The organism is Vibrio jasicida CAIM 1864 = LMG 25398 (genome assembly GCF_000400365.1).
Taxonomy (GTDB): domain Bacteria; phylum Pseudomonadota; class Gammaproteobacteria; order Enterobacterales; family Vibrionaceae; genus Vibrio; species Vibrio jasicida.
In genome coordinates, this window is sequence record NZ_BAOG01000063.1 from 1 (window position 1) to 115,343 (window position 115,343).

Below are 115,343 nucleotides of genomic sequence, written 5' to 3' on the forward strand. Positions count from 1 at the left end.
AATGGTAGACATATGGTTCACCTCGTTCTGAGAGCCTACTCTAAGCGTAGGGCTTGAGAGTGAGGCGGACCATATAATTAGCCCCTAACTTTTCAGCTAGGGGCTTTGAACATTTTACCTTGAGCGAGTGATTAGCTAGCGGCTAATTCAGGCTTCGCTGCCTTATTGCTTTTTGACTTCATCCAAACGATGACGGCCGCAAGCACTAAGATTGGTACCAGTGGGTCAATGAGCGTGCCACCCTTACCAAAGACTAGGTTTAGCGCCATGATGATCGATGCACCAATCGCCCACGCCACTGTTGACGATACTGACCAGATTTTAATTTGGTCTGCCAACTCTGTAATACCTAGGGTACGGTTGATGATGTGGAAGTAAGAGTCATTAAGGTGTGAGAAACCAACCGGGCCAACCGCACACGCCAATGCCACGAATACAGGATCCAGACCTAATGTTTCGACTAGAGGTAACGTCATTGTCGCAGCAACCATCATCGATGCTGTAGCCGAGCCTTGAATCAATCGAAGCATAGACGCGATAGCCAATGGCACAAGTAGTGGTGGGATACCGCTGCTAGCGATAGCTTCTGCCACTTGTGGACCAGCACCAGACGCTTTAAGTACGGCGCCCATTGCGCCACCACAGCCCGTTACCACTAAGATAAGACCTGTTGTTGATAGCGCATCATCCATCGAGCCAACCATGTCTTTACGTTCGATATTGCGAGTAAGACCGTACAACGCCATTAATACACCAAGGCCTACAGCAACAACTGGGTTACCAAGCAGCGACAGCGCTGCATGAAGGAATGTGTCTCCTGAACCAACTAAAGTGTTGATAAGGATAAGTGCAATCGGAACAAGAATTGGACCAAAAGAAAGGAAGTTACTTGGCAGCTCTTTGTCGTCCGTTGCTTCTACTTTTTCTAAGTTTGCCCAATCCGCTTGGTTAGTGATCCAACCATCACCATTTGGTACGCGGTAGTATTCATTACCCACACGGCGGATGTAAATCATCGATAGCAGCATCATAGGTACAGACACCATTAGCCCCCACAGCATGTACTCACCTAGGTCGACACCAAGAATACCGGCTACCGCAACAGGGCCCGGTGTTGGCGGCACAAGTGCGTGAGTGATAAGCAGACCAAGTGCGAGCGTCACACCAAGACCAACGGCAGATTTACCCGTATCTCGTGAAATTGCGCGAACAAGAGAGTGCAAAATGATGTACGCAGAGTCACAAAAAACTGGAATTGCCACCAGCACACCAGTGAACCCAAGTGCTAGATCTTCACGGCCTTTACCACAGATCTTAACGAAGGTTTTCGCCATACGAACCGCCGCACCAGAGCGCTCAAAACACGCGCCCATGATGACACCGAAGGCAATGATCAAACCGATACCGCCTAGTACGCCGCCGAAGCCCGCTTTAATTGCATCAATGAGTTCTGTTGGCGCCATGCCTGCGAATAGACCCATGATGATGCTCGCAATAACCATTGCCAATGCGACAGGAATACGTGTTTTTATGATCATTCCCATCATGGCAAGAATACCGATGACAATGCCGATTAATGCTCCATCCATTTTTATGTTCCTTTTATTTCTGACTCTGTAGGGTGCGTGCAGCTAGGCGATGAGCTCTCATCACCTAGTACACGTTGTTGCGCAAGCAACTGAAATTGTTATAAGTATTTTTATTAGAGGTAAGGGTGAACCCAACCAAGACCTTCTTCTGTTCTGTGTCTTGGATTGTATTCGCAGCCGATCCAGCCTTGATAACCTGAGTCATCCAACACGTTGAACAGGTGTGGGTAGTTCAACTCACCTTCTGACGGTTCGTGTCTTTCAGGCACTGAGGCGATTTGGATGTGGCCGGTGTAAGGAGCGACTTCACGGATTAATGTGCTTAAGTCGCCATCCATAATTTGAGCGTGGTAAAGGTCGAGTTGCAGTTTGACGTTTGGACGATCCACTTGCTTAATCAGCTCGACCGCTTCGCGTTGATGGGCGACAAAGTAGTTCGGCACGTCGCGATTGTTGAGTGGCTCAATCATCAGCTCAACACCTTGCTCGGCAAACTTATCCGCTGCATAACGAATGTTTGAGATGAAGGTTTCAATATGCTGATCACGAGTGAAGCGTGAATCAACAATGCCAGACATAGCGTGAACCTTTTTACACTTCAGTGCCTTGGCGTACATCAGTGCCGTCTCAACGCTCGCCTTAAACTCATCCTCACGGCCCGGAATCGCGGCGAAGCCACGTTCGCCAGCATCCCAATCACCCGGAGGCATATTGAAAAGCGCTTGTTCAAATCCGAACTGTTCCATCTTGTTGGCCAGCTCTTGCGCCTCGAATGCGTATGGGAAGAGGTACTCTACCGCTTTGAATCCCGCTTGATGCGCTTTCTCAAAACGCTCTAAAAACGGCACTTCTGTGAATAACATGGTTAGGTTTGCTGCGAACTTAGCCATTATTTACCTCTCCCTTTTAGGTCTTGAACCTCGGCATCCGTTAGGTAACGAATGTTGCTGTCTTTAAGAATGAACGCCAATTTTGCGGTTTCTTCCAGCTCTTCAGCGTTGTCTACTGCATCTTCAAAGTCTGTGCCTGTAATGACCGGACCATGGTTAGCCAGTAAGAAAGCACGATAGTCACCAGCACGTTGTGCGAGTTCTTCTGCGATTTGTGGCTCCCCCGGACGCAGGTAAGGGATCACTGGTAGCTCACCAATACGCATCACAAAGTAAGGTGTGAATGCTTTGATGGCATTGCCGCGGTCTAACTCTTCAAGGCAAGACAACGCCGTTAGGTACGTTGAATGCAAGTGCACGATGGCATTGCATTGCGAATTATTGCGGTAAATGGCTAAGTGAAATGCCACTTCTTTCGACGGTTTTTTACCCGAAATATGGTTGCCATCGATATCCACCACAGACAGCTCCTCTGCCACTAAGCGCCCAAACGAGGAGCCTGTCGGCGTTGCCAAAAAATGGCCATTCGGTAATTTCACAGACAAGTTACCAGCACCGCCCGTCGCGTAGCCGCGCTCAAACATAGAGCGAGCCATGGTCACCATTTGATCTCGCAGTTGCTGCTCTGTCAATAAGTCTTTATTCATCACAACTCCTGTTATTCAAAAAGCGACTGAGCTTTGGCAAAGAAATGCTCATCACCAAAGTTGCCGGATTTCAGCGCCAGTGAAAGCTCGCCATCGAGTGATTTCACCCAAGGCACACCCGGCGCAATTTGAGGACCAATATGGAACCCTGTTACCGCGAGGCTTTGCGTAACAACGCCAGAGGTTTCGCCACCAGCAACGATGAAGTTCTTCACACCGTGTTGCTGCAGTTTGATAGCCAACTTACTGAAGAATTGCTCAACGGCATGGCTAGATGCTTGTGCGCCAAACTCTTCTTGAATGGCTTTTAGAGCCGTTGACTCTGCGGTTGCGTAAACCAGCGGAGCAAATTCACTGTCGATATTGGTCATCACCCAATCAAACACGTGATTTGAGTACGCTTCATCGGTAAGGCAGGCTTTCACATCAATCGCGAAGTGCGGTGCTTGTTGTTTGTAAACGGCGACTTGTTGATTGGTCATCACAGAGCATGAGCCAGAGAACACCACCGTCGGCGCCTTGGTTGGATTGCCCGCTTTCTTAGCATCGCTTTGATCGGCCAGATGTTCTGCCCAGTTCTTAGCAATCCCCGCAGCAAGGCCAGAACCACCGGTAACCAGTTTGAGAGATTTCGCTGCCTGACCGAGGGTCACAAGATGATCGGCATTGAATGCATCGACAATAGCATAGCGAACACCTTGTTGTTTGAGGGTTTCAAATCGCTCAGACACCGCTTGGGAGCCTTGCTCAATCACTTGGAAGTTCACCAAACCAGATGAGCCTTGTGACTGCGCATCCATCATGCGAATCAAGCTAGAATCTGTCATTGGCGTCACTGGATGGTTGCGCATACCAGAATCACTGAGCAGATCTTGGAAAACAAACAGATGGCCGTTGTAAACCGTGCGGCCATTAACCGGCAACGCAGGACAAACAATGGTGAAATCTTCTTTGAGCTCGGCTAGCAACGCGTCAGTAACAGGACCAATATTGCCTTCAGCGGTACTGTCGAAAGTTGAGCAGTACTTAAAGTAGAACTGCTGACAGCCATTGGCTTGTAGCCATTTTAGCGCTGCCACCGAATCGTTGATTGCTTCATCGACAGGGCAAGAACGAGACTTAAGACTGATCACAATCGCGTCGGCATTGATATCAACCTTTTGCTTCGGAATGCCGTTAAGCTGCACGGTGCGCATGCCATTTTCTACAAGGAATCCGGCAATATCAGTCGCGCCAGTAAAGTCGTCTGCAATAACACCTAATAACATAATTACTTCTCCACTTTACTTGCGCTTATTTGTCTTTGCTTTCCACACCAGGAAGCTCAATACCGTTAAAGATTTTGATAACAGCACTGTCGTCTTCCTGACCAAAGCCCGCATTGCTTGCGCTTACAAACATGTTTAGAGCGGCACTGGAAAGTGGTAGAGGGAATTTCAGATCTTTCGCGGTATCTGACACAAGGTTTAGGTCTTTAACGAAAATATCGACCATTGATTTCGGCGAGTAGTCACCATCGACGACATGCTTCATACGGTTCTCAAACATCCAAGAATTACCCGCGGCATTGGTCACCACGTCGTACATCAAATCCAATGGAATGTTTGCACGAGCGGCAAGCGCCATCGCTTCTGCACCTGCTGCAATGTGAACACCCGCAAGCAGTTGGTGAATGATTTTCACTGTCGCACCAAGGCCTACAGCTTCACCAATGTTGTATACCTTGGCAGCCGTTGCGCTCAGTACAGGCTCCAGTGCTTCAAAGGTGCTTTGCGCGCCCGACGCCATAATGGTCATCTCACCAGCTTCTGCTTTTACTGCGCCGCCAGATACCGGCGCATCGAGCATCACAAGATTGTGCTCAGCCAATTTGGCTTCAATTTGCTTGGCGTCTTCTGCCGAGATAGTGGCTGATACCATGACAGGCGTATTGGGCTTGAGCGCAGCCGCAAGGCCTGTTTTGAACAATACGGTGTTAACTTGCGCCGCATTCACAACCAAAACCAACACAGAATCAAGTTGATCGGCAAACTCGACTGCATTGGTAGAAACGGCTTTCGCGCCAAATGCACCCAGCTCTTCTAAAGCACTAGGATTCAGGTCGAAACCATATACATCAAGGCCTGCACGCACACATGACTTCTCCGCGCCCATTCCCATAGAGCCTAAACCGATAACACCGACAGATTGAACTTCGCTCATAACAACAACACCTTCTTGGTAAATTGAATTTTGTTAATTCTTGTTTAGTTGGTGTGATTATATGTGAAGCACAAACCCAAGACTTCGCTTTAAATCACATTTTTTCACACAAATTAACAACGCTGTGATATTTACCCCTTTATGGGCAGAGATAACCTGACCAGTTAACACAAGGGAGGGCAAGGCTTATTAGGTTGAGAACATATATTCACAGATATTCACAAAGAGCGAAAAGGTTGGTAGGATACTGAAAAACAAGAATATAGAAGTGAAATCATGATCCCAGCAGAACGTCAAAGAACCATCTTGTCCCTGTTATCACACCAAGAAGTGTTAAGCATTTCAGATTTAACCGACCACCTTGGCGTATCACATATGACCATTCGCCGTGACATCGTGAAACTGGAATCCTCAGGTAAAGTCGTTTCTGTTTCTGGTGGAGTGCAACTGGCTCAGGCTTTACATTCTGAGCTTTCCCATGACGCTAAAGTCGAGCAACAAGCGGATGAGAAGGTTCAAATCGGCAAACTTGCAGCCACGTTAATTGGCAAAGACGCTACGATTTACTTGGATGCGGGAACTACTTCTCTAGAGATCGCCCATCAAATAGCGGATCGTGACGATCTATTAGTGATCACCAATGACTTTTCTATCGCCGCTTTCCTAATGACGCACAGTCAATGTGAGCTTTACCATACAGGGGGCAAAATTGATCGTGAGAACCAATCCACAGTTGGTGGAAAAGTCGCAGAGTTCTTGAACGGATTGAACATTGATATTGCCTTTATCTCGACGTCTTCTTGGAGCTTAAAAGGCTTATCAACACCAAACGAAAACAAAGTCCTTGTGAAAAAGGCCATCGTCAAAGCGGCACAAACCAACTACCTTGTTTCTGACTCCACCAAATACGGCCAAATTGCCAGCTTTCATGCATTAAATATCGAGCAATTAGACGGCATCATTACCGATTCCAATCTGTCTGACGTAGTAACACAAGAGCTGATGGATAAAGGGTTAAGTGTTATCAAAGAAGCGCATCAGTAAGCCTCAAATACAAGAAATGACAGGGCCTATCAGATTTAGGTAGGCTCCATCGACCTACCCAACACACACCATAAACCATGTTCAATTAGAGCTCATTCACTGTTCATTTCATAAGTCGTTACACAACTCGGGGCTTTAAGGCTTTACATCTGGCGCAAGGAGTAGAACACTTCCCCCAAAGTAAAATTCAGCCGACATAGTAGAGTCAGTAAAGTTATGAGTAACACCACGGCGAAAAAGTCGAATCCATTATTCGAGATCCTGTTTAACGTCATCATTCCTTCATTCATTTTGATGAAGTTCAGTGGTGAAGAGCACCTAGGTACAGCATTGGCACTGGTTGTCGCTTTGATGTTCCCTTTGGTGTACGGCGGCATGGATCTTATCCGCAACAAGAAGTTTAACTTCATCTCTGCACTTGGTTTTATCAGCGTGCTATTAACCGGCGGTATCGGTTTGTTAGAACTAGACACGCGCTGGTTGGCATTGAAAGAAGCCTTAATCCCAGGTTTGATTGGTCTTGCTGTGTTGGGCTCAACCTTCACTCGCTACCCGCTTATGCAGAAGATGCTGTTGAATGACACGATTTTGAACCTACCGCTGATTAACGAGCGTTTGGTACAAAACGGAAAAACTCAAGCGTTCGAGCGCTGCTTGATGTCTTCAAACTACCTGTTCGCCAGCACATTCGCATTCTCATCAGCAATGAACTATTTCTTAGCAACGTGGATTGTAACCAGCCCAGCAGGTACAGCAGCGTTCAATGAAGAGTTGGGTAAACTAACGCTGTACAGCTACCCAATGATTGCGATTCCGAGCATGTTGATGATGTTTGGTATTTTCTACTACATCTGGCGCCAAGTTCGCGCAATGACGTCGCTAGAGACTGAGCAGATTTTTCATACCAAATAATGCTCGTTCCGCCTTGATAGGCAAAGTGAGATAAAAAGAACCCCGATAGTTGATCACCAATTATCGGGGTTTTGTTTTTTTTGGAGTGATTTAGTTAAGCGTGATTAGAAGCTGTAAGCCACAGACGCTTTAAAGTTACGACCCACTTCGTAGCTGGTGTATTTCACTGAACCCCAAGAGATACCAAAACCTGTGTGCTCTGAGTATAGCTTGTTGAACACGTTGTCGACCGCTAGGTTAACTGACAGGTCTTTCGCAAAGTCTGGTACGTACACTGCCCATAGGTTATGCGTTGCGAAACCAGGGCGCTCCACTTTCTCGCCATCTTCGTCTGTGTAGTCGTTACCCGGAACGAAGCGTGAATCCCAACCGAACACCACTTCACTGGTTACGTCGTACTTAAAGCCCGCCTTGATATTGTGAATACCCGTCTTGTTCATGTGGCTCGTCTTGCCACTTTCTAGACTGGTTTGCTCACCATCAGAGTATGAGTGGTTTGCGTACAGGTAAAAATCTTCAATGCTGTAAGTAAATACGGTTTCTACACCCCAAACTTCTACATCATTTTGGTTAGCCAAGGTTCTGTTGTTCTTAGTCGGGTGCATTTGGTTATCCAGATCGTACTGGTATGCGGTGAAGCCAAGAATCGCATTATCCGCCACTAGCAAACCAGACATGTCGTAATCGAAACCCGCTTCGTAGTTGTTACCTGTCATGGCTTTGGTGTCTGCCTGAGTTACGTCAGCCGCCGCTTTCATAGTCAGTGTTTCAGGCAGTGAAGCGCCTTTGAATAGACGACCGTAACCAACACGCAGTCTTAGGTTATCTGTGGTTTGGTATTCACCTTGGAACTTAGGCGACAACTGGTCGTATTTACCTTTAAATATACCACCTAGCTCATGTACGTCATAACGAAGGCCGGTCACAAAACGGAAGTCATTAATCTCGAATGCGTCTTGAGCGTAGATTCCGTAAGCCGTTACTGTACCGCCATCGATGTCGTAGTTCTTCGTCTCACCGAGTTTCGAGCCCGACGTGTAATGACCAAGGCCAGAATCAACCCACTGCTCTGATTTGTAACCCTCGAAGCCGTAAGTCAGCTCGTGATCGCCAACCCAAGAGATGTTGCGGATGTCACCACCAATTGTCGTCACGTTGTACTCACGCGAAGGAATTGATAAGTCACCGTCTTTAGTGAATTCCCAAGCGCCATTCACTTGGTTCCAATCGCCATACTCTTCAGTTAGCGCATCACGATCCATGTACTGACGGTTGTAGTATAGGTTCGTCTTTAGGTTCACCAAGTCACTGCCATTGTCGTAGCGATGCATAAACGTCACAGTATCTCGGTTAATCGAGTGGTAGTTGTGCTCATCATGTGCGTACAGTGCACCCGCCTTCTCACCCGATAGCTGACGTTTACCACCGTCTTGGTACGTGTCGTAAGACAGTTTGAACTCGTTCGCGTCGTTTGGTACGAACACCACTTTCACCAAGCCAGACTTCAGCTTACCTTGCTTAGAAGTCACATCATCTTTCCCCGGAATGTACAACTCACCGTCATCTGAGTAGTTCGCAATACCCATCAGTTGGAGCTCATCGTTCAGTTTCGCGTAAACCGCAACGTTCGTCGTGAAGCGTTCGTAAGCCGTTTGATACCCCGTTTTAACGCGAGCACCGATGCTTTCGTCTTCTGCAAGGAGGTCACTGGGATCTTTCGTTTCGTAGCTGAATGAGCCGTTAATTGCGCCCGCTCCCGACAGTACAGAGTTACCGCCTAGGGTGATTTCAGCAGATTTAAGCATGGCTGGGTCAAAGGTCTGATCGCCAGAGTGGTGGAATAACTGACCTTCTTGGCGTGCACCGTCAATGGTGACAACCGAGTATTTGTCTTCCATACCGCGAATGTAAACCTTACGCGAGTAACGTGCGTTACCGTCAACCGTTACACTCGGCATGGTGTTCAGTATGTCTTTAATATCAGACGCTTGTTTTTGTTCTAATGTCTCTGAGTTGATTTCAGTTTGAACAAGTTGATCAAGAGCAGAACCGACAACGACGATGTTTTCGTCAGAAGCGTGAGCAGCAAAAGAGGCAATCGCAAAGGTGATGGCTGCGGAAAGTGACTTCAGTTTCATAATACTACTTATATTTTATAAACAATAACGAGGGAGCGCAGCATAATACATGAGCTTAATGATAATTAATCTCATTTACATTCTTTACGTTAATGAGCGATTTATTTTTAATCAGATCGAGCACATCACCACCAAATAATCCACATTTAGGAAGAAGGTTGGGATGAGGTATGAAAGGTATTTCGCGCAAGGTCGAGCACTTAACTCACTCGTTTGTTCAATCTTGCCGAAGCAGTGTTAGACTCAATACGATGCTTTCAGAATGTGGAAATACGATGTCATCTCGCCCAAAGACCTTCTATGAACAAGAAATTGACCGCGTATACCGCGAGATGCCGTTGAGCCCAAAGCAGTTTCTCCTGATCAGACAATCCAAAGCGTTTATGGAAAAGCATCACTCAGAAAACATCGAATTAAACGACTTAGCCAAAGCCGCCTTTATGTCGCGCTTTCACTATGCGCGGATTTTCAAACAGATGTATGGCGTGACGCCACGAAGCTATTTAAGGGATATGCGGATTAAGAAAGCCAAAGCGCTACTCAAGGAAGGTAACTCGATCACGGATACTTGTTTTCAGGTTGGCTATGAGAGCTTAACCACATTTTCGAGTGTCTTTAGAAAGAGCACAGGTTGCTCACCCAAAGCGTTTCAAAAAATGCAGAAAAGCAATCTAGAATAAGTTTTTGAGCCTCACTTTCAGTATCTTTTCCTCATCCAAACCCAGCAAAGGTAAATACCCGTGATCAGAATTTCCCTAACCAGCGTACCTGTGGACGATCAGAACAAAGCCTTCGATTTCTACACCAATGTTCTTGGCTTTATCAAAAAGACCGAAGTACCAATCGGTGAACATAAATGGTTAACAGTGGTTTCTCCGATTGAACAATCTGGGGTTGAATTGTTGTTAGAACCGATGGCGTTTGGACCAGCAAAAGTGTACCAAAATGCTCTCAAAGAAGCGGGGATTCCTTGGACTTCCTTTGCGGTCGATGATCTGCAGAAAGAATACGTGAGACTCTCTGAACTCGGCGTGGCTTTCTCTATAGAGCCAAGAGAAGCTGGCCCTGTAATGATTGCCGTACTCGATGATACCTGTGGGAATTACATTCAACTTATGCAGGAATTATAACGGCTTAAATTCGTGCCGTTTTTTAACAGAGAAGCCAAGCTCAACATCGTTTGACCTTGGCTTTTGTTGTTTAAATAAACCTTACTGAAAAAGTGTGATTCGGCTAAGCAAATATATGAATGTGATCGTGTATTCGATACTCAACTCGATTAGCATGCAATTTTTAACATCATGTTACATTTATAAAACTTATGTTTGGATTAAAACGAATCAAAGCCGACAATGAGGCGCTAAAGCAAGAGTTAGCAGACCTCAAACAAAAGTACCAAACTGACATTGCTGCTCTGGAAAATCAGCTCCAAGAGACGCAACAACTTGTTCGCTCCGCTCAGCAAGAACACCACAATAGCGATGAGTTGATGTCGAGCAGTTTGAAAGGTGGAGACATGCTCCAAACCATTCGAACTGAGATGGTGGAGAGTGCGCAATCTATGGCGCACGAGAACCAAGAACTGCAACAACTAGATGAGATGTTTAAGCAAACACACCAAGCTCTCGCTCGTCTGGACAACCGAGCAGTGAAGATCAGTACTCAAGCTTCTCAAAGCATTGAATCAGTTCAAATATTAGATAAAACCGCCACTTCTATTTCCCTCCTTGTATCTACTATTCAAGAAATTTCTGACCAAACCAACTTGCTTGCTCTAAATGCCGCTATTGAGGCCGCACGAGCCGGTGAAGCAGGACGCGGATTTGCGGTGGTAGCCGACGAGGTAAGAAACCTTGCGGGCAAAGCGAGTGAAGCCAGTGAACAGATTGACTCGCTTGTGAATCAAGTACTCACGCAAGTAAATGCAATTAAAAGCTCGATTGATGAAAACCAAACGTGTGCAGAAGAAGTTTCAGCATCTTCAGCACAGATTGGCTCTATCGTGAACGAAGTCGTCGTGAAATCAGAGCACATGCAGCAAGTGATCCATATTGCTTCCACACGCGCTTTCTTGGATACCGTCAAGCTCGACCACGCAATTTGGAAGAACAACATCTATCGCTTACTGCAAAAAGGCTCGTTTGGAGAAACCGTTAATAGCCATTCAGAATGCAGGCTAGGCCAGTGGTACTACCGTGGCGATGGCAAGGCTTACAGCCACCTAAGAAGCTATGCGTTACTTGAAGAACCACACAAAGGCGTACATGACAGCGGACGCGAAGCAATGAGCCAAGCCAAATCTGGCAACATGGCTGGCATGGTGACCGCAATTAACGCGATGGAAGATGCCAGCGAACAAGTCGTCGTTCAAATAGACCGCTTGATGGATGAGATTATCGCGAGTTAATTTCAAGACTTATTCTTCCTCCCTTCTCATCGAGTAAAGGGAGGAAGTTAAGCTTACCTACCCTATCATCCCCTATTCATTCTTTGGTAATTGCGTCTCAAGCCATTCAATAAATGCAGCATTCTTTGGTCTGTGTTGCTGACCGTTTAAACAAATCAAATCGTAGCCTCGCTCTGCACTTACGCGCTCAAAAGGTGCCACTAGTTCACCGTTTTCTAGGCTGCTTTTCACTAACGATTCACGAGCGACTCCCAACCCCATTCCGTTCTTAGCCGCTGTCATTGCCATATCGGCGTGATTAAACAAGTAAGTTCTGTCCATCACGTTAAGTGTGTTGAGTAGCGAGTTAGATTGTTTGTCCAGCCACATCGCCCATTCTTGATTGGGTTCACTCGCCTCTAATGATTCAGAGCAATGAATAAAAGTCACGCCGGCCAACTGCTCAAGCAATGGCGCTGGCTCAGTAAAATGGTCGTTAAAGTATTTGGGGCTACAAACCGGCAACAGCACTTCATCAAATAAACGCTGATGGTAAAAGCCCGGATGTTCGCTATCGCTGTAGTAAATCGCGATATCGACGGGCTCATGCTGAAAGTCCAAACGGCTCGCTTTCACCCTCAGTTTTATATTGAGATGCGGATACAAACGTTGGAAATCTGGCAACCTTGGCAAAAGCCAACTCTGGGCGAACGTCGGCGCTGCTCCAATATATAATTCACCACGCAGTTCATTGAACTTGATGTCTTCGAGCTCAGAGAAAATCACTTCGAACGATTGGTTTAATGCATGCAGTAATCGATCACCTTCTTTGGTCAGTTCTAATCGTCTCGTCATGCGCACAAACAAACTGAAGCCCAGTTGCTCTTCTAACGATTTGATTCGCTGACTCACCGCCCCTTGGGTAATGAATAGCTCTTCCGCTGCTTTGGTAAAGCTAAGAAACTTACCTGCAATCGCAAAAGTGTACATATTGGAGAGCATCTGCTGCTTTCTGTCCATCACTCGACTCTCTATAAATTAGCTGTACTAATCCATAGCAAGATTTGTTTGGTTTGTGAAGCTCATCAGGATGCTTTTTAATCAAACTGTCTTATCCATAACGAGAACATCACGATGAAAAAGAATCTTAAAATTACCATCATTGGCGCAGGCTCTAGCTACACACCAGAGCTCATCGAAGGTCTGATCAAACGAAATCATGAACTGCCAATCGGCGAACTGTGGTTGGTTGATATTGAAGATGGCGCAGAGAAAGTCAGCATCATTGGCGATTTAACACGTCGCATGTTGGCTAAAAACGACATGTCGCATATTGATGTGCACGTCACCTTGGATCGCAAACCTGCTTTGAAAGACGCAGACTTTGTATGTTCTCAATTTCGCGCTGGCTGCTTGGAAGGTCGAATCCGTGATGAACGTATCTCACTGAAGTACGGCATGATCGGTCAGGAGACCAATGGGTTAGGCGGTTTTGCCAATGCCTGTCGTACTATTCCTATCGCGCTGGAAATCTGTAAAGAGATGGAAGTGTTGTGTCCAGATGCTTGGTTGCTAAACTTTACCAACCCATCAGGCATGGTGACAGAAGCGATTCTCAAACACACCAAAGTGAAAGCGGTCGGTTTATGTAACGTGCCAGTGATCATGCAAAAAGGCATCGCCCAAATGCTCGGTGCTAACGAGCAAGAATTTGTACTGCAAGTTGCGGGTTTGAACCACTTTATCTGGGCACGCCAGATCCTGCACGAAGGTCGTGACAAACTGCAAGAAGTGGTCGAAGAGATCCTATCCGGCAACGATCCTTTGGTGCCGCAAAATATTCCTCCATTCGACTGGCCACAAGAGTTGCTGCGTAATATGGGGATGATCCCGTGTGCTTACCTGCGCTATTACTACACCAGCGAAGACATCATGAGCCAAGAGATTGAAGAAGCGAACGGCGAAGGTACTCGCGGTGAGGTGGTCAAAGCCATGGAGAAACGACTGTTCGATATCTACCGCAATCCAGAGCTCAACGAAAAACCAAAAGAGCTCGAAAAGCGTGGGGGTCAATACTACTCAGAAGCTGCCTGCGAGCTGATGAGCTCTATCTACAACGATAAGCGCACCATCATGCACGTAAACACCCGTAACAACGGTGCCATTACAGGCTTACCTGACGATTGCGCGGTGGAAGTCAGCTGCATGATCACAAAATCGGGACCTGTGGCTTTAAACGTCGCGCCATTCCCAAGCGATACGCTGCGCTTGATCCAATTGATGAAAGACTTTGAATCACTCACGGTAGAAGCGGCTGTCACAGGCGACCGCAATGCCGCGCATCGAGCATTGATTTTAAACCCGTTAGTAACCACCGGGACGATTCTAGAAAAGGCTCTAGAAGAGACGATTGAAGCCAACCTCGACTACATGCCACAGTTCCGTTAATCCTAACGAGAACGCGAAAGGGATGGTGAATGCCATCCTTTTTTATTCTTCAATTTACCCAACAGCCTTAAGGAGCTTGAATATCGTCACTGCATGGTCAGAATGATTTTGCCTTGCAGCGTGACCGACTCATCTTCTATCAGCTCGAAGGCGCGCTGGAACTGTTCCAACGGAAGGTAGCAATCCACATCGAGTTGTATCTGATGTTCCACAAAATGTTCTAGCATCTCGGCAAAGACTTGTTTGCGAACGGTCTTACCAACCGACTCTTCCCAGTAGCGCAAAAAGAACGTATTGAAGTCGATATTGTTCTGCTTCATACAAGCGAAGAAAGCAGGCTCATAAGGGGTGAGAGAAAGCGTTCCATAATTAATATACGTTCCCGAACTAAGCAGAACTTGGATTAGTTCGGTGCCAAACTTGCCGCCAATGGCATCGAATGCGACATTGGGTTGAGGCAGGTCTCGGACATCGATTTGAGATTGCAGATCTTGCTTACAATCTAGCACTGCATTGGAATCGTATGGATAACGCTCTGGCGCGGAGCTTATCGCAACTAAAGTAAATCCAAGTGAGTGCGATAACTGAGCGAAGATCTTACCAATCGCAGAATTGCCCGCGTTGATGATCACCACACCCTCTTGGCCTAACTTGGCAACGTGAGTGGTGATCACCCAAGCCGTCAGGGCATTGATATACAACTGGCAAGCGTAGCCATTCTCAAGTTCTTCCGGCACGGCAAAGACATTCTCCGCATGCGCATCGACATAGCTTTGCCAAGTCCCGCTTTGTGCCACCAGCACCTTTTGCCCGATGTGAAATTCGGTTTGACGCGGATCGTTTATCTCAACCACACGTCCAACCGCTTCAAACCCTGGGACTCGCGGCGGTACATGGGTACGACGATACTGCCCTACTCCCTGAATCGACAATCGGTCACTTGGATTAATGTTTGTGGCTTCGATTTGCACGCGAACTTTACTCAAAGCGAGTGGCTCTAGCTCAACATGCTCCAACATCAGCGACACACTTGGCGAGCCAAAGCTCAGTTGATTAACGCGAGTGTTTGTCTTATGCGAGTTGGTCTTGGTTAAGCTCATCTGGATACCGCGAGATTGCTAGAGGGAATATGGCGCGCCATAGCGAAACGGGTATATAACGTTTTCTCGGCGCGCACGTCAAATTGAATAAGAGCTTAAACGGGCTGACTCAGCATAAACACCACCACTAAAGCGAGACTGCTGCCCATGCATCGGTTTACCCATATAACCTTTTGTGGTGACTGTATAAAGCGGTTCAATACGGTGCCAAAGTACGCCCAAGCAAACATCCCCAGCACACCAGTTCCCACCATCACGCTGATAATGATCACCACTTGAGTCAGGTAATCATTGTTTGGCGAGATAAATTGAGAGAACACCGTCAGCGACGCAACCCAACTTTTCGGATTAAGAATTTGCACCCAAACGCCAGATAAAAAGCCGGACTTTTTTGCATTCGAATCATTGTCGAGTTCCATCGTGGCAATCGACCATGCGAGATACAGCAGGTACGCCGCGCCAATCCACTTTAACGCCATGTACAAATCTGGGTAAAGGGTAAACAAACTGACAAGCCCCACACTTGCACCAACCAACATGATGATCACCCCGACTGCATTGCCCAATACAAACGGCACGGTCGCAGAAAACCCATATCGGCTCGAAATACTTAACAGCGCGACGTTACCCGCTCCCGGCGTTAAAGAAATAGAAACGGCAAACAACAAAAATGCCGCCAACAATTGAGCACTCATGCACTCTCTCCCAAAAAGTAATCAACGAATATGTGAAACAGTCTAACGATTTGGGTAGAAAGAAAATTGCTATCTGCGCTACGATAAAAGTCAATTTGAGCAGACTATTTCCAAAACAATTATGAAAAAGAAAGAATCCACCAATTTTGAATTGGATAGTACCGATTTCGCCATTCTTGACCATATTCAGAAAGATGGTCGCATGAGTAATTCCAAACTCGCGGAGACGGTTAACCTGAGTGAAACGCCCTGCTGGCGACGCTGGAAAAAAATGGAAGAGGAAGGCTACATTGAGGGTTACGCCGCTAAGTTGAACCGCAAAAAGCTCGGCTTTCAAGTCTCTGGTTTTACGCTGGTGACACTAGGCAGCCATGAAGTGGAAAACACCACGCCGTTTGAAGACTTCGTCGCAGAAACCGATTGGATCTTAATGTGTCACTGCATTGCTGGCAGCGCGGATTATATGGTGCAAGTGGTGGCGAGAGACTTAGACGAATACTTTGACCACATCAGTGCTATTCGCCGCGTGAAAGGCATCAGCGCCATTCAATCCAACGTCTCAGTTAAGGAAATCAAGAGTACATTCCAGTTACCGCTAGAGTAGTGTGATGGACGAGACCGATGTTGTGGACAAGATTGTACTCGCTATCCCCTTCTACCATTAACGCGAAACTGCTGTGGGGTGACATCAAAGTAGGCTTTAAACGCTTTGATGTAAGAAGAGTCGTTTTGATACCCCACGTGATCGGCAATGCTTTGGATAGAGAGCTCTTCATCTAGCAAAGAGAGCGAATAAATCAGCCGAATTTGTTGCCGCCAAAGTTGAAACGAGGTGTTGAACTCTTTGGAGAACAAGCGCGACAAAGTTCGTTCGGATGCACCGACTCTCTCTCCCCACTGTCTGAGTGACCAATCCAATGCCGGCGTGTCGGTCAACGCTTCGAATATCAACTTTAAGCGTCTGTCTTCAGGCAGCAGTAACTGAAAGGTCTGCACGTTGTCTTTCATGATTTGATCATGCAACACGCCAAGCAATCGTGATACTTCCTCATCACTCACGTCCCCTTCACATTGGCGGCGTATTTCCTGTAACAGCTCGTTTAAGAACGGCGTGAGAGTGATGGTTCTCACTTGATGCTCGTACTCAGTACCGAACTTAGGGTTTAGATAGATACCGACAAATGTCGTATGGCTTAGCGCGATGGATTCATGTTGAATACCCGCAGGCACAAACAGCGCAGAGGTATGGGGCACAAGGTGCTGGTAATGATCGGTTTTGGTTTGTAATAACCCTTTGATCGGGAAGATGACTTGATGCCACGTGTGTTGGTGCAGCGTATCAATGTAACCTTTGGGCATATCGATGGTCTTAACCAGTGCCGGTGAGTGGGGATTGGCAGCCATCATCTCATTGGAGGTCATGACACCGGAGTGAGAATCGATTTGGCGGGTTGGCATCATTAACTGTCCTTACATCCCTACACTGACACAAGCTCATTAGGCTATCATGCTCGGCAAAGTGAATGAAGCCGTGAGGTGCGACGTATGCGATATCAAGTTGAAATATCCAAAGAAAACCAACTCTTATTCAAAGTCGATATTGATAACATCAATCAAGACAAGTGCGAAGCATCGCTTGAAACTGTGTTAACCAAGTTTCCTAAAACGGAAGGTTATCAACGTCATGTGTTGGTTTCAGATAGCGAAACGCGTTACTTAAAAAGTACAGAAAAGCGCATTGAAGTACTGGCAGCGATTCCGGTATTTAAGTCATTGGGCGAGCGCTAACGTGGTCTTGTTTCACACTGTATGGCAAATCAGTTTTAGGCGATAAGGAGAGAATATGAAGAAGTTAGGCGTAGTTAACAGTGTATTAGCGGGTAAAACCGTTGCCTTTGCACATGGTGCGAAAAGTGCGATTAACAAACAGGTTCTGCCGCAGCGTCAGCATGCAACAGAACTGGGTTTTACCAACGACGAACAAGGCGATCCACGCTTCCATGGTGGGATTCAAAAAGCCCTTCATATTTACCCAAGCGAGCACTATCCGGTTTGGCAGCAGGAGCTCGGCGACAAAGCGATTTTCCAATCAGCTGGGGCGTTCGGTGAGAACTTAAGCTCAAGCGGCGTAACAGAAGAATCCATTTGCTTGAAAGATAAAATCCGCATCGGCTCAACCTTGCTGGAAGTATCACAAGGGCGCATGCCTTGCTGGAAACTCAACGTCCGTTTCGAGCAAAACGACATGGCTAGAAGACTGCAAGACACGCTTCGAACGGGCTGGTACTTCCGAGTGTTGCAAGAAGGCGATATCGGCGCAGGTGACGAAATTATTCTGTGCGAAAGACCTTACCCAGACTGGTCATTGGCTCGCATCATGGGCGCGGTGTTTACTGGTTGCCTAGATAAATCAGAGCTAAGCCAACTGGCAGGACTTCCATTGGTTGAATCTTGGGGCAAGCTTGTTGAACGCCGACTAGAAACCGGTGAAGTCGAAGATTGGGAAATGCGTTTGGTTGGTCCGACTGCGGGTTAATTCCCGTTTTGACTCCCCGATAGATCGGAGCGTATCCCTTCCAATATTAGCCCCACAACCAAGTCAGTGGGGCTTTTGCTTTTTAGCCGTTCAATACAGCAAATCTGTATTGAAGCTGGAGCTTAGCAATTAACAAAGGTTAATGAATCGCGCACAAATACGCTTTATGTTGTACCCAAAATAATACAAGGGGAAGCATGATGCTCGAATGGAGAATTAAGAAATTCGCAGATCTGTCTGTTCAAGAGCTTTACGATTTTTTGCAGCAAAGAGTCAATATTTTCATCGTGGACATGAACACGCCATACAGCGATTTGGATGGTAAAGATAACCATCCCGACACCTACCACGTGATGGGATATGACAACGAACATCTGGTGGCTTATAGTCGCATTATGCCTCCGAAACTCGGATACCCTATTGACGTTTTACCCTTGCTGAACTCTGATGCCAATGACGTGTGTATTGGTCGCGTTATCGTCGCAGAGGACTACAGAGGGAAAAACATCGGTAACCAATTGATGCAAGTGAGTTTCGATGCCACAAGAAAGATCTACCCGACCGACAGCATTTTTATATCCGCACAAGCACATTTGAAAGACTACTATGGCAAGTTCGGCTTCGATGTTGTCACCGATAGCTACTTGGAAGATGGATGCGCCATGTTGGGTCTTAGGCACATTCCGAAAGTTATCTGCTCAGCATAAAAACAACATCAACTCATTGTAAATATGAAAAGAATAAAGGCAGACAGAATTTCAATGATTGGTATTTAGCATTTACTCACCTTTGATCGATGGGGCAAAATCAGCGCTCAATAACGGAATATCAAAAAGGAGTAAAAGTGGAAGATTTCTATATCGATCACAAAGGGTTAGCAGCATATTTCGAGATTCAGTGGCTTGATAAACTTCGACAAAACGGCGTGAGCAAACTGCTTGATAGCCAGTCTAAGTCAGTGCCAGATTGGTTTGTCTCTTCAAGCCACTCGAAAGACGTCGCGCAGTTTGTTGTTGAAGCTCTCGGTAGTGAAAACCTTTCTCCTAAAAGCCTATTAGAAGTGGGACCTGCTCTCGGGAGAAACTGTTATGAATTGATAACCAACATACCAAGTATCAATTCGGCTACGCTCGTAGAACCTTCTCATCGTTTGTTATCAAACTTGAAACAGCTACTGATCGATGGGGGAGAGTGTGACTTCCACTATATTAAGAGCTTAAAAGAGCAAAAGCATTTCACATTTGATGCATCTTCAATAGCCAAAGCTTGTGACCATGTGAATTTTTCTCTCATCGAAGCACCTTTTGAAAGTGGCGTGGTCGCGGAGCAGCACGATTTAAGTCTTTGCTTGAATGTACTGGATCAATGTGACTCCCCTAAAACGGTCGTGGAAGCATTAATGGACGCAACGGCTCCTAATGGTGTTTTGGTTTTAGCCTGTACCTATCAGTGGAGCAAAAAACATTTAAAAGATGAGACTGAAGCAGTTGACGATATAAACGATTATTTTGGCCATGGTTGGACTCCATTATCCGAAGTTGAGCACGAGTATAAAATCAGATTCAACGAGAGATACTCTCTCCTTTTCTTGTCTCATATCGTCGCCTATAAAAAGATTGGCTAATAGATAAAGAAGCCACGCACCCGATATCGTCAGGTTCGTGGCTTTTTTGTTTCTCCTATCTTGTTGAATTAATAAAACAAGATAGGAGCGCTTTTTTCTAAAGTTCTATCCTTTGAACTTACTAACATAACCAACAATTAATAGCCGCTACACTCTGCCTCATATCCTCCCTTTCAATTCACCCTGTTACTCTCTTGGAGAAATCTAGTGGCAACCATGAAAGACGTCGCGGACATGGCTGGTGTCTCTACGGCAACAGTCTCGCGTGTTATCAATCGCACCAGTTATGTTGAACCAGTAACGCAAGAGCGAGTCGAACGCGCCATTAAAGAGCTCAACTACCGCCGAGATGCGCGAGCAACAGCGCTAGCAAACCGCAGCAATAACACGCTAGGTTTACTCACTGGGAACTTGGCTGACCCTTTTTTCGCCTTGATCGCCAAAAGCGTAGAAGAAGTGGCTCGTGCCAATGGTTGCCAGTTGGTCGTAGTCAGTGGCGGGCACAATGCGCAACGAGAAAAAGAAGGGCTCGACTTTCTCATCAGTCAGGGCTGTGAGGCGATGGTCGTACACTCAAAGATGCTCGATGACACCACGCTGATGCAATACGCTGCACAGCTTCCGGCGATGGTGTTACTCAACCGCACCATTGCACAAATCTCCAATCGTTCTGTCTGGGTAGACAACCGAGTCGGTGCGCGCAAATCGGTCGAATATTTGATTCAGCAAGGTCATCGCAAGATCGCCTGTGTCACCAGTGACTTACCCATTGAAGATCGAACCGACCGCCTTGAAGGTTATCGAGACGCAATGAATGCAGCCAATTTAGCTATCCCAACAGGTTGGGTAATCAACCAAAACTTCAGTGAGTCTGGAGGAGAGGAAGCAGGTCGCCAACTTATTCAATCCTGTCCGGGAGTCACTGCGGTAGTCACATTTAACGACGTAATGGCAGCAGGCTTAATGGCAAGTTTGCATGAGCAGGGTTTGTCGGTGCCAGATGATATCTCCGTGGTTGGATTTGATGATGTGTTGCTTGCACGCTACCTCTATCCACGATTGACCACCATGCATAACCCAATTGACGAAATGTCGACTTATGCAGCGAAATTAGCACTAAACTTAAGTAAAGACGGCTATTCGCCACCAAACCTGCATCAATTTGAAGCAAGCTTAGTCAGCAGGTAAACCGTCAAAGCAATACAAAAGATCGGATAAAATTGTGATGAACCTTACATTCGCACACCTCATGTAAGCGCTTACATGAAAACAACACACCGCTCTCATTTTGCCTATTATGTGACCGTTATTATCCATTTCGAACAAACCCTACATCGATCCTGAGGATAAATAACATGACAAATTCTAAGCCTCTGCCGTCGTTCGGATTAGCACTCGCCCCTATTGCGGTGATGTTTGCACTTCTGGCTGTCGGATACGGAATACTCGGACTTCGCATTGAAGTTCTGTTGCTGATTTCAGCTGCCTTTACTGGTCTTATCGCGTGGAAGATCGGTTACAACTGGGATGACATCATTAACGCCATCGTAGAAAAACTGGCCAAAGCGATGCCAGTCATTCTGATTTTGGTCTCGGTTGGTGGTTTGATTGCCAGCTGGATGGTCAGCGGCACAATCCCTTACATGGTTTACTGGGGACTTAAAGTCATCAGCCCTGAATACATTCTTATTGCCGCTTTCTTTGTGACCAGTGTCGTTTCCGTTTGTACCGGCACGTCTTGGGGCTCTGCAGGTACTGTTGGTGTCGCACTAATGGGCGTGGCAGCAGGCCTTGACGTCTCGCTCGCAGCTGTCGCTGGTGCAGTGGTATCTGGCGCGTACTTTGGTGATAAAATCTCACCGTTATCAGATTCAACCAACTTTGCGCCTGTCGTTTCAGGCACCACCTTGTACGAACACATTCAACATATGCTTTACACCACCCTGCCGGGCTTTGTGATTGCGTCTGTCGTCTTCTTCTTTGCGGGTCAAAGCGCTGATATCGCGAACATTCACGAGCCAGAGAAAGTTGTTCAAATCATCTCGGGCTTAGATAATCTATACAACTTCAACATTCTACTTCTTATCCCGCCAGTGATGATCCTGTGGGGCGCGTTAACTAAGAAGCCAGTTCTGCCATTGATGCTTGGCGCATCGGCTATCGCGATTGTTTTAGGCATGTTTTTCCAAGACTTCACACTAAAACAAGGCTTCCAAGCTTACGTAGACGGCTTCAACCTAGCCATGTTTGAGGCAAACGGTCACAGCGTAAATGGCTTAGTACCAGATATCACCAAACTGCTTAACCGTGGCGGTCTGTTCTCAATGATGAGCACGATTCTACTAGTATTCTGTGCCTTTGCCTTCGCTGGTATTTTGAGCCTAACTGGCGCACTAAACGTGGTACTAGGCAAATTCCTACATGCGATTCACACCACAGGTCAGCTGATTGCTTCGACCGTTGTGGCAACCATCACTGTGGTTTTCACCACTTCTGACGGCAAGCTAGCGCTGTTGATTCCGGGTGAGTTGTTCCAAAACGCTTACCGAAAAATGGGATTAGACACGAAGAACCTGTCTCGAACCATCGAAGATGCCGGCACCATTATTGAACCATTGGTTCCTTGGACAGCCGCAGGTATCTATATGGCGGGTACGCTAGGCGTGGCAACGTTGGATTACCTACCATGGGCGATTCAATGTTACACCGGCGTGATCTTCGCTCTGATTTATGGCTTCACTGGCTTTGGTATCGCAAAAGCCAAGCCAGAACAAAACGAACAACAGATTGCTAAAGAGCATTCAAATACACCAGCAGTAGAAACAAAATAAGGTAAATCATTGATGAACGCTTTCGACCAAATTCTGAACCGCAAGGAAAGTGGCTCTGTTAAATGGGACTTTATGCAGCAAAAGCTGGGATTGGCTGGCACGGATTTACTCCCGATGTGGGTATCCGATTACGATTTTAAAGCGCCGCAAGTAGTATTAGACGCGCTACAACAACGTGTTGAGCATGGAATTTTTGGTTACGCAGAACGCGATGATACGTACTACCAAGCTACGATCGATTGGTATCAAAACCAGCATGGTACCCACGTTGAGCGTGAGTGGATCACTACGGTACATGGCGTACTTCCTGGACTCGCGATGGCATTGCAAATGCTCACCGAAAAAGGTGATGGCATCGTGATGCAGAGTCCGGGATATGGCTCCTTCCGTAAGATCATTGAATTCAACGATCGTGTTGTCGTAGAGAACCCACTGACGGAAACCAAAGGCGACTATCAACTCGACTTTGATCATCTCGAAACCTGCTTTGCTAATGGCGCAAAAGCAATGATCTTCTGTAACCCACATAACCCAACAGGGCGAGTTTGGTCTGAAAGCGAAATGACAAAGGTTGCCGAACTGTGTGAACAGTATCAAGTTTGGCTGCTGAGTGATGAAATATGGGGCGATTTAGTGGTTGGCGATGCGGAGTACTACTCTGCTTTACGTCTTCCAAAAAATCTTACAAAACGTCTGATAGTAGCTACGGCTGCAAGTAAGACGTTTGGTTTGTCTTCACTGCGAATCTCTAACTTTATGATTCCAGATGAATCACTCCGAGCACAGTTTACTCGCCGATTAGATGCTCATGGTATGGACGTGTTCAATAGCCTATCGATGAGTGCAGCGACTGTTGCTTATCAAGAGTGCTCTAATTGGTTGATGGACTTAAAAGACTACTTGCGAGCTAATATCGCCAAACTTGATCAGTTTGTACAAACGGAACTGCCAGAGGTGAAATTTATCGCCCCACAAGCAGGCTACTTGGCTTGGTTAGATTGCCGCGCATTCAACCTGACCGACGCCGAGCTGGAGCAAAAATTTGTCGCCGCAGGGCTTGTCCCGAGCATGGGCATCGCTTTCGGTAAAGAAGGTTCTGGCTTTGTTCGCCTTAATCTAGGCTGCCCAGCAGGCACACTGGATGAAGCCTTGGTAAGAATCAAACACGCACTAAACTAGCCATACAAACAACCGATATAACAAAGCCACGCTTTTCATGTTAAGGCGTGGCTTTTTGTTTCCCTTTCCCCAGACTGCACAGACAACACTTCCCTAAAGCCATCATTACACTTCCATACGTTCTGCTGATAGAAGGTTACACATTCGTTTTGTACACTGTTCAAAACCAAGTGATTAGGACAGCATAATGAACAAAACACTCATCGCGTTAATCACTTTAACGGCAGCAGGAACAGCAACAGCTGGCGACACTTACATTCGTAACGGTAACATCTACAACAACGAAGGCGGTTGGATGGTCGAAGCTGGCGTAGTGCAAGCCAGTGATCTTTTCAAAGACCAAAAGCACAATACAGCACCAGTGTTAAACGGTGGCTATCACGGTGAAGATTTCAACGCTGATCTTGGTGGCATCAACTACCGCTTTCTTGGTGAAACTAACGAATTGTTAAACATGAGTGCTTATGTGGTGGGCAGTGGCGTACCTCGCGATAGCGATGTAGCGAAAAGCTTAAAAGGTACTAAGCGTCGTGATTTTGCGGTCGATTTAGGTTTAAACGCAGACTTCACACTCGATCCAAACAACGTGATTTCAACTTACCTACAACACGATGTTTCTGGTGCCTATAAAGGCTTCCAAGGTGGTGCGACTTACTTCCACATCATGAACATCGGCAATGCTGATTTCGTACCATTTGCGAGCGTGTCTTACCAAAGCGAAGACTATGTAGATTACTACTTCGGTGTCACAGACAAAGAAGCACGCGCAAACCGCAAAGCTTACAAAGGCGAAGCTACGGTAAACTATGGTTTAGGCTACAAACTGGTTGTGCCAATCACCGATAACTGGCAAATCAGCCAAGTATCACAATACACGCGTCTAGGGAGTGGCATCAGTGATTCTTCTATCGTAGAGAGCGCAAACCAATGGACAGTTGGCGCGACCGTTTCTTACAACTTCTAGTCTCTTTCCGTTAATAGAAAAAGCCATCATCACGATGGCTTTTTGTTTGTTTAGCTTGGTTTATTTAGCTTTGGGCGCTTGGCGTTTCGGTTTTCCTTGAAACTGCTTAATGCTCTTTTTGGCATTGGTTCGGCGATTGGCTTTTTTATCACGTGGAGCACGTTTGCTTTCGCCTGTTGATGGCTTATCCGTTACTGGGAAACCTTCAAGGTCTTGCGTTGGCAATTCACGCTGAGTCAAATTACGAATAGCCGTAAGCGCTTCGGCTTCGCCATGGCAGACTAGCGACATTGCAACACCTTGTTCGCCTGCACGGGCTGTACGTCCTACTCGGTGAACGTAAGTCTCTGCGTGCATTGGCAACTCAAAGTTAATCACTACTGGTAGTTGCTCGATGTGAATACCGCGAGCTAATAGATCGGTGGCAATTAGCACCTGTGTTTGCCCAGATTTAAACTGCGCCAGCGCTTCTTCTCGCTCTGCTTGGCTCTTATTACCGTGCAGCGCATTGGTTGTGATTCCAGCTTTGTTCAACTTCTTCGCCAAACCATCAGCGTTCTCTTTCGCGCCAATGAATACCAATACCTGAGCCCATGCATTTTGCTTGATCAGTTCAATCAACGCTTTGGTTTTGCTGCCTTTGTTGACGAGATATAGCGTCTCAGCAATATCTTGATTGGTGCTGTTTTCTTGATGCGCTGCTACCTGTTTTGGTGCATGCATCAGCTGCTTGGCTTTGCCCTTCAACTCCTCAGAAAACGTTGCTGAGAACATCGCGGTTTGTCGCTGGTTTGAAATCTGCCCTGCAATATTTTGCACGTCAGGCCAAAAGCCCATATCCAACAAGCGATCCGCTTCATCCAACACTAGGTAATGGATATTACTCAGGTTCAACCCGTTGCTCGCCAGATCTACTAAACGACCCGTTGTCGCCACAAGAATGTGAGGGTTTGCCGCAAGTGCTTGTAGTTGCGTCTCTTTATCCACACCACCACACAAACACACTGCGTTGAAACCAATAGCTTGACCAACTTGGTTAATCGCCTCGCTCACTTGTGTCGCCAACTCGCGTGTTGGTACTAGAATCAGCGCTTTTTGCTCTGGATTTACACTTAGCTTTTCCAACAAAGGCAAACCGTAAGCAAGGGTTTTTCCGCTGCCCGTGTTCGCTAATGCCAATACGTCTTTACCACTGAGTAGTTCAGGAATTGCCAAAGCCTGAATATCGGTTGGCTTCTTGAAGTCTTTTGGCAGTGCATGAATCAGCTCAGAACTCAAAGAGAGAGTAGAAAATGGCATTAGCTTAACCTTGTGCTTTTGGTTGAAGAGGCAGTACAACAATATAGATGCAGTAAATCGCAGGCGCGGACTTTACCACAATCCAGTAGACGAACCATCCCATTTTAGAAGAGGAAATCTGCAAACGTCGTTGGTTTTTAATGCCTGAAGCAAAAACAGCGATTAGATTGCCGCTTGGTAGGTACCACGAATAGGGTAATCATTTTCTGGGTTACGGATAAACGCCAATCCTGAGAGCAAGACTTCTAGGTCAGGTCGAGCGAATGGACCGTTGGAAATATCGACTAACTGAACTTGTCCTTTACTGTTCACCACAAACAAACCTGGCTCTGCAAAGAGATGGTCTGTCTCTTTTTCTGAGCGAGGCTCCGAGATGTACAGACCTAGCGTTTGCATCTGCTCTACTGTCAGGTCATAAGCGACTGGGAACGTGACGCTAAGTTGCTCCATATGCTGCTGTAGCTGTGCTTGGCTATCTGCGGAGACTGCCACGATGTCCATCCCGAGTTGTAAGAATCGCGCTTTTAGTGTCTCTAGTTCGTTGAGGTAACGAGTACACAAAGGGCAGTGTTTGCCGCGGTAAACCACCACTAAGCGCCAATCGACATTCTCAGAAGGTGTACCCAGCTCGATAGTTTCGCCACTTAGCGTTGGCAGAGTGATAGAGGGGAACAAGTCACCTGCGGTAAATTTTGTGGTTGTCATTATTCAGTCCTATTTACTTCACGTTGTTTAAGATAAAACGAGCGCGACACAGGTTGGAGTGGAGAGCATTGCTGCCCTCACATGTCGCGCTCGAACTAACAGACCTGAGTTATCGTTGAATGTATTCGTAACTTTCGTCAGATTTGTTGCGTTTACCTACGTACTTATCTTCAAAGTTTGGGGACCACACTGCGCTCGCATCTTGGTTTTGATTCCAATCAAAAGCGGTAAAGCGGTGCACCATTTTCCAAACACCATCACGACGTTCAAAACGGTACAGGTGACGACCACCTAAAATGCCTTCTTTGTCCACGCCATCTTCTTCATGCACGTGGTACGCCCACACATAGCTCTCTGCAGTTGCTGTATCACCATCTACTTCAATGAGAATGTTGCTGATGCGGTGCTGTGTAATTTTGATTGCTTCAAACCCTTTCATTGCTGGTTCCACAAAAGCGTGGGCATTGTCGTTATAGAAAAACAAATCTGGGAAGATTGGGTCTTGATGGTCTTCAATAGCATCTTCCCAGTAAGTGGACTTCATCAGCTCTGCGTCCATACGATCTAAAGAGCGAGCATGACGGAAAATCACTTCAGTAATATCTTGTTTATCAAGTAGAAGTTGCAGTTTTTGTTGCATGTCCATAAGCGCCTCCATTGGCGAATCAATCTTGGTTAATCTTTCTTACCGATTTGTTTTTCGGCTTGGGATGTATCTTAGAACCAACCAATATCGACTAAAACTGAGCTACAATGACTAGCACCTATGCCTATTTAGAATAATTGAGAGCACTAATGGACCAACTAAGTGCAATGCGCGCATTTGTTCGAGTGGTACAAACGGGCAGCTTTTCTGCCACGGGTCGTGAAATGAATACCTCACAAACAACGATCAGCAAAAAAGTGGCAGCGTTAGAAAAGAAAATCGGCGTCAAGCTCCTCGCTCGAAGCAGTCGCGACCATGCTTTAACGCCTGCAGGCGCGAAGTATTATCAAACTTGCGTTGATATTTTAGGTGAACTGGATGAAGCCGAAGCTGAGGCAAGATCGGAGGTGGCTTCTCCCCAAGGGACGATTCGCATCTCAGCACCAGTGGCGTTTGGTCGCATTTTGCTTGCTCCTATCATGGCAGAGTTTTTCCAACGCTATCCTGATATCAAAGTGGATTTGCAGCTCAGTGACCAGCACACCGACTTGATCAGTGATGGGATAGATGTCGCAATTCGAGCTAAACAACTGGAAGACTCAACGCTGATTGCGCGCCATTTGTTTGATAACCCAATGCTCATTTTAGCGGCACCGAGTTATTTACAACAGCACGGAGAACCCAAAGCTCCTGAAGACTTAAAACAACACAATTGTTTGGTTTATTCGCGGATGAGAGACATTAATGTATGGAGCTTTACCAAGCAAAATCAGAAACATGCCGTCGCGGTAAATGGTAATTTTCAAAGCGACAATGGGGATGTATTACTAGAGGTCGCATTAACTGGAATAGGGATTGTCATTCTTCCGATTTGGATGGTTGAACATCACTTAAAAGAAGGGCGACTTACACAATTGATGAGCGACTACATAGGGCAAAATTTACCTTTCAATGCGGTGTACTTACAAAGCCGTTATACGCCTCTTAAGGTTCGCTGCTTGATTGATTATCTGAAAGAAAAGCTTCCCAACGTTGAGTAGCAACAAAAAAGCGCAGAGCCAAAACTCTGCGCTTTTAAAAGTGCTTTTACATTGTAAATCGTTACTTGGTGTAGAAAGCGCGTTTTAGTGCCATTTCTAGACCACGCACTTCCGCAAGGCCTTTCAAGCGACCGATGGCTGAGTAGCCTGGGTTGGTCTTCTTCTTCAAATCATCCAGCATTTGGTGACCATGGTCAGGACGCATTGGGATCAAACGGTGATCACCCACTTCTGCGCGGCGTTGTTCTTCGTCCAAAATTGCCATCACCACGTTGTACATATCCACATCGCCATCTAGGTGAGCTGCTTCGTGGAACGTCATCGGGTTGCTTTCTTCACGCTTGGTTGAACGCAAGTGAGTGAAGTAAACGCGGTCGCCATGCTTTTTAATCATCTTCACTAGGTCGTTGTCACCACGCACACCGTAAGAACCCGTACACATGGTTAAACCGTTCATTTTGCTCGGTACTTTTTCAGTCAACCAATCGATGTCTTCGATGGTTGAAACAATACGCGGCAAACCAAGAATTGGACGCGGTGGATCGTCTGGGTGTACAGCCAACTTCAAACCATGCGCTTCACACACTGGCATAAGTTCCGCTAAGAAGTGCGCCATATGCTCACGCAGCTTATCTTTGCTGATGCCCGAGTAACGGTCTAACTGTGCTTGGAACTCTTCTAACGTGTAACCTTCTTCAGCACCCGGCAAACCAGCAATGATGTTGCTTGTCAGTTGTTGGATTTGCTCCGCCGTCATGTTGTTGAAGTACTCAAGCGCCTGCGCTTGTTCAGCTTCGGTGTAATCCGCTTCTGCGCCCGGGCGTTTAAGAATGTGCAGCTCAAATGCCGCAAATGCGATTTGGTCAAAACGAAGTGCTCGAGAACCATCTGGCATTTCAAACTCTAGGTCGGTACGTGTCCAATCTAGCACTGGCATAAAGTTGTAGCAGACTGTATCTACGCCACATTCTGCAAGGTTACGCAGCGTCTGTTTGTAGTTGTCGATCCACTGTTGGTAATCACCTGTTTGAGTTTTGATTTCTTCATGAACAGGGACACTTTCAACCACCGACCACGTTAAGCCTCTCTCTTCGATGATGGCTTTACGTTTTAAAATCTCTTCTTTCGACCACACTTCCCCATTTGGAATGTGGTGCAAGGCATTTACGATGCCTGTTGCGCCAGCCTGACGAATATCGTCTAGCGACACTGGGTCATTCGGACCGTACCAACGCCAAGTTTGTTCCATGACACTCACCTTTTTTAAGACGCACTCAGCCCGCTCAAATTATTCAAGCTAAGTGCACAACGACTTCTTAATATGCAGCCACGATAATGCAGCTGCGCTGACTAGAGCCGACCAAAGCCGGCAATGTGGTTAACTATTTTCAGCACCCTGCAGAACAACAGGGTTGGAACTGAATAAGTAACCATCAAAATCTGGGTCATCGATGTCAGACAGCTCCAACAGGCGCTGTTTAACGTTTTCAAGGTGTTGCCACATGGCATTTTTTGCAGCGATAGGATCTTTACGCTGCAATGCGGCGAGGATTTTGGCGTGATCGTCTAACCACTCTTCACGGTAGTCTTGACCAGCAATGTGGGAATGGAGTTTATTCCACATTGGGCTGCTCTCACGTCGCTCCCAAGATTGTCTCAGCATGTCCACCAATACAGAGTTTTGGGTTGCTTCTGCAATACACATGTGAAACTTCTCATCACCGTTGCAATCTGCGGTGCCACTGGCGAGTTCTTCTCGTTCCAGTTCAAGGGCTGCACGCATTTTCACAATGTCGCTTGGCGTCACTTGCATCGCGGCAAATTCAGCGATGTTGCTTTCAAGTAACTGACGAGCTTGGAGCATTTCGAACGGACCAGCATCATCGCTGATCACATTCTCGCGGGAGTTGGGTTGAGATGGAATATTGATGACATACACCCCAGAACCTTTTTTCACTTCGACAAGGTTTTCCAGCTCAAGCATGATGATCGCTTCACGCACAACTGTGCGGCTAACGTCGAGACGTTCTGCAATATCGCGCTCAGGCGGCAACCTATCACCAACCTTGTAAAGGCCGTTGATTAACTCTTGTCTTAGGACTAGACCGGTTTCTTGATACGGTCTTTTCGGTTCAAAAGGCATCATGATGATATTATCACTATATTCCATCTAACTTCTCACGCCATCATAACGACCAATAACAATTGGTCAACCTCTATGTACCAGAATGTGGTAACACCTTGTTTTCGATTGTTTCGTACTAATTAAATTGTGAATTATTGAACGGCTTTGATTTTCTCAACCAATTCATTTAATTCAGGATTTGTCTTTTCTAGGTCCGCGTACATTGGCTGAACCGCTTCAACAAATGCCGCTTTATTTGGCTCTACAAAAGTCACGCCCATCTTCTCTGCTTTCGCGCGCTCTTTCGCTTCTGACTCAGCCCACAGCTTCTTCATGTATTCCGAAGAGTCTGCCGCTGCTTTCATCAGTGCTTGTTGCTGCTCTGGCGTTAGCTTGTCATACGTCTTAGTAGAGATAACCAAGATGTCTGGCACCATGGTGTGCTCATCCAAGCTGAAGTATTTCGATACTTCACTGTGACGGCTCAAGCTAAACGATGGGATGTTGTTTTCCGCAGCATCGACCACGCCTTGTTGTAATGCCGTGTATAGCTCACCGTATGCCAACGGCGTTGGGTTGCCACCCAATGCTTTCACCATCGCAATCGCTGATGGGCTTGGCTGTACGCGCACTTTTAGACCTTTTAGATCTTCCGGCGTGTTGATTGGCTTGTTGGTGTAGAAACTACGCGCACCCGCATCGTAATAAGTCACACCAATAAAGCCGCTGTCCGCTGAAGAATTCAGGATTTCACGACCCACTTCACCATCTGTCACTTTGTAGTAGTGGTCTTTATCGCGGAACAAGTAAGGCAGGTTGAATGCCGCGTAAGCCGGGGAGAAAGCTTCCAATTCTGCCGCGTTGCTCTTCACCATATCTAGAGCGCCGTTTTGCATTAGCTCCATCGATTCACGCTGTGTACCTAGCTGTGCATCAGGGTAAATACGGATACGAACTTCACCATCTGTCATTTCACGAACTTCTTTTGCCATAAAGTCCATTGCTTTATGTACCGCATGGTCACGAGGGTGGTTGTGACTCAGCTTCAAAGTGGTCGCAGCATAAGCAGAAGCAGTGGCGCCGAAGGTCATTGCAGCACCTACTACAGCGCTTAAAAGAGTCTTACGCGTCATCATTGTTCTATTCTCCTTGGATTGGTTGTCCAATATGTAGGGTAGTTTTAATTTTTTATCGGTATTTCTTGTTTCGAAGCCATTATTGGCGATCAAAAAACCTATCGTCAAAACAAAAATGCAAATTGATTGACCAAAATCACAATAGCAATCGTTAAATTGGTCAACCAATCCAATTGTGAAGCTGCTCACGGACAACCAAATCGGCTAACTTATAATCCACTCAGAAAGATTAGCGTATGTTGCTGCCCTACACAGAAACAGTTCCTTACATTGGTAAACCAATTGTTATGAGATGCGCGTATTTACTTAAAGGAAATAAAAATGAATAAATTGGTCAAATACATAAACAGGGGGCTGGCTGCCTTTACGGTCTCTCTCTCGACCTTCCTCGTCATTTGCGTAGTCTGGCAAGTGTTATCACGCTATGTGATTGGCAGACCAAGTACCGTTACTGACGAACTTGCTCGCTATCTCTTTATGTGGGTAGCATTAATTGGCGCCGCCTACACCACCGGCCTTAAACGTCACCTTGCTATCGACTTGCTAACAATGAAGCTGCAAGGCAAGCGCAAACTCATCAATGAAATCGTCATCCAAATTGCCATCGCACTGTTCTCTTACGTGGTGTTGGTTCACGGCGGTACGCAACTCGCACTGAAAACACTGGCAACTGGCCAGTTAACGCCAGCACTAGGCTTGGAAATGGGCTACATCTACTTCTGCCTACCAATCAGTGGCGCACTGATGATCTTTTACTCTGCGGTATTTGCTTTCGACCGTGTAAAACAATTGACGTCTGGTGAAGCCCTACTCACCGACACCCAGCTTGATCAATAGAGGGTTCCACAATGGAATGGCAATTAATTCTCACCCTGTTCGGTAGCTTCGCGGTCTTATTGACGATTGGCGTACCGGTTTCTTTTGCTATCGGTTTGTCATCGCTAGCCACTATTTTAATGAGCTTACCGCTAGAGCCTGCGATCGCCGTTGTGGCGCAGCGTATGGCGGCAGGCCTTGATAACTTTGCTCTATTGGCAATCCCGTTCTTTATCTTGGCGGGTAACATCATGAACCAAGGTGGTATCGCACTGCGTCTTATCAACTTCGCAAAAGTACTCGGTGGCCGCCTTCCTGGTTCACTAGCACACGTGAACGTAATGGCGAACATGATGTTTGGTTCGATTTCTGGCTCTGCGGTAGCGTCTGCAGCAGCGGTTGGCGGCACCATGTCTCCTCTGCAAAAGAAAGATGGCTACGATGAGAACTTCTCTGCAGCAGTGAACATCACTTCTTGTCCTTCTGGTTTGTTGATTCCACCAAGTAACACTTTAATCGTGTTCTCATTGGTATCAGGTGGTACATCTATCGCGGCATTGTTCCTAGCAGGCTACATTCCTGGCATCTTGATGGGTCTAAGCATCATGGTAGTGGCGGGTATCATTGCAAAACGTCGTGGCTACCCAGTGGCAGCACGCCCTTCTCTTGCAATGGTTTGGAATACCTTCTTGAAAGCCGCCCCATCTCTTGCACTGATTGTGATCATTATGGGTGGCATCATTGGCGGTATCTTTACAGCAACAGAGGCTTCAGCTATCGCGGTGGTTTATACCTTTGTACTTGCGGTGCTGATTTACCGCGAAGTGAAATGGCGTGACATTCCAAAGATCATCCTAGAGTCTGCAGTCACCACTTCTATCGTATTGCTACTGGTTGGCGCATCGATGGGCATGTCTTGGGCGATGGCGAACGCCGACATTCCTTACATGATTGCAGATGCCCTACTGGCTATCTCTGACAACCCAATGATGATTCTACTGATCATCAACGTCATTCTGCTGATTGTCGGTATCTTCATGGACATGACACCAGCGGTACTGATCTTTACGCCTATCTTCCTGCCAATCGCACTGGATATGGGTATTGACCCTGTGCACTTCGGCATCATGATGACCTTCAACTTGGCTATCGGTATCTGTACCCCACCAGTAGGTAGCGCGTTGTTCATCGGTTGTTCTGTGGCGAACGTTGCCATCGACAAAGTAATTAAGCCTCTACTTCCATTCTACGTTGCACTGATTGCAGCACTAATGGCCGTGACCTTTATTCCTCAGCTAAGTCTGTTTTTGCCTAACCTTGTTCTTGGCTACTAAGCGCTGGGTTATAAGTTTTAGATTACGAATTATTAAAATACACCATCCCGCAGGTTCGCCTGCGGGAAAAGGGATACAACAATGAAGACTATTTCGAATTCCACTCTGAATGAAAACGTTCTGCTTCCGGACTACGACCGCCCAACGCTTAAAAGCCGTATTGTTCACCTTGGTTTCGGTGCTTTCCACCGCGCACACCAAGCTCTATTCACCAACGAGATGCTGAGCAAAACGGGCTCGGACTGGGGCATTTGCGAAATCAACCTATTTGGTGGTGAAGAGTTAATTCAATCGCTGCGCGCACAAGACCACCTCTATACAGTGGCAGAAAAAGGCGCAGAATCGACAGAGGTAAAAGTGATTGGATCAGTGACCGAATCACTCCACCCAAGCCTCGACAGCATTCAAGCGGTGTTAGAAAAAATGACAGAGCCACAAGTGGCGATCGTTTCAATGACGATTACCGAGAAAGGCTACTGCGCCGACCCAGCGACGGGCACGCTTGATAAAAACAATCCGCTAGTCATTGCTGACCTTGCCAACCCAACGGAGCCAAAATCAGCATTGGGTTACATCGTGCAAGCGCTGAAGATGCGCCGTGAACGCGGTCTGACGCCATTTACCGTGATGTCTTGCGATAACGTGCAAGAGAACGGTCACGTAGCAAAAGCAGCGGTACTTGAGTTCGCTCAACTGCTCGACCCAGAATTGCGTGACTGGATTGAAACCAACGTTACCTTCCCTTGCACCATGGTTGACCGCATTGTGCCAGCAGCAACCGAAGAGACACTGACTGAAATCGCTGAGCTACTTGGCTGTGAAGATCCATGTGGCATCGCTTGTGAACCATTCCGCCAATGGGTTATCGAGGATAACTTCGTGGCTGGTCGCCCAGATTGGAGCGTGGCTGGCGCAGAATTTGTTGCCGACGTTGTGCCTTACGAAGAAATGAAGCTGCGCATGCTAAATGGTAGCCATTCGTTCCTAGCCTACCTAGGTTACCTTGGCGGTTACGCGCACATCTCTGACACCATGACAGATGAAGGCTACCGCAAAGCGGCATTCGATATGATGATGCAAGCGCAAGCCCCTTCGCTGACCATGCCAGAAGGCACCGATTTAGAAGGCTACGCCAAGCTGCTTATCGAGCGCTTCACTAACCCGAGCTTGAAACACAAAACATGGCAAATCGCGATGGATGGCAGCCAGAAGATCCCACAACGCATGGGTGGCAGCTTACGATTCCATCTTGCTCAAGGTTCTAACTTCTCATGGTTGGCAACAGCGATTGCAGGCTGGATGCGCTATGTCTCCGGCGTGGATGAGCAAGGCAACGACATTGATGTCCGCGATCCAATGGCAGAGACACTACGTCAGATTTGCGACCAACACGGCTTGAACGTTTCTGTTGTGCCTGCATTGCTCGCTGTTGAAGCTATCTTCCCAGTAGAGCTTGGTCAAAACCCACAAGTGATTGATGCGGTGAGCAGTGCTTACCAATCGCTAATCGATAACGGTGCTCGTGCCACTGTCGCTGCGTTGTAATAGGAGTTAACGATGAAGAATTTCTTGTGTGAAGACTTTTTACTCTCAAACGAAACTGCACGTCGCTTGTACCATGAGCATGCGTTCCACCAGCCAATTTATGATTACCACTGCCACCTCAACCCAGCGGAAGTAGCGCAAAATCGTCAGTTCGATAACTTGGGTCAAATCTGGCTTGAAGGCGATCACTACAAATGGCGTGGCATGCGCTCGGCAGGCATTGAAGAGCGTTTAATTACCGGTGACGCGAGCGATTACGACAAATACATGGCATGGGCGAAGACGGTTCCTCAAACCTTGGGCAACCCGCTTTACCACTGGACACACCTAGAACTGCGTCGCCCATTCGACATTACCAATACGCTGTTTAGCCCAGACACCGCTGACCAAATTTGGCATCAATGTAATGAGCTGCTTGCGACACCTGAGTTCACAGCTCGCGGCATCATGCAGCAAATGAACGTCGTAATGGCGGGCACGACCGATGATCCTATTGATTCACTAGAACACCACAAAGCGATCGCAGAAGACGACACCTTTAACGTTAAAGTGCTGCCGAGTTGGCGTCCGGATAAAGCGTTCAAGATTGAATTGGACGTGTTTGCGGATTACATGCACAAACTGGGCGAAGTAGCAGACATTGAAATTCGCCGCTTTGATGATTTATTGAGTGCGCTTGATAAACGTTTGGCACACTTCGATGCACATGGCTGTCGTGCGGCAGACCACGGCATTGAGATCGTCCGTTACGCACCGATCCCAAGCGAGGCTGATTTAGATGCGTTGCTGACCCGTCGTTTGAATGGCGAAGTATTGTCAGAGCTTGAATGTGCGCAGTTCTCTACCGCAGTTCAAGTTTGGCTCGGCAAACGCTACGCGCAATTGGGCTGGGTCATGCAGCTTCATATTGGCGCACAACGCAACAACAGCACACGCATGTTCCAACTGTTAGGTGCCGACGCTGGCTTTGACTCGATTGGCGATCGCCCATTTGCTTTTGAACTGGCACATCTATTGGATGAAATGGACCAAACCAACGAGCTGCCTCGCACCATTCTTTACTGTTTGAACCCTCGTGATAACGAAATGATGGCGACTATGATTGGTAACTTCCAAGGTGGCGGCATCGCGGGCAAAGTGCAGTTTGGCTCGGGTTGGTGGTTCAACGACCAGAAAGACGGCATGCAACGCCAAATGGAACAGCTTTCTCAGCTTGGTTTGCTCAGCCAATTCGTCGGCATGCTAACGGATTCGCGCAGCTTCTTGTCTTACACTCGCCACGAGTACTTCCGCCGCATCTTGTGTGACATGATTGGTCGTTGGGCAGAGAACGGCGAAGTTCCAAATGACCTATCGTTGCTTGGCCCTATGGTCGAAGACATCTGTTTTGGTAACGCAAAACGCTACTTTGAAGAGAGGGCGTAACCAATGAAACACATCGCCATTATTGGTGAATGTATGATTGAGCTGAATGGCAAACCGTTCGGCTCAATGCATCAAACATTTGGTGGGGATACGCTCAATGCTGCGGTTTATTTGAGCCGCGGCTGCGAAGCCAATAGCAAACCTGATGAAGTTAAAATCTCTTACGTTACAGCGCTTGGCAATGACCCAATCAGTACGGGAATGCTGACTCGCTGGGAAGACGAAGGCGTATCAACAGACTTAGTGCTGCGCGATGAGACTCGCACGCCGGGTTTGTACTTGATTCAGCTTGATGACCAAGGCGAGCGTACGTTCCTATATTGGCGTAACCAATCAGCTGCGCGTTACTTACTTCAACATCCAAATTTTGGACTGGTTAAGCAAGCATTAACTCAAGTGAATGCGGTGTTTCTCAGCGGTATCTCTTTGGCCATCTTGCCAGAAGAAGACCGAATTTCACTGCTCAACTTATTGGTCGAACTAAAAGCTCAAGGCGTTGAAATCGCGTTTGATAGTAACTTCCGTCCAGCACTATGGCCTCAAGACGATAATCAAACCGTCAAAAACGTTTACCAAGCCATGTATCAACTGACGGACGTTGCCTTAGTGACTTTTGATGATGAGCAATTGATCTGGGGTGACGATACACCAGAGCAAACCATTAAACGCCTTACCTCTCTTGGCGTAGGCAAATGCATCGTCAAGCTCGGCGCAGATGGCTGCTTAGTTCAAGACTCTACAAATCAGGGTTCGAGCGCGGCTCTGGCTCCACAAGCCGTGCCAACCCAACCTGTCGCTCAAGTGGTGGACACCACATCGGCGGGCGACTCATTCAATGGTGGCTTTTTATCGGCATACCTTACTGGCACAGATCTCGCGACTTCATGTCAAAGAGGCAACGCACTGGCAGGTGCTGTGATTCAACATCGCGGTGCCATCATTCCCAAAGCATTCACACAACCGGCGCTTGGCGTCGTTTAAGGAACACTCATGTCTAGCATTAAACAACAATTAAAAGCTCTGAAAGTCATCCCAGTTATCGCCATTGATAAAGCAGAAGACATTATCCCATTGGGTAAAGTACTGGCAGAAAACGGACTACCAGCAGCTGAAATCACTTTCCGTTCAGCAGCGGCTGCAGAAGCGATTCGCCTATTGCGTGAAACCCAGCCAGACATGCTGATTGGCGCAGGTACGGTACTGAACCGCGAGCAAGCAATTGCAGCAAAAGAAGCAGGCGCAACCTTTATCGTATCGCCTGGCTTTAACCCAAATACCGTTAAAGCGTGCCAAGAAATCGGGATTGATATCGTACCGGGTGTGAACAACCCAAGCACAGTTGAAGCCGCGCTAGAAATGGGATTGACCACCTTGAAGTTCTTCCCTGCCGAAGCCTCTGGCGGCATCAACATGGTGAAATCACTGCTCGCGCCATACACCGACATTGAACTGATGCCTACTGGTGGCATTAACCCTGCGAACATCAAAGATTACTTAGCTATCCCGCGCGTATTGGCATGTGGTGGTACGTGGATGGTAGACAAGAAACTGATCGAAGCGGGCAACTGGGAAGAGCTTGCACGCCTAACTCGCGAAGCAGTAGCACTTGTGAATGCGTAATGATTGGTAAGTCATCTCAAGGCTCTTGGGTAACCCCTTAGCGATTTAGATAAAGTGCCCAGCCCTCCCTTTGTGGAGGGCTGATTCGTTCAAAGCATGGCTCAAAGAACAACACTCTAGGGAAACAAATGGAAAACTGGTTAGCACAAGGCATTGGTGGCATCGCATTTATGGTTGGCGTGATGGCATTCTGGCAGAAAGATGACATGCGCTTTCGCTATCAGATGATGACGTTTTGTTTCATCATGGGTATTCACTTTACCCTGATGGGCGCAACCGTCGCCGCCATTGGTGTGATCATTAATGGCATTCGCAGTTTCGCCTCAATCAAAACTCAATCACGTAAAGTAATGTGGTTCTTCATTGCTCTTATGTGGCTGATGACCCTTCCAAACATCACTCACTTTTTTGAGTTACTCACTGTAATCGGATCATCCGTCGCCACTTGGGCACTCTTTTCCAAACAAGGCATCACTCTACGCAGCTTAATTTTGTTTAATTCCTTCTGCTGGGTCAGCCACAATATTTGGCTTGGTTCTATCGGTGGTTCATTAGTCGAGAGTACTTTTATCATCACCAACTTACTGACCATATATCGCTTGTATCAATCGAATAAAAATAATAACCAGACACAAACTTTAAATCAGGATTAATGTATTTAGCGCTTTTTCTCACCTGGTAATAATTTTGGAGTAAACAATAACAGCCATAGCGTTACATAGAATTTGGAAGCGACATAACATAAAAGTAAAGTATTGATTTTAAAGATCTTAAATAAAAACAAACAGACTACAAAATCAAGCTCACATTTAATTTGGTCAACCTATTTTTAATTATATATTGAGTTTAATCACCTAATTAAAAAATATGGTGATCCAAATCTTTAGTTCAATTAATTTTGGTTAACCAAAACATCGCTAATTACTAATATTGGTCTTGAACAAACAACTATACCAACATTAGGACAGCGACATGAAACGTCTTACCCAACTCACTCCTATCGCAGTGGCGCTTGTTCTCGCAGGGTGTAATTCATCCGACGATGACAGCAACTATGCTCAACCAGAAGTCTTCTCTCGAGTGCACGACGTGCTCAGCGTTGATGGTTATCAATTTAGAGACTCCAATGGCAACGGGACGTTAGAACCGTTCGAGGATTGGCGTCTAACACCGGTAGAGCGTGCCGCCGATCTTGTTAGCCGACTGACGCTTGAAGAGAAAGCCGGCATGATGCTTATCGACACACTCAACTCCGGTGAAGGCGGTGTCGTGACAAGCAAAGGTCAGGACATGATCGCCGATGCTCAAATGACACGTTTTATCTTCCGTAACAGCGTGGTGGAAACACCAGAAAACGCGCCAAACTGCGACAGTGGACGCTCAGGCTGCCAGATTTCACCTAAAGAAGCCGCGACTTTCATGAATAGCGTTCAAGAGCTGAGAGAGAAAACCCGAATGGGTATCCCAGCGCTATTTAAGTCCAATGCACGCAACCACATCGACCCATCTGCAAAAGCGGGTATCAACGTCTCTTCGGGTGCATTCTCGGCTTGGCCAAAAGAAGCTGGACTTGCAGCCACTCGCGATATGGCGCTGATTGAAGAGTTTGCGGGCATCATGAATGAAGAATGGTCGTCGATTGGTTTACGCAGTATGTATGGCTACATGATGGATTTGGCGACAGAGCCTCGTTGGTACCGCGTACATGAAACCTTTACAGAAGACGCGGATCTTGCAGCAGATATCATGCGCTCTTTGATCAACGGCCTACAAGGTGGTGGCGCTATTGACCAAGACAGTATCGCCCTTACGATCAAACACTTCCCCGGTGGTGGTCCTCAAGAAAACGGCGGTGATCCTCACTACGACTTTGGGCAAAACCAAGTCTATCCAAAAGACAACTTTGATTACCACTTGATCCCGTTTATTGCCGCGATTGATGCTGGCGCCTCTTCGATCATGCCTTACTACGGTATACCAGTAGATCAAAAGTGGATGCCAAATGATGTAGGCATGTCCTTCTCTAAAGGTATCGTGACCGATCTGCTGCGTGGTGAGCTGGGCTATACCGGCAACGTCAACTCCGATACCGGTATCATCGGCGACCGAGCATGGGGTGTGGAAGATAAAACCATCGACGAACAAGTTGCGATGGTAATCGAAGCTGGCGTCGACGTTCTCTCTGGTTTTAACGATAAAGACGTCATCGTAAATCTGGTCAACAAAGGACTGATTGACGAAGAGCGTGTCGATCTTTCAGTGACTCGCTTAGTCAAAGAGCAGTTCCAACTTGGTTTGTTTGAGAACACGTATGTGGACGTCGATAAAGCCCAAGAAATCTTAGGCAACGCCGAACATCAAGAACGTGCAGACTACGCTCAGAAGAAATCCGTGGTTCTGCTGCAAAACACAGACAAGACATTGCCTCTAGCCAAACCAAACGCCGACAAAGCAGTTTCGCTCTATGTGATGGGTATGGATGAAACCATCGCTGGTGACGAGCGTTATGGCTTTGATGTGACGTCTGGTGATTATGAAGATGGCAAAGCTCGCCCACCAGTACCAGCAGGAACCGATTACGCCGTTATTCGCGTGCGTGTTTCCAATGAAGGAGCGGATCCTGAGCTTATCTTTGGCGGTGCAAACCCAGATGAACTCGACCTGCTGGCATTCAGTCAAATGGCTACCGCAGCATCTTGGAAAATTGAGCCAAGTCTGACCGATATCCAAGCCGTCATGAATGAAATTGGCGCAGAGAATACCGTGCTTTCAATTAACTTCCGTCAACCGTTTGTACTGGATGGTGCAAGTAACATGAAAAAGTCGGGCGCAATCTTGGCCACCTTCGGTGTATCAGACAGCAACTTAATGGAAGTCCTTTCAGGCAACTTCGCTCCTCAAGGCAAGCTTCCATTTGCACTGGCAAACAGCGCGCAAGCGATTTTGAACCAGCACTCTGACTACCCAGGTTATGACGAAGCAGACACCTTGTACGAATTCGGTCACGGGCTAAGTTACGAATAACCTTTTACCCGCCTAACAAGGCAGTGTCTCGCGCTGCCTTTGTTGGATCTACTTTAGGAATAAACCATGGAACACATACTGCAGTTAGACTGGGTTGACCAAAGCATTCCCCATAAAGTTTGGGTGGAGCAATACTATGACGGCTGCCGCATTTGCCTAAAGGTCGTCAAGGATGTTGAGCCAGAAATGCTCTCATTGATTGTGCCCAACATTGATGTGAAAAACGTTCGTCAGGCATGGCAAGGTAAAGCTATCAACGTTACACCCGCTTATGATGATGGCGTCCTTTTCACTCAAACCCGTTCGCTGTTCAACCTTCCTCATGGTTGCGTGATTTGGGCCGTCACTCATATCAAGATGCAAAATGGTTTGAAGATGTCTGCTGACAAGCTCTGTTTTGTACCGAAACATTCAAAGCAAGATTCTCGCTTTCAACAAGAACATCACGCTGAGGCATGTTAAACCAATAAGGTCAGCCCAGCAGCTGACCTTGTGTTTATCTGTGCTTTGCTTCAGTACGGATGAAAATCAACCTTTTGACAAATTGGCGGGATGTAAAGCTGAAGATAGGACTCAGATAGGCGAAGGGCTTCTTTAGCCAGTTCTGGGGTGATGTAGCCATATTTGCGGTAAGAGAGAGAATAGATTTTGTCGGCAACTTGCAGGGATATAGCAAAAATATTAATCGGTTGAGGTAGCTGAGGAATGTCGAAGAACTGGCGATAAATCATCTCAACTTGATACCCTAATTCAAGATCATGCTCTGTATCTGCGTGACCTAACTCTGCAAACGTATGTCGACCCAATATCAATTTTTTGGCAATAGGATTGTTATTATAATAATTCACATAAGCCGTTTCTATCATTCGATTAATATCGCTCCAATGGACAATCTTTTCTTCATCAATACACTGCTCGAGTAATAAATCAAAATCAGAGAAAACATTTTCCAATAAGTTATGAAATAAGTTTTCTATATTTGGATAATGATGATAAACCGTTGACGTTGCCATTCCGCATTCTTTAGCAACGTCGTACATCGAAATATCCGTCGCTTCTCGCCTCTCCATCAAACGGACAACTGCTTCGTTAATTTTCAACAATTTTGTTTCTGTACTAACTTTTCGCATCGTGATGTTGTCCTTCCAAATTTTAATTAAAACCTAATATATAAGGTCACACTATCAATGTCCGCCAAAAACGACCGTAACTTTGACATGCGACCTTATTGATTTGTGAATTAACTTATTTGCATATTATGGTTGTATATGTGTACCAGACTTCCCTTCAATGATTTCTAACGCAAAAGATAAATCACCGATATGACCACTTTGTCCTGTTTTTTCAACAAACTGGCAGCATGCGTCGACTTTCGGTCCCATCGATCCTGCAGGGAAAGAATATTGCTTCATTTGCTCAATGGTCACATTCTTTAGCTTTTGCTCTTGTGGTGTTCCCCAGTTGAGACAAACGTGGGTGCCATCTGTCAGAATCAGCAAATGCTCCGCCCCAATTTGTTCTGCAATTAGTGCCGCAGTCATGTCCTTATCAATAACCGCTTCAAAACCGACATACGCCCCGTCTTTTTCGATTACTGGAGCACCGCCGCCGCCACCACAAATGATCAAGTGTTCTTTTTCGAGTAAGTCTTTGATTGCTTTGATTTCTAAGATCTCTTGTGGCTTAGGAGAAGGGACGACACGACGCCAATGCGCACCATCAGGTTTCACAACCCAGTGATTTTCCTCGGCAAGTTGTTTTGCTTGATCCTCAGTGTAAACAGGGCCAATGAACTTAGAAGGGTCCACAACGGCAGGGTCGTTTTCATCGACGACAATTCGCGTAAGTATCGTCGTCGTGTAACGATCTTCAATTGCAGCATTGAGACCTTGCTGAATCAAATACCCAATCATGCCTTGTGTTTCTGCGCCAAGCACATCAAATGGATAGGGAGGGCAATCTTTATAAGCGTTGTTTTGTAGGGAAAGTAAGCCGACTTGAGGACCATTACCATGCACAATGACTAAACGGTAGTTTTTACTCAATTCAGCCAGTGAACTCGCCGTCTGCGCAATGCTTTTTTGTTGATTCTCGCAGCTCATGATCTCACCACGCTGCAATAAAGCATTCCCTCCAACAGCAACAACAATAATCGGTTTTGACATATCGAAATCTCCAAATATAAATAAATGATGTCAGATTAGACTGGCCTAACTGTATTTAATTGGAATTTTATGGTTGGAGATAAAAATCACAGTTCAATTCCTATTCAATAATTGGCATAGAAAATGAAGTTGACGTCACGTAATTTTCATTATTAATCGTTTAAAAACCGATATGTGATCTCGAATGTGTTTTTAGATTTTTAATGAGTAAGAAAATTCTGAAATTAATAAATTGATCAAGAACAACTATTTTGCGATTAGTGTTTTTTTCCTCATAAAATGTCTAGGTTCTTTTAATTTTCCCCGCAATTCGTTTCCTCAATACCGATATTAAGTTCACATCAAAGTTCGTTACATAAATTTCACTTCTAATAATTGCCATATTCAGTAGTTAAGGAGCGAAACAATGAGTAACGAAACTCAAGGAAAAATGGGGGTCATGAGTATTGCGCTATTTACGTTATGTGCAGTACTGGTGGTCGACACACTCACCGCATCCGCAAGTATAGGGGTCAGCTCGATCGGTTGGTGGGTTGTAATGCTGATCTTTTTTGTTATCCCCTATGGGTTCATCACTTCTGAGTTAAGCACAACTTACCCAGGCGACGGTGGTATCTATGACTGGGTAAAAGAAGCCTTCAATTTCAAATGGGCCGTACGCACAACTTGGTTTTATTGGATTAACGTCGGTCTATGGATGCCAGCGGTATACATCATGTTTGCAGGCATGTTTGCCGAGCTATTCATGCCAGATCTATCTTTGTGGGGCCAAATAGCGATTTGCATTGCGTTGACTTGGTTCACCGTGTGGATTTGCAACGTATCGGCAGACATTGGCGTTTGGGTCACGAATGTAGGCGCCATCCTAAAAATCTTAGTGATCGGCACGCTAGGTGTAGGGGGCTTTGTTTACGCAATGAAACATGGCGTCGCAAACGAATTTTCTTTGTCTGCCATGGTGCCAACTCTCGACTCAGCGGTTGCGTTTCTTCCTGCTATTGTCTTCAACCTAATGGGTTTCGAATTGGTTGCAACCATGACGAAAGAGATGAAGGACGTGCGTGATATGCCAAAAGCCGTATTCCTTTCCATTGGTATCACTGCGTTCCTCTACATCTTCGGCACGATTGGCATTCTGATGGCGTTACCTGTTGAAAGCATCGGTCTGGTCGCTGGGTTAATCGACACATTTAAAACCTTATTTGGTGATGGTCCATTGGGCAATGCCATGGTGTATTTCTTTGGTGTCTGTGCACTATTAACGCTCATCGGCAACATGGTGAGTTGGACAATGGGTGCAAGTCGCGCTGCTGCCGAAGCCGCTCAAGAAGGTGAACTACCAGCCGCTGTAGCAAAAATGTCGGACAAAGGCTCTCCAGTGGGTGCGAACAATATCACTGGCACGGTTTCTACCGTTGTGATCTTGTCATACGCCCTATTTGCTCAAGGTAATGACGACTTGTTTTGGTCCATCTTCGCCTTTTCAAGCTGCATTTTCTTATTGCCTTATCTGTTCATGTTCCCTGCATACCTAAAATTGCGCCTAGTGGATGGCGACCGTGAGCGCCCATTCAAAGTTCCGGGTGGCATGGGTACGCAATACATCATCTCAATTGTGTGTTTTTTGGTAATCCTTCAAGCCGTGGTGCTCTTCATCTTCCCAGAAGCACTTGACCTCACCGTCGCAGACTGGAATTACACAGCGCCAGTGCTCATCGGAGTTATCGCGACAATCTTGATTGGTGAATGGATTTTACTGGGCGCATTGAAACGCAAGAACCAACAAACGGAACAACAAGCTGAAGCGTAATTCAGGAGATTGATATGAAAAAGCTATTACAAACCACACCAAAACAAGACGGCTTCAGAATGCCTGCCGAGCAAGAGCCTCATAGCGAAATCTGGATGGCTTGGCCAGAACGCACTGACAACTGGCGAAACGGTGCAAAACCGGCACAAAAAGTGTTCGCTGAAGTGGCAAAGCAAATCAACCAAACCACTCCCGTCACCATGCTGGTAAGTGCGGATCAGTACGACAATGCCGTATCTCGTTTACCTGACGATATCCGCGTGCTTGAAGTATCAACCGATGACTCTTGGATGCGCGACATCGGCGCAAGCTATGTCGTGAATGATGAGGGTGAACGTCGCGGTGTCGACTGGGAATTCAATGCTTGGGGCGGCTTTGTCGATGGCCTTTACTGGCCTTGGAAACGCGATGACCAAGTCGCACAGAAAATGTGTGAAATTACCGCTGATTCTCGTTATAGAGCGCCAATTGTACTTGAAGGAGGCTCCATACACATCGATGGCGACGGCACTTTATACACCACAGAAGAGTGTCTGCTGGACGAGAGTCGTAACCCAGATCTAAGCAAAGAAGAGTTGAGTAAAGTTCTTCGTGAACATCTCAATATAGAGAAAATTGTTTGGTTGCCTCGTGGCTTATATAACGACGAAACCAATGGTCACGTCGATAACATTCTCCACATCGTTAAGCCCGGAGAAGTGGTACTGACTTGGTGCGACGACCCAAATGATCCGCAATACGAAATCAGTCGAGAAGCCTACGACTGCCTGACAAATCAAAGAGACGCGAAAGACCGCAAAATCAAAGTCCATAAGCTGCCAATGCCAGGTCCTTTGTACATGGCAAAAGAAGAAGCAGCAGGGATTGATATTGCAGAAGGGATGGAGCGTGAAGCCGGAGAGCGTCTAGCCGCCTCATACGCGAACTATCTCATCACGAACAACCAGATTGTTCTACCTCTACTCGATAAGCGATACGACGCAGAGGTGATTGCGCTCTTAGAGGAGCTCTACCCAGGCTATGAAGTAAACGGTGTTCCTGCTCGTGAGATTTTGCTCGGTGGCGGCAATATCCACTGCATTACTCAACAAGTACCTCAAGTTTAAATCCATACGAATCCAACGACTCAAAATAAAAGGGGCGAGCTTAGGTAAGCCCCAAATGAAAATAGGAATATGATTATGAAATTACCTTCTTCAAGTGCAACTGACCTACACAAAGCAAACATTGAGCATATGGTGTCTATGAAAGATTTCTCAGTCCGAGAAATGGACAACATGATGGAATTGATGAGCTACCTAAAACAGGCGCGTAAAGACAATGCAGTCCCACAACTGTTCAAAGGAAAGTCAGTCGGGATGATTTTCGAAGCCGGCTCGACTCGCACACGCGTTTCATTTGAAGTTGCCGCAACGCTACTTGGTGGTCACGCTTTGTTCTTATCGCCAAAAGACATCCATCTTGGTGGCAAAGAGTCGATTGATGACACCTCACGCGTGTTATCACGCATGTGTGATGTGATCATGGCTCGCACTAACAGTCCTGAAACGCTAGATGGTTTATTAAACATGTCTACCGTACCAGTCATCAACGGCCTAGATACCCGTTTCCATCCAACACAAATGCTGGCTGACTTATTTACTATTCGTGAGCACATCACTGATGGTCGTCAGCTAAATGAACTGACTTTGGCATTCATGGGTGACGCTACTGATGTGTGCCGTTCATTGATGCTAACTTGTGCGAAATACGGCATGGGCTTTAAGCAAATTGGTCCGGTTAAATACCACATGGAACCAGAATGGGTTGAGCTTGCAGAATCGTTCTGCAAAGAATCTGGCGGTCATATCGAGATCACCGATGATGTAGAGCGAATCAGTGATTGTGATGTGGTCTACGGCGACAGCTTCTACTGGGTCACTCAAATGGATGAGAAAGAAGAGCGCTTGGCTGCCTTCATGCCCGACTACGTGATCACGGAAGAACTTATGGCAAAAGCGAAGCCAGGTGCAATGCTTCTGCACTGCTTACCTGCAAACGACAAAGAGGAAGTCACTCGCGGTGCGCTAGAAAGTGAATACTCTGTAGCATTCGACGAAGCAGAGAACCGCCTAACAGCGCAAATGGCCATATTGGTTTACTTCACCCATAAAGATGCCATCACGCCAAGCGAAGAAACCATCAAGCGCCACGAAGACAAAATTCTGACCTTCCTCAGCACCCTATAACGATCTCATTCACTAACTAACGTTTTTATTCGGCACACATAGCCAGACTTGCCTCTGTTTTGAGCGGTTGGTCTGGCTATCTATTGCCTGTATCAGCGTACCCGCAGCGTTACTACAGCAGCCAGAATTGGAGAACATTCGAAATGCACGGCGAAATCATCAAAGTATCTAGAAATACAGAAAATGCACCAATCAACGACGGCTCAACTCAATCGGTAGCTTTCTCCCATTACAACAATATCTCAGCGCAACTGCCGATTGACCCAAAAAGCCAAAAGTTAGTGGAAGGGGGCATCAAAGAGCAAACTAAGCAATGCTTAAGCAATATTAGGTCTATCGTGGATAGCATCGAGCACAGCTTAAATGACGTCGTTAAAATCACGATTTATCTTAAATCTATGACCGATCTGGATGCTGTCGATGAGGTTTATAAACAATACTTCATCAGCCACCTTCCAACTCGAACCGTAATTGCCGTTGCTGCACTGCCTTTGGAAGGCGCTTTAGTTCAAATCGACGCGCTCATTTCGAACGGCGAAGGTACACACCCTCAAGAACCTTGCGAGCTGATCAAGCTGGTAAGAAACACAGCAAAAACCCCAGCCAGTTTGCTGTCGAGCCAAAGTGTTGCGTTCTCACATTACAACCACATTTCAGCTCAACTGCCGATTGAACCAGAAACAGGCAATATTGCTGAAGGCGGAATCAAAGCGCAAACTCGACAATGTCTGAAAAACATCAAGAGCATACTGAATAGTATTGATGTCCCTTTTGATGACATTGTTAAACTCAATATCCATCTGAGAAGTCTCGACGACGCCTTTGCTGTCAATCAAGTCTACAGCACATTTTTTCCAGACTCGGCGATAGCAAGAAGCGTTGCCTACGTGCCCGCTCGTACTGTCATCAAAGCTGAGGGGTTACCAATGGACGCCTTAGTGCAAATAGACGCGACGGTTTCTCATGGAGACGGAACGCCACCCCAAGCCGTTGAAGATAGACATGGGATTGTGATTCGCGCCCACAACACAGAGGCGGCACCAATCAGCAAGTTCTCAACTCAAACTGTCGCTTTCTCGCATTACAATAACATTTCTGCACAACTGCCAATCCATCCGCCGAGTGGCGAAGTCATTGTTAATGACGTAGGCGAGCAAACCATGCAATGCCTCGACAACATCAAAGCCATCATCAAAAGCGTGCACCATGTAATGGACGACATCGTGAAACTGAATATTCAGCTAAAAGATATCAGCGACTTGCAAGTTGTGGAGGATATTTTAGCAAGCTACTTTGATAAAGAACTTCCAGCGAGCACTGTTATCGGTGTATCAGAAATCTTTATGGACGCCTCAATCCAAATAGACGCTATTGTTTCTAATGGTGAAGGCACATTTCCAAAAGAAGAGCTTAGCTACTGAGCCTCATAAACTTATCAAGAGAGAAGGTCAGCTCTACAGCTGACCTTGTTTTTATCTGTGCTTCACTTGCCTGACATATTGCCAAAACCCAACACTTCAATACTCACCTATAAACAGACCAAATACTCCAACAATTTTGCGCGAAATGAAGACAAATATCTTTGTGATGTGCCTTCTAAAAGAAGCTGCAAAATTATGGCGTGATACAGCAAAGCATCAAGTATAAAACGACGCTTCAAATCTCTCCTTTTCTTTTGAAATCAGACTTCTAATGAAAATGCGAGAATAACCCTCACTCCGCCCTCTGTCAGAGCTTTGTCAAGACAGAGAACACACTCTTATCCTCACATAAAACCTTCACATCACGGTCATAATCTAGGGTCTAAAATTACCTTTGAACTCGTGTCTACGGACGAAATTTTCAATCGTTAGTTGTGGGAGGTTGCTATGGAAAAGTACTGTCCAATATGTCAAACAGAGTTGCTCGATAGAAGTCACTATCTTATCTGTCCTAGAAACAATATTGGCGAATGCGCGTATGATGGCTACGAGGATCACCACAACCATTGCTGTCATGATCAACGAAATAATGCACATGATGCCGAGGCCGTCACACTGGAATAAGTACCTCAAGAACACCCGTTAAAGAGTGCCACTCAACATCGAGTGGCTTCAACATCGAAAGGACAGCAAAGGTTAGACCAACTAAAGCAAGTGGACTCCATAAAAAAACGCCGATAAAACTAAAGAAGTGGCAATCACTTTATGCTTTCCCGCTTTCCAACTGGTTCCTTTAGTCGCGACACAAAGACCTGAAGCGTAAACATAACGGCAAGCTAAACAGGCAAAAACTAAAGAAACTGCCAACAGCCAAGAAACTGAGCCATGCAATATCTTAGCAATCGACAGCACGATCAAAACCGACACAAACAGAGTACGCAGCCAAGATAAAACCGTTCTTTCAACTTGCAGACCGGCATCGCTTTTTAAATGGGTCTCATCTAATAAAGACATCGTGATAAATGCTGCTCAATAAGAAGGTAATCACCACCACCATTAAGATCGGAATTACTTTAATAGCATGGGAATAAGACAGGTTGCTGTTTAACCGCATTGCGATTTCATTTCCTCGCCAATTTGCATAGGCAAAAATCGAGCAAAGAATAGAAATCGTCAGTAAAGATAAACAAATGAGTGGCTTATATAAAGTATCGTTAAGACTTGTGGCTAATTGGTCCACAGCAATAGCCGCCGTAAAAAAGCCGAGCGCAGTACGAACCCATGCCAAAAAAGTTCGCTCATTGGCAAGCGTAAAACGATAGTCGGGGTCTTCCCCCTTTTTTTTCCAAGACATATTCAAAACATCAGAGAGAGTGGGCATTTATCCCCACTCTCTTAGCTCATTTATTGTGGTTTCAACATTTGCATATCGCCACCAACCGTCGGCAAGTAGCGGGCGTTATGCAGGCGATAAGAAGACCAGTAACCAGACCAACGTGGATCAGATTGCAGCAACTGAGCCGCTTGTAGCACAATGGTTTCTTTATGGACTCGATACTCTTCCAAATCGAACAAGTTCGACTGATCGTCTTTATCCAAATGGTGTAATTCTTCAAAGCCCGTGGTGGCGTTGTAGCCGTAGAAATATGGTTTACCTTCTAGCGTCACCTGAAAACCAAAGCCGTAATTACACCCAACATGTACACCCGTTTGGTAAACCTGAGTCAATGGGCGGCGAGCCTTACCTTGCATCACATTCAGCAAGTTATCGCCTTCCATTTGTGATGGAATTTCAATACCTGCAAATCCGAGGATAGTTGGCGCTACATCAATTGCAGAAACGCTCTCATCGGATTGTTTCAACATGGTTTGCTGAGATTTAGGAGGCTTGATCATCAATGGAATACGGAAAATATCTGGCTGGAAGTAAGAGCCTTTATCCGCCATAGCCATACGACCATTCATATCACCATGATCAGCAGAAAACACAATCGCAGTTTCATCCCATAACCCTTCTTCTTTGAGGAAGTGGTTTAAATGACCGATAGCATGATCAACCACCTCAACTTGCAGTAAATGACAAGCAATATAGTCCTTCGCCACTTCGGCGTCATACATCCCCCAATATTGCTGATAGAGCGCATAAATTGGGTTATCCTTTTCCTGCATGGTAAAACTATCAGGCAAGGTAATAGCGGCTTTGATTTGCTCGTAGCGTTCCTCTAAACCACTTGGCACAGAATAAGGCTGATGAGGGTCGAAGAATTCTAATTGAGTGAAAATTGGCTTAGCTGGCGCTTGGATTTTCGATGCTTTTATTTGCTCCACAGCCAACTTCGCCAAGAACACTGAGTAATGTGCATCTAACGGGAAATCACTGCCATCTTGCTGTTCAATCCAACCGCCAAATGAATTGGCAGGAGACAACTTATCAATCTGTAAACCACGGAGCTCTTTGCGATATTTTGGTAACTGTACGCCCATATTCGCGAGGTATGCTAGGTAGCGGTCATCGTCTTCTACTGGTGGTCCCCAGCGATCCCAAGCATGCACGTTTTCACCAAAGGTACGAACGAATTTCTCTACACCAACGTGACATTTACCTGAATGTTTGAGGGAGTAACCGACACGTTTTAAGTAGTCTTGGAAAATGATGTCGTCGAGATCGAGATCCACCTTCATTCCTACAGGCGTACGTTCACCGTTTGAAAGATAGGGAGGGTGCATGCCAGTAAAAATAGCGGCCCTTGCCGGACCGCATAAAGGGCTGGGAGTAAATGCCGAACTAAATGAAGTACCTTCCGTGGCAATGGACTCGATGTTTGGCGTATTGATCACGCCAGAAAGCGGACGTTGGGGGTGATAACAATCCGCAGAAATCATATCGACAGTAATGAACACGATATTGGGCTGTTGTTGGTCATTTCTACAGAAAGCGCCCTTTCTCTCTTTAGGGTTTAAGAAATCAGAAATCATCTAGGCCTCAAAAAATATGCAAAGGTGATAGAGCTCTATTATTCAAGCCTTATCACGGACTACTGATTCCTAAAGTTAATCGTGATTGGTACTATAAACCATAGTAAAAATCCCTATTAAATGTAAAAAGCGAAACAATGAAAAATCAGCCGCTCCTCATCGAAGAATCCGCAGATTCATGTGGCATTACTCTACGCTCAATGTGGGATGTACATGCCGACATAAACTACCATATCAAATGGCCAAGAGACCGCATGTTGCCTATGCTGCCAAATGCCATTGTGGCGGTATACACCATCCAAGGCAGTGGGTGCATCAAGATGAAGAGCGGGAAAATTCTCACGGTTTCCGCACCAAGTGTGACCTTCATTGACAGCAGAAACATCGATAGCTACTGGACAAATGGAATCGTTTGGAACTTAAACTGGTTCGAGTTTTTAATGCAGGGTGTTACTCCGATTCCTTTTGAAGAACCTATTGCGTTGAAGAACGACGACTACCCAAGCATTCTGTCTGAAGTCAAGGAACTCATTGCGTCTAAATCACCAATAAAACTCAATGCAGCGGTCGCAGGCTTTGGGTTTGTTTTTTATAAATGGCTCACCTTAATTGACCAATCGAAATCCATGACCAACCAAGAAAAGACGGTGCATGAGATTGTGGCAAAAATGAGCGAGAACATCGGTGAGAATATCGCCATAAAACAGTTTGCGCAGGAAGCGGGCTACACAGAACAATATCTAAGAAAACTCTTCCTTAAATACCTTAACGTGTCCCCAAAACAGTATTACTTAAAGCTGAAACTCGATGCCAGTATGATGATGCTCAAGCGCTCTGGAACTAATGTAAAGCGGGTCGCCTTCGAACTCGGCTTCAACGACAGCTTCCATTTTAGTCGCGCCTTTAAAAAGCAGTTTGGTGTTTGCCCATCAAAAGCAAATGACCTCTGATGGGCAAAGTTTTTGCAGAATATTAGGCCGTAATCGCGCATGGCTAGCGGCTAGTTGTGAATGTTTAGTAATCAAAGATTAGTGATTAAGCGGCCAGTTTGAGAAGTAAATATGATCCGCTTGCCAATCAACATCTTTGTTGTCTTGGAACAGCTTCGCAGCAACCGTAAAAGCAAACTCAAAGCTCACCCCTAACCCTTTCGCACTGATGAAAGGAGCGTCGACAACCACAGGCTGATCAACATACACGCCATCAGAAAAGTTCTTCTCTAGACCACCACCCGTTGTGTAATGGTGCAGCCCTAGAAGCTTGTTTGCAGCCAGTACTTTGGCACCGGATGAACACAGTGCGCAGATCCACTTATCTTCTGCGATATGTATTTTTAGAAACTCAATCACTTTGCTGCTGCACGTCAAATTGTCCGTACCCATTGGACCGCCCGGCATCATCACCGCATCGTACAGCTCCGCACTTTTTTCTGACAGCAAGTAGTCTGCAGAAATCAACGTTTTAAAATAGGAGCTCAAGGGTTTGCGATCGTGGATTGATAATACGTCCACTTCAATTTTGAGTCGGCGCATAATATCAATAAAGACCACCGCTTCTGCCTCTTCAAAACCATCCGCTAATAAAACGGCAACGCGTTTAGTCTCCGCCATTACTGCTTCTCCTGTTGATTAACCACCTTTACGGCTTCTCTCGTTAAGCGTCCTATTTCTTCCCAGTCTTGGTCTTCAATTAATGATTGGGGCACCATCCATGTACCACCACATGCCACCGTATTCGGTAACGCTAAGTACTGATTGATATTACCTTCGTTCACCCCGCCAGTTGGCATGAACTGTACATCTTTATAAGGCCCAGAAAGGGCTTTGAGCATGGCGACACCACCAGCTGCCTCTGCAGGAAAAAACTTCATCAAACGAATGCCTTGCTGTCGTGCTTGCTCCAACTCACTCGGAGTACAAACACCTGGAATAAATGGAATGCCTTTGGCAGCACACGCTTGCAAAGTATCTGGGTTAAAGCCCGGTGCTACAATAAATGACGCCCCAGCTAGAGTCGCTTGCTCGACTTGCTCTGCATCCAGCACCGTACCAGCACCAATATACATATCAGGCTGAGCAACGCTCAGTAGTGCAATAGCCTCCGCCGCAGCTGGGGTTCTAAACGTGATTTCAATGACGTTCAAGCCGTTGTCAGATAAGGCTTTGCCTAACGAGAGCACATCTTCAGCGCGCTCAATCGCGACTACAGGAATTACTTTATAAGACGCAAGTTTTGCACCTAAATTATTCATACAATTTGTCTCTTAATAGATCTGTTATTGGTGATGGTACAATGGCACCTTTATATTGAATGACTTTGCTAGCCAATAAGTTGCCAATTTGACACGACGTGCCGAGCTCTAAGCCTTCACTTATTCCCAAAATAAAGCCTGCATTGAACGAATCACCAGCTGAGGTGGTATCAATCACTTTTTCCACCGGACTAGCAGGGTGGTGGGTCACAGACGTGTTCCAGTTTGCTAAAGATCCGACACTGCAACCGTCCGCTCCTTGCTTGATAACGACGACCGCTTTGCTTTGCTGATTGAGTCGTTGAATGGTGGTCTCAAGGCTTTTATCGTCCCACAGAGCCTGTTCATCATCGCTGGTTAACAATAAGTAATCGCTGATGTTGACGATGGCTTGATACCAATGTTGAGCATCGAGCCTACTGCTCCATAAACTCGGACGATAATTGCTATCGAAAATAACTCGAGCCCCTTGGTGGCGAGCATCAGTTAAAGTTGAGATAAGTTTGGCTCGGTCCTCATCATCTAAAATGGCAAGAGAGATGCCCGATAGGTAAAGAAAATCAAAGGACATAAGCTCTTGTTCAATCTTTGAAAATTGCTCATGCTTGAGTAATTGAGACGCCGCCGATTGATGTCGCCAATAAGCGAAACTGCGCTCTCCACCATCATCTAATTGGATCATGTAAAGCCCGGTTGGATGTGCTGGGTCAATCAATACATATTGAGTATCAATCCCTTCTACTTGCCATTTTTCTGCCATGTGTTGAGAAATCGAATCTTCACCTAGCGCCGTGATATAGGCAGGCTTTAAATCAGGATTTAGGCGACTGAGATAAACCGCAGTATTTAATGTGTCACCACCATAGCTCTGAGTCATTTGCCCAAAAGGCTGCCCGCTGAGCTCGATCATACATTCGCCGATTAAGGCTATTTTTTTCATCGAAAATACCGAAAGTAACGTAACAATTCCGAAAGAAGCTCGGGAATAAAATCAGAAAGAAAATGCCTGCGAGTGCAGGCATTTTTGAAGTATCGAGATTAGCGAGCGAGCCAGCCACCATCAACAGCTAGCGTATAACCGTTCACGTAATCAGACGCTGGTGACGCTAGGAAAATCACAGGACCCGCCAAGTCTTCTGGTAAACCCCAACGTTGTGCAGGGATACGCTCTAAGATGGCTTGGTTTCGATCTGCATCGGCGCGCAATGCAGCGGTGTTATTGGTCGCCATGTAGCCTGGGGCAATCGCATTCACATTAATGTTGTGTGCTGCCCACTCGTTCGCCATCAAGCGGGTAATCCCCATAACGCCACTTTTCGATGCTGTATAAGAAGGCACTCGAATACCGCCTTGGAAAGAGAGCATAGATGCCACGTTGATGATCTTCCCTCCGGTGCCTTGTGCGATAAATTGTTTCGCAACCGCTTGAGACAAGAAGAACACCGACTTAACGTTAATGTCCATTACGTCGTCCCAATCTTGCTCAGAGAATTCCAACGCGTCATTGCGACGAATAATGCCTGCATTGTTAACCAAGATATCGACACGACCAAACTCTGTCACAGCACGATCCACAATCGAGCTAATGTCATCCGTTTTCATCAAGTTCGCTCGGATATCGATGAATCGGCGACCTGTTGCTTGGATTTTTTCGATGGTTTCTGTCGGCTCAACAATATTCACACCAACAATGTCACACCCCGCTTGGGCTAGCCCTAGAGCCATACCTTGTCCTAAACCTGTATCGCAACCTGTCACAATCGCAACTTTATCTGTCAGTTTAAATTCCATGTTTTGCTCCTAGCGAAGATCGGTGGTTTTAATGTGGTCCATGTCGTCGAACGTTTGGTTCTCACCAACCATTCCCCAAATAAAGCTGTAGTTTTTGGTCCCCACGCCAGAGTGGATAGACCAACTCGGAGAAATAACCGCTTGTTCGTTGTGTACCAAAATATGGCGAGTCTCTGTTGGTTCACCCATCATATGGAACACCGCTTGTTCCGGTTGGATATCGCAGTATAAGTACACTTCCATACGACGTTCATGTGTGTGACAAGGCATGGTGTTCCAAAGGCTGCCAGCTTCCAGTTTGGTTAGGCCCATCACAAGCTGACAGGTCTCAACAACATCTGGCACAATGTATTTATAAATGGTTCGTTCGTTACAGCTTTCACTATCCCCCAGCGTTACTGGCATCGCATCTGCTTGAGTGATTTTGCGTGTAGGGTACGCGGCATGAGCAGGAGCACTGTTGTAGTAAAATTTCGCAGGCTGACTTTCGCTTTCACTGCCAAATGACACCGATTTTGCACCTTTACCAATGTATAACGCTTGTTGGTTTTCTAGCTCGTAAACCTCGCCATCAACGTCGACGTAGCCCAAGCTACCAATGTTGATAATGCCCATCTCACGGCGCTCTAGTAGGTAATCCACACCGAATTCTTTACCAATACCATCGAAAGAAACTTTCTCTTGTTGCGGCATCACACCACCAAACAGAATGCGATCGATATGACTGTAAGTCATGGTGTAACTATCTGCCTCAAAGATACTCTCAACAAGAAACTCATCTCGTAGCTGTTGGGTGTCTAGCGTTTTTGCGTGTGCTTTATGAATGCCTTGACGTGTGTTCATATTTCTTTCACCTATCATTGTGTAACACTTGCGATTTTTTGTTTATTTCCAAGACTTTGAGAGTAAATCAAGCCTCCGATGGTCATGATGAACAGACCACAAATTAAGAAGTAATAAGCATGCTCGTTCGGAAGTAAGAAGAATGCCGTGATGACACCACCAAAGAGCAGCGTTAAGCGACCTAGAATTCGACACTGCATCACATCTGACTCTTCCATGCCTACTGGCGAGACAATTGGTGTCTTTTGATTCGTAAAGAATTGTTCAATGGCACTCTTCCTTTCTCCTTCTGGCGCTTTGTAGAACAAGCCCGTACATAGGAAGAAGCCAACAGTGACAATAGCGTGCATAAACTGGGTAATAACCACACCCAAGTCACCAAGCTCACGTCCTGTTAATGCAACGCCAATCGTTTCTGAGACCCATTGAGCATTGAAGACATTGTTACTGATTAAGCTAACCACGAAACCGAAACAAACAGTCGCCCAACCAGCCCAATCAGGAACTCGCTTAATGAACATGCCAAGTGTTTGAGGGATCATCATCGGAATATTCACAAGACCCGCGAAAATGATCATCATTGAGAACAGGCTGATGCCACGTAATTCGTTCAAGAACAGCGCGAAGCCAATTACAATCAATCCCATCACTCCCGTCGAAATCTTACTAGCACGTAGCTCTTGTTCTTCGGTCGCGTCTTTATTCAGCATTGGCTTGTAGATAGATTTCACAAATGATGCCGCGACAAAGTTAATACGGGAATCCAGCGTTGACATTGTGGCCGCGAACATAGCCGAAACCACCAGACCAACCATGCCTGCAGGAAGAAGAACCTGAACTGCTGATAGATAAGCCGCTTGGTTCGCTTTTGCGCCAAGTTGTGGATACATTCCAGTAAGGTCAACACCAGCACTTGCAGACCACATCGGTGGGATAAACCACATTACACTGCCGAATGCGAACAACAATGCGGTTAGATAAGCCGCTTTGCGAGCTTGAGCAGAGTCCTTTACACACAAGAAGCGAACTGACTGACCAATGTTATTCATGTCGATAACGCGTTGAATAAACATGGCACCAATCCATAATAAGAAGATTTCTTGGTAGTGGATGCCATTGCCCGTCCAAAGCGTCGCGCCTTGCCAGTGGTCTGTGATGTCCGAAATACTGTCTACGTTGTTCATGACAGCGATAAAGGTCACCACACTGATGGCAACAATCAATAATGCCTGTAAAAAGTCACTCGATACGACGGCCCAGGCACCACCAGTAATGGTCATGAAGACAACGGCTGCACCTGTGATCACGATAGCCAGTTGGATGTTGATACCAATCACTGCAGAGATAAAGATTGAAACTGCATATAGCGTAATTGCCCCGCCCATCAACCCCGTAACCATGTAGATAAACGTATAGAAACGCTCTGTCTTTGCACCGTAACGCTGTCGAATGGCTTCCATTGGCGTAATCACATTGAGCTGTCTGAAGCGAGGAGCAAAGATACGTGCACAAACTAGATAGCCGACAATGTTAAATACAAAAATCCAAACAACGGCAAAGCCATCGATATAGGCTTTACCTGCCGCCCCAGTAAAAGTCCAAGCACTGAAAGTGGTCATAAAGGCACTAGAGCCCGCCATCCACCAAACCATCTTGCCGCCCCCGCGAAAATAATCACTGGTGTTGGCAACCTGCTTACGAAAAATAAATCCAAGCAAGATCATGAAAATAAAATAAAAAACAATCGCGCTAATATCGTATCCAGAAATCATTATCAGTTTCCTTACCAGAAGTAGCGTTGATGACCGCAAATACGCATCAATGCTTCGAGATAGTAGTAATCACCGTAGGGCAACATGTTGTTCGCCATGTCTTTTGCGACAAACGATGCGCCTTGAGAAAGCAGGCCATGAGCAGAAGGGTCTGCCGTTAGATCGCATTGTTCTATCAATCCTTGAACCAAATGCATGCCCCATTGCTCGAAGAAGTCACGTTCTTGTTCATCCTCACAAAGGCTTGCAATCAACAAAAAGCCAGCTGCAGTAATAGCCCCCGCCGAACTGTCTTTGTATGGATGCTCCGACTCTGGTAAACGGTAGTCCCAGACAGGAACGGCATCGTCTTGCAAATAAGGTGTAACAAACAGCGCCAACTTTTTCGCAAGCGCCAAAAAATCTGGATTTTTGGTGTACTGGTAGGTTTGAGCAAAACCATGAATAGCCCACGATTGACCTCGAGCCCAACAAGAGTCGTCTGCATATCCTTGAAAGGTTTCGCCTTTGATTGGAGTTTGCGTCAGTGGATCAAAGTTAAAGGTATGAAAAGTAGAGAAATCTTCACGAACAATATGCTTAGCCATTGTTTTAGAGTGATTAATTGCCGCATCTTTTAATACATCGCTATTGGTTTGATTTGCAGCCCAAAAAAGCAGTGCCGTATTTTGTAGCGAATCGATAATTGTTTTTCCCTGAGTTTTCTCAGGACCAAGAATGTGTGTTTCATTCCACGCAACAATATATTGGCCAAGTCGACGATATCGTTGATATAAACTATGAGCAGCTTCGATACCCATTGATTTATATTCCTCATCTTCAGTCAACATATAGCCAGCAACGCAACTTAATGAATATTGAAAACCTAAATCATGATCATGCCAATTTGGGTTGATAAGTAATTCTTTAAAGTAAGGTTTACGCATATTTGCGCTATTTTTGAATGTCTCATCGCCGGTTAGCTGGTAGCAAAGCCACAGTTGACCAGTCCAGAAAGAAGAAACCCAATCTGAAGGACCACAGTAGCGCCATGTACCATCTTCGTTACCAATCTTAGGATTATTAATACCAATACGAGGGATGTTGTTTTTAACTGAAGAAACAACCTTAGTTAATTGCCCTTCAAAATCAGTGTTGTTATACCTTTTTGAGGGATATGCATGTTCTATCATTGCGACTCGTTCCAGGTTGATTATTTTATTTCACGTATTTTTTATCTGGAGCCAGTTTATGAAGATTTGAGAGCTTCATTCAATGTGTAAAAACATACAAAAATGAAAAAAAAGAAACTACTTCGGAAATTTTCCTTATTTAGGTGACAATTTGTGAATAATGTCACAGAGCCAATAATTGAGGGCGATCACGCTTATAATATATGAATCAATAGAGTTTCATTTTTTTCATCCCTCAGCAACTTTCTTCATTCTAATAAAAAAAATAATCACTTAATTTCTATTTTGACTTTTGTCTTTACAAAATAAATAAAACAAGGAAATTAATGTGAACCACTCTACGATCAAAACCTCCCTTCTCATGACATCAATTGCCTTATGCAGCCAAGGTGTTGCTGCGCAAGATATCGATTTTTCTGGATATTTCCGTGCGGGAGCAGGCTCTAGTTCAAGCAATGGTGCGATGGTTTCTTACAACAAACAAAAACTTGGTCGTCTCGGAAACGAAGATGACATTTACCTAGGTTTAGGCCTAGGTACCCAACTTGCGAAAACCGAACAATACGACGTCTACTTCCAATCTCGTTTTGTTTACCAGTCTGATGGTTCAAACGACTGGGAAGCCATGGATGACGACGATACAGATTTCATGTTCAAAGAAGTGAACGTGGCGGTTAAAGGGCTGATCCCTTCTCTGCCGGAATCCACCGTATGGGCAGGTAAACGCTACAACCAACGTCACGATAACCACATCATTGATACCTACTACTGGAACGTGTCTGGTACTGGTGGTGGTATTGACTACATTCCTGTTGGTGACGGCCTGCTGTCGGTATCTGCTATCCGCTCGGACCGTAAAAGCCAAGACTTTGATGATCCAGGCACAAAAAACAACAAGCTCAACGTCAATATTTTCGACATTCGCTACAAAGGCATAAAATTGTGGGAAAACGCTGAGCTAGAAATCGGTCTTGACTACGGTATGCCAAATGAGTCGGACGAATTTACGTTGCAAACCGAAGATGGTGTGATGGCTACTGGCTTGGTTACCTACGGCGGTAAATGGGGTAAGAACAATACGGTTTTCCAATACGGTACTAACGGCTTCTCAAAAGCGCTATTTAACGACCATGCAGGTAAAAACTACTTCGCAGAAGTGCAAAAAGATGCGTCCGCTTACCGAGTGATGAACTACGGCTTGTTAAAACTAACTGACGATGTCGTACTTGCTCACTCTTTGTTCTGGACCTCTTCAATTGATGATATCGAGATCAACCAAACCACCACACAAACGACTTTTTCAGCGGTTATTCGCCCTGAATACAGCTGGGACGACAACAATAAAACCGTACTCGAGTTAGGTTACTTCGATGCGACAACGGCCGATGACACCCCTCAATCGGCAAGCAAGGTAACACTTGCTCAAACTTGGTCGCCATCTAAAAGTTTCTGGGCTCGCCCTGAACTGCGCGTATTCGCGACTTACTTCCAAGACTATGAAGACGATCATGCATTCGGTGACAACAACGACACCGAATTCCAAGTCGGTATTCAAGTTGAAGGCTGGTTCAAATAAGACAAAGCCTGCTCCTTCGGGAGCAGGTCTTTCTCTGTGAAACAACAGTAAGTCTAGAAATAAAGGAAACGCGGAATGCAGTCATCTTACCCTTTTCACATCATGGCAAAACCGACAGGATCTACCTGCAATATTCAGTGTGATTATTGCTATTTTCTCGGTCGTGAAGAAACGCTGAAAGAAGTGACTGCGACCCCAATGCCGCTCGAAACCTTAGAGCTTTACATTAAGCAATACATTGAAGCTCAACCCACCGCTCAAGTGATTTTCAGTTGGCAAGGCGGTGAACCAACTCTGCTTGGTCTCGACTATTTCGAAACCATCATTAAGCTGCAAAATAAACACAATCCACTCAATAAAACCATTCAAAACGATTTGCAAACCAACGGAATGTTGCTGAATAAGCAATGGTGTAAGTTTCTTAAAACTCATCGTTTCTTCGTCGGACTAAGCATCGATGGAACTCAAGAGGTTCATGATCATTATCGCCACACACGCTCAGGTAGAGGCACACATAAAAAGGTGCTCAATGCGGCGGCTTTGCTTCATAAATACCACATCCCTTTTGCGACCCTCACTTGTGTGACTCACCAAAGTACACACTCTGCACTAGAGATTTATCGCTTCCTGCGTGATGAAGTGAAAACCAAACAAATGCAATTTATCCCGATCGTGGATAAAGCCGAGCTAGAAATGCGCTCTTCATGCCTTGTCACCACTCAAGAACCTTATTCTGTTTCCCCACAAGGTTGGGGCGAATTCATGACAACCGTCTTTGATGAATGGCTGAAAAACGATATTGGTCAGGTTTACATTCCAACCGTTGAGGACTGCCTCGCCGTTCTACTGAATCATCCCTCTTCATCCTGTGTGACAAGCCAATATTGTGGTCGTGCTCTTGCGATCATGCAGGAAGGCTCCGTCTACAGTTGCGATCACTACATCGAAGATAGCCACCGCTTAGGCAATGTCAAAAATACACACTTGGCACAAATGGCATGCGACCCAAAGCAACAATCTTTTGGTCTCGATAAGACCCACTCACTTTCTCAACAATGCCAGCAATGCCCATACCTCAAGTTCTGTTTTGGCGGTTGCCCTAAAGACAGGGTGCGTTCAAACAAAGAATCTTCTCCGCAAAATTACCTCTGCTCAGGATTGCGCGCTTTCTACCAGCACGCCATTCCAGCATTAAAACAACGCATAAAAAACGTGTACCCCCAATAACAAGGAAATGATTCCATGAGATACAAAATAGGAACTCTCTCTGTCGCTTTGCTGCTTGTCGCTTGTAATAGCGAGTCGAGTGTCGAAAACACCAGCCAGTACTGGACGGATTTTGTTGCCAGCCGAGATTCAGCATCAGGTCTGTTGGATACCTCAACAACACTACCTGAAGAGCGCATTCTTCAAGACTACTCCTTTGCTGGTTATAAATTTAGCAATACGCCATTACCGGCACCCGCCCCAACAGAAACGGATGCTCTATACCAAGTGTTTAATGTCCAAGATTTTGGGGCAACACCGAATGATTCAATCAGCGATAAAGCTGCGATAAAAGCCACTATTAAAGCGATGAAACAAAGCCGCACGACGAATCCCGCTGAGTCAAAAATCGCTGTGCTTTATTTTCCTGAAGGCACTTACATCATCAATAATGCCGCAGATGATGCTCTCATCGATCCAGATAACGTAGATGACATAAAAAACAAACAGCCGATTTTCGTCGATCTGGATAATGTCGTGGTGAAAGGTGATGGTATTGGTAAAACGGTGCTCAAGATGGACACCTACCTTCAACCAGAAGACCCATCGAAAAAATGGACAACACCGCACATGTTTCAACTCGGCGCAAGAAGTGACGCCGAAACCACAGCCGCACCTATCGAGCTTTCACAAACGCTTGAAGGCGGCTCAAGCTTTTCTGTTCAGGTAGACAGTAGTACAGGTTTTTCTGTCGGCGACAGTGTTCAAATTTCTGCTTTAATTCAACGCGAGCCAGCAATCAACGACGCAATCTCACCGTACCTCATCGAATACAAAGCCTCAGCACCAGACACGCCAGTTTGGACCAATCTGGTTAAAGGGCTCGATAAACGCGAGAAACATACCATTGCTGCTATTGATGGCAATGTTCTGACATTCTCTACCCCAGTTGCACATACGCTCGATCAAGCCGACGCTTGGCAAGTGAAAAAAGTCACCTCTTATGAAAACGTCGGGATTGAGAACATGACGATTTCAGGCAACTGGCACGAAGAATTTGTCCATCATGAAAGTGCCTTGCACGACAGTGGTTATAGCTTGTTAGCACTTAATCGAGTTCATGACAGCTGGGTAAGAAACATTGAACTACGCGATTTCAACCAAGGAGGCGTGCTATGGAATACCTACAATGTGACGGTTGATGACGTCACGCTGTCCGGAACGCCGGGACACCTTGCTTTCACTATCATGTACGGCAACTACAACTTAATTGAAAACATTACCGACAACTCTCACGCTTGGCATGCGCCTGGCGTATCGAAATACTCGATTGCCAATGTGTACAAAAACAGCCAATACGCCGCTGACTCCTCTATTGATTTGCACGGTGAGCAGTCCATGCACAACCTATTCGATAACATGAAGGGCGGATGGATTTATGGTCGCTGGGGCGCGAGTTCTGGCAACCAACCAAACCATCTAAAAGGGCTCACTTTCTGGAATCCTGTCAACACTGGCGTAAGCGCAAATGAATTTATGTTTATGAAGGATGATGGCATTTACGGTCGTGTGATTATGCCTTACATCATCGGGATGACGGGCTCAGAATTCTCTGTCGCACCACAAGCCAAGTACATCAATACCATGATCGAAAACGGTACGGCGAACTACTCCGAAGTACCCGATGAAAGCCTTAAGCAAGCACATTTGGAGTCTATCGGTACGGCGGTTGAACCAGCATCACTGTTCGATGCACAGTTGAATTTACGCCATGCTAAGTAACCGATGAATTCGAGGTAAAGCCGAAAGGCGATGTCACTTAATAATATCGACAGGAGGTTCAAATTGGACCTCCTATAACAACCAGAAGCTGTCCTTATGAAAACCTCCGCAACACTCAATATCCTGCACTTCTTAGAGAAGCTCGACCCTTTTGATAAGCTCCCCACAGAGATCGTTGAGCAGCTCGCCGATCTCGTAGTGGTTAGTTACCTAGCTAAGGGAGAAACCATCGACGAAGAAACTTTAAGTCAGTCGGCGCACTTGTACTTCATCCGCTCAGGTGCAATTGAGCAAAAAGACTCGACAGGAGGTTTGTTGGCTCGATTGGGAGAAAATGACCAGTTTGGGTTTACCTTCTTTCAAGATTCTTCCCTTCAATCACAACGTTATCAGGTCTACGCACTAGACAGCACCTTGCTTTACTCCATCCCCTACGAAGCTGTGCGTAAGGTGATGAGCAGCGCAAGCACAACGACAGATTGCTTTGATCCACAAGCACCAAAACGTCTAAACAGTGCCGTCAATCACTCGCAACACAAAGAAAACAAAAGTTTATTCTTCAAAACTGTAAAGGACATCGCGAGTGAAAACATTACGTCTGTGGACTATCTCACCCCAATCCAAGACGTAGCAGAGCAAATGTGTTCTCGTCCTAAAAGCTCTTGTGCCGTCGTAGAAAAAAGCGGTGAATTGGTGGGAGTCATTACCGATCGAGACATGACCATGAAAGTGGTGGCGAAAGGGTTCCCACTCACGACGCCAGTTCACCAAATCATGACCTCTCCTGTAACCGTGATCGATGAAGACGAACGGATCATTGAAGCCATTTCACTCATGCTAGAGCACAATATCCGGAGCCTGCCTGTCATATCAAAAGGGCAAGTCTGCGGGCTGCTTACGACCACCCACTTAGTACACAACCACCGTACCCAATCGTTGTTTTTAATTGAGAAGATTCGCTACGCTGATTCTATCGAAGCTCTTGCCAAGCTGCGCGACGAGAAAGAATCGATTTTTCAGGCGTTGGTTGAAAACGGCACCTCCTCAAACCTACAAGGCAAAATCATGTCGATGATCATGGATGCGTTTACTCGCAGAATCATTGAACTAACGGAAAAGGTACTTAGTCCTGCGCCTTGTAAGTATGCTTGGATGGTTGCAGGTTCTCATGCGCGTAATGAAGTGCATCTCTTATCTGACCAAGACAATGCCATCGTCGTTGAAGATGACAAATTCCAAGAGCACCAACTGTACTTTACCCACCTTGCGATGCGAGTTTGCAACGCCCTAGCGGCTTGTGGCTACCCACTTTGCGATGGTAAATATATGGCGGCATCTCCTCGGTGGTGTCAGCCTCTACAACGTTGGAAACATTATTACAATAAATGGGTTTCTAGCCCGGAGTACAATCAATTATTGAATATCAGTGTGTTCCTAGAGACCCGCGCCATCTATGGCTCTTATGAATTAGTCGAGGAGTTGCAAGATCACCTCAACGATTGTATTCAACACAATTCGAGCTTCTTGCCATGTTTGACGCGAGATGCCATTAACATTTCGCCACCGCTGAGCATTTTTAATAACTTGGTGGTAGAGAAAGATGGGGAGCACAGCAATACCTTAAACATCAAAAAGTACGCTTTGAATCTCATCGTAGATTTAGCGCGAATTTTCAGCCTCTCGGTAGGATGCAAGCTTGCTGGCACAGAAGAGCGACTTCGTTATGCTATGACTCATAAAGCTATTTCTGAAGATGCCTGCGAGAGCATTATTGAAGCGCTGAGATTCATCAGCCAAGTTCGCTTCCGCCATCAATTGCATGCTATACAAAACAGGCATATACCCGATAACCACATCGCACCCGATCAATTCAGCAGTTTTGAAAGAAAGCACCTCAAAGAAGCGTTTAAAATCATCGGTAATTTGCAAGACGTTGCAAAGCTTAGGTTTGTAAAAGGAAACCAATAAGCCATGTTGACGAGTCTAAAACACAAATTCCACTTGGAGAACATCGAGGCACTTCGACAACATATCAAAGACCAAGGTGAATGGATTGGCGGTTGGGGAGCCTACCTCAGCACTCCATTGCCCTCAGTCACATCACCACTTCAACAGCTTGAATATGTCGCTATTGACTTCGAGACAAGTGGACTCGATTTTAAACACGACCAGATTTTGTCTATTGGTTTAGTGCCATTCAGTTTTCAACAAATCGAACTGTCGACCGTTGACGAGCTTTTTATCTCACACGGGCAATACATCACCGCTAAAAGTGCCAGCGTGAACCAATTAACCCCCAAGCACCTCAGCCAAGGACTCACTCTCGATGCAGCGATGAATAAACTTTTTGAAGCCTTGGCAGGAAAAGTGGTGTTAGCTCATGGCGCATTCATTGAGAAAGGCTTTCTGTCGTGCTACCTCAGAAAAAAGTTTGGCATCGTTAAACTTCCCTTTTACTTTATCGATACGATGGAGCTCGAACGACGATTCTTATCATCAAACCTTGCTCATAGCCCTGCCAGCTTTCAGCTTGATGACCTCAGGGAGAACCTTGGATTCCCTGCTTACTACAACCACAGCGCAGCAAGTGATGCGTTAGCATGTGCCGAGCTTTTTATTGCCAGAGTGCATAAAACAACTTCACTCGTCAATGCCTCTCTACACAAGGTCATGTTGTAAACCCGCTGGAGCCCATCAATAAAAAAGCACCACATCTTTCAACATGGTGCTTTTTGGGGGAAATTCAGAAATGGTTTACAGCACAGCTTTGCGGCTTGGTAGGAACACTTCGCCTAACATGCAGCGTACAGAACCACCACCAATCGATTCGATGGTAGAAACGTCGAATGGGAGCAATTTACCGTGAGTCGCGAGTTGATTTCTTTGTGCTGGAGAGAACGCATCGTAAGCCGATTGAGACATAGCAATCACCTTATCGCCGCGTACCGTTTCCAGTTGAAGGATGTTGCCGCAGAACTGGTTCATCTGCTCAAGCGAAATAGAAATAACCTGCTTGTCTTTCGCCAATGACTTAAGCACAAAGCGACGCTCAAACTCAGGGATTACTTCGTCACAAATAACGCAGAACTGCTCCCCCACTGCCATCATCACGTTAGTGTGGTAAATCGGTGCACCAGAAGGCAAACGGGTTTGGAAAGAAATCACGCGATCGTAACCAATACGCTTGGCGTAGTCTTCTAACACCAGACGATCACAACGCTGTGAGAGCGCGGCATAGATGGTCTTATTAAAGTGATCGAACACCATCACGCCCGTGCTTTCTAGGTAGGCTTCTTCATCTAAATATTCAGTCAGCGAGTCTTGTTGATGCACTTCGCGACCCGCTTGTGCTAATGCAGCGACCAACGCATCAGGCTGAACTTCATATTGACGGTTTTCACATGCCATCGGAAAGGTATACAAAGTGCCTTCTGGGGTAGTGCTAAACCAGTTGTTCGGGAACACCGCATCTGGCGTGGCAATGTCCGATTGAGGGTAATCAAACTCGACGACTTGCACGCCTTCTTTGCGCAAGGTTTCAACCATCGCGGAAAATTCAGCCATGGTGTTACGTGATACTTCTTCTTGAGTCAGAGAAACTTGGTGTTGAAACTCGTTGTCTTGCGCGGTTTCTTCGTTAAAACGAAACTCTTTCGGCGGCACCATCACAACGCAATTTGCGGTATGACGCAGAGCACTTTGCGTGCTTTCTTCTTTTCCATGTGCATTCTGAGGCACTGATTCGTGTAATAGCATCCAAACATTCCTTTTGACTAGAATGATGAGATTGTAAAATTATTGTTAACTTCAGTTTTGCTGTTTTTAATAATAATTCCATTAGTCAAAAGTAATATTTACTGTAAAAAACCACTATAGCCCGATTTTTTATCGTCACTTTGAAGGTTTACTGTTTTATGAAGTGTGAATCACATTCTCAAGAATAATGCACCGACTATTAAGCAATAACCAACTAGTTACATTTAAAAGACAATCGGTTAGACTATTTTTTCGCCTCTCTCACATTCGTAACTTTGTCTGCTTTTCTGGCTAGCAGACCACAATATGTCTTACCCCATACTCAGTATTAACTGCTTAGTCCAAGGCAGGAAGAATTGATGAATTCAATGACTGAGATGGGAACCATTAACTTTAGGAAGAGTTATGTTTAAACGATTTGAAGGCTTTACCGAGCCGTTCCCCAAATCACAGCCTGACCAGCCCCCTACTGGGATTTTCGCGTTTTTACGCCACTACACTCGCGGCTTTGAAAAACCGCTGATCATCATGTCGATCATGTCGACCATTGTGGCGATCGTGGAAGTGTCTTTATTTGGTGCCATGGGTCAGTTGGTCGATTGGCTTTCCACCAGCAACCCTGAAACGTTTTTGCAAGACAACAAAGCAGAGCTGATGTTTTACGGCGCGTTGTTACTGATTGTCATGCCCATTTTGGTGGTTGTGTATTCTTTGTTGATTCACCAAACCTTGCTTGGTAACTACCCTATGTCGGTGCGTTGGTTGGCACACCGCTATTTACTCAATCAAAGCCTGAACTTCTATCAGGATGATTTTGCGGGACGTGTTGCCACCAAAGTAATGCAAACCTCACTGGCCGTGCGTGAGACCGTCATGAAAACGATGGACGTCTTTGTTTATGTGTCTGTCTACTTCACCAGCATGATCGTGATGTTAGCCGCAGCAGATTGGCGTTTAATGATTCCAATGATCATTTGGTTATTGGCTTATATTGCCATTCAAGTGCATTTTGTTCCGAAACTGAAAGACGTTGCGTCTGAACAAGCGGACGCTCGATCTACTATGACAGGTCGTATTGTCGATAGTTACACGAATATTCAGACGGTAAAGCTGTTCTCGCACAGTAAGCGTGAAACCGACTACGCCGAAGAGGGTATGAAAGGCTTCTTAAATACCGTGTACCGTCAAATGCGTTTGGTGACTGGTTTTGATATCGCGGTTGAGATTTCAAATTACCTGCTGGTTTTCTCGGTAGCGGCTCTATCAATTTACTTGTGGCTAGACAGCGCGATCAGTGTCGGTGCCATCGCGATTGCGGTCAGTTTAGCACTGCGCGTGAACGGCATGTCAATGTGGATCATGTGGGAGGTCGGTGCTCTATTTGAAAACATGGGCACGGTTGTCGATGGGATGAAGACACTGTCTAAAACTATCGATATAAAAGACAAAGCTGATGCAAAAGATCTGCAAGTTTCTCAAGGTGGTATCCACTTTGACAACGTCAGCTTCCACTACGGTGAAAACAAGGGCGTGATAAGCAACCTCGACCTCAATATCAAACCAGGAGAGAAAGTCGGCCTGGTCGGGCGTTCAGGGGCTGGTAAATCCACCTTAGTGAACCTGTTGCTGCGTTTTCATGATGTTGAAGAAGGCAGTATCAAGATTGACGGACAAGAGATATCAAGTGTCACACAAGACTCGCTACGTTCAAATATCGGCATGGTGACACAAGATACGTCACTGCTGCACCGTTCGATTCGTGACAACATCTTGTATGGCAACCCAGATGCAAGCGAAGAAGACCTGATCAAAGCCACCAAGCAAGCGCACGCGCATGAGTTTATCGAAACCCTAACTGACCCGTTTGGCAACGTTGGATACGACGCACAAGTAGGTGAACGTGGTGTGAAACTGTCTGGTGGTCAACGCCAACGTATCGCCATTTCACGAGTACTGCTAAAAGACGCACCTTTGCTGGTACTTGATGAAGCGACTTCAGCACTGGATTCAGAAGTTGAAGCGGCAATTCAAGAAAGCTTGAACGAGCTCATGCAGGGTAAAACGGTTATTGCTATTGCACACCGTTTGTCGACCATTGCGCAAATGGATCGCCTGATAGTGCTCGATAAAGGTAACGTGGTTGAACAAGGGACTCATAAAGAGCTGATTGCCAACAACGGCATTTATGCTCAGCTTTGGGCACACCAAACCGGTGGTTTTCTTGGAGAAGAATCCAATAGCTAAATCTCTTTCAAAAAAAGAGACCAACAGAAACGGCGCTTCAAGCGCCGTTTTTTTTACCTTCTGTCTACTAAGGTAATTTTGACAACCCCAAACAAAAGGTGATCAAGATCACTTAAAATCTCACATATAAAACAACAATATGGGTGCATGTCACATTTTTTCTGTTAATATAGCGCCCCGTTGCGTATTCGAAAGCAGTGGACACAACGCAGAGTATTGAGCTGGCTTCATTTGTTATTTCACTTTTTGAGAAACAGCTATACTCAATCGATGGCTTAGTTATTAATCTAATAATAAGGTAATTAGCTTATGTGCAAATGTGGTTCAATGCAGATCGTACAAGTAAAACAAAGTTGGGCAGATAAACTATTCGGCTACTCAGAGCGCTGGAAATGCCAACTTTGCTGTAAGATCTTCCGCTTCTAAAAGACCAAAAAAGACGCTTAGATTTTCTAAGAAAAAGCAGTGGCCCGACAATGATTGTCGGGTTTTGTTTTTTTGGCCTTTATCAACATTGTGCTTCTTTATCACCACGCCTTACCCAATCGATTATTCTCACAATCTAGCATCTCGGTGTGACTTAGGTATAGAATCATGTTCACTTATTCCTTCTTCAATTCATACATAATCGCTCACTATGAACAAAAGTTTGCTGACTAATATCCTTGCTATCGCTCTGATGGGTGCAGGATACCAAATTCAAAACGATTACCTTTGGTATGCAGGTTTGTTTGCGTTTTCTGGCGCAATTACCAACTGGCTAGCCATCCACATGCTGTTTGAGAAAGTTCCAGGGCTTTATGGTTCTGGCGTTATTCCTGCACGGTTCGAGGAGTTTAAGCTGGCCATCAAAAACTTGATGATGGAGCAGTTCTTTACTGAAGCAAACATCGACCGTTTCCTTAATAAAGAAATGGCAGGAGGCGTAAACATCAACCTTCAGCCTGTCATCGAAAAAGTGGACTTAAACCCAGCGTTTGATTCACTTGTCGAAGTCATCGAAGGCTCACAGTTTGGAGGTATGCTTGCAATGTTTGGGGGCACAGAAGCCCTGCAACCAATGAGACAACCGTTTGTTGAAAAGATGCAGGAATCAATTGTAGAACTGAGCCAAAGCGACACCATCAAAGCAGCGTTAAAAGATCAATTAGAATCGCCAGCGATGATGGATGAAATCAAACAAAACATTGAAAGCATTATTGATCAGCGGCTAAGTGAATTGACGCCCGCTCTTGTTAAAGAAATCGTGCAGAAGATGATAAAAGAGCACTTGGGTTGGCTAGTCGTCTGGGGCGGTGTTTTTGGTGGTTTAATTGGTATTTTAACCACCTACGTTAGCGCATAAGCATTTATCTACCTTGACCCGTCCTGATATGGGTTGACACTTTTAGTTAAAACGCTCGATGAACTTCATCGGGCGTTTTGTATTTTAGAGCTGTATGTGGCCTCTGTTCATTATAGAGTTTCACCGACTCAGCAACCATTTTCTTAGCTTCATTCAAGTCGTTCGGCTTAGTCAGCAAGTACTCCATCTTTAAAATACCATTTACTCTTTCAGCTAGAGCATTTTGATAGCAGTCGTATCCATCAGTCATAGAGCATGTCACGTGATATTTTCTGTGTAGTGACTGATATTCCTCAGAACAGTATTGAATACCTCGGTCAGAGTGATGAATAAGCTCGCCCTCATATAGCCGCTCTTTCAAAGCCTTCAGGAATGCACTTTTAACGGCTGGCGTCTTCATATTATCATCTAGATGATACCCAACTATCTTCCTCGAGTAGGCGTCAGTGATTAAGCTGAGATAAGTATTTCCCGCTCGTGTTGCCAAGTAAGTGATATCAGCGACCCATAACTGCTCCGGTTTATTTGGAACCATGCCCTCTTTGATTCGGTTTGGATGGCAGTGGAACCGGTGATGGCTGTTTGTTGTTCGATGATAAGCCCTACGATTTAAGACCAACAGTCGATGCTGTTTTAGCAACGAAAACAGACAGTCTCGCCCTATATCAATGTTATTCTGACTGAGTAAGTACTTGAGCTTTCGAGTTCCTAATCGAGGATGTTGAATCCTTTACTCTTTGACGAACCCAATGACAGATTGCTCTTTCTGAGTTCGCTGAAGCTCGAGCGCGTAGCGTTTGTAAAACGCCTGCCGAGTAATCCCGATGAAGTGGCAAGCTTTAGTTACTGTGAGCCTTTTGACCGTTTTTTCCTTAATAACTCGGCTTTGCGCTTCTTTGAGATTCGGACACCGAAATCCCTATCCATTACTTTTACGACAGCCTCAAAGAAGTCCGCTTTCAGTTGAGTTTCTTCAAGTTGTTGCTCGAGTTCTTTTATCCGTTGTTCTGGAGTTTGAGTAGAAGGAGAATCAGGCATGCCATTACCTACTGTGTTTGGTTTCTCTATTCCTTTAGACCAATTTAGCTGACCGTGCTTACGAAGCCAAACTAAGACAGTAGACCGGCCTTGTATCCCGTATCGCTCTTGAGCTTGTTTATAGGTCATCTCACCTTTTTCTACTTGGTCAACAACCGTCAATTTAAAGGCAAGAGAATAATCTCGTTGGGTTCGTTTACTCGTTGATTTCATGACATTCTCCAATTTCATGTTGGAAATGTGTCAACCTTATTTAGGACGGTACACCTGATACAAAAAAGGAGCCAGTAGGCTCCTTTTTTGTATCTAGCATTTAGCCTTAGTTAGCTTAACAGCTCTGGATTAACGCCAAACCCCGTTTTATGCTCTTCGATCACCACTTCACTACGAGTCTGAATCACACCAGGCAACGTCCCAAGCTTACTCGACATGAACTCTTGATAAGCTTTCATGTTCCTTACTCTTACCTTAATCATGGTGTCAAAATCACCAGACAATGAATAGCACTCTTCAATCTCTGGCATCAGCTCTACGGCTTTAGCAAATTTTTCAAAAATCGAAAAGCTGGTTTGATCGAGACGAATATGGATAAAAACTTGTACATCTAAACCTAACTTTTCCGCATTAAGTTCGGCGTGATAGCCATTAATGTAGCCTTCTTTTTCGAGTCTTTTGACTCTCTCAGAGCATGGAGACGTGGTTAAATTGACTTGTTTTGCCAATTCAACGATCGGAATTCGGCCTCGAGAATGCAGAATCCTTAAAATCTGTAAATCAATTCTGTCTAGTTGATAACTCATTAACCACATCCTTTTAACAACTTAGGAGCCTTCAGATTAATAGTTACTATTCAGTTTGCAAATAGTGAAAGAGAGAACGTGTGAAACCTGCATACATTTAACGATTGCCATGTACAAAAAAGTGTCAAACGTTCAAAAAATGAAAACATTCATATGCCAAATTTATAGATACGCAGACCAATATAGGCAACTTTATTAATAAGATAATTTTGTTAACGAAAAAATGGAATGATGAACTTTGGAGAGAAAAATACGAGCTTTAAAGAAAAGAAATGAGCCAAATAGTAAGGTAATAATAGGCAAAAATAATGAGGAGAAAGCAATGTTAACCCTACAACTCGCGTACAAACCATTTGGTGTTGGCGAATGGACGTACACGACCGTTTCACACGAAGTCGCAAAGTCTCTGGCGTCTGAATATGCCTCTTACGGCTGGCCAGTTATGATCGACGGATTACCATTTGCTACCGAGAAAGAACTCGCAGCCTAAACGCCGGTTACATTATCGCTGATGTCTGTCGCGCTGGATGCTGAACTAATTCACCAATAGCGCGATGGTTACAGCAACGACAATAATATTGAGGCTCCATTTCGTAATAGTGTTCACCTGTTACAAACTTGGCCATCAGCTGCGTAAAGCTCACCACTTTGCCGCTCAGTGTCGCAATTTGCTCTGGTTCACAACGCTTCATGATCACTTTATGCTGCGTTGATCTTCTACAAGCTGAGCAATAAATATCTGGCATTACATCTCTCCCTGCTTTTTCCTGTGCTACTGACAATTGACATATTTTGTTCAAAATAATTCCACAATAAAAAAGCTCCATTGTTTTTTTGTGTCCCACCTCCAAAAAATCCCTTTTCAGTGGTCAAATTATGAGACCTTGGTCAGACCTCAACTTTCATTCCTCAACTATGAAAAATAACGCTTATGTATGTAATTCTACGCGACATAGCACATAAGTTATTATTGCGGTTTGTTTTTATTCAAAAGCGATTGGCGACGGCTGACAATTATCAAGCCCCCCATCATCACCGGCTCAAATTTCAGCGATTTACAGTGTGAATTTCATCCAAAAATAATAGAGAATCACAAGGATATGAATTAGTTGAACCCACTTTTATTTGGTAAAGCCATGCTATTGTTCAGCGTGCCTGCCAAATAAAAATAACTGACAAGGAAGTCACCGATGATCCACATTACTTTTGTTCGTCATGGACGTTCACAAGCGGATGATTTACGCGTTCACGAAGGGCGCTTTGATAGTCCGCTCACCGAAGTAGGGATTCAACAAGCCGAAAATCGCGCGAAACAATTTGCCGAAGAAGGGCGAAAGTACGATGCGATTTTAAGTAGCTCAATGCAGCGTGCACGTCATGTTGGAGAGATATTTTCTACACACCTAAATGTCCCTATGACCACACATGATGAATTGATGGAGCGTGATAACGGCCCTTTGCAAGGGCTACCTTTTAGCGAATCTCAACACAAATACCCTATGGCTGATTTCGTCAACCCGTACCAACCTTGCGTTGTCTCTGCCAATGAAGGGGAAAGCGGTGTGGAACTTTTTGCACGTGCTAGCCTTGCTCTTCAGTCCATCATAAGAAGAGGCCGTGGCCGTTACTTGGTGGTCTCCCACGGCCGTTTTATGAGCGCCATGTTCAATGTGATTTGCGGCAACCAACCTAGAGCGAATGAAGCTGGAGTTCAATTCGCATTTCACGATTTAGGCTACTTCGATACTACCTACCGACCTGATCTTGATGTTTGGGTCATTCAATCTGTAAGGTGATGCCGTTATGCCAACACAACCAAAACTCTTTACTGAACGACTCATTCTGCGACCTTTTCAGCATGAAGATAGTGAACGCGTCGCTTTACTCGCGGGTGAAAAAGTCATCGCAGATATGACCGCGAACATTCCACATCCTTATGGGCTGTCTATGGCGAAAACATGGATTGAAGGACATGAGCTAATGTACAACGAGCGCAGAGGTGTCGTCTACGCGATTACCTTGCGTGAGTCAGGAGAGTTATTGGGGGCCGTGAGCATACCGAGAATTGAGGATGGTTATGGCATTTTAGGATATTGGCTAAGTGTCCCTTACTGGGGGAAGGATTACGCGTTTGAAACTACGAACGCCCTAATAGAGTTCGCACGTGTCGACTTTGAGTTAGCCGGAATTAAGGTACTGCACTTAGTAGAAAACCACCGTTCCAAATCGGTGATAAACAAACTCAATGTACCTTATGTCAAAAACACTTGGGTTGGTCCTCAAGGGGCTGAGCGTGAAGTTTGTGTCTATCAAAAAACGTTCGTTTGAAGGGACAAAAAAGCCAGCGATGATGCTGGCTTTTCTCTATCTTAGTCTTGAGCGACTTTCACGCGGATTTTGCTTTTCGCGACGCTAGAAAGGTTTAGCGCTTCTAGTGCAGCAATTGCTTCTGCTTCATCTGGCATGATCACAAAGCCAAACCCTTTCGATAGACCCGTTTCTTGATCAAGAACCAGAGTACAAAGTTCTACTTTGCCGTGCGCTGAGAATAATGTGCGCATATCTTGCTCGGTCGTTTCACGAGCCAAGTTTCTTACTAAAAGTTTCATAATGAACCTAGTTGGTTTAATAACCGTACGATTCTCTCAGGTTCTTCCAAGCAAACCAAGCGAATAATATTGTACTAACGACTAGATCATTCTAAGTACATCTGATTAAATGATTTTTCGTTCATTTTTCACCCAAAGGAGAATCGATATGGAAACGAAACGTCTTAAGTTAGTCCCTGCTTGTTTGGAACGTGCAGAAGAAGCACATCAAGCGGTTGTGCGCAGCCAGAAGACGCTCGAAACGTACCTTCCTTGGGTGCCACATGTGCTCACACTAGAAGCCATGATTGAGGGAACAGAAAAAGCCATCGCCAACTTTGAAAACTTCGAAGAGGAATTACGTTACTTCATCATCGAAAAGGAAAGCGATCGCTTAATTGGCGCCGTTGGCTTGATGATTCGAGACCAAGAAGTACCAGCATTTGAGATCGGTTACTGGTTAGATGATACCGCAGTGGGCAATGGTTACATTTCCGAAGCGGTGCTTGAACTAGAGCGCTACGCGTTTGAAGATCTTGGTGCGAGGCGCATTGCTATTACGGCAGATTCAACCAACCTAAAAAGCCGCGCCGTCGCAGAGCGTTGTGGCTATGATTTTGAAGGCGAGTTGAGACACGACCGCCTGTCTACCTCAGGGGAATTGAGCAACACTGTAGTTTACTCAAAAATCCGCAACTAAACGGTTTGTTATCAAGCTGCCTGTTATTAAACTTTTTTCTATTGAATATAACGCCATAAGAATAAGCCTCACGAAGAGGCTTATTCTTATTTAACCGGTTTTTAATGCGCTGCTTAGGCGCTAATTATAGAGCACGAATGCGCACAATTTCGTCTTGCTCAATCCCCAAAGATTCAAGGAATTTTTGGTGCTCAGCAGGCTCCATCTCTTCAAATTTCTGGTGCCATGTCACCATGTCGTTTTCAGAGAAACCCGCAGCTTGCATGATTTGTACCCAACGTTCTTTAGTCACAATATTATCCTCTATCAGTTGTGGTTCTTGTAATAGCACCACGATCGCTTTTTGCTGCGCTCGTAGGTTTTGAATCTCGCGTTCGAGCTCACTGAAATGGTCTTTCAAGATCTCCGCTTGAGATTTGCCTTTCTGTGCCAACAAAGTGCGTATGCTGGAAATCGGTAACCCATAAGAACGATAAGACGAGATCGTTTTTAAACGCTGCATCTCTTTTTCTCCATACCATCGATAACCGTTTTCTGAACGATGTGCAGGCGCTAGCAAGCCTTCACGTTCATAGTAAAGAATCGTAGTACGGGAGAGTCTACACTCTCTGGCCAGTTGGGTTACGGTTAGCATAGTGGCTCCTTTTGTCGGTACAGACATAGCATCAGCCCTACACTGATAGACGGGTCAACACGTTTTTTACTATACCTCAGAAATTCTCTAATTAAGGTGTTAGTGGTCATTCAAATCACCATCGACCATCAACCATAGAGTAAACACAAAAAAGCCCGCGATGGTCGCGGGCTTTGTTTTCACTTGAGAATGATTAGTCTAGTTCAACCAACTTCTTCTGGTACTCTTTGTGTTGCTCTAGTACGTCTTGCGCAGCACCGCCAGTCATTTTGCTCACAACCACGATAGCGATAGTAGAGAAGATGATGCCCGGTACGATTTCGTACACATCGAACCAACCGCCTGTTAGCTGTTTCCAAACCACGATAGTCACACCACCGATTAGGATACCTGCTAGTGCGCCGTTACGGTTCATACCGCTCCAATAAAGGCTAAGTACAACTGCCGGACCAAACGCAGCACCAAAGCCTGCCCAAGCGTAAGATACAAGACCTAGAACAGAGCTATCTGGCGTCATTGCTAGGAATAGCGCGATAAGAGAAATCACGATAACGCCTACACGGCCAATCATTACCACTTCTTCAGACGTTGCATCTGGCTTAATCACTTGCTTGTAGAAGTCTTCAGCAAGAGCTGATGAAGATACTAGAAGCTGTGAATCTGCAGTACTCATTACCGCCGCAAGAATTGCCGCCAGTAGGATACCTGCAATGACTGGGTGGAATACCGTATTCACCAATAGCATGAAGATTTTCTCACCATCATCCAGTTGGGTACCAGGGTGACCTGTTACCCACACTAGACCAACAAGACCCACAAGCATTGCACCCGCCATAGACAGCGCAGTCCAACCCACAGCGATACGACGCGCTGTTGTTAGGTCTTTGTTTGAACGAGAAGCTTTAAAACGCGCTAGGATATGTGGCTGACCAAAGTAGCCTAGGCCCCAAGCCGCTAGCGAAATGATCGCGATAGCCGATAGGGGTTCACCTTTCACATCGTTCCATAGCGTTAATAGCTCTGGGTTGATGTTGTGCATGTCAGTCGCTAGTTGACCTAGACCGCCGTCCATTACAGCAACAGGCACAATCATCAGTGCCGCCGCCATCAATAGACCTTGCACTAAATCCGTCCAAGATACCGCCAGGAAGCCACCAAATAGCGTGTACGAAACCACACACACGGTACCGATGATAACGGCAATGCTGTAATCCAAGCCGAATACGGTTTCAAACAGTTTACCCCCTGCAACCAAGCCTGAGCTGGTGTAGAAAAGGAAGAATAAAAGAATGAAGAACGCAGAGATTGTCTGAATCAGTTTCGACTTATCGTTGAAGCGACGCGACAGGAACTCAGGCAGCGTTAGTGAATCGGTTTGAATACTATACGTACGTAGACGCTTCGCATTGATCAACCAGTTTGCCCACGTACCCAGTAGCAAACCACCCGCTAGCCAGAACGCTTCGATACCTGCTGCATACGCATACCCCGGAAGACCCAGCAGCAACCAACCACTCATGTCTGATGCGCCCGCAGAGAGTGCCGCTGGCCATGGACCAAGGCTACGACCACCTAGGAAGTAATCAGATGAATTGGAAGTCCTCTTATACGCGTAAACGCCAATGGCAACCATAATTAGTAAATACGCCACAAAAGTGGTCGTGATAGCAAAGCTATTTTCTATCATTTGATAGTCCTCGTTATAATTATTTCCTTCCTTGCCCGCTTTGATATTTTGCCATCGCAGCAATACATCAAAGTAAGAGATACCAACCCGAGTAAGCTCTCAGGCTCTTTTGATTCAGATTGGTATCACAAGTCAGGTTAGTGGGAGTCGCTTCCCAACTCGAGTAGAGTCGCGTTACCGCCCACTGCTGTAATATTTATCGTTCGAGTACGCTCAGTAATGAAGCGCAACGACAGATGAGGATCATGAGTCAATGTCGGTGACTCTAAATCCGTTTCAGAAACTAAACCGACGATGGCACCGTCACGCTTAGCCAGTTGCAGGTTAAGCGCATGCTCAACCTGTGAATGCCCAACATAACCAACACTACGTACGTCGCTGTCTAACAGCGGGGAAGACGCGTCGTACGCAACCACTTGGATTAAGTTAGATGGGAAGTTTGCTGACGTTACAGCCTGCTTAACCATCTGATTAAGTTCTGTATTGTCACTACAAATCACCACGCTGTTGCCCGCAATCAGGGCACAGGTGATCATTGCAAAAGTGCTGTACAGTGCGTTCTCAGTATTCGCTAGGTTGTTTTCACAAACGACCAAAGCCACACCACGCCCCGCCGCGTACAGCTCGTTAGTTTCGCCCGTAGGGCCAACTAACTGATGAGTTTCTGCTAACAGAGCTGACGCTTGTTGCAAGTGGTAAGACACCACTTTGCCAGCCACGCTATGCTGCTCTTCTATCGCAGATTTAAATGCCAGCAAATGCTCACATTTGTAATCAAAATCGGTCAGATTCCACTGCTCCCAAGCAGAGAATGCATCTTTAAAATACGTGATCTGATGAACCATAATGCGACTCCTTACGCCTTCTCTGCTTGAACAAGATGTTGTTTAGTGAAGCGGTATAGGTAGTGAGGACCACCCGCCTTCGGACCTGTACCAGACAAACCTTGACCACCAAATGGCTGAACGCCAACGACTGCACCAACCTGATCGCGGTTGATGTAGCAGTTACCCACGCGAGCGTGTTTTTCAATCCAACGGTAAGTGGTTTCATTACGGCTGTGGATGCCCATTGTGAGGCCAAAACCGGTTTGGTTGATTTGCTCAACCACGTTTGGCAACTCAGACGCTTTAAAGCGAACAATGTGCAAGATAGGGCCGAATTGCTCTTCTTTCAGAACATCAATGCCCGAGATTTCGAACGCACTTGGCGACACAAAATCACCGTGCTGGCACGTTTCATCCAATTGCAATTGAGCAACTTTGGTTTGTGTGCTTGTCATGTGCTCTAGGTGAGCAAGGAGTTTATTTTTTGCATTGCTGTCGATAACCGGCCCTACATCCGTTTTGTGTAAGTAAGGAATACCAACATGCAGCTCATTCATTGCACCTTGGATAAGGTTGATGATGCGATCCGCAACGTCTTCTTGAACGAACAGAACGCGCAGAGCAGAACAACGTTGACCTGCAGAAGCGAAAGCGGAGCGAATAACGTCACGCACAACTTGTTCTGGTAGTGCCGTACTATCCACAATCATGGCGTTTTGACCGCCAGTTTCAGCGATAAACGGAACTGGCTTCGCGCTGCGCTCGGCAAGCGTCACGTTGATGCGCTGCGCCGTTGCCGTCGAACCAGTAAATGCTACACCTGCAATCGCATCATGAGACGTTAGTGCATGACCAATTTCACCACCACGACCCGGCAATAGCTGAATCACGCCCGCTGGGAAGCCGGCTTCTAACATCAATTCGATCGCACGCGCCGCAATTAAGCTAGTTTGCTCAGCTGGCTTAGCCACAACTGTGTTACCTGCAACCAATGCCGCGGTGATTTGACCAAGGAAAATCGCTAATGGGAAGTTCCATGGGCTGATACAAACGAATACGCCTAGCCCTTCGCGGCTCGAAATACGTTTCATGCCATCAAAGCCTTCTAGTTCGAACGGTTGAAGGTTTTGCGCTTGTTTCGCGTAGTAACGACAGAAGTCGACCGCTTCACGCACTTCATCAATACTATCGTGAATCGTCTTACCCGCTTCTTGGTGACAAATCGCCACCAGCTCAGCCAAGTTTTCTTCCATCAGATCCGCAAGCTTATCTAGGCACGCCGCTTTTTGTTCAATTGCGGTGCCTTTCCACTCTGGGAATACAGCATCAGCCGCTTCGATTGCAGCGGAAACATGATCAAGGCTTGCGAAAGCCACCTGACCCACTTCAATACGACGATCGTAAGGGGCAGTAATGATCTCTGCGGAGTTTTCCTTGATCATGCTTTCGGCATGTTTCACGCCATTGATGATCGGACCCGCAATCCACTTCTGGGTTAGGAAGCTTTCAACCTGCGCTTCAAACGGCTTCGCTTCGCTATCAATATCAACGTTCACACCGTATGAGTTTTTGCGCTCAGGGAAAATGCCAGTTGGCATTGGAATTTGACCGTTGTGCAAAGTATCAAAAGAGGTCAGCACATCAACAGGGTGATGCGTCAGCTCTGAAATTGGACAACGCGCGTCCACTAAACGGTGCACAAACGAACTGTTCGCGCCGTTTTCTAGTAAGCGACGAACTAAGTAAGGCAGTAGATCCGCATGGCTACCGACTGGCGCGTAAATACGCACTGGCTGACCATAAGTGTCCATTACATGGTTATAAAGCGAATCGCCCATACCATGCAGACGTTGGAATTCGTAATCTTTGTGCTCTGCCATCACAGCAATTGCAGTAACAGTGTGCGCGTTGTGACTAGCAAACTGCGGGAAGATATTACCGCGCACGCCTTCACTTAGTAGGAAGCGTGCACACGCGAGGTAAGCAACATCCGTCGCTTCTTTGCGCGTGTAAACAGGGTAATTCTCGTAACCCGCTTGTTGCGACCATTTAATTTCGCTGTCCCAGTACGCGCCTTTCACGAGACGCAGTGGGATAAGATCGCCCTGCTCTTTCGCTAAACCGTTCAACCATGCCAATACTGGCAGCGCACGTTTCGAGTAGGCTTGAACCACAAGACCAAACTTGCCCCAGCCTTTGAGTAGATCACTACGGTACAGTTTTTCGAACAGCTTCAGTGACAGCTCAAGGCGGTCTGCTTCTTCTGCATCAATCGTGATGGCAACATCCACTTCGATAGCGCGTTTAAGCAGTTGCGTTAGCGTATCGTAAAGCTCAGTCATCACGCGTTCTTCATTCGCTACTTCGTAACGTGGGTGAAGTGCTGAAAGCTTGATAGAAACAGAAGGCGCAGGACTCGTGTCACTGCCATACGTTTCTCGACCTACGGCTTCAATCGCCATTAGGTAGTCTTTGAAGTACTTACTTGCGTCTGCCGTGGTTAGCGCCGCTTCACCCAACATATCGAATGAGTAAGTGAAACCTTTGTCGCGCATTGGCCGACCGTTCTTTTGTGCTTCTTCAATCGTACGACCACGTACAAACTGGTGACCCATGATCTTCATTGCCTGATACATGGCTTTACGAATCACAGGTTCAGAGAATTTGTTCACCAGACGGTTTACAGCCTGACTTGGGCTCTGGGTTTCTTGGTCACCAATGCCAATCACTTTACCTGTCAGCATCAACCCCCAAGTTGAAGCGTTAACGAAGACAGAATCTGAACTCTTAAGGTGAGATTTCCAATCCGCAACACTTAACTTGTCTTTAATCAGTGCATCGGCCGTCGCTGAATCCGGAATACGCATCAACGCTTCTGCAAGACACATCAACAAGATGCCTTCTTGGGTATCAAGGCTGTATTCCAGCAACAGCGCATCAATCATCTGGATTGACTTCTTATCCGCACGGATAGCTTCGATAAGCTGGGTTGTTTGGGTCGTGATTGCCGATTTTTCTTCCGCTGTCGGCGTTGCTAGTGGCAATAATTGCTCTAGCCATTGAGACTCGTCCACCATGTACAATGGCGAGATCAGTGACCATAACTTATCAAGCGGCTGCTCGATAAATTCTGGTGTTAACACGTTCGTTGCAGTAAACATGCGTTTTCCTCAATCTCTCTCCTCGAAAACCGCTTCGAGGATCATCAATGGCTGGCAGTGTATTTTGAGCCCGAGAAGAATACTTGTCAAAAACTCCGAGCTTTTTGCTAAAAACTCGCTTTTATAACAAAACATCTACATAGTCACACGCAATTAGATAATATATTGTGTTGTAAAAATTAATTTTTGCATGTCATTTACAACAAAAGTAGACAGGTTTTGGGCAATTTTTATTTGAATAAGAAGGATTTAGATTGTGATTTTGTGAGGAATGGGCAAAAACACTGAAAATTTAAAGGGGAATTACGCAAAAAAGTTCGACTTTCCTGTGCAAAATACAGACGTAAAAAAGCCGCGACCAATGCGCGGCGTTCTATCAATAAGCAACAAGACGAACAAAAAGAAAGATATTTTATTAACTCTGTTTCTTATACTGCGAAGGTGACAAACCTTGTAAACGAGTAAAAGTATGCGTGAAAGTACTTTGGCTAGAAAAACCTGTAAATTCGGCTATCTGGCCGAATGTAAGGTGGCCTTGCTCAATCAAATCACGCGCCATATCAATACGTTTACCTAGCACATACTGATGCGGCGTTATACCCATTTGCTCTTTAAATAAGCTGTGGAACTGGCTTTCGCCCAAGAACACACTACCTGCCAACTGCGCAACACTGATTTTATGGCTCAAATGCTGTTCGATGTAACGATCTATCGCATCCAAATCGAATCGTGAATCTTTTTTTGATGTTTCAAATGAAGAGATATGGCGTTGCATCAACGCAATCACAGTATCGTTACAAGCGCGACTAAGCAGCAAATCATCAGGATGATTACGCATCTCCTGTACCAACATCTGAATCAGCTTTTGGATTTGACCATCCAGTTGGAAGTAAAGATGAGAGCGCTCTAGATTATTGATTTTCTGTAGCATCTCAGGATCATCATTAGCAGGCTTTGGCATGTTGAGCACCAAAATGTCTGATTGATGAATCACGCCGCCGAAAGCATGATCAGAAGACGCCGTTACGATGCAGCCTTGTCCCGGACCAACTAAATTACCCTGTCCACGAACTTCAAATTCCGCTTGGCCTTTCAAACCGATCACGATCTGCGTGTAAGCATGATCATGGCAATCCATATAAGACGGAAGCGTGATCAACTCTGCTGGTTTAGGCAGCGCGATCTCTTTATACAGCGGGGCTTTCGGGTTATTTGAATCACTCATTTAAAACTGTCGTCTTTCACGGTCGGCTTACACCTTGGCATCATATACCTTCTCGGTGGGGTTGCAAATCTTCCCCAACTCAATCGCACAAGATCAAACCAACACGATCAAGGCATTCTACATGATCATAGTTCCGGAACGATGATCATGTAAGAGTAACTTACGGTCAATGTGCAACCAATTTTTTTAACAAAAACGGATAGATAGTCAAAATTACTAAAGTTGAGACAGCTCGACTCAAAAGATCTTTGCGGTTGAAGTGCACACCAATGTAAGTCAAGAGGTCAAAATTACGATCAAAAGCGCATGAATTAACCAGAAAACAGCAACATAGAGGGAATTCCCCCCTTACCAATATACGCTCAATTCAATACATTAGACCTCGAGCTCTAGGATGCATACGACCCTGAGTTCACCGGTATCTACTTGATACCTCTAACTTACTTAGCAGACCCTCGCTATGTAATTTAGAACCTCTTCTACACGTCGACAAGATTATATCTTGTGTTGCCAGCCCGTCTTCAGGCTGGCCTTTTTTTTGCTCTACGCCAATGAAAACAATGGCATAAGCTGATATTATATGGGCCACCTCACCGTATCCTGAGCTTAATCATCACGCTGAGCTAACTTGATCTATCTTCTCTCTTTTCCAGTTTGTCTGGCGCAATTCCTGAAAGCATGATCAAGGAACGATTTCGTAAGAGAAATTTCAGGATAATCGAAGTGAGAACACTGACCTGCAATAAAGCAGGCGATACGTAGCAGTAGTGAGCCCTCTTGTGAATATTCCAGTCAATACCATAGAACAGTCGCTCCTCCGACAGCTACCGGGTTGTTGGGGATGCAAAGATAAAGCGTCAGTATTCCGATATGTGAATCAGGAATACGCAGAATTGATAGGCTACGATTCACCTGAAGCCTGTATTGGAAAGACAGACTTTGAAATGGCGAGCCCAACCATTGAGTGTGCAAAAGAGTTTCAAGAGCAAGATAAGCATGTTATTGAGACTGGCGAGTCACTGAAGATCCTCGATATCCACCCCTATCCTGATGGTCATTGGCGAGCGCATATCTTTACTAAAACGCCGTGGCGAGATGACGATGGCAACATCATTGGCACCATCTTTTATGGGCGTGAACTGACTGATACCGCCGTCATCGAAGTAGGCTATTGGGTTTGCCGAGCCATTGGTGGAAACCCGAGCAAAAAATCAATCTTCCGCTTCTCTAACCTGAAACCCGAACCCGAAAAGCTAACCTGCCGCGAACAAGAAACCTTATTCCTATTGCTGTATGGAAAAAAACCGCAATTCATCTCTCAGGTCATGGGCATTTCCACTAAAACAGTAGAGGGGCATGTTGCTCGTCTACGTACGAAGTTTGAAGCCAACAGCAAGAATGAGTTGATCGACAAAGCAATGGAAGCTGGTTACGGCTCCATTGTGCCAAAGACCCTACTTAAACATCAGCTCTCTGTGGTGCTTAACGGCGAACGCTGATTCTTGATTCTGTGCAAACAAAAACACCGCCAATTTCGGCGGTGTTTTTTTATCTCTTCATCGAAGTGACTACGGCGCAAGACGGTCGATGTCCCAATCACCTTCTTGATTTGAGAACAAGAAACGGTCATGCAAGCGGTGCTCGCCACCTTGCCAAAACTCGATACTTTGCGGTTTCACACGGAAGCCACCCCAGAAGGTTGGCATTGGGATTTCCCCTTTGGCGAATTTCTGTTTCAGCTCTAAGAATTTGCCTTCCAACACGCCTCGAGCGGAAATACGGCTACTCTGTTTACTGGCGATCGCAGCAAGTTGGCTCTCTTTCGGGCGAGAAGTGAAATATTTCATGTTCTCCATCGGTGACAGCTTCTCTGCAACGCCCGTAATATGGACCTGACGCTCAAGCGGATGCCAAGGGAAATGTAGGCTGATATTGCTATTGTGCCCAAGCTGCTGTGCTTTGCGGCTGCCTAAGTTGGTGTAAAACACAAAACCATCTTTATCGACACTTTTCAGTAGTACGATACGTTGAAATGGCATGCCATTCTCATCAACCGTGGCAACGGTCATTGCAGTAGGGTCGGTCAAGCCAGCTTCTACCGCTTGCGCCAACCACAAATTAAACTGATCGACAGGATCTGCTTTTAAATCTTTACGACGCAGGCCACCTTTTGTGTACTCACGACGAATATCAGCAAGTTCCATCTTCACTCCTTCACTCGTTTTTCCCGATTGTGCGCCCGATGATACTCAATTTCAAGGACAGCAAACGATAACTCTGATTGCGATTTGTGTTGTGTCACGTTGTCGCTGCGGCTCACAGCATCGTTAAATGCCATTTGATAACATGGCGTTAAAAACGAGTGAGCCAACCGTGAACCTACTCAACCCCAAAGCTCTGCGCCATTTTTTGCTGGTGTTGCTCGCCATCGGTATGGTCGGGCTAATATCGACTCATAAGTACGCAACCCAGCATCAACATGATCAATGGCAAAAAAAACTTCAAACCCAAGCCACGCAAGTCGCTCAGGAGATCGATTATGAGTTGGCTAAGTTTGAACAAATCCCCAATCTACTCAGCCACGATCCAAGATTGCTCGACGCTATAAAAATCGGAAAACCGTCTGATGCACTTAACCGTTTGTTGGCGGAATGGCTCACACAAAGCTTGGCCGATACCATCTATGTCCACGACAAAACAGGCTTAGTAATCGCATCAAGTAATTACCAGCAAGACGATAGTTTTGTGGGCTCTAACTTTGCCTTTCGCCCTTATTTTCAGAACGCGCTCAATGGCGAGAAAGCCCAATACGTTGGATTAGGCGTTCGATCTAATAAGCGGGGCTATTTCTTCTCATCTCCGCTTTGGGTTGATGACAAAGTCGCGGGAGTGATTACGGTTAAAGTCAACTTAGAACAACTTGAACAAAGGTTGGTTCAAGACGATGGAGATTTACTTGTCACAGGCGTGCATGACGTCGTTTTCATGAGTAATCTACCGGATTGGCGTTATCGCGCATTGTTTCCACTTTCCGAAGCAGCAAAACATGAACTCAGTCAAACCCAACAATACGGCCACTCCCTACCAGAATATCGTGGTGAGTTAACCGGAAAAAGTGGTGCGACGCAGTTTAAAAACAATCAACTTCTACTCTCTCCAAACTATCTAGCATACGCGACCCAGTTGTTTGAAAAAGGCTTTCGTGTTGTAGCACTGATCAGCCAGCAAGAAGTACTCACCGCCGTTCTTCAAGCCGATGTCATTTATCTGCTGTTGTATGCCTTGGTTGGTTTAATTGCTTTGGCTTGGTTCCAAATGCTGGTCAACAAAGCACGCCTCGCGAATGTGAACGCGAACTTGGAAGAAAAAGTCTCGGAAAGAACGTTGGTCCTCAGCCAAGCCAACCACAAATTGCAGCAAACCGTGCATCAATATGAGAAGAGTCAGCGAGAACTCAAGCAAACTCAACAAGAGTTGACGCAAGCCGCCAAACTCGCACTGCTTGGGGAGCTGTCCGCCAGCATCAATCACGAAATTAACCAGCCGCTTGCCGCGCTGCGAACCTACACCGAAAACTCACAACGTTTGATGGCAAAGGAGCGTTACCCTATGGTGGCAAGCAATTTGGATAAGATGCTGTCACTCAACAACACGATTGCCGAAGTCATTGCTCGTTTAAAAGTCTTTACACGCAAAACCGACAGCAACCAACACAGCGAAGTCGCCATCCTGCATGATGCTGTACACAACGCCACGCGAATTTTGAGTAACAAGCTGATCAAGCAAGGCGTAACATTAAAAGTGCCAACTATCGAATATAACGTGAGGTTAGCGATTCACAGCGTTGAGCTTGAGCAAGTGCTGATTAACCTCTTTCATAATGCGGCGCAAGCCATGGATAGCTACTGCATTGATCCACAAATTTCGATTGCCGTGCAATGCGAAGAAACTCACTGCGATATTTTAGTTTCCGACAACGGCCCAGGCATGTCCGAGAGTGCCTTAGCAAAAGTCTTCGACCCATTCTTCACTACCAAGCCCGAGGGATTGGGCTTAGGATTAACCATTTCAAAACGTATTTTAGAGAGCTACCAAGGTGCTTTGAGCGCTTACCAACATCTAGACGCTCAAACACAAAAAGTAAACGGCATGACTTTTGTTATCACGGTTCCACTCGCTACAACATCGTCCTTAGGGGAAAACACCTATGCATAATCCTGTTTTCTTTGTCGATGATGAACCACATATTCGCGATGCTGTATCACAAGCGCTTTTAATTGAAGATATCGAAGTAACCTGTTTTCCCAATGCAGTCGAAGCACTACGCGTTATCGACCCGCACACACCAGCCTTGATCATTACCGATATCCATATGCCAGTGGTGAACGGCTTAGAGTTTATGAGCACGCTGCTGAGCAAAAACAATCACTTTCAGTTTATTGTTCTCACTGGCCACGGTGATGTAAAAACAGCGGTAGAGGCGATGAAAAGTGGCGCATATGACTTTCTCGAAAAGCCATTCTCGACAGAGCAACTGTTAAAATCACTGAATAACGCCAGTGACAAACTGACTCTATTGCAAGAAAACGTCTGGTTGAAAAAAGAGCTCGATATGCAAACGCATGTGGGGCCAAAAATGATTGGTCATAGCCAAGTTATGGTCGATATTCGCCGAACCTTAATCAGCGCCTCACTCCACCAGCCACTGATCTTTTTTGGCGAAGATGGCACAGGACGAAGGCTCGCTGCGCAATTTGCCCACGATATTCATGCCACGTCAGACAGTGAAATGATCGTCGCGTCTGGTGAAGATTTGTATGAATTAAGCTCGGATGCGTTCTACAAAGCGATTTATCATTTGTCACAAGGGAGGCCACATTGCAGTTTGTATCTTCACAGTGCCGAACACATCTCATTACCACAATGGCAATGCCTGTTTAAGCACCCAAGCTTACAACGCGTGTTTGGGGCCGCAAACAAAGTAGTGCAAGGAGTCGAGACATTGGCTAAGTTGATTCGCATGCCGAGCTTGGACGAGCGCAAAGAAGACATAGGCCCGCTGTATAAACATTTTGTTCGCCATGCTGCCAGTCGTTATCAGTTGCAACCACCACAAATCAGTTTGGCAGAAGTAAAACGAATAACAGAACTGGCTTGGCCAGAAAACATCAAACAATTGAGGCAGTTTGCGGAATTGCGCGCCCTCAAACCAGATGCGTTTCGCATGGAAGACTGGAACAGTGAAAAGAGCATTGAAATCCAAAGTATGACTCAACGCACAGAACACTTTGAATATTGCTTATTGTTCGATGCACTACAACGACATAGAGGCAGACTCAAAGAGGTTCAACTAGAATTACAGGTGTCGCGAAAAACCTTGTATGACAAACTAAAACGACATCAGTTGGATAAAACAAAGTTCAAGGCACTGTAAAAGAGGGACCATCTACCCCTTTCACACATTTTTATTAACCGAGCATGCTGACATGGTCGGTTAATAATAATAAGATCAAAAAGATAAACCGTCTTTATAAAACAAGGAATGTGATGAGCCGAGACAACTACAACAAGCTAAGCAACGACGAGTTGGATTTTGTTGACGATAAAACCGCTGCTTTGCTCCTGAACACGCCGAGTAGTGCCCGCCTTATGTTGTGGGTTATGGTGTTGTTTTTTGTTGCTGCTATTGGCTGGGCATCTTGGGCGCAAATCGACAAGGTGACGGTTGGTCAAGGCAAAGTCATTCCTTCTTCTCAAATCCAAGTAGTACAAAACCTTGAAGGTGGCTTGGTCAAAGAGATCTTAGTAAAAGAAGGCGAACAAGTAGAGAAAGGCCAGCAGCTGTTGCTGATTGACGACACGCGATTTCGCTCAGACTTTCGAGAACGTGAACAACAAGTAGCGAACTTAACGGCTTCGGTGTTGCAGCTTTCAGCCTCCATCAGCAGTGTAGAAGTGAACCGTGATTTTGAAGACAAAGACTGGGAACAAAGTGTCTTACTCGATTACGGTAAATTGACGTTCCCACCGACACTTGAAGAGAACCAACCTCGCCTCACCCAACGCCAAAAAGCAGAGTACCGCGAAGATCTCGACAACTTACGCAACCAGCTGTCAGTTATCGATCAGCAAGTTAAGCAGAAACAACAAGATTTGGTTGAAATTAGGGCTCGAGTTAACAACTTGCGCCAAAGCTACCGATTCGCGAAGAAAGAGCTAGACATCACGAAGCCACTGGCAGACGAAGGTGTCGTACCTCGTATTGAGCTACTCAAACTTCAACGCCAAGTAAACGATACTCGCCGTGAGATGACCTCTAGCGAACTGAAAATTCCAGTGCTTCGTTCTGCGATACGAGAATCCATGCTTAACCGTATTGATGTGGCATTGAAATTCCGCTCTGAACAACAAGAAAAGCTCAATAGCACTCAAGACCAACTGTCCGCACTCGTAGAATCCGCGGTAGGCCTAGAAGACCGAGTAAACCGCACCGTGGTGGTTTCTCCAGTAACCGGCACCATCAAAACTCTCAACGTGAACACCGTTGGTGGTGTTATTCAGCCAGGTATGGACATTGTTGAAATCGTTCCAACCGAAGACACTTTATTGGTCGAAGCAAAGATAGCCCCAAAAGACATCGCTTTCTTGCGTCCAGACCTTCACGCCATCGTGAAGTTTACCGCGTATGATTTCACCAAATATGGCGGTCTAGAAGGTGAACTAGAACACATCAGTGCGGACACCACACAAGATGAAGAAGGCAACAGCTTCTACATTGTTCGAGTCCGTACCGATAAAACCAATTTTGGACAGGGTGCTGACTTACCAATCATTCCCGGAATGACAGCATCGGTCGATATCATCACAGGGAAACGAACCGTTTTGGAATACTTGCTTAAACCGATTTTGAGCGCCAAAACCAACGCACTGAAGGAGTAAGTATCTGCAAGGTACAAATAATGTGCTCTTAAGTGACGACAAGTGGTTAAATAAAAAGCACTTTTCTCACCCACGAACGCATTTCAAAGGTACACTTGTGATGTGAGTCGAATATGCCACCCAAATTGAAGCGTAAAGTTACATTATTAATCAGCATCAGTTGTTTTTCGTTCCAAATTGGGGCGCTCAACAGCAAGGAACAGCGATGGGTCGATACGGTCACTTCAGTTTATGGTGAGCGGGCAGGAATGCGCGTGAAAACATGGCGGGAAAACATCGACTTTTTTAAAACACTGGAGACTCATGAGAAGCTTGCAGGCGTTAACGACTTTTTCAACCAACTTTACTTCGTTGACGACATCAAACTTTGGGGAAAGAAAGACTACTGGGCAACACCGCTCGAATTTTTGGGCAGTAATGCGGGCGATTGTGAAGATTTCACCATTGCTAAGTACTTCTCACTGCTGGAGCTAGGCATACCCGATTCTAAGATGCGCTTGATCTATGTTAAAGCCATCGAACTGGATCAATTCCACATGGTATTGGCTTACTACCCGACCCCAAGCTCTGAGCCGCTCATTCTCGACAATATCAACCCAGACATTGTTCGAGCCTCCAAACGTAGCGACTTGCTACCGATTTACAGTTTTAATGGTTCAAACCTATGGCTAATGAAGTCTTCTGCTGGCACTGGAGAGTTAGCAGGAAAAGCCTCACGTTTGAGTCTTTGGAATGACTTACGCTCGCGCGAACGTAAGTTGCAGTTAAAGAAACCTAAAATTAACTATGACGAGTGAAAAACATGACCCTATATAAGAAGCTTGTAGTGGGAATGGTTACGGTCTTTTTACTTTTGATGGCATCAGTATTCGTAATCCAATTCAACACTACTCGAGACAGCTTAGAGCAGCAGCAACGTTCAGAGGTCAACAACACCATTAACACCGTTGGTTTAGCATTGGCACCGTATCTAAAAGATAAAGATAAGGTGGCAGTCGAGTCCGTGATTAATGCGTTGTTTGACGGCAGTACTTATTCTGTCGTACGTCTCACCGCGTTAGATTCGGATTACCAGATCGTGCGCTCGTACCCAGTAAAGCCAAGCCATGTCCCACAGTGGTTTATCGACCTGAATCTATTTAAAGCGATTCACGATAAACGCGTCGTAACCAGTGGTTGGATGCAGCTGGCTGAAGTAGAAATCATCAGCCACCCAGGTGCTGCTTACGAACAGTTGTGGCAAGGCTTTATTCGCCTGCTATCGGCATTTGGCGTTATCTTCCTAGCGGGTTTAGTCGCGATTTCTTACATCCTACGTCGCTCACTCAAACCTTTAGCAGCCATCGTCAAGAAAATGCACGAAATCGCCAACAACCAATTTGGTGACCCACTTGCTCGTCCAAAGACCAAAGACCTCATTGCAGTCGTAGACGGTATCAATATGATGTCGGCTCAGATTGAACTGTCATTCAAAGAACAAGCGAAAGAAGCGCAGCGCCTACGTGCACAAGCTTACCTAGATCCGATCTCCAAGCTGGGTAACCGCTCGTTCTACATCAACCAAGTGGACCAATGGTTGGCAGAACAAACGCAAGGGGGTATCGCGCTACTCCATGCTGAGTACATTGGTGACATCTACGAAACGAAAGACTACCAACGCGCAGATGCCCACGTGAAAGAGTTGTCTCAACGTCTTAAAAACACCATCGATGTACCAGGAGCAACCATTGCTCGTCTATCAAGCGACGAATTCGGTCTGTTATTCCCACACATGGATGAAAGCGAACTGCGCATCCTAGCGGATAGCATCGTCAACTGTGTGAATGGTCTGAACACAGACCCAACCGGTCTTGCTAAACCAAAAGCTTCGCTCGGCGTGGCACACAGTAAAGATCAGAAAACACGCTCAGAAGTGCTTTCTATGGTGGATAACGCACTATCGAAAGCAAAAGCACAACCAGACAGAGCTTACGGCTTCGTGGGTGGTGAAAACTCTTCTAACCTAATGGGTAAGCAGCAATGGAAAGCGCTGGTTGAAGAAGCGATTCACGGTGATTGGATTAAATTCCGTTTTCAATCTGCGAAAAACACATGGGGCAAGGTATTCCACAACGAGGTGTTCTCTAGTATCGAAAAAGATGGCGAGACCTTCCGTGCCAACCAATACCTGTTTGCTTTAGAGCAGCTTGATGCCACCAACATCTTCGACCAATACGTCATTGAGTCGATGATTAAAATGCTAGAAAGCGGTGAGTTGAACGAACCTGTTGCCATCAACATTGCACAAAGCAGTCTGTCGCAACCTTCGTTCATTCGCTGGACCACCAGCATGCTAGAGAAGCACTCGAAAGTTGCGCCAATGCTGCACTTTGAGGTTCCAGAAGCGTGTTTCATCGACCATCCACACCATACAGCACTACTGTGTAATGCCATTCGTCAGTCAGGTGCAGAATTCGGTGTTGATAACTATGGTCGTAACTTCCAGTCACTTGAGTACATTCAGGAGTTCCGCCCGAATTACGTAAAACTGGATTACCTGTTCACGCACAACTTGCATGACGAAAAACAGAAATTCACGCTGACTTCGATCTCGCGAACCGCTCACAACTTGGGCATCACGACGATTGCATCACGTGTAGAAACGCAGATTCAGTTGGACTTCCTCACCGAGCACTTCGTCGAGGTCTTCCAAGGTTTCATCGTCGACAAGGAATAAAGAAAAGGTATACCAAGGATGAAAGACCCTTTACTGAACTCGCTGATTTACGTTAGCCGTTATTACGGTTTAGCCAACTCTCCGGAAGCGCTAATTAATGGGCTTCCACTCTCTGAGGGTAAGCTCACACCGTTTCTGCTACCGAGAGCGGCGGAAAGGGCCGGATTGGTTGCCAAGGAAAACCGTGCAGAGTTAGACCAGATCTCGAGTCTGATTCTGCCGGCTATCTTACTTCTAAAAGGTGGTGATTCTTGTGTCCTCAATAGTATTAATTTGGAGACACAAGAAGCAGAGATCACCACCCTAGAAAGCGGTTTGGTGCCTATCTCCATCCCTCTAGAAGAACTACTTGCGCAGTACACTGGTCGCTACTTTTTAGTTAAAAAACAATTTCGATATGATGAGCGCTCTCCCGAAGTGCTCAAAACCAAAGAAGGCCACTGGTTCTGGTCAACCTTGTGGCAATCGAAACGCATCTACCGCGATGTGCTTATCGCTTCTATCCTCATCAATATCTTCGCCATTGCTGCACCAATGTTCACTCGCTTGGTGTACGACAAAGTAGTCCCTAACCTCGCGTTTGAAACCCTGTGGGTACTAGCAAGCGGTATCTTCGTAGTGTTCTTATTTGATTTCTTGCTCAAATCACTGCGTAACTACTTTATCGATGTTGCGGGTAAGAAATCCGACATCCTGATTTCTTCAAAGCTGTTCAGCAAAGTAATGGGTATCCGAATGGAGTCCAAACCACCTTCTGTCGGTGCGTTTGCTCGCCACTTGCAAGAGTTCGAATCGATTCGTGAGTTCTTCACCTCTGCCACGGTAAGTGCGCTAATTGACTTACCTTTCGCGATACTCTTCCTAGTCATCATCTGGTTGATGGCGGGCGACCTGGTTTACGTGCCAATGATTGGTGTGGTGATTCTGATGATTCACTCGGCACTAATTCAAGGTCCACTGCGCCGCTCAATTGAAGAAGGTTCTCGCCTTGCTTCGCAGAAATACGCCAACCTGATTGAAAGCCTTTCCGGCCTAGAAACCGTGAAAATGCTGAGTGCACAAAGCCAATTCCAATACCGTTGGGAAGAAGCCGTTGCACACATGGCAAACTGGAACATCAAGAGCCGTCGTATTACCGACAGCATTCAAAACGCAGCGGGCTTTGTTCAACAAAGTAGTAACGTCGGCATGATCATTCTGGGTGTTTATCTCATCTCAAACGGCGATTTGACGATGGGTGGCTTGATTGCAGCAACCATGCTAAGTGGTCGCGCGATTGGCCCTATGGTTCAGCTTTCATTGTTGTCTACACGCTACAACCAAGCTAAGTCCTCAATGACCATCATTAACCAAGTGATGGAAATGCCAGACGAGCAAGAAGAAGGGAAACGCTACATTCACCGTCCTATCGTGCAAGGTAAGATTGATATTGACCGTGTGACCTTCCATTACCCAGATGCGCCAGTGGCATCGATTCGTGATTTGAGCCTAACGATTAACCCAGGTGAAAAAGTCGCAATCATCGGCCGTATTGGTTCGGGTAAAACCACGCTAGAACGCCTGATAATGGGTCTGTACAAGCCGACAGAGGGTCACGTGCGTATTGATGACACAGACATCGAACAACTTCACCACGTGGACGTACGACGCAATATCGGTTGTGTACCGCAAGATTCGAATCTGTTCTTCGGTTCTATTCGTGACAATATTACCCTAGGCCGTCCACTCACTGATGATCGCGATGTCTTAGACGCCGCCAACCGTGCAGGTGTCACCGCCTTTACTCAATCAGATCCTGCGGGTCTAGAGCGCCAAGTGGGCGAAGGTGGCGGCATGTTATCTGGTGGTCAACGTCAAGCTGTGACGATTGCACGAGCGTTCTTGGGTCGTCCTCCAGTGCTCTTAATGGATGAACCAACCAGTGCAATGGATAACCGTTCAGAGATGCACATCAAGCATCAATTAGCACAGTTAAAACCAAGTGAAACGCTGATTTTGATTACGCACAAGACCTCAATGCTCGACATTGTTGATCGTGTGATTGTGATGGAAAAAGGCAGCGTGATTGCTGATGGTCCGAAAGCGCAAGTACTGAACGACTTGAAGCAAGGTAAAGTTCGCGCCGTGAGCTAAAACGCACAAACAGAAAATCAAAGCCCCGTTGAACCCAGTGTTTCGCGGGGCTTATTTATAGAGGGTTAATAAACCAAAGTAACCAAACTCTTCGAGGAATATCCAAAGCAGTACAAAGCCAACAATAACCACTAATCCCATGATTGCCCTTTCATCTTCTTCCATCGCATCCCTACCATTTCCCATAACGATCGTAAGCTCCGTTTCTAGATTAGCAGCAGCCAACACACCAGATATCAGAGTTCGTCTCTTCTCAATTCGGAACTGAGATATAGCTCAAAATTTGTTCAAAACAAATCTCATGCGGAAACGAAATTTATAATTACTTGAGAGACAAAATCGGCTATAACACGCACCTTCTTAATATTCTCGAGTTCAAGAAATGAATCATTGGATGCATCTAGAGCAAATCAGCCAGTATTTCACGGCTGGCTCTATTGGCTATAAAGTGTTGATGGGCGTCATCATTCTGATTGCTTATCGTGTACTGAAGAAAATCGCTAACCGTGCCATTCTGAATTTAGCAGAATCCAAAGGGGTTAAAAAAGCACGCCTGAGCTTTATACAGCGTTGCTTCAACGTCGCTTTTTTGTTCGTGTTTGTGTCGATTTTCGCGATCGTTACTGGTATTGGCTATGGCGATGTGTCGCTGTTCCTATCATCGATTTTCGCAGTATTAGGTGTGGCTTTCATCGCGCAATGGTCGATTCTTAGTAATATTACAGCAAGCTTTCTGATTTTCTTTGTCTTCCCATACCGTGTCGGTGACCGAATTAAAGTGGTAGATAAAGACGAAGACATCAGTGGTGAGATTCAGGAAATTCGTATGTTCCATGTGTTGATCAAGCACGACAACGGCAACCTAATCACTTACCCGAACAACTTGATGCTTCAAAAAGCGGTCTTAAAACTGGCAAAAGAAAAAGCCAAGCCTGAGGAGCCCAAAACCACCTCACGCATTTATACCCGCAGAAAGAAATAATCCACTAAAAAGCCGATGTATCTACATCGGCTTTTTAGTATCACTTGGTGGTCACAAATAACCCAAAGTTAATGGCGAAAAACAGTGAAGAGACAAAACGTATAAGCTGAAGGTCGCCACTGTATTCTTTCATGATAAAAACATGACACATCGCCGAAACCAATAGCGCCACTTTAACCAGAGGAAGCTTCTTCTTTACGAACCTTAAATAGATGCTGCAAATAGAGATGGTGCAAGCAAAGAAAAAAATCGTCATGAATAACCTTAGCTATAACAACCTGTTTATCTGTTATTTTTATCTAAAACATATCAAAGCTGTGGGAGCAAAAAAAATTGAGAAAACCAAATAGAATATAGCTAATCCAGTACCTTTCTTCTTCCTTCTGTCGACACCAACAATACGAGGGCAAAAAATAAAAATCAGACCAATAGATATAACGAAGTAAACCTTATAGTACTCTCGTATGTTGCTAGGTATTGCAGGAAGTCCACCAAAAGCTAATTCTAGTAAGCCTTTTATACCAACCAAATTCACTGCAAACAAAATTGAGAAAAGCAATCTAGCATTCAAGTCTGGATCTGATTGACCTCGCTCTTCCATTAACTGTCGCATAGAGAAAAACACGTTAGACAAAATATTCAAAGCTTGGTCTCCAGTATTATTTGAACAAATGTTATCTCTTATTGAGCATAAGAGGCACCCGTAAAGTCACGAACTTCTCCTTTCACTATGAAAACTGCTCGATAGATCAAAATAAAATTTCCATCCTTTAAGCCATTTCAAATCACTTCTTGACCTCAACCTAGCTTGAGGTTTTAGCCTTATTCGCACGATTCAACATCAACAATGAAAAAGGAACCATTGTGTCCAAAATTGCGATTATTTATTTCTCTAAAACCGACGTTACAGGCCAGCTAGCTCGCGCGATTGCCGCTGGCGTTGAACAACAAGGCATTGAGCAACAAGGTGGATTTGAAATTCTCTCTCACCGTATTGAAGGCAGTGAGATTATTGAGGGACGTTTTGTGAACCCTAGCCTAATGGATGAACTTGCTGAGTGCGATGCGATTATCTTTGGCTCACCGACCTATATGGGCGGCGTAGCAGCACAGTTTAAAGCATTTGCAGATGCAAGCAGTGAATCTTGGTATTACCAAAAATGGGCGGGCAAAATCGCGGCTGGCTTTACTAGTGGTGGGGCAATGAATGGCGATCAGTCAATGACGTTGCAGTATCTACAAACACTCACTAACCAGCACGGCATGATATGGGTCGGATTAGATAAGATCAGCAATTCTGGCGAGCTAAATCTGAATCGCTACGGCGTGCAAAGTGGCATTGTTGCACAAGGTGGTGAAGACGGCCAGTTGCATGCCTCAGACGTTGCAACAGCGGAGTATCTTGGCAAACGAGTCGCGATGCTCGTGAATAAGCTCTCCACTCGCTAGCAATAAAGAAGCCCCGTAAGACATATCTACGGGGCTTCATATTTATCGTTTGTTTGAGTGCTACTTCTTGATGTAGAGGTCTTTCGAGTAAATACGACCCTCTACGTTGTTTTTGGCAAAACCGCCAACCGTAGGGCGAACCAAACGCGCTTGCATGTAGTAGTAAATCGGTGCGATTGGCATATCCGCCGCCAACAATTGCTCGGCTTGATCATAAAAACCTTGACGCGCTTTCTCATCGGTTGCCGCCAATGCACCGTTCATCGCATTGTCGTAGGCTTCACTGCTGTAACGAGCAAAGTTACCTGACGAACCAGAACGTAACAGACTCAAGAAGGTAGACGCTTCGTTGTAATCGCCACACCAAGAGGCACGCATGACATCGAAATCACCTTGTCTGCGCGAAACAAGATAAGATTTCCACTCTTGGTTTTCTAACTCGACCTTCGCACCTAAGTTCTTCTTCAACATGGAGGCAATGGCCACCGCAATGGCTTTGTTCGATTCACTGGTGTTGTACAGCAATTTGAAATCTAAAGATTTGTCGTCGCTGTAGCCTGCTTCTTTAAGCAGTTCACGCGCCTTTTCATCGCGCTGTTTTTGCGTCCATGTGCTGTATTCTGGCTGAGTCGCATCAAAGCCAGCCGTGTACTGGTGTGCAAACGTATAAGCAGGCAGATTACCCACTTGTGTGACACCATTCGTGATCACATCACGCATCATCGAATAAGACACGGCTTTTCGAACTCGTACATCATCGAAAGGAGGACGCGTGGTGTTAAACGCGTAGTAGTAGGTACAAAGTAGCGGAACCGCGGTATACGCTTGCTCGTAATCCTTCTTCAGCTTTTGCGCCATGTGGGTTGGTACATCTGAGGTGATGTCCACTTCGCCCACCGCATAACGATTAATTGATGCGTTTTGGTTCTCAAACGGAATGTATGTCACTTCAGTGAGATGAGTATCCGCGCTATCCCAGTAATTTGGGTTCTTTTTCAGTTCAATGCGTTCATTCACCACCCATTTATCCAGAACAAATGCACCATTGCCAACAAACTGCTGTGGGTCACTCCACGGCTTTTCGCTGTTCTCAACCGTTGCTTTGTGTACCGGCATCATCGAAGTGTGGCCTGTCATTGCGACAAAATACGGTACCTTGCTATCAAGCTCGAAGCGCAGAGTATGTTTATCGACGGCGGTGATACCGAGATCATCAAGTGACTTTTTACCTTCTGCTACGTCGGCGATGTTTTTGATCTTAGTGAGTTTGAGATACCAAACATTGGGTGAAGCCGTTTTCGGGTCCACTGCACGACGAAGTGAATAGACAAAATCATCCGCTGTCACAGGATCGCCGTTCGACCATTTTGCGTCTTTACGCAGCTGGAACACAAAGGTTTGGTTGTCTTCGGTTTGCCAAGATTCCGCAACACCAGGAACGATATTGCCATCGCGGTCTTGAATGACTAATCCCTCAAACAAATCACGAATCACGTGCATTTCTGGCAAGCCTTCGGCTTTTGCAGGATCTAGCGTTGCCGCTTCGGCGTCGTTTGCTCGCACTAGATGTTGTTCCGGCGCGAGTTGCACACCATCAGGTAAAGAGTCAGCTAAAGCAGAAGCGGATATAAATGGGGTCAATAGAGAGGATATTAGTAAGGCTGTTGAGTGTTTTTTAAATTCCATATCGATTTTTGTTCTCCTAACACGTCTTTTGAAGCAAGTACCACAAATCATCATACAAGCATTGACGAACTTTAAGTGTTCAGTTTATATCCGAGTAATATCAAAATGCTAAGTTCAACGGCTATGACTTGAGTTATATATAGATACTACTTGAACAATCAGGAGATTACGGTGAGTCTAATTCCAAGAACGGAAAGAGCGGCATTTTTAATTACGCCAACATCATATGGAAGATCGGTACTAGGTGCGCCGTTGTTGTACTTCCCAGCACAAGTAGAAAATGACTCGCGAGGCCTTATTCTCGCTGGGACACACGGTGACGAGACAGCCTCAATCGCCGGATTGTCGTGCGCGTTAAGAAGCTTGCCAGCGGAGTGTCTGAAGCACGATGTGATTTTATCGATGAACCCAGACGCAAACCAACTGGGTACGCGAGCCAACGCCAATCAAGTCGATCTAAACCGTGCGTTTCCTACGCAGAATTGGACAGAGCACGGCACAGTCTATCGCTGGAGCTCGCATACACCTGTTCGAGACGTGAAAGTAAAAACAGGCAGCAAAGAACAGCTAGAGCCAGAAGTTGAAGCACTAATTAGTTTGATTGAACTGCGCAGACCAAAATTTGTGGTCTCGTTTCATGAACCATTAGCGTTTGTCGACGACCCTGCTCATTCTGATTTGGCCAAATGGCTCGGCAAGCAATTCAATCTACCCATCGTTGACGATGTTGATTACGAAACGCCAGGGTCTTTCGGAACTTGGTGTAATGAACGCCAGTTGCCTTGTATTACGGTGGAATTGCCCCCGATCTCGGCGGATCTGACGATTGAAGAACACTTAGATGCGTTTATTGCGCTGCTGCAACACGATCCAGATCTTTAATTTCTAGCTATACGAAGCGATCAAGTAAGGATCTGCTTGATATCGGTACTGATATCACTGATCAACTGGCGTGCGCTTTCGTCTCTTTGTTGTACCAAAATAATAAACAACAGATCCGTAATCACGTTTTGTGCTGTGCGCGAAGCAATGGAAGAGCTGCGATGCTCTGTTTCATTGGCGATGGTATCAAACGTGATATCGGCAATGTCTCTCAAGCGGCTTCTCCCCGGGGCAGACAAAGCAATCACCTTTGCTCCCTGCTCTTTCGCCGCTTCCGCAGCCACCAGAATCTCTTTTCGCTCTCCTGAAAAAGAAATCGCGATCTGCACGTCTTGCGAAGAGAGCGTACGCGCAACCGCAATTTGTACGTGACTGTCTTGCTCAGATAGCGCGGTAATCCCAAGCTTAAGCAGCTTAAAACTCAAATCTTTTGCAGTAAGCGCAGAGCCGCCAATGCCCACCACTTGCACACGGCGCGCTTCACTTAACCACTTCACCGCTTGATGACACGCCTCATAAGAGAGCGCATTGGTCGTTTGGAACATAGCGTCGGTTTTCGCTTTAACCAGTTTTTGCGAAATCACCGCAATCGGATCATCCGCCAAAATATCACTGTGGAGTGGCGTAGATTGCATCGCTTGTTTGCGGCCAATATCTTCGTTCAACGCCAGTTTGAACTCGCTATAGCCTTTATAGCCAATCCTCTGGGTGAATTTAACAATGCTCGACTGGCTCACTTGCACTTGTTCAGCAAGCTCTTGACTGGTCAATTGCGCGGCTTTTTCTGCATTTTCGACAATCCAATCGCCAACCAGACGACCACTGTGAGAGAGCTGAGTACGTCTTGCGACGATTTTATTGATAACGGACACGACAAAATTCCAAAAACTTTAAATAAATTATTCCAAAACAGAAATAATCACACTTTTCTTTAACTGACTGATTAACTTAACAACCCTTATATCTACGTAAGATATTGCGTCAGTATTTCCAGCCATTATTCCAAACTTTCACTGAACAAAGAATAACCTCAAGTGTGATTTTTATCACCTAAATTGAATATTTTATTCCATAGAATCGCCCTCAGATTGAACATTTACAAGAGTACAGAACATGAAAATTGATTTAAGCCGATTGGTGACAGAAAGCCGCAATCCAGCGAGCGCAGAGATCGATACGCTTTCTACCATCGAGATGCTGCAAGTCATCAACCAAGAAGATCAGAAAGTCGCTATAGCAGTACAAGCAGTATTGCCACAAATCGCGCAAACCGTCGATGCCATTACTGCAGCGTTCGCCAATGGTGGCCGTCTGATTTACATGGGCGCAGGTACATCTGGCCGCCTTGGTATTCTTGATGCGAGTGAATGTCCTCCAACCTATGGCACACACCCAGATATGGTTATCGGTTTAATTGCTGGTGGTCATCAAGCGATTTTGAAAGCGGTAGAAAACGCAGAAGACAACGCTCAAATGGGCCAAGACGATTTAAAGACGCTGAATCTGACTCAGTATGATGTTGTGGTTGGCATCGCCGCCAGCGGCCGTACGCCTTATGTTTTAGGTGGTTTGGATTACGCAAAATCTGTCGGTGCTACAACGGCATCAATCGCTTGTAACCCAGCATGCACGATGGCAGAAGCTGCAGACATCGCGATTCTTCCGGTAGTGGGCGCAGAAGTAGTCACCGGCTCTTCACGCATGAAAGCGGGCACAGCACAAAAATTGGTGCTGAACATGCTGACTTCTGGCGCAATGATTCGCAGCGGTAAAGTGTTTGGCAATTTAATGGTGGATGTAGAAGCCACCAACGCCAAGCTGATTCAGCGTCAAACTAACATTGTGATTGAGGCAACCGGTGCACCAAAAGAAGAAGCAGAAAAAGCCCTTGAAGCGTGTGAACGTCACTGTAAGACCGCAATTTTAATGATTCTGGCTGATTTGGATGCAGAGCAAGCTAAATCTCGCCTTGCCGAGCACAACGGTTTTATTCGTGCAGCACTAAATAATAACTAAATAGCCCTAGTCCTGAAGGATAGTCCCTATGGCCAAAATTACCTCTAACACAGTATCGCAATTGCTCGCCGCAGTGGGTGGCAGTAACAACGTAAGTAAATGCGGTAACTGTATGACGCGTTTGCGTTTATCTCTCGCGAATAACAGCTTGGCGGACCAATCCGTCATTAAACAAATTCCCGGCGTAATGGGTGTGGTAGAAAGCGACGAGCAATTCCAGATCATTCTTGGTCCCGGTAAAGCTCAGCAAGCCGCCGATATGATGAATAAGTTGATCGACAGCTTAATCTCTGGTGACAGCGAAGAGCCTGACGCACCACAACAGGATCTTTCTGCTGTCGCTGCAGAGCAGAAAAAACAGATGAAGAGTAAGCAAACCAGTGCGGTTCAGCGTTTTCTGAGTAAGTTTGCCACCATATTTACACCACTGATTCCCGGCTTTATTGCTGCGGGTTTGCTGCTCGGCTTTGCCACGTTATTGGAACAAATCTTCGTGCTCGACCAAACGCCAAGCCAGTTTATGTTGGATTTGATTGCCTACATGAAGGTCTTTGGCAAAGGTTTGTTCGCTTTCTTAAGTATTTTGATTGGCTATAACGCACAGCAAGCGTTTGGTGGCTCCGGCGTCAATGGTGCCATACTCGCTTCCCTATTTGTTTTGGGTTACAACCCAGATGCAACCTCAGGTATTTACGCCGGAATGAACGAGTTCTTCGGCTTTGCGATTGATCCTCGTGGCAACATTATTGGCGTGTTGATGGCAGCGATCGTTGGTGCTCAGGTCGAGAGAAAAGTGCGTCAGTATATGCCTGACGATCTGGACATGATCTTAACTTCTGTTGTTACTCTTTTGATCATGGGCGCGGTCACCTTCTTGATCATCATGCCAATCGGTGGTGAGCTATTCAAGGGAATGTCTTGGTTGTTCCTAAACTTGAATGACAACCCATTAGGCGCAGCGATTCTGGCAGGTTTATTCTTGATTTCCGTGGTATTTGGTATCCACCAAGGCTTTGTGCCGGTGTACTTTGCCCTGATGGAAGCACAAGGCTTTAACTCGCTGTTTCCTATCCTAGCAATGGCGGGTGGCGGTCAAGTGGGTGCATCTATGGCGCTGTACTTCAAAGCTAAAAAAGACGCGCTGCTACGCACACAAGTAAAAGGTGCCATCATTCCAGGTCTACTTGGCATCGGTGAGCCACTGATTTACGGCGTGACGCTACCGCGTGTTAAACCGTTCGTAACCGCTTGTATTGGTGGTGCTGCAGGTGGTTTCTTTATCGGCTTAGTCTCTTACCTTGGTTTACCTGTTGGCCTTAATACCGTATTCGGTCCATCAGGTATCGTTGCAATTCCTCTGATGACATCAGACAGTGGCATCTTTGCTGGCATGATGGTGTTCATCGTTGGACTGCTTATCTCTTACATTGTCGGCTTCCTAGCTACCTATTTCTTTGGCTGCAAAGACGTTGATTTAAGCTAAATCATTCTAACCCCTATAGGAATGGACTAGCTCGCGTCCTTGAGCTTTCAAGGGCGCACCCTCTCTCTACTTCTCACGACATTGATTTTATTCCGTTATTCGGAAGGGGCTTTGTCGTGCTTAAAAACAATAGAAACGAAAAGGTCGTTCACATGAAAAAGCACATTTTAACTCTACTTCTCCCTACTTTAATGGCATCGAACGCAGCGATGGCCGCTCAACTTTATCAAGCAGAAGACGGTTCAGTTTTAAACCTTTACTCACGTCTTGGCTTTAACGTCACCAATAAAAATGATGAACACGGTGATGCCAATGGCGAATTTGATGGCCGTATTGGTTTGAATGGCTCACAAACCATCAACGAACATGCTTCTGTGATTGGCCAAGCGCAATACCAAGTAGGCGCAGCAGAATACGCCAACCAAGTGAACGACAAGCCTTCTCTGACAGCGCGTTACGTTTGGGCTGGTATCGATGCGCAAGATTACGGTCGAATCACAGGTGGCCGTGTTGCATCAGGATTGATCATGTTCACCGACATTGGTGATGTGTTCGCGTCATCAGACGTTTCTATGGCGCGCCAAGCAAATAAAGTGGATAAAACCGCGACACAAGTTTTCCGTCAAGACGGTACGCTGCAATACCAGAACCGTATTGGCAACTTTGATGCATCTGTGGCTTACATCCTAGGTAACAACACGTCTGAACTCGACTACGGCTACAACGCAGCACTTCGTTACACCCTAGAAATGGGCGATTTAGGTACACTAGCCCCTGTAGTTGCGATGCAAAAAAGCAAAGGCGATGCGCGTGAAAACAACGATACCGATTACACCTTCTGGGGTGCAGGTACGCGTTACTACTTGGGTGATTTGATGTTAGGTGCGCTTTACTCAGAAGATGAGCTAGAAGGTTACTTCTCTGAAACCAGTACCGATAAAGTCATGGAGCTGACCGCAGTTTACAGTGTAAATGACAAATGGGCGCTACGTGCAGGTTACCGCTCTCTGGAAAACAGCGATGGTGACGAGCTTGAACTGAAAGACACAACCGTTGAAGTGCAATACAAACTAACCCCTCGCTCTTCTATCTACACCAGTTACGTTGAGCGTAATGGCTCGCGTGGTTACGACAACGCACAAGAAGTCTCGTTTGGTGGTGCACATGCAGATGAAAGCTACTACCACTTCGGGCTACGTTACGAGCTGTAAATGTCCATACACTCGTTTTAGTTAGCTAAGATTTCCTCCTCGATATTTTTCCTGCCTTTAAAATGTCGAGGAGTGAAATCTTCCTTCTTTTCAATGACTAGCCATTTTATGAATTCCCCAGTAGGCATTGCTGCCAATTATCATTACATGCATGTTTACTTTTTCATCATTAAGCAAAGTACTCTCTCGTCAATTAATAAACGCTTAATCAATATGAGAGCCTTATGCCTGTAAAATTCTGCTCACACTGCAACAAACCTACTGAACACAAACGCGTGATGAAACGCATCAATACTCAACCAGAAAACATCAACGGCCAAACAGCCCGTTTAATGGTGTTGGTATCACGCTGTTTTGCCGGTAACCACTATCACGAGTTAACGCCTCAATTCTACTGCCGCACTTGTAATCAACACTTTCAAGGCACAGCAGAGATTAAAGGCCTGCACGCTCAAGACAACCTATCAGTTTAAAATGATTGCTGTTTGAAATGCTCAATAAACGCCTGCGTTCGCTTTGGTAAATGCTCACGTTTAGGATAAAGAATATAGAGCGGCAAGATCGCTTCGGTTTGCCATTCAGGGAGTAACGGCACGAGTTGCGATCGCTCTTCACCGTTGAGTTTCTCCAATGCGAATTCATCCAACATTGCAACGCCGCATCCCGCAAGAGTGGCTTCAAGCATGGATTGAACCAAATTAAAGCTGAGTACACTTTGCAAAGCCACTGAAACTTTTTGTTTGGTTTCCATATGATGGAAGTGCCACGTATCGAGGTTTAACACTTCATTGCGATACACAATATGGTCAAGCTGATAAAGATCTTCCGGCGTAGTTATGCTTGGTTTGTTAGACAAGTACGCTTTGCGTGCGAACGGTTTACAGTGTAAAGAGCGCAGATGGTGGCCAATATAGCCCTCGGGTGGATTGTTCGTGAAGAAAAACGCCACATCAAAGCCAGACTCAATAAGATCCAAAGGCGTTTCTGAAAAGATCACTTCGAACGTCACTTCCGGATATAACCGGCGAAACTCGATCAATGCTCGGTTCAATAACGCCGCGCCAAATGACGCCGACGCCGCGACGCGCAAATGCCCAGCGACTCGGTCACTTTCCATCACTTGTTCATTAATCTGCTCCGCCCCTTCCATCAAGCCTTTTACTTGCTGATAGAAGCGCAATCCATCGTAAGTAAGATTAAATTGTCTTGTTGTACGTTGAATCAACTGTACTGAAAGAATCTCTTCCAACTGCCTTAGCTGACGGCTCGCGTGCGCGTTTGAACAACGCAGTTTTTTCGCCGCACCAGCAATACTCTTCTCTTCACATAGAGCAATGTACATCGGCACGTAGCTTAGCCACTTTATTTCCATATGGTAATTATGAATCTCTAAAAACAATCTACTGGAAATAATAGAAAGGCTCTACACTGCTTACAACTTAAAATTGGAACGGAGAATCACGAATGAACGCATTCGATACTTGGTTACAAGGGCAAGTGATCAAAGACCATGTCACTAACCCGAATATCGAGGTGGGAGATTACAGTTATTACTCGGGGTTTTATCACGGTAAAACATTTGAAGATCAATCAGTTCGTTATTTGATGGGCGACAGCGTTACCCAACAAGAGTGGCAAGATGGTGCTTATGGAAAAGTGGACAAACTGATCATTGGCAAGTTCTGTTCAATCGCTTCTGGCGCGACCTTTATGATGGCTGGCAATCAAGGCCATCGGGTAGATTGGATTTCTACCTTTCCATTTTCTCCTGAAGAGTTTGGAGAAGATGTACAAAGCGGATTTGAACGCGCCGGTGATACTGTTGTGGGTAATGATGTGTGGATTGGCAGCGAAGCGATGATCATGCCGGGCGTGAAAATTGGAGATGGTGCCGTGATTGGTGCGCGCTCAGTCATCACAAAAGATGTTCCGCCCTACTCGATTGTTGTTGGTCACAATCATATTGTTCGCCAGCGCTTTAACGACGAATGTGTCGCCATGTTGTCAGAAATCAAATGGTGGGATTGGCCCATTAGCCATATTAAACAAGCAATGAAGATCATGTGCAGCAGTGATGTACGTGCCCTTGGTGCTTACTATCAAGAACACATTGCCTGATGTTTAAAAACAAAAGCCCGTGTACCTCTCAATACACGGGCTTTTTCATTCTTCCGATGAAAGAGTTAAATCGCGACGACGTCTTCTTCCTCTAAATTTGCCGCCACTTTGATTTCGTATTGGTTAAAGCTAAACACACAACCGCCATGGGTGCGTTTGGTTGTCACCTGTTCGTCTCCAAATTGCACTGTAACGCGCGTAAATACGCGATCTTTGGCTTCAACGATATTCTCTTCCAGTGAGACCTCAAACTCCTGCTCTGTGTGTTCTAACTTCTGTTTAACTTCTTCAAGGCGAGCATTGTTTTGCGCTTTCATTACTTCGATTTGAGCTTGTTCTTCATCAGTACGCTCTGCTTTAGGACGCTTCTTAAATTCAAGTTCCTTCCGAATCACTTCCATCGTGCCTTCTTGGGCCGATTTGTATTCTTCTTTCAAGCTGGCAATGCGTTCTTTGTAAACGGTGTAACGAGCAAAAGCCTCAACCTTCGTTGCGGTATCGCCTTCTACACCAAGTTGCGAGCAAAGCACCTTGCTTCCGACTTTGGCATCACCACCGCTTAAAGTGCCGTTTTTGCCGCTGGCATCAAGTATCGTCAGATTGCGTCCACACACAATGTCGTTATTCATGCTGTGTACAGCCAGCTCTATATCCTCGCCAGACTGCAATTCACAATACTGGGCGTAACTGGCGCGAATCGATGTTTTGGTTCGAACGTGGCAGCTTTTCGGCTGACCATCACTGACAGTGTGGCCAATAATGCCTTTCGCCACTTGGATGTCACCCTCAGCTTGAACGTCCGCGGATTCAATAAAGCCACCAACGGTAATAGAGCCGGTCGCTTTTACGATCATACCAGATTCAATATTGCCGCCGATGATGACATTGCCTTTAAACTTTACGTGTCCTGTGTTCACACCCACACTGTTTAAACACAGAGCGCTATCAACTTCGATGGTTTTATCTTTGATGAGAGGCGTACCAGATACAGAAGCGAGCAGAAGGTTAGGGTCGGCTTTGCTAATTTCTGTCCCCTTACCCGGTTTAATAGGACTGTCTTTACCGGCTTGAGGAGGAATCACTCGCCCTTGGACAGTAAAACCCGGAACGCCCTTGGTAGCAGGTGTTCGACGCATGACCTCATCACCCACGTCCACGGCAATGGTTTCACCTAAGTTTCGTAAATCAATTTTGTCGCTAGTGGTTTGGCCTTCTTTTGGTTTGAGGATACGTTTGGTGATGTCTTTAACGAGAGGCGTAAAGATGGCGTCTTTACCTTTGACTGGTTGTTTACCAACGGCGACTGGTTGAGTGAAGGTTTCTCCGGGTTTGAGTTGATTGCTGACGACCATTACTTTTTTAAGCGCCAACTTATTAATGCCTTTCGATACTCTCGCATGAGCAAGTGCTTGAACGATTTCAGGGCCACGCAAACCACGGCCACCATAAGCACCTACAATCTTCATGCTCGCGAGCATGTCGTTGTTCGACAGTTCAACTTCTACCAGAGCATTCTTAATCTGCGCAACGACAATACCTTCGTATGCTTCTGCTTTACGCTCACGAGCACAGTTAATAAATCGAACCACTTCAGCGTCATCAACGAACGCCTGACTGGCATTCATTGCTTGAAGCTGTTCAGGCAACTCCTTCTGATTTAGCTCACCTCCGAGTTCAATATCTCCCGGTAGGCGAACTAAAATCCTCGTTTTGTCTTCCGACCATTCAAGGCATATCTTCCACATAACCAATCCATCTACTACCCATCACCCAATTCAGTCTAACCAAATTCATTTTCTGAACAAACCTCTCACTTCTCAGAATCAGGCTCACATCACTAAAGGAAGCCCCGCTTTTTCTGAGGTTGAGGTAGACAGGCACAGAATTTCTAAATCACGTTAGGATTCATTTTTGGGCGGAACTGTCCCTTCATAACCAAAGCATCACGATCTTTATTTGAATATATGGGAAAGCCTCCTTAATGAACAATCTAACGTTATTAGCAATTTATTATTTAGCTCACTTCACAGATAGCTCATTGCACACAACTTGTGTTTACAGTGTAAATCGAGATTGGCTTTACATCCCAACCGAAAACCGTGGTTAAGGTGGCAAACAAAAAAGGAGAGGATTTACAGTGTAAACCCTCTCCTCCCATTAACCACTTTTACAGTGTAAATTGCTTGCTCCGTTTACACTGTAAATTTAGCAATCAAAACTTGTAGCTCTTTTCTTATCTTCGCTTCAACTTGCTTACGTCCCGGCAAGCCATATTGCTTAGCGCACGCACTCCAGTCTTTGTTTAAGAATAATTTACTGATCATCAAGTCAGACACATCAGCCAAACCACATTGCAGTAACCATTGCTGAATCCAAACAGAGACCGATTCAAAGTTGTTCCCACCTTGAGCATAACACTCGATTAAAGTGCGCTTCGTTAAATGGGACTGACAGGTAGATACCGAGGCTGGCAATAGCGCACGAAGCAAACTTGGCTCTAACTTAGGATAAGTAGACGCCGCACTCAATGGCAACAGTTCTTCGAATAGCGATTTGGCTTCGTTTATCCAAGCCTGTTGTGAGCCACACTGACGAACCATCAACAATGAGTAACACCCACTTGCCGCATCTCGCATACTTCCAAGACGAATGGATTCAAAACCAGATTGGTTCCAAAACGTAATCAGTTCTTCTGTTGCACCAAAGCTGGTGGACAAATAAGAGATATGAGGCGGCGTAGTTTGTGCCAACTGCTTTAACATTTGTTGGCCAATACCCTGCCCTTGCAAATCTGGATGCACCGCAATTCGCATGACTCGCAAAGTAGAAAGCGCACCCACATCGGCGTAACCAAGTTGATTGATAATAGTCACTGGCGTCAGGTGCCCTTTCGGACGACGTTTCCCAAGCTGAATATCTTTAACGAGATTCGAATCGAGGTTGCCCTCCTCCACAGTTAACATCACCCCGACGACTTCATTGTTATTCTGAGCCACGTAGATCTGGCAATGTTCATCTTGCAGAAGATGCAGCAAATCATTTGGCGAGGTTTGATAATGCGCATTCACAAGTAACGCAAAGCACGTTTTCAATACGGAAGGATTAGAAATCAACGCTGACTTACGGAGGTTGATTAATGAAATATCGCCAAGCTCGGCAGGTTGACTCGGAGTGAGTTCTGCATCCAGTAAAAATGCTTGGTACAACCAAGATTCCAAGTTGTCATTTACTGCCCATCGAATAGGTTGTTGAAGATGACAAAGCTTCATTCCAGGTCTTTGCTTTTGTAGCCAATCGACAAACTTAAGCGTGAAGCCACGGCCACAACCTTCATAACCATGAATGGTGGTTGAGAACACGAGACGATGATATTGCTCAGTAATCTGCTTAAGCATAGGAACCGGAATCGCAGCAGCTTCATCAACCAACAACAAGTCACACTCAGGTAAAGTAGAGAGTAATTCATCCGGTGCGATGAACTGAATGTAGCCCTGCCCCGCTTCTAATCGGTCTTTCTTAACGCGCTCTGCTGTTGATAGCAATCTGAGCGAGTGCTGATAAACAGGTTCAACCGCTTTGATGCTTGGCGCTGTGACGAGAATTCGTAATGGCTTTTGCTCTAGAAGCTGCGCGCACGCTATACCTAACGCACTGGTTTTTCCTCGACCACGATCGGCGGTTAATACTAAAGGACGTTTGCGATGCCCTGTCACCACTTTTTCGATAAAAGAAACCGCTTCAGTTTGCTCACTATACTGTTGTGCTTTTTCCGCTTGGATGAAATCTGGCAACGGAGGTAATGGTAAATTATCCTTAATAACGGTGAGTTGTTGCCATTGCGTTTGCAGCCACAGTTCGGCGTCATCCGCGTCTTGGTCTTTATTGGCAACCACAATCAATAGCCCACCGCCGACGAGTGCACCAAGAGCCGAGGTAAAACTGTTGGCGTCAAACTCTTTTCTCGCGTCAAACAGCAGCACGTCACATTCACGACCGAGCAACATATTGCCTTGCTTTGCATTTATGCAGAGGGCATTTTCTAGTTGCCAATCCCCAACACAGAACCACGTTTGATTTTGTTGCTTTTGATGAAAGTCGGCAATCAAGGTGTTTTGCCAATCGGCATCACCATAAATCACTACGCCGTTGCGTTGAAAGGCATTGTAAGATTGGCGTTGAAGCTGAGAGAGGAATTCAGATTGTGCGAGCATTACGTATGTCCGAGCATTAAACTGACACCATGTTATCACATCTCGATTCATGGAGACTTTGCCAAATTACAGACATAAAAAAACCGCCCGAAGGCGGTTTCAAACAAGGAGAGTTTTACTTCATTTTGCTCTCAACGAAAGCAAGAATTTCTTCCATCAAGCTGTCGTCAACTTTCTTCAAGTTAAGAGCAAGGTTGTTACCTTTACGGCTGTAGCTTGCACGACCTCTAACTAAATCGACTTTTTCTGCTTTCTTAGCCGGCTTCACAGGCGCTAATTCTGCAATCCAGCTTTCGATGCTTTCTGTCACTTCTTTAGTAAGACGAGCCACACCTTGAGCTGTACTGCGCTGCCACAAATAACCTTCCGACGTACGACACTTATCCAACAAGTTTTGTTGTTGTTCGCCGTTCAATGTCGAGAACTGCTTATGCAGCTTAACAATCGTTGGACGACCTAAATCACCAACATTCGGGTAAGCTTGCAGAAGTTCAAGCGGAAGTGCCGCAGCTTTTAATGCGCCACTCACCAATGCTTCACTGCACTGGAACATTTTTGCTAGTGCTTTTTGGTCTTCAGCTTCGCCACTTTCAAGCTTCGCCTGCATCTCTTTACCTTTTTCGTATAGAGACAGTGGCTTGTGCGCGTTTGCAACATCAGAAAGGAATTTCGCGTGGTCCGTGTTGATGCCGTCACCAACGTAAACCAAGAAATCCTGTCCTGCTAAGATACAAGACATACGACGGCGGCTACCGTCCAATACTTCAATCTTGCCATCTTCAGTGCGACGACCAACCGCTGGATATTGTTGACCACGTTCTTTCAACGTCACCAACACATCCGATAAAGCGTGTTCGTTTAGGAAAGATTGCTCACGAGCGTTCTCTGCAAATACGCTAGTGTCTGTCGCCACTTTATCCGCAGGAATGCGGACCAATTCAAACTGAACGGTGTTCTCGCCTGCGACAGCAAGTTCGATAGTTTGTGCTTTGTCTTTTGCCGCCGTTTGCGCTTCTTGAGGTGTCGCAACACGACGCTTATTGGTTTTACCAAATAATTTCGCGTTTAATTCAGACGTTTTCAATGCCATTTATTCATTACCCCTGATTCAATGACGGCCAGTTAGAGTGCAGTACGCGCTCTAGTTCTAGTGCACTCTTATGTACCGCATCTTGTGCAGTAGCGAGTGTTTTCTTACCCCCTTCGAAGTCGCCTACGGTCAAGTCAAACACCGTGCTGTAAGTGTCAGCACAGGTTTCGAATGCACGACTACGAGGAATAGTGGCCATCATAACTTGGTCACCTAGAAGATAGTTCATTTCAGTTAGAACAGAAACTTGCTTCTTGTTGTCATCTTCAAACATGGTTGGCATCAAACGAACAAACTCAAGACCGTTCCAATCTTCTGGGAACATCTCATAAACCGTTGGAAGGTGTTGGAAGAAGTTTACTGTTGAAGCCCAGTCAAGACGCTTCGCTGCACAAGGAATCAATAGCGCATTTGATGCGTACATTGCGTTCCATACTAGTGGGTCAACGTGTGGACCGGTATCAATCATAATCACGTCGAAGTCATTCGCAATCTTGTCAATCAACTGCTCTTTCAACAGACGAACGATGTCTAGCGATGGGTCTTCAGAGAGTGTTTGCCATGCTTCTGCGTTGAACATTGCGTCTTCTGGGAAAGCAGAAATCGACTTCAAGTTCGGGTATTGCGTCGGTAGCAGTACGTTCTTATGTAGGAATTCTCGATCGATTTCCACACCATCTGGCACGTTACCAAGCATGATATCAACCGCAGAGTAAATGTTGTCATGTTCTGCCACACTGATTTGTGGATTTAAGAACAAACGTAATGAACCTTGAGGGTCAAGGTCAATCAAACAAATGCGGTAACGATTATCTAAGTTTAGTGCTAGGCATGCAGCCAAATGAACCGCAGTCATTGATTTACCCGTACCACCCTTTTGGTTCTGTACGTTGATAATCCACGGTTTATTTTCTGAATTCTTTTTACGCTCATGGAATTTTGGCACTTCTGCCGCGTCCATTAGCATATGCGCTTCATCTAAAGTGATTGAATAATGGTTAGCATTATTCTTAGTAAATTGATGGCCGTCTGCCTCCATTTTACCAATAGCTTCATCCAGCTTACGACGAGTTAAACCAGAGCGGGTTTCCATCATCGCTTTAGACATTGGTGGGAAGTAATTGTCACTTCGCTCTTCCAAAACAATCTCAATACGGTCAGCTTGAACCTGCTGCGTCAGTTCCGCTAACTCCTGGAGATTTTCAATCGTTTTTTCTCTTTTCATGCCAAATTCCGTTGGAAGGATATCTGATTTTAATTGTACAGCACTAGCATTCTAAAACAACAAAAAGGTGAACAAACATTTTGAATAACCATCACATAAAAAAACACTCACAAACGCCACTTTTATGATTCTCCCATGAAAACATCACAAAATTTAATCAAATACTTGCCAATAAAGAGATTCAAACTCGATGAAATTAAAAATGTTACATCGTCACGTATTTACAATGTAAATCTAGCATTTATCTCGGAACGATTATAAAACAGCCCTAAATTACGGGCACTGTGAGATCAATCAGGTATTG

General features: G+C 45.8%; 103 protein-coding genes and 1 pseudogene. 56 read left to right on the forward strand and 48 right to left on the reverse strand.

Features of this window, described 5'->3' with window-relative positions; all coding sequences use genetic code 11:
- Positions 1–131 precede the first annotated feature (131 nt).
- The 5 genes from VJL_RS17435 to ltnD all read right to left on the reverse strand — a co-directional run bounded on the left by VJL_RS17435 (position 132) and on the right by ltnD (position 5,328).
- Positions 132–1,589, reverse strand: a complete 1,458-nt coding sequence (locus VJL_RS17435; protein ID WP_038879817.1) for a GntP family permease — start codon at positions 1,587–1,589, stop codon at positions 132–134.
- A gap of 113 nt (positions 1,590–1,702) precedes the next feature.
- Positions 1,703–2,479 (reverse strand): 2-oxo-tetronate isomerase, encoded by a 777-nt coding sequence (gene otnI / locus VJL_RS17440; RefSeq protein ID WP_038879818.1) that lies wholly within the window; start codon positions 2,477–2,479, stop codon positions 1,703–1,705.
- Entirely contained in the window at positions 2,479–3,126 is a 648-nt protein-coding gene (gene otnC / locus VJL_RS17445; protein ID WP_173400276.1) for a 3-oxo-tetronate 4-phosphate decarboxylase, read from the reverse strand. Before otnC ends, otnI begins: the two co-directional genes overlap by 1 nt.
- Before the next feature lie 11 nt (positions 3,127–3,137).
- On the reverse strand, positions 3,138–4,394 hold the full coding sequence (gene otnK, locus VJL_RS17450) for a 3-oxo-tetronate kinase (protein ID WP_038879820.1): 1,257 nt from the start codon (positions 4,392–4,394) through the stop codon (positions 3,138–3,140).
- A 25-nt stretch (positions 4,395–4,419) separates the two neighbouring features.
- Entirely contained in the window at positions 4,420–5,328 is a 909-nt protein-coding gene (ltnD, locus tag VJL_RS17455) for an L-threonate dehydrogenase (RefSeq protein ID WP_038879822.1), read from the reverse strand.
- A 276-nt stretch (positions 5,329–5,604) separates the two neighbouring features.
- Here ltnD and VJL_RS17460 point away from each other — a divergent pair, with 276 nt between their 5' ends.
- Both VJL_RS17460 and VJL_RS17465 read left to right on the forward strand, forming a co-directional pair.
- Positions 5,605–6,372, forward strand: coding sequence for a DeoR/GlpR family DNA-binding transcription regulator (locus VJL_RS17460; protein ID WP_038879823.1), 768 nt, complete (start codon positions 5,605–5,607; stop codon positions 6,370–6,372).
- A 216-nt stretch (positions 6,373–6,588) separates the two neighbouring features.
- Positions 6,589–7,284, forward strand: coding sequence for a VC0807 family protein (locus tag VJL_RS17465; protein WP_038871427.1), 696 nt, complete (start codon positions 6,589–6,591; stop codon positions 7,282–7,284).
- 104 nt (positions 7,285–7,388) lie between these two features.
- On the opposite strand, the gene VJL_RS17470 is transcribed toward VJL_RS17465, so the two are convergent.
- Positions 7,389–9,422, reverse strand: coding sequence for a TonB-dependent receptor plug domain-containing protein (locus tag VJL_RS17470; RefSeq protein WP_038879825.1), 2,034 nt, complete (start codon positions 9,420–9,422; stop codon positions 7,389–7,391).
- A 275-nt stretch (positions 9,423–9,697) separates the two neighbouring features.
- On the opposite strand from VJL_RS17470, the gene VJL_RS17475 reads away from it, so the two are divergent.
- The 3 genes from VJL_RS17475 (at position 9,698) to VJL_RS17485 (ending at position 11,829) form a co-directional block, all read left to right on the forward strand.
- On the forward strand, positions 9,698–10,102 hold the full coding sequence (locus VJL_RS17475) for a helix-turn-helix transcriptional regulator (RefSeq protein WP_038879827.1): 405 nt from the start codon (positions 9,698–9,700) through the stop codon (positions 10,100–10,102).
- A 60-nt stretch (positions 10,103–10,162) separates the two neighbouring features.
- The gene (locus tag VJL_RS17480) at positions 10,163–10,552 is read left to right on the forward strand and encodes a VOC family protein (protein WP_038879829.1); all 390 of its coding nucleotides are present in this window, start codon (positions 10,163–10,165) and stop codon (positions 10,550–10,552) included.
- 191 nt (positions 10,553–10,743) lie between these two features.
- Positions 10,744–11,829 (forward strand): methyl-accepting chemotaxis protein, encoded by a 1,086-nt coding sequence (locus VJL_RS17485; protein WP_038871438.1) that lies wholly within the window; start codon positions 10,744–10,746, stop codon positions 11,827–11,829.
- A 72-nt stretch (positions 11,830–11,901) separates the two neighbouring features.
- Here the strand turns inward: VJL_RS17485 and VJL_RS17490 are convergent, their stop codons facing one another.
- Complete coding sequence (locus VJL_RS17490) at positions 11,902–12,828, reverse strand: LysR substrate-binding domain-containing protein (protein ID WP_038879830.1); 927 nt, start codon at positions 12,826–12,828, stop codon at positions 11,902–11,904.
- A 114-nt stretch (positions 12,829–12,942) separates the two neighbouring features.
- On the opposite strand from VJL_RS17490, the gene VJL_RS17495 reads away from it, so the two are divergent.
- Positions 12,943–14,256: a 6-phospho-beta-glucosidase gene (locus VJL_RS17495; protein ID WP_038879832.1), complete on the forward strand. Its 1,314-nt coding sequence runs from the start codon at positions 12,943–12,945 to the stop codon at positions 14,254–14,256.
- Between the two features lie 86 nt (positions 14,257–14,342).
- Here the strand turns inward: VJL_RS17495 and VJL_RS17500 are convergent, their stop codons facing one another.
- Entirely contained in the window at positions 14,343–15,356 is a 1,014-nt protein-coding gene (locus VJL_RS17500; RefSeq protein ID WP_038879833.1) for a zinc-dependent alcohol dehydrogenase family protein, read from the reverse strand.
- Positions 15,357–15,451: 95 nt separating this feature from the next.
- Positions 15,452–16,051 (reverse strand): LysE family translocator, encoded by a 600-nt coding sequence (locus tag VJL_RS17505; protein ID WP_038879834.1) that lies wholly within the window; start codon positions 16,049–16,051, stop codon positions 15,452–15,454.
- A 121-nt stretch (positions 16,052–16,172) separates the two neighbouring features.
- On the opposite strand from VJL_RS17505, the gene VJL_RS17510 reads away from it, so the two are divergent.
- The gene (locus VJL_RS17510; RefSeq protein ID WP_005434199.1) at positions 16,173–16,655 is read left to right on the forward strand and encodes an Lrp/AsnC family transcriptional regulator; all 483 of its coding nucleotides are present in this window, start codon (positions 16,173–16,175) and stop codon (positions 16,653–16,655) included.
- A gap of 41 nt (positions 16,656–16,696) precedes the next feature.
- Here the strand turns inward: VJL_RS17510 and VJL_RS17515 are convergent, their stop codons facing one another.
- On the reverse strand, positions 16,697–17,512 hold the full coding sequence (locus tag VJL_RS17515) for an AraC family transcriptional regulator (RefSeq protein WP_038879835.1): 816 nt from the start codon (positions 17,510–17,512) through the stop codon (positions 16,697–16,699).
- An 84-nt stretch (positions 17,513–17,596) separates the two neighbouring features.
- Between VJL_RS17515 and VJL_RS17520 the strand changes: the two genes are divergently transcribed.
- The 8 genes from VJL_RS17520 to ompV all read left to right on the forward strand — a co-directional run bounded on the left by VJL_RS17520 (position 17,597) and on the right by ompV (position 25,185).
- Positions 17,597–17,839 carry a hypothetical protein gene (locus tag VJL_RS17520; RefSeq protein WP_009706629.1) on the forward strand — a complete coding sequence of 81 codons (243 nt, stop codon included), beginning with the start codon at positions 17,597–17,599 and terminating at the stop codon, positions 17,837–17,839.
- Between the two features lie 55 nt (positions 17,840–17,894).
- Positions 17,895–18,587: an MOSC domain-containing protein gene (locus VJL_RS17525; RefSeq protein WP_038879837.1), complete on the forward strand. Its 693-nt coding sequence runs from the start codon at positions 17,895–17,897 to the stop codon at positions 18,585–18,587.
- A gap of 200 nt (positions 18,588–18,787) precedes the next feature.
- Positions 18,788–19,294: a GNAT family N-acetyltransferase gene (locus VJL_RS17530; RefSeq protein WP_038879840.1), complete on the forward strand. Its 507-nt coding sequence runs from the start codon at positions 18,788–18,790 to the stop codon at positions 19,292–19,294.
- 137 nt (positions 19,295–19,431) lie between these two features.
- Positions 19,432–20,211 (forward strand): hypothetical protein, encoded by a 780-nt coding sequence (locus VJL_RS17535; protein ID WP_038879843.1) that lies wholly within the window; start codon positions 19,432–19,434, stop codon positions 20,209–20,211.
- 207 nt (positions 20,212–20,418) lie between these two features.
- Positions 20,419–21,399, forward strand: coding sequence for a LacI family DNA-binding transcriptional regulator (locus VJL_RS17540; protein WP_038879846.1), 981 nt, complete (start codon positions 20,419–20,421; stop codon positions 21,397–21,399).
- Positions 21,400–21,566: 167 nt separating this feature from the next.
- On the forward strand, positions 21,567–23,042 hold the full coding sequence (gene nhaC / locus VJL_RS17545) for a Na+/H+ antiporter NhaC (RefSeq protein ID WP_038879849.1): 1,476 nt from the start codon (positions 21,567–21,569) through the stop codon (positions 23,040–23,042).
- A 12-nt stretch (positions 23,043–23,054) separates the two neighbouring features.
- Entirely contained in the window at positions 23,055–24,221 is a 1,167-nt protein-coding gene (locus VJL_RS17550) for a MalY/PatB family protein (protein WP_038879852.1), read from the forward strand.
- Between the two features lie 187 nt (positions 24,222–24,408).
- Positions 24,409–25,185, forward strand: a complete 777-nt coding sequence (gene ompV / locus VJL_RS17555) for an outer membrane protein OmpV (RefSeq protein WP_038871471.1) — start codon at positions 24,409–24,411, stop codon at positions 25,183–25,185.
- Between the two features lie 60 nt (positions 25,186–25,245).
- Here ompV and VJL_RS17560 read toward each other — a convergent pair whose 3' ends face one another.
- From VJL_RS17560 to VJL_RS17570, 3 genes are all read right to left on the reverse strand, one after another.
- Positions 25,246–26,484, reverse strand: a complete 1,239-nt coding sequence (locus VJL_RS17560) for a DEAD/DEAH box helicase (RefSeq protein ID WP_038879855.1) — start codon at positions 26,482–26,484, stop codon at positions 25,246–25,248.
- A gap of 162 nt (positions 26,485–26,646) precedes the next feature.
- On the reverse strand, positions 26,647–27,189 hold the full coding sequence (locus VJL_RS17565) for a peroxiredoxin-like family protein (protein WP_038879858.1): 543 nt from the start codon (positions 27,187–27,189) through the stop codon (positions 26,647–26,649).
- A 109-nt stretch (positions 27,190–27,298) separates the two neighbouring features.
- The gene (locus VJL_RS17570; RefSeq protein WP_038879861.1) at positions 27,299–27,835 is read right to left on the reverse strand and encodes a nuclear transport factor 2 family protein; all 537 of its coding nucleotides are present in this window, start codon (positions 27,833–27,835) and stop codon (positions 27,299–27,301) included.
- A gap of 149 nt (positions 27,836–27,984) precedes the next feature.
- Between VJL_RS17570 and VJL_RS17575 the strand changes: the two genes are divergently transcribed.
- Entirely contained in the window at positions 27,985–28,875 is an 891-nt protein-coding gene (locus VJL_RS17575) for a LysR family transcriptional regulator (protein WP_038879864.1), read from the forward strand.
- A 61-nt stretch (positions 28,876–28,936) separates the two neighbouring features.
- Here the strand turns inward: VJL_RS17575 and uxuA are convergent, their stop codons facing one another.
- The 3 genes from uxuA to VJL_RS17590 form a co-directional block, all read right to left on the reverse strand.
- Entirely contained in the window at positions 28,937–30,124 is a 1,188-nt protein-coding gene (gene uxuA, locus VJL_RS17580) for a mannonate dehydratase (protein WP_038879867.1), read from the reverse strand.
- A 129-nt stretch (positions 30,125–30,253) separates the two neighbouring features.
- Positions 30,254–31,045 (reverse strand): FCD domain-containing protein, encoded by a 792-nt coding sequence (locus VJL_RS17585; protein WP_038871498.1) that lies wholly within the window; start codon positions 31,043–31,045, stop codon positions 30,254–30,256.
- Between the two features lie 107 nt (positions 31,046–31,152).
- The gene (locus VJL_RS17590; RefSeq protein ID WP_038879870.1) at positions 31,153–32,136 is read right to left on the reverse strand and encodes a TRAP transporter substrate-binding protein; all 984 of its coding nucleotides are present in this window, start codon (positions 32,134–32,136) and stop codon (positions 31,153–31,155) included.
- Between the two features lie 321 nt (positions 32,137–32,457).
- On the opposite strand from VJL_RS17590, the gene VJL_RS17595 reads away from it, so the two are divergent.
- The 9 genes from VJL_RS17595 to VJL_RS17635 all read left to right on the forward strand — a co-directional run bounded on the left by VJL_RS17595 (position 32,458) and on the right by VJL_RS17635 (position 42,362).
- Complete coding sequence (locus tag VJL_RS17595; RefSeq protein ID WP_038871502.1) at positions 32,458–32,973, forward strand: TRAP transporter small permease; 516 nt, start codon at positions 32,458–32,460, stop codon at positions 32,971–32,973.
- An 11-nt stretch (positions 32,974–32,984) separates the two neighbouring features.
- Complete coding sequence (locus VJL_RS17600) at positions 32,985–34,286, forward strand: TRAP transporter large permease (RefSeq protein ID WP_009706640.1); 1,302 nt, start codon at positions 32,985–32,987, stop codon at positions 34,284–34,286.
- An 81-nt stretch (positions 34,287–34,367) separates the two neighbouring features.
- The gene (locus VJL_RS17605) at positions 34,368–35,831 is read left to right on the forward strand and encodes a mannitol dehydrogenase family protein (protein WP_038879873.1); all 1,464 of its coding nucleotides are present in this window, start codon (positions 34,368–34,370) and stop codon (positions 35,829–35,831) included.
- Positions 35,832–35,843: 12 nt separating this feature from the next.
- Entirely contained in the window at positions 35,844–37,256 is a 1,413-nt protein-coding gene (gene uxaC, locus VJL_RS17610; RefSeq protein WP_038879876.1) for a glucuronate isomerase, read from the forward strand.
- A 3-nt stretch (positions 37,257–37,259) separates the two neighbouring features.
- Complete coding sequence (locus tag VJL_RS17615) at positions 37,260–38,237, forward strand: sugar kinase (RefSeq protein WP_038879878.1); 978 nt, start codon at positions 37,260–37,262, stop codon at positions 38,235–38,237.
- A gap of 9 nt (positions 38,238–38,246) precedes the next feature.
- Positions 38,247–38,876 carry a bifunctional 4-hydroxy-2-oxoglutarate aldolase/2-dehydro-3-deoxy-phosphogluconate aldolase gene (locus tag VJL_RS17620; RefSeq protein WP_038879881.1) on the forward strand — a complete coding sequence of 210 codons (630 nt, stop codon included), beginning with the start codon at positions 38,247–38,249 and terminating at the stop codon, positions 38,874–38,876.
- A 128-nt stretch (positions 38,877–39,004) separates the two neighbouring features.
- Positions 39,005–39,529: a YgjV family protein gene (locus VJL_RS17625; RefSeq protein WP_038879884.1), complete on the forward strand. Its 525-nt coding sequence runs from the start codon at positions 39,005–39,007 to the stop codon at positions 39,527–39,529.
- Between the two features lie 319 nt (positions 39,530–39,848).
- On the forward strand, positions 39,849–41,900 hold the full coding sequence (locus tag VJL_RS17630; protein ID WP_038879887.1) for a glycoside hydrolase family 3 protein: 2,052 nt from the start codon (positions 39,849–39,851) through the stop codon (positions 41,898–41,900).
- A gap of 66 nt (positions 41,901–41,966) precedes the next feature.
- Positions 41,967–42,362, forward strand: coding sequence for a hypothetical protein (locus tag VJL_RS17635; RefSeq protein ID WP_038871521.1), 396 nt, complete (start codon positions 41,967–41,969; stop codon positions 42,360–42,362).
- A 50-nt stretch (positions 42,363–42,412) separates the two neighbouring features.
- On the opposite strand, the gene VJL_RS17640 is transcribed toward VJL_RS17635, so the two are convergent.
- Together VJL_RS17640 and arcC are read right to left on the reverse strand one after the other, a co-directional pair.
- Positions 42,413–43,030, reverse strand: a complete 618-nt coding sequence (locus tag VJL_RS17640) for a TetR/AcrR family transcriptional regulator (RefSeq protein ID WP_038871524.1) — start codon at positions 43,028–43,030, stop codon at positions 42,413–42,415.
- A 126-nt stretch (positions 43,031–43,156) separates the two neighbouring features.
- Positions 43,157–44,065 (reverse strand): carbamate kinase, encoded by a 909-nt coding sequence (gene arcC, locus VJL_RS17645; RefSeq protein ID WP_038871527.1) that lies wholly within the window; start codon positions 44,063–44,065, stop codon positions 43,157–43,159.
- Positions 44,066–44,471: 406 nt separating this feature from the next.
- Between arcC and VJL_RS17650 the strand changes: the two genes are divergently transcribed.
- The 4 genes from VJL_RS17650 to VJL_RS17665 all read left to right on the forward strand — a co-directional run bounded on the left by VJL_RS17650 (position 44,472) and on the right by VJL_RS17665 (position 49,524).
- Positions 44,472–45,875 carry an APC family permease gene (locus tag VJL_RS17650; RefSeq protein ID WP_038879890.1) on the forward strand — a complete coding sequence of 468 codons (1,404 nt, stop codon included), beginning with the start codon at positions 44,472–44,474 and terminating at the stop codon, positions 45,873–45,875.
- 14 nt (positions 45,876–45,889) lie between these two features.
- Positions 45,890–46,981, forward strand: a complete 1,092-nt coding sequence (gene aguA, locus VJL_RS17655; protein ID WP_038879893.1) for an agmatine deiminase — start codon at positions 45,890–45,892, stop codon at positions 46,979–46,981.
- A 75-nt stretch (positions 46,982–47,056) separates the two neighbouring features.
- Positions 47,057–48,103: an ornithine carbamoyltransferase gene (argF, locus tag VJL_RS17660; RefSeq protein WP_009706650.1), complete on the forward strand. Its 1,047-nt coding sequence runs from the start codon at positions 47,057–47,059 to the stop codon at positions 48,101–48,103.
- 143 nt (positions 48,104–48,246) lie between these two features.
- A complete protein-coding gene (locus VJL_RS17665) occupies positions 48,247–49,524 on the forward strand; it encodes a RidA family protein (protein ID WP_038879896.1) in 1,278 nt (425 codons plus the stop codon).
- Between the two features lie 705 nt (positions 49,525–50,229).
- Here the strand turns inward: VJL_RS17665 and VJL_RS17670 are convergent.
- The 3 genes from VJL_RS17670 to VJL_RS17680 are packed head-to-tail and all read right to left on the reverse strand — an operon-like array spanning position 50,230 to position 52,500.
- Entirely contained in the window at positions 50,230–50,538 is a 309-nt protein-coding gene (locus tag VJL_RS17670; RefSeq protein ID WP_038879899.1) for a DUF202 domain-containing protein, read from the reverse strand.
- Positions 50,522–50,878 carry a YidH family protein gene (locus VJL_RS17675; RefSeq protein WP_038880303.1) on the reverse strand — a complete coding sequence of 119 codons (357 nt, stop codon included), beginning with the start codon at positions 50,876–50,878 and terminating at the stop codon, positions 50,522–50,524. Before VJL_RS17675 ends, VJL_RS17670 begins: the two co-directional genes overlap by 17 nt.
- 50 nt (positions 50,879–50,928) lie before the next feature.
- Positions 50,929–52,500 carry a sulfatase-like hydrolase/transferase gene (locus tag VJL_RS17680; protein ID WP_227741139.1) on the reverse strand — a complete coding sequence of 524 codons (1,572 nt, stop codon included), beginning with the start codon at positions 52,498–52,500 and terminating at the stop codon, positions 50,929–50,931.
- Between the two features lie 137 nt (positions 52,501–52,637).
- Here VJL_RS17680 and VJL_RS17685 point away from each other — a divergent pair, with 137 nt between their 5' ends.
- Positions 52,638–53,450 (forward strand): AraC family transcriptional regulator, encoded by an 813-nt coding sequence (locus tag VJL_RS17685; RefSeq protein ID WP_017448224.1) that lies wholly within the window; start codon positions 52,638–52,640, stop codon positions 53,448–53,450.
- Between the two features lie 78 nt (positions 53,451–53,528).
- Here the strand turns inward: VJL_RS17685 and VJL_RS17690 are convergent, their stop codons facing one another.
- The 7 genes from VJL_RS17690 to VJL_RS17720 all read right to left on the reverse strand — a co-directional run bounded on the left by VJL_RS17690 (position 53,529) and on the right by VJL_RS17720 (position 60,329).
- Positions 53,529–54,110 carry a DJ-1/PfpI family protein gene (locus VJL_RS17690; RefSeq protein ID WP_038879906.1) on the reverse strand — a complete coding sequence of 194 codons (582 nt, stop codon included), beginning with the start codon at positions 54,108–54,110 and terminating at the stop codon, positions 53,529–53,531.
- Complete coding sequence (locus VJL_RS17695) at positions 54,110–54,751, reverse strand: bifunctional 4-hydroxy-2-oxoglutarate aldolase/2-dehydro-3-deoxy-phosphogluconate aldolase (protein WP_038879908.1); 642 nt, start codon at positions 54,749–54,751, stop codon at positions 54,110–54,112. The genes VJL_RS17690 and VJL_RS17695 overlap by 1 nt, the downstream gene beginning before the upstream one ends.
- A complete protein-coding gene (locus VJL_RS17700) occupies positions 54,744–55,691 on the reverse strand; it encodes a sugar kinase (protein WP_038879913.1) in 948 nt (315 codons plus the stop codon). The genes VJL_RS17695 and VJL_RS17700 overlap by 8 nt, the downstream gene beginning before the upstream one ends.
- Before the next feature lie 98 nt (positions 55,692–55,789).
- Positions 55,790–56,542: a 2-dehydro-3-deoxy-D-gluconate 5-dehydrogenase KduD gene (gene kduD / locus VJL_RS17705; RefSeq protein ID WP_005449923.1), complete on the reverse strand. Its 753-nt coding sequence runs from the start codon at positions 56,540–56,542 to the stop codon at positions 55,790–55,792.
- A 9-nt stretch (positions 56,543–56,551) separates the two neighbouring features.
- The gene (gene kduI, locus VJL_RS17710; RefSeq protein ID WP_038879916.1) at positions 56,552–57,385 is read right to left on the reverse strand and encodes a 5-dehydro-4-deoxy-D-glucuronate isomerase; all 834 of its coding nucleotides are present in this window, start codon (positions 57,383–57,385) and stop codon (positions 56,552–56,554) included.
- Between the two features lie 14 nt (positions 57,386–57,399).
- A complete protein-coding gene (locus VJL_RS17715) occupies positions 57,400–59,157 on the reverse strand; it encodes a sodium:solute symporter family transporter (protein ID WP_038879920.1) in 1,758 nt (585 codons plus the stop codon).
- A gap of 11 nt (positions 59,158–59,168) precedes the next feature.
- Positions 59,169–60,329, reverse strand: coding sequence for a glycoside hydrolase family 88 protein (locus tag VJL_RS17720; protein WP_038879923.1), 1,161 nt, complete (start codon positions 60,327–60,329; stop codon positions 59,169–59,171).
- A gap of 328 nt (positions 60,330–60,657) precedes the next feature.
- Here VJL_RS17720 and VJL_RS17725 point away from each other — a divergent pair, with 328 nt between their 5' ends.
- From VJL_RS17725 to VJL_RS17745, 5 genes are all read left to right on the forward strand, one after another.
- Positions 60,658–61,905: a carbohydrate porin gene (locus VJL_RS17725; RefSeq protein WP_038879926.1), complete on the forward strand. Its 1,248-nt coding sequence runs from the start codon at positions 60,658–60,660 to the stop codon at positions 61,903–61,905.
- Positions 61,906–61,980: 75 nt separating this feature from the next.
- The gene (locus VJL_RS17730; protein WP_038879928.1) at positions 61,981–63,132 is read left to right on the forward strand and encodes an anaerobic sulfatase maturase; all 1,152 of its coding nucleotides are present in this window, start codon (positions 61,981–61,983) and stop codon (positions 63,130–63,132) included.
- A 15-nt stretch (positions 63,133–63,147) separates the two neighbouring features.
- Positions 63,148–64,893 (forward strand): DUF4955 domain-containing protein, encoded by a 1,746-nt coding sequence (locus VJL_RS17735; protein ID WP_038879931.1) that lies wholly within the window; start codon positions 63,148–63,150, stop codon positions 64,891–64,893.
- 96 nt (positions 64,894–64,989) lie between these two features.
- Positions 64,990–66,861, forward strand: a complete 1,872-nt coding sequence (locus tag VJL_RS17740) for a DUF294 nucleotidyltransferase-like domain-containing protein (RefSeq protein WP_038879934.1) — start codon at positions 64,990–64,992, stop codon at positions 66,859–66,861.
- A 3-nt stretch (positions 66,862–66,864) separates the two neighbouring features.
- The gene (locus VJL_RS17745; RefSeq protein WP_038879937.1) at positions 66,865–67,572 is read left to right on the forward strand and encodes an exonuclease domain-containing protein; all 708 of its coding nucleotides are present in this window, start codon (positions 66,865–66,867) and stop codon (positions 67,570–67,572) included.
- A 75-nt stretch (positions 67,573–67,647) separates the two neighbouring features.
- On the opposite strand, the gene VJL_RS17750 is transcribed toward VJL_RS17745, so the two are convergent.
- Positions 67,648–68,649: an arginine deiminase-related protein gene (locus tag VJL_RS17750; protein ID WP_038879939.1), complete on the reverse strand. Its 1,002-nt coding sequence runs from the start codon at positions 68,647–68,649 to the stop codon at positions 67,648–67,650.
- Positions 68,650–69,054: 405 nt separating this feature from the next.
- On the opposite strand from VJL_RS17750, the gene VJL_RS17755 reads away from it, so the two are divergent.
- Together VJL_RS17755 and VJL_RS17760 are read left to right on the forward strand one after the other, a co-directional pair.
- A complete protein-coding gene (locus VJL_RS17755; RefSeq protein ID WP_038879942.1) occupies positions 69,055–70,893 on the forward strand; it encodes an ABC transporter ATP-binding protein in 1,839 nt (612 codons plus the stop codon).
- A 637-nt stretch (positions 70,894–71,530) separates the two neighbouring features.
- Positions 71,531–72,238 carry a DUF445 domain-containing protein gene (locus VJL_RS17760; RefSeq protein ID WP_038871536.1) on the forward strand — a complete coding sequence of 236 codons (708 nt, stop codon included), beginning with the start codon at positions 71,531–71,533 and terminating at the stop codon, positions 72,236–72,238.
- Between the two features lie 46 nt (positions 72,239–72,284).
- On the opposite strand, the pseudogene VJL_RS28025 reads toward VJL_RS17760, so the two are convergent.
- Positions 72,285–73,489, reverse strand: a pseudogene (locus VJL_RS28025) (IS3 family transposase).
- 110 nt (positions 73,490–73,599) lie between these two features.
- Positions 73,600–74,076 carry an Lrp/AsnC family transcriptional regulator gene (locus tag VJL_RS17775; protein ID WP_038871538.1) on the reverse strand — a complete coding sequence of 159 codons (477 nt, stop codon included), beginning with the start codon at positions 74,074–74,076 and terminating at the stop codon, positions 73,600–73,602.
- Positions 74,077–74,398: 322 nt separating this feature from the next.
- Here VJL_RS17775 and VJL_RS29125 point away from each other — a divergent pair, with 322 nt between their 5' ends.
- The gene (locus VJL_RS29125; protein ID WP_005428989.1) at positions 74,399–74,566 is read left to right on the forward strand and encodes a hypothetical protein; all 168 of its coding nucleotides are present in this window, start codon (positions 74,399–74,401) and stop codon (positions 74,564–74,566) included.
- A 7-nt stretch (positions 74,567–74,573) separates the two neighbouring features.
- Here VJL_RS29125 and VJL_RS17780 read toward each other — a convergent pair whose 3' ends face one another.
- Positions 74,574–74,822 (reverse strand): hypothetical protein, encoded by a 249-nt coding sequence (locus VJL_RS17780; RefSeq protein ID WP_038871541.1) that lies wholly within the window; start codon positions 74,820–74,822, stop codon positions 74,574–74,576.
- Positions 74,823–75,266: 444 nt separating this feature from the next.
- On the opposite strand from VJL_RS17780, the gene VJL_RS17785 reads away from it, so the two are divergent.
- Positions 75,267–75,872 (forward strand): histidine phosphatase family protein, encoded by a 606-nt coding sequence (locus VJL_RS17785; protein ID WP_038871543.1) that lies wholly within the window; start codon positions 75,267–75,269, stop codon positions 75,870–75,872.
- 7 nt (positions 75,873–75,879) lie between these two features.
- Positions 75,880–76,404, forward strand: coding sequence for a GNAT family N-acetyltransferase (locus VJL_RS17790; RefSeq protein WP_038879951.1), 525 nt, complete (start codon positions 75,880–75,882; stop codon positions 76,402–76,404).
- Positions 76,405–76,445: 41 nt separating this feature from the next.
- Here VJL_RS17790 and VJL_RS17795 read toward each other — a convergent pair whose 3' ends face one another.
- On the reverse strand, positions 76,446–76,685 hold the full coding sequence (locus tag VJL_RS17795; RefSeq protein WP_038871547.1) for an RNA recognition motif domain-containing protein: 240 nt from the start codon (positions 76,683–76,685) through the stop codon (positions 76,446–76,448).
- A 148-nt stretch (positions 76,686–76,833) separates the two neighbouring features.
- Here VJL_RS17795 and VJL_RS17800 point away from each other — a divergent pair, with 148 nt between their 5' ends.
- Positions 76,834–77,364, forward strand: a complete 531-nt coding sequence (locus VJL_RS17800) for a GNAT family N-acetyltransferase (RefSeq protein WP_038871549.1) — start codon at positions 76,834–76,836, stop codon at positions 77,362–77,364.
- Between the two features lie 124 nt (positions 77,365–77,488).
- On the opposite strand, the gene VJL_RS17805 is transcribed toward VJL_RS17800, so the two are convergent.
- The 5 genes from VJL_RS17805 to VJL_RS17825 all read right to left on the reverse strand — a co-directional run bounded on the left by VJL_RS17805 (position 77,489) and on the right by VJL_RS17825 (position 84,898).
- Complete coding sequence (locus VJL_RS17805) at positions 77,489–77,998, reverse strand: MerR family transcriptional regulator (RefSeq protein WP_038879953.1); 510 nt, start codon at positions 77,996–77,998, stop codon at positions 77,489–77,491.
- A 193-nt stretch (positions 77,999–78,191) separates the two neighbouring features.
- Positions 78,192–79,685, reverse strand: a complete 1,494-nt coding sequence (gene putP / locus VJL_RS17810; protein WP_038871553.1) for a sodium/proline symporter PutP — start codon at positions 79,683–79,685, stop codon at positions 78,192–78,194.
- Positions 79,686–79,822: 137 nt separating this feature from the next.
- The gene (locus tag VJL_RS17815) at positions 79,823–80,530 is read right to left on the reverse strand and encodes a 1-pyrroline-5-carboxylate dehydrogenase (protein ID WP_038871556.1); all 708 of its coding nucleotides are present in this window, start codon (positions 80,528–80,530) and stop codon (positions 79,823–79,825) included.
- Between the two features lie 11 nt (positions 80,531–80,541).
- The gene (gene putA, locus VJL_RS17820) at positions 80,542–83,673 is read right to left on the reverse strand and encodes a bifunctional proline dehydrogenase/L-glutamate gamma-semialdehyde dehydrogenase PutA (RefSeq protein ID WP_038879957.1); all 3,132 of its coding nucleotides are present in this window, start codon (positions 83,671–83,673) and stop codon (positions 80,542–80,544) included.
- 415 nt (positions 83,674–84,088) lie between these two features.
- On the reverse strand, positions 84,089–84,898 hold the full coding sequence (locus VJL_RS17825; RefSeq protein ID WP_038879960.1) for an AraC family transcriptional regulator: 810 nt from the start codon (positions 84,896–84,898) through the stop codon (positions 84,089–84,091).
- Between the two features lie 779 nt (positions 84,899–85,677).
- Between VJL_RS17825 and VJL_RS17830 the strand changes: the two genes are divergently transcribed.
- Entirely contained in the window at positions 85,678–86,397 is a 720-nt protein-coding gene (locus VJL_RS17830) for a helix-turn-helix transcriptional regulator (RefSeq protein WP_080774286.1), read from the forward strand.
- Between the two features lie 69 nt (positions 86,398–86,466).
- Here the strand turns inward: VJL_RS17830 and pdxH are convergent, their stop codons facing one another.
- Positions 86,467–87,102, reverse strand: a complete 636-nt coding sequence (gene pdxH / locus VJL_RS17835; RefSeq protein WP_038879963.1) for a pyridoxamine 5'-phosphate oxidase — start codon at positions 87,100–87,102, stop codon at positions 86,467–86,469.
- 127 nt (positions 87,103–87,229) lie between these two features.
- Here pdxH and VJL_RS17840 point away from each other — a divergent pair, with 127 nt between their 5' ends.
- The 6 genes from VJL_RS17840 (at position 87,230) to VJL_RS17865 (ending at position 96,686) form a co-directional block, all read left to right on the forward strand.
- Positions 87,230–89,113 carry a sensor histidine kinase gene (locus VJL_RS17840; protein WP_038879966.1) on the forward strand — a complete coding sequence of 628 codons (1,884 nt, stop codon included), beginning with the start codon at positions 87,230–87,232 and terminating at the stop codon, positions 89,111–89,113.
- Positions 89,106–90,332: a sigma-54-dependent transcriptional regulator gene (locus tag VJL_RS17845; protein WP_038879969.1), complete on the forward strand. Its 1,227-nt coding sequence runs from the start codon at positions 89,106–89,108 to the stop codon at positions 90,330–90,332. The genes VJL_RS17840 and VJL_RS17845 overlap by 8 nt, the downstream gene beginning before the upstream one ends.
- Positions 90,333–90,445: 113 nt before the next feature.
- On the forward strand, positions 90,446–91,837 hold the full coding sequence (locus VJL_RS17850; RefSeq protein WP_038879972.1) for an HlyD family type I secretion periplasmic adaptor subunit: 1,392 nt from the start codon (positions 90,446–90,448) through the stop codon (positions 91,835–91,837).
- A gap of 113 nt (positions 91,838–91,950) precedes the next feature.
- A complete protein-coding gene (locus VJL_RS17855; RefSeq protein WP_038871574.1) occupies positions 91,951–92,634 on the forward strand; it encodes a transglutaminase-like cysteine peptidase in 684 nt (227 codons plus the stop codon).
- A 5-nt stretch (positions 92,635–92,639) separates the two neighbouring features.
- On the forward strand, positions 92,640–94,553 hold the full coding sequence (locus tag VJL_RS17860; protein ID WP_038871616.1) for a bifunctional diguanylate cyclase/phosphodiesterase: 1,914 nt from the start codon (positions 92,640–92,642) through the stop codon (positions 94,551–94,553).
- Positions 94,554–94,571: 18 nt separating this feature from the next.
- Complete coding sequence (locus VJL_RS17865; protein ID WP_038879974.1) at positions 94,572–96,686, forward strand: type I secretion system permease/ATPase; 2,115 nt, start codon at positions 94,572–94,574, stop codon at positions 96,684–96,686.
- A gap of 51 nt (positions 96,687–96,737) precedes the next feature.
- On the opposite strand, the gene VJL_RS30220 is transcribed toward VJL_RS17865, so the two are convergent.
- Positions 96,738–96,872: a hypothetical protein gene (locus tag VJL_RS30220; protein ID WP_265101993.1), complete on the reverse strand. Its 135-nt coding sequence runs from the start codon at positions 96,870–96,872 to the stop codon at positions 96,738–96,740.
- 208 nt (positions 96,873–97,080) lie between these two features.
- Here VJL_RS30220 and VJL_RS17875 point away from each other — a divergent pair, with 208 nt between their 5' ends.
- Complete coding sequence (locus tag VJL_RS17875; RefSeq protein WP_038871578.1) at positions 97,081–97,668, forward strand: mechanosensitive ion channel family protein; 588 nt, start codon at positions 97,081–97,083, stop codon at positions 97,666–97,668.
- A gap of 295 nt (positions 97,669–97,963) precedes the next feature.
- Here VJL_RS17875 and VJL_RS28035 read toward each other — a convergent pair whose 3' ends face one another.
- Entirely contained in the window at positions 97,964–98,281 is a 318-nt protein-coding gene (locus VJL_RS28035) for a hypothetical protein (protein ID WP_146068424.1), read from the reverse strand.
- Between the two features lie 251 nt (positions 98,282–98,532).
- Here VJL_RS28035 and VJL_RS17880 point away from each other — a divergent pair, with 251 nt between their 5' ends.
- Entirely contained in the window at positions 98,533–99,117 is a 585-nt protein-coding gene (locus VJL_RS17880; protein WP_038879977.1) for a flavodoxin family protein, read from the forward strand.
- 60 nt (positions 99,118–99,177) lie between these two features.
- On the opposite strand, the gene VJL_RS17885 is transcribed toward VJL_RS17880, so the two are convergent.
- Complete coding sequence (locus VJL_RS17885) at positions 99,178–100,803, reverse strand: ABC transporter substrate-binding protein (protein WP_038879979.1); 1,626 nt, start codon at positions 100,801–100,803, stop codon at positions 99,178–99,180.
- Between the two features lie 171 nt (positions 100,804–100,974).
- Between VJL_RS17885 and mpaA the strand changes: the two genes are divergently transcribed.
- On the forward strand, positions 100,975–101,685 hold the full coding sequence (gene mpaA / locus VJL_RS17890) for a murein tripeptide amidase MpaA (protein ID WP_081634997.1): 711 nt from the start codon (positions 100,975–100,977) through the stop codon (positions 101,683–101,685).
- 20 nt (positions 101,686–101,705) lie between these two features.
- Here the strand turns inward: mpaA and VJL_RS17895 are convergent, their stop codons facing one another.
- Positions 101,706–102,557, reverse strand: coding sequence for an SIS domain-containing protein (locus VJL_RS17895; protein ID WP_038879982.1), 852 nt, complete (start codon positions 102,555–102,557; stop codon positions 101,706–101,708).
- 241 nt (positions 102,558–102,798) lie between these two features.
- Here VJL_RS17895 and murQ point away from each other — a divergent pair, with 241 nt between their 5' ends.
- The 4 genes from murQ (at position 102,799) to VJL_RS17915 (ending at position 106,868) form a co-directional block, all read left to right on the forward strand.
- The gene (murQ, locus tag VJL_RS17900) at positions 102,799–103,701 is read left to right on the forward strand and encodes an N-acetylmuramic acid 6-phosphate etherase (protein ID WP_038879985.1); all 903 of its coding nucleotides are present in this window, start codon (positions 102,799–102,801) and stop codon (positions 103,699–103,701) included.
- Positions 103,702–103,729: 28 nt separating this feature from the next.
- Entirely contained in the window at positions 103,730–105,184 is a 1,455-nt protein-coding gene (gene murP, locus VJL_RS17905) for a PTS N-acetylmuramic acid transporter subunit IIBC (RefSeq protein WP_038879988.1), read from the forward strand.
- A gap of 152 nt (positions 105,185–105,336) precedes the next feature.
- Positions 105,337–106,395 carry a porin gene (locus tag VJL_RS17910; RefSeq protein WP_038879992.1) on the forward strand — a complete coding sequence of 353 codons (1,059 nt, stop codon included), beginning with the start codon at positions 105,337–105,339 and terminating at the stop codon, positions 106,393–106,395.
- 224 nt (positions 106,396–106,619) lie between these two features.
- Complete coding sequence (locus VJL_RS17915) at positions 106,620–106,868, forward strand: hypothetical protein (protein ID WP_038879995.1); 249 nt, start codon at positions 106,620–106,622, stop codon at positions 106,866–106,868.
- Here VJL_RS17915 and VJL_RS17920 read toward each other — a convergent pair.
- Complete coding sequence (locus VJL_RS17920; protein WP_038879998.1) at positions 106,865–107,767, reverse strand: LysR family transcriptional regulator; 903 nt, start codon at positions 107,765–107,767, stop codon at positions 106,865–106,867. The genes VJL_RS17915 and VJL_RS17920 overlap by 4 nt on opposite strands.
- Positions 107,768–107,859: 92 nt before the next feature.
- Between VJL_RS17920 and VJL_RS17925 the strand changes: the two genes are divergently transcribed.
- On the forward strand, positions 107,860–108,513 hold the full coding sequence (locus VJL_RS17925) for a CatB-related O-acetyltransferase (protein WP_038880000.1): 654 nt from the start codon (positions 107,860–107,862) through the stop codon (positions 108,511–108,513).
- A gap of 65 nt (positions 108,514–108,578) precedes the next feature.
- On the opposite strand, the gene VJL_RS17930 is transcribed toward VJL_RS17925, so the two are convergent.
- The 4 genes from VJL_RS17930 to VJL_RS17945 all read right to left on the reverse strand — a co-directional run bounded on the left by VJL_RS17930 (position 108,579) and on the right by VJL_RS17945 (position 115,039).
- Complete coding sequence (locus tag VJL_RS17930) at positions 108,579–110,258, reverse strand: flagellar assembly protein A (RefSeq protein WP_038880003.1); 1,680 nt, start codon at positions 110,256–110,258, stop codon at positions 108,579–108,581.
- Between the two features lie 447 nt (positions 110,259–110,705).
- Positions 110,706–112,724: a GNAT family N-acetyltransferase gene (locus VJL_RS17935; RefSeq protein ID WP_038880006.1), complete on the reverse strand. Its 2,019-nt coding sequence runs from the start codon at positions 112,722–112,724 to the stop codon at positions 110,706–110,708.
- A gap of 115 nt (positions 112,725–112,839) precedes the next feature.
- Positions 112,840–113,814, reverse strand: a complete 975-nt coding sequence (locus VJL_RS17940; protein WP_038880009.1) for a ParB/RepB/Spo0J family partition protein — start codon at positions 113,812–113,814, stop codon at positions 112,840–112,842.
- Between the two features lie 7 nt (positions 113,815–113,821).
- Positions 113,822–115,039, reverse strand: coding sequence for an AAA family ATPase (locus VJL_RS17945; protein ID WP_038871606.1), 1,218 nt, complete (start codon positions 115,037–115,039; stop codon positions 113,822–113,824).
- Between the last annotated feature and the right edge of the window lie 304 nt (positions 115,040–115,343).

What these genes read in the sequence shown, in the direction of transcription:
- VJL_RS17575 (WP_038879864.1), top strand. Translation starts at nt 27,985, where the DNA reads ATGGACCAACTAAGTGCAATGCGCGCATTTGTTCGAGTGGTACAAACG.
- VJL_RS17850 (WP_038879972.1), top strand. Translation starts at nt 90,446, where the DNA reads ATGAGCCGAGACAACTACAACAAGCTAAGCAACGACGAGTTGGATTTT.
- VJL_RS17530 (WP_038879840.1), top strand. Translation starts at nt 18,788, where the DNA reads ATGCTCGAATGGAGAATTAAGAAATTCGCAGATCTGTCTGTTCAAGAG.
- murQ (WP_038879985.1), top strand. Translation starts at nt 102,799, where the DNA reads ATGAAAATTGATTTAAGCCGATTGGTGACAGAAAGCCGCAATCCAGCG.
- VJL_RS17915 (WP_038879995.1), top strand. Translation starts at nt 106,620, where the DNA reads ATGCCTGTAAAATTCTGCTCACACTGCAACAAACCTACTGAACACAAA.
- kduI (WP_038879916.1), bottom strand. Translation starts at nt 57,385, where the DNA reads ATGAACACACGTCAAGGCATTCATAAAGCACACGCAAAAACGCTAGAC.
- VJL_RS17675 (WP_038880303.1), bottom strand. Translation starts at nt 50,878, where the DNA reads ATGTCTTGGAAAAAAAAGGGGGAAGACCCCGACTATCGTTTTACGCTT.
- VJL_RS17475 (WP_038879827.1), top strand. Translation starts at nt 9,698, where the DNA reads ATGTCATCTCGCCCAAAGACCTTCTATGAACAAGAAATTGACCGCGTA.
- VJL_RS17800 (WP_038871549.1), top strand. Translation starts at nt 76,834, where the DNA reads ATGGAAACGAAACGTCTTAAGTTAGTCCCTGCTTGTTTGGAACGTGCA.
- aguA (WP_038879893.1), top strand. Translation starts at nt 45,890, where the DNA reads ATGAAAAAGCTATTACAAACCACACCAAAACAAGACGGCTTCAGAATG.
- VJL_RS17500 (WP_038879833.1), bottom strand. Translation starts at nt 15,356, where the DNA reads ATGAGCTTAACCAAGACCAACTCGCATAAGACAAACACTCGCGTTAAT.
- VJL_RS17745 (WP_038879937.1), top strand. Translation starts at nt 66,865, where the DNA reads ATGTTGACGAGTCTAAAACACAAATTCCACTTGGAGAACATCGAGGCA.
- VJL_RS17495 (WP_038879832.1), top strand. Translation starts at nt 12,943, where the DNA reads ATGAAAAAGAATCTTAAAATTACCATCATTGGCGCAGGCTCTAGCTAC.
- VJL_RS28035 (WP_146068424.1), bottom strand. Translation starts at nt 98,281, where the DNA reads ATGCGACAGTTAATGGAAGAGCGAGGTCAATCAGATCCAGACTTGAAT.
- VJL_RS17630 (WP_038879887.1), top strand. Translation starts at nt 39,849, where the DNA reads ATGAAACGTCTTACCCAACTCACTCCTATCGCAGTGGCGCTTGTTCTC.
- VJL_RS17910 (WP_038879992.1), top strand. Translation starts at nt 105,337, where the DNA reads ATGAAAAAGCACATTTTAACTCTACTTCTCCCTACTTTAATGGCATCG.
- VJL_RS17620 (WP_038879881.1), top strand. Translation starts at nt 38,247, where the DNA reads ATGTCTAGCATTAAACAACAATTAAAAGCTCTGAAAGTCATCCCAGTT.
- putP (WP_038871553.1), bottom strand. Translation starts at nt 79,685, where the DNA reads ATGATAGAAAATAGCTTTGCTATCACGACCACTTTTGTGGCGTATTTA.
- VJL_RS17935 (WP_038880006.1), bottom strand. Translation starts at nt 112,724, where the DNA reads ATGCTCGCACAATCTGAATTCCTCTCTCAGCTTCAACGCCAATCTTAC.
- VJL_RS17505 (WP_038879834.1), bottom strand. Translation starts at nt 16,051, where the DNA reads ATGAGTGCTCAATTGTTGGCGGCATTTTTGTTGTTTGCCGTTTCTATT.
- otnK (WP_038879820.1), bottom strand. Translation starts at nt 4,394, where the DNA reads ATGTTATTAGGTGTTATTGCAGACGACTTTACTGGCGCGACTGATATT.
- VJL_RS17670 (WP_038879899.1), bottom strand. Translation starts at nt 50,538, where the DNA reads ATGTCTTTATTAGATGAGACCCATTTAAAAAGCGATGCCGGTCTGCAA.
- VJL_RS17925 (WP_038880000.1), top strand. Translation starts at nt 107,860, where the DNA reads ATGAACGCATTCGATACTTGGTTACAAGGGCAAGTGATCAAAGACCAT.
- VJL_RS17720 (WP_038879923.1), bottom strand. Translation starts at nt 60,329, where the DNA reads ATGATAGAACATGCATATCCCTCAAAAAGGTATAACAACACTGATTTT.
- otnC (WP_173400276.1), bottom strand. Translation starts at nt 3,126, where the DNA reads ATGAATAAAGACTTATTGACAGAGCAGCAACTGCGAGATCAAATGGTG.
- VJL_RS17615 (WP_038879878.1), top strand. Translation starts at nt 37,260, where the DNA reads ATGAAACACATCGCCATTATTGGTGAATGTATGATTGAGCTGAATGGC.
- VJL_RS17860 (WP_038871616.1), top strand. Translation starts at nt 92,640, where the DNA reads ATGACCCTATATAAGAAGCTTGTAGTGGGAATGGTTACGGTCTTTTTA.
- uxaC (WP_038879876.1), top strand. Translation starts at nt 35,844, where the DNA reads ATGAAGAATTTCTTGTGTGAAGACTTTTTACTCTCAAACGAAACTGCA.
- VJL_RS17700 (WP_038879913.1), bottom strand. Translation starts at nt 55,691, where the DNA reads ATGAAAAAAATAGCCTTAATCGGCGAATGTATGATCGAGCTCAGCGGG.
- VJL_RS17815 (WP_038871556.1), bottom strand. Translation starts at nt 80,530, where the DNA reads ATGGTTCATCAGATCACGTATTTTAAAGATGCATTCTCTGCTTGGGAG.
- pdxH (WP_038879963.1), bottom strand. Translation starts at nt 87,102, where the DNA reads ATGGAACTTGCTGATATTCGTCGTGAGTACACAAAAGGTGGCCTGCGT.
- VJL_RS17855 (WP_038871574.1), top strand. Translation starts at nt 91,951, where the DNA reads ATGCCACCCAAATTGAAGCGTAAAGTTACATTATTAATCAGCATCAGT.
- kduD (WP_005449923.1), bottom strand. Translation starts at nt 56,542, where the DNA reads ATGGAATTTAAACTGACAGATAAAGTTGCGATTGTGACAGGTTGCGAT.
- murP (WP_038879988.1), top strand. Translation starts at nt 103,730, where the DNA reads ATGGCCAAAATTACCTCTAACACAGTATCGCAATTGCTCGCCGCAGTG.
- VJL_RS17510 (WP_005434199.1), top strand. Translation starts at nt 16,173, where the DNA reads ATGAAAAAGAAAGAATCCACCAATTTTGAATTGGATAGTACCGATTTC.
- VJL_RS17775 (WP_038871538.1), bottom strand. Translation starts at nt 74,076, where the DNA reads ATGAGTTATCAACTAGACAGAATTGATTTACAGATTTTAAGGATTCTG.
- VJL_RS17790 (WP_038879951.1), top strand. Translation starts at nt 75,880, where the DNA reads ATGCCAACACAACCAAAACTCTTTACTGAACGACTCATTCTGCGACCT.
- VJL_RS17695 (WP_038879908.1), bottom strand. Translation starts at nt 54,751, where the DNA reads ATGAATAATTTAGGTGCAAAACTTGCGTCTTATAAAGTAATTCCTGTA.
- VJL_RS17945 (WP_038871606.1), bottom strand. Translation starts at nt 115,039, where the DNA reads ATGAAAAGAGAAAAAACGATTGAAAATCTCCAGGAGTTAGCGGAACTG.
- VJL_RS17650 (WP_038879890.1), top strand. Translation starts at nt 44,472, where the DNA reads ATGAGTAACGAAACTCAAGGAAAAATGGGGGTCATGAGTATTGCGCTA.
- VJL_RS17520 (WP_009706629.1), top strand. Translation starts at nt 17,597, where the DNA reads ATGCGATATCAAGTTGAAATATCCAAAGAAAACCAACTCTTATTCAAA.
- VJL_RS17525 (WP_038879837.1), top strand. Translation starts at nt 17,895, where the DNA reads ATGAAGAAGTTAGGCGTAGTTAACAGTGTATTAGCGGGTAAAACCGTT.
- VJL_RS17845 (WP_038879969.1), top strand. Translation starts at nt 89,106, where the DNA reads ATGCATAATCCTGTTTTCTTTGTCGATGATGAACCACATATTCGCGAT.
- VJL_RS17485 (WP_038871438.1), top strand. Translation starts at nt 10,744, where the DNA reads ATGTTTGGATTAAAACGAATCAAAGCCGACAATGAGGCGCTAAAGCAA.
- VJL_RS17590 (WP_038879870.1), bottom strand. Translation starts at nt 32,136, where the DNA reads ATGATGACGCGTAAGACTCTTTTAAGCGCTGTAGTAGGTGCTGCAATG.
- VJL_RS17605 (WP_038879873.1), top strand. Translation starts at nt 34,368, where the DNA reads ATGAAGACTATTTCGAATTCCACTCTGAATGAAAACGTTCTGCTTCCG.
- VJL_RS17570 (WP_038879861.1), bottom strand. Translation starts at nt 27,835, where the DNA reads ATGGACATGCAACAAAAACTGCAACTTCTACTTGATAAACAAGATATT.
- VJL_RS17755 (WP_038879942.1), top strand. Translation starts at nt 69,055, where the DNA reads ATGTTTAAACGATTTGAAGGCTTTACCGAGCCGTTCCCCAAATCACAG.
- VJL_RS17805 (WP_038879953.1), bottom strand. Translation starts at nt 77,998, where the DNA reads ATGCTAACCGTAACCCAACTGGCCAGAGAGTGTAGACTCTCCCGTACT.
- VJL_RS17560 (WP_038879855.1), bottom strand. Translation starts at nt 26,484, where the DNA reads ATGCCATTTTCTACTCTCTCTTTGAGTTCTGAGCTGATTCATGCACTG.
- VJL_RS17470 (WP_038879825.1), bottom strand. Translation starts at nt 9,422, where the DNA reads ATGAAACTGAAGTCACTTTCCGCAGCCATCACCTTTGCGATTGCCTCT.
- ompV (WP_038871471.1), top strand. Translation starts at nt 24,409, where the DNA reads ATGAACAAAACACTCATCGCGTTAATCACTTTAACGGCAGCAGGAACA.
- VJL_RS17550 (WP_038879852.1), top strand. Translation starts at nt 23,055, where the DNA reads ATGAACGCTTTCGACCAAATTCTGAACCGCAAGGAAAGTGGCTCTGTT.
- VJL_RS17730 (WP_038879928.1), top strand. Translation starts at nt 61,981, where the DNA reads ATGCAGTCATCTTACCCTTTTCACATCATGGCAAAACCGACAGGATCT.
- VJL_RS17595 (WP_038871502.1), top strand. Translation starts at nt 32,458, where the DNA reads ATGAATAAATTGGTCAAATACATAAACAGGGGGCTGGCTGCCTTTACG.
- VJL_RS17585 (WP_038871498.1), bottom strand. Translation starts at nt 31,045, where the DNA reads ATGGAATATAGTGATAATATCATCATGATGCCTTTTGAACCGAAAAGA.
- VJL_RS17460 (WP_038879823.1), top strand. Translation starts at nt 5,605, where the DNA reads ATGATCCCAGCAGAACGTCAAAGAACCATCTTGTCCCTGTTATCACAC.
- VJL_RS29125 (WP_005428989.1), top strand. Translation starts at nt 74,399, where the DNA reads ATGTTAACCCTACAACTCGCGTACAAACCATTTGGTGTTGGCGAATGG.
- VJL_RS17785 (WP_038871543.1), top strand. Translation starts at nt 75,267, where the DNA reads ATGATCCACATTACTTTTGTTCGTCATGGACGTTCACAAGCGGATGAT.
- VJL_RS17825 (WP_038879960.1), bottom strand. Translation starts at nt 84,898, where the DNA reads ATGAGTGATTCAAATAACCCGAAAGCCCCGCTGTATAAAGAGATCGCG.
- VJL_RS17690 (WP_038879906.1), bottom strand. Translation starts at nt 54,110, where the DNA reads ATGGCGGAGACTAAACGCGTTGCCGTTTTATTAGCGGATGGTTTTGAA.
- VJL_RS17465 (WP_038871427.1), top strand. Translation starts at nt 6,589, where the DNA reads ATGAGTAACACCACGGCGAAAAAGTCGAATCCATTATTCGAGATCCTG.
- VJL_RS17640 (WP_038871524.1), bottom strand. Translation starts at nt 43,030, where the DNA reads ATGCGAAAAGTTAGTACAGAAACAAAATTGTTGAAAATTAACGAAGCA.
- VJL_RS17490 (WP_038879830.1), bottom strand. Translation starts at nt 12,828, where the DNA reads ATGGACAGAAAGCAGCAGATGCTCTCCAATATGTACACTTTTGCGATT.
- putA (WP_038879957.1), bottom strand. Translation starts at nt 83,673, where the DNA reads ATGTTTACTGCAACGAACGTGTTAACACCAGAATTTATCGAGCAGCCG.
- VJL_RS17680 (WP_227741139.1), bottom strand. Translation starts at nt 52,500, where the DNA reads ATGATTTCTGATTTCTTAAACCCTAAAGAGAGAAAGGGCGCTTTCTGT.
- VJL_RS17780 (WP_038871541.1), bottom strand. Translation starts at nt 74,822, where the DNA reads ATGCCAGATATTTATTGCTCAGCTTGTAGAAGATCAACGCAGCATAAA.
- ltnD (WP_038879822.1), bottom strand. Translation starts at nt 5,328, where the DNA reads ATGAGCGAAGTTCAATCTGTCGGTGTTATCGGTTTAGGCTCTATGGGA.
- arcC (WP_038871527.1), bottom strand. Translation starts at nt 44,065, where the DNA reads ATGTCAAAACCGATTATTGTTGTTGCTGTTGGAGGGAATGCTTTATTG.
- VJL_RS17515 (WP_038879835.1), bottom strand. Translation starts at nt 17,512, where the DNA reads ATGATGCCAACCCGCCAAATCGATTCTCACTCCGGTGTCATGACCTCC.
- VJL_RS17760 (WP_038871536.1), top strand. Translation starts at nt 71,531, where the DNA reads ATGAACAAAAGTTTGCTGACTAATATCCTTGCTATCGCTCTGATGGGT.
- VJL_RS30220 (WP_265101993.1), bottom strand. Translation starts at nt 96,872, where the DNA reads ATGGGAAATGGTAGGGATGCGATGGAAGAAGATGAAAGGGCAATCATG.
- otnI (WP_038879818.1), bottom strand. Translation starts at nt 2,479, where the DNA reads ATGGCTAAGTTCGCAGCAAACCTAACCATGTTATTCACAGAAGTGCCG.
- nhaC (WP_038879849.1), top strand. Translation starts at nt 21,567, where the DNA reads ATGACAAATTCTAAGCCTCTGCCGTCGTTCGGATTAGCACTCGCCCCT.
- VJL_RS17885 (WP_038879979.1), bottom strand. Translation starts at nt 100,803, where the DNA reads ATGGAATTTAAAAAACACTCAACAGCCTTACTAATATCCTCTCTATTG.
- VJL_RS17625 (WP_038879884.1), top strand. Translation starts at nt 39,005, where the DNA reads ATGGAAAACTGGTTAGCACAAGGCATTGGTGGCATCGCATTTATGGTT.
- VJL_RS17715 (WP_038879920.1), bottom strand. Translation starts at nt 59,157, where the DNA reads ATGATTTCTGGATACGATATTAGCGCGATTGTTTTTTATTTTATTTTC.
- VJL_RS17685 (WP_017448224.1), top strand. Translation starts at nt 52,638, where the DNA reads ATGAAAAATCAGCCGCTCCTCATCGAAGAATCCGCAGATTCATGTGGC.
- VJL_RS17735 (WP_038879931.1), top strand. Translation starts at nt 63,148, where the DNA reads ATGAGATACAAAATAGGAACTCTCTCTGTCGCTTTGCTGCTTGTCGCT.
- uxuA (WP_038879867.1), bottom strand. Translation starts at nt 30,124, where the DNA reads ATGGAACAAACTTGGCGTTGGTACGGTCCGAATGACCCAGTGTCGCTA.
- VJL_RS17865 (WP_038879974.1), top strand. Translation starts at nt 94,572, where the DNA reads ATGAAAGACCCTTTACTGAACTCGCTGATTTACGTTAGCCGTTATTAC.
- VJL_RS17435 (WP_038879817.1), bottom strand. Translation starts at nt 1,589, where the DNA reads ATGGATGGAGCATTAATCGGCATTGTCATCGGTATTCTTGCCATGATG.
- VJL_RS17875 (WP_038871578.1), top strand. Translation starts at nt 97,081, where the DNA reads ATGCATCTAGAGCAAATCAGCCAGTATTTCACGGCTGGCTCTATTGGC.
- VJL_RS17665 (WP_038879896.1), top strand. Translation starts at nt 48,247, where the DNA reads ATGCACGGCGAAATCATCAAAGTATCTAGAAATACAGAAAATGCACCA.
- VJL_RS17930 (WP_038880003.1), bottom strand. Translation starts at nt 110,258, where the DNA reads ATGTGGAAGATATGCCTTGAATGGTCGGAAGACAAAACGAGGATTTTA.
- VJL_RS17940 (WP_038880009.1), bottom strand. Translation starts at nt 113,814, where the DNA reads ATGGCATTGAAAACGTCTGAATTAAACGCGAAATTATTTGGTAAAACC.
- VJL_RS17565 (WP_038879858.1), bottom strand. Translation starts at nt 27,189, where the DNA reads ATGACAACCACAAAATTTACCGCAGGTGACTTGTTCCCCTCTATCACT.
- argF (WP_009706650.1), top strand. Translation starts at nt 47,057, where the DNA reads ATGAAATTACCTTCTTCAAGTGCAACTGACCTACACAAAGCAAACATT.
- VJL_RS17740 (WP_038879934.1), top strand. Translation starts at nt 64,990, where the DNA reads ATGAAAACCTCCGCAACACTCAATATCCTGCACTTCTTAGAGAAGCTC.
- VJL_RS17920 (WP_038879998.1), bottom strand. Translation starts at nt 107,767, where the DNA reads ATGGAAATAAAGTGGCTAAGCTACGTGCCGATGTACATTGCTCTATGT.
- VJL_RS17795 (WP_038871547.1), bottom strand. Translation starts at nt 76,685, where the DNA reads ATGAAACTTTTAGTAAGAAACTTGGCTCGTGAAACGACCGAGCAAGAT.
- VJL_RS17750 (WP_038879939.1), bottom strand. Translation starts at nt 68,649, where the DNA reads ATGCTATTACACGAATCAGTGCCTCAGAATGCACATGGAAAAGAAGAA.
- VJL_RS17600 (WP_009706640.1), top strand. Translation starts at nt 32,985, where the DNA reads ATGGAATGGCAATTAATTCTCACCCTGTTCGGTAGCTTCGCGGTCTTA.
- VJL_RS17635 (WP_038871521.1), top strand. Translation starts at nt 41,967, where the DNA reads ATGGAACACATACTGCAGTTAGACTGGGTTGACCAAAGCATTCCCCAT.
- VJL_RS17840 (WP_038879966.1), top strand. Translation starts at nt 87,230, where the DNA reads ATGCCATTTGATAACATGGCGTTAAAAACGAGTGAGCCAACCGTGAAC.